A 115,343-nucleotide genomic window follows, 5' to 3' on the forward strand; every position below is an offset into this window, starting at 1 on the left:
CCAGGATCAAACTCTCCATAATAGAAGAAAATGAATAGCTCATTTCTTGCTGGCATTAAATTAATAATGTCATGTGTGTTTCTGTTCATTCGACGAAAATCGTTTTACTTAGAAACGTTTTTGCTCAAGTGCACTTGGCACTCTCGCTATATTTCGTTGACGTTTTGCTGTTCAGTTTTCAAGGTTCATGTTGATATTTTCGCAGTCAGCACTTCGGCGACAGCTTTTATATCATACCAAGTTCAGTTCTTTGTGTCAAGAACTTTTTTTTGATTCTTTTTTGACGTTACCACCGCGTTAGTGGTACGACGTTTTATTACTATAACACTTCTTCCGAAGCGCGTCAATACTTTTTTAAAAAATAATATGGAGCGGGTGAAGGGAATCGAACCCTCATCATCAGCTTGGAAGGCTGAGGTTTTACCACTAAACTACACCCGCGAATATGTTTGCTGTTCCAATGTAATTTACATTGCGCAGTTTTATTGGTGCGCCCGGCAGAAGTCGAATCCACAACCTCCTGATCCGTAGTCAGGTGCTCTATCCAATTGAGCTACGAGCGCTCTGCTAAAAAAAATACTTGGTGCGGTAAAGAGGACTTGAACCTCCACGGGGTTAACCCCCACTAGGCCCTCAACCTAGCGCGTCTGCCATTCCGCCACTACCGCATTTGATTGGCGACATGCTTTATTATACATTAGATGCTAATTTTGTCAACATCTTTTTTTATAATAAATTAAATGGTGAGCCATGCAGGATTCGAACCTGCGACCCTCTGATTAAAAGTCAGATGCTCTACCAACTGAGCTAATGGCTCTCTATTATATAGAGATAATGGAATAACTGGGGTAGCTGGATTCGAACCAACGAATGACGGAGTCAAAGTCCGTTGCCTTACCGCTTGGCTATACCCCACCGATGCTGTATCTAGCCAATCGATGATACCATGTAAAACACTACTTTTCAAATATCACGCATTGCTTTAAGGTTAACTATTTTCAACGCTTCGCGTTAAAAAATATTGGTGACCCCTACGGGATTCGAACCCGTGTTACCGCCGTGAAAGGGCGGTGTCTTAACCGCTTGACCAAGGGGCCATATAAGTGTTGATATCGTGTGTAGGTAACACTTCGTTTTGTTTGTGAAGCGATATTTCCTAACCGACTTTTCTTATTATAGACAGTTCATTTCAATACGTCAACACTTTTCTACAATCTTTTTTCAATTACTACCAAGAAGGTGATTAGACCGCGGTTTACGCGACCTAATTCCCTCATTTCAATTCTCAATATATAAGACAATCATGCTTTCATGATACCTTTCACCATCCATACACACATTCAGCTCACGTCGTTTGTATTTTCGTTATTGCCCCTGCGCATTTTCCACATCTATATTTTCGGACGTCCATCCTTCTCCTCCGTTTATATTCCAGCTTACACGCTGTACATCTATAGAGATGCAACACGCGCGGCTTTTCATTCCTTTCGGAAAGGGCTTTGCAAAACCTTGGAGATGCTGTTTGTTTTAATAGTTCTCTGAAGTCATTATCACGATGACGATATCCCTTTCCTTCTATATGAAGGTGATAGTGACATAGTTCATGCTTAATAACTCCAACTAATTCTTCTGTTCCATACTTTTGCAGCACCAATGGGTTGATTTCAATCGAATGATCCGAGAGCATATAACGTCCGCCCGTTGTACGCAACCTACTATTAAAGCGAGATATATGAAGGAATGGCTTTCCGAATACTTCATTAGATACATCTTCAATCAACTTCTGCAATTCAATGTCCATCATACCCATTCCAACTCCCTTCTATAACATTCAGAATGACATCCCTATTAATTGAATGACTACTTCACATTCATCCTGCCTATATCGAAATAAGGAATGTCACTGAAGCAAGTTAGTCTTTTGAGGGCGGCAACATTGTTAATGAAATTCTCCCTTTTGCTTTGTCTACTCCATCCACCCAGACCGTAACAATATCACCTGACGCAACAACATCTAGCGGGTGCTTCACAAAACCTTTTTTCAATTTCGATATATGAACAAGTCCGTCTTCCTTCACACCAATATCTATAAACGCGCCAAAGTCGACAACATTACGAACGGTCCCTTGCATCTCAAGACCCTGGTAAAGATCTTTCATATCAAGAACATCCGCTTTTAATAATGGCTGTGGAAAGTCATCGCGCGGATCTCGGTTTGGTCTTTGAAGCGTTTCAACTATATCCTTCAACGTTACTTCACCAACATCTAATTTCGGTGCCAAAGTTTTGATATCAATATTCGCTAATGCTTCAGCCGTTTCTTTCTTACCTAATGCTTTCTTTCCGAGTCCGACCTCTTCTAAAACCTGCTCCGCCAAACCGTAACTTTCGGGGTGAATTCCCGTTGAGTCGAAAGGATCTGCCGCGCCAGGTACTCGGAGGAAGCCAATCGCCTGTTCATAAGTCTTCGCGCCAAGGCGTGGTACTTTTTTCAATTGATTGCGCTTCGTAAATAAACCATTTTCTTCACGAGACTTCACAATATTTTCTGCCACTGCTTTGGACAAGCCTGCGACATATTGAAGAAGTGATGAGGAAGCTGTGTTAACATCTACACCTACTCGGTTTACAGCTGTTTCAACAACAAATGTTAATGATTCCGATAACCGCTTCTTAGCCACGTCATGCTGATATTGCCCCACGCCAACAGAACCTGGATCTATTTTCACAAGTTCAGATAATGGATCTTGCAAACGTCGTGCTATCGAAACCGCACTTCTTTGTTCAACTTGCAGGTCAGGGAATTCTTCGCGCGCTTTGGCTGAAGCCGAATAGACACTCGCACCAGCTTCATTGACAATCACATAAGAAACGCCCGCAGCTGCCTCTTTGATACATTCAACAATGAACAGTTCTGATTCACGAGAAGCAGTCCCATTCCCAATTGCAATAATAGAAACCGGATATTTTTTGAGCAGTTCCAAAATAATGCGCTTCGATTTTTCCTTTTCAGGTTTTGGTGGATGTGGATAAATAACTGAAATTTCAAGTAATTTACCTGTTTCATCTACAACCGCTAGTTTACAACCTGAACGGAAAGCTGGGTCAACGCCTAATACCACTTTCCCCTTCAACGGAGGCTGCAAGAGAAGGCTCTTCAAGTTTTCCGAAAACACATGAATAGCTTGTTCTTCGGCTTTTTCCGTCAGTGCCGCCCTGATTTCCCGCTCGATGGAAGGCGCTATTAACCGTTTAAACGCATCTTCAATCGCTTCTTTCACCTGTGCAGCTGCCGGCACATGCGTTTTGCGAATCAATTCGCGTTCAAGCCCTCCGATAATTTGCACTGTCGGGAAGGATATACTGATTCTTAATACCTCTTCTTTTTCACCACGGTTCAAAGCAAGTACACGGTGTGGAACGATTTTCTTTAATGGCTCTTCATATTCATAGTAGTTACCAAATACATTACGCTCGTCTTCCGCACCTTTTCGCAGGGCCGATACAATTAAACCGTTTGACCATGTCAGTTTTCGGATATTTTCTCGAATTGTCGCGTCATCCGCAAAGCGTTCGGCGACAATATCACGTGCACCCGCAAGTGCATCTTCAATCGTCATTACACCCGCCTCTTCATTAATAAAAGGCTTGGCCATTTCTTCTGGTACATTCGTTGAAAACTCTAACAACTGATTCGCGAGAGGTTCAAGACCACTTTCAATCGCTATCATCGCACGCGTTCGTCTTTTCTGTTTGAAAGGCCTGTACAAATCTTCAATTCGTTGTAAGACGGTAGCACTTTCAATCGCCTTTTTCAATTCGTCATCCAGTTTGCCTTGTTCATCAATCAGGCGAATGACTTCTTCTTTTCGTTGCTCAAGCCCTTTGACATAACTATACGCATCCTCAATTGCTTTTATCTGAACTTCATCTAATGAACCTGTTTCCTCTTTACGATACCTGGCAATGAACGGAACCGTGTTCCCTTGATCCAGTAGGGCAATTACTTTTTCAGTTTGGCGGATACTGACAGCCGCTTTTCCAGCTGTCGCTTCAATAATATGTTTTATCAATAAAACCACCCTTTCTTCACTGCCCTAATTTTAACACAAAAAAAAGCCTACTTCCTATTCATAGAAGTAAGCTCCCTGCTATAAAAGTTGCGTCGTCACCATGATCAATTGTTTGCAACACGTTTTGATATAATTCGTAAGGTCCTGCGCTCTCCTTCAATGCAACTTTGGGACTTTTCAGAGATACTCCGTCTGAATGTAGAAAAAACAAATCGCCTTCTTGGTACTCATATTGTTGCATCTTTAACTTTTGTGGTCTGCCAGATAAATAGCCCATGACCGGCAGAGGATAAATCATTTTTGTTCGATTTCGAAGGATATATAACCGAACATTCCCGACGCAACTATATTGGATTGTTTTCTGCTCATAATCAACCTTCACAATAGCTACAGCAGCCCCACGCTTTTGCACCATATGCTCATTACAACGACTCAACAACTCATCAATTGATTCGTGATGATATTCGTTTAATACTTTTGGGATGATTTGTGCTGATTGACGGGCAATTGGTCCACTACCTAGTCCATCAGCAATTGCACAGATGAAATAATCGTCCTCCGTATGGATGAAGTACGTATCACCAGATTCTCGATTTCCGGATTTAGCTTCCTGAAAGACATACGCTTCAACATGTTCAGTTTGAATAGATTCCACTAAAATACACCCCCAGCCGCCAAAATCGCTTCTTGCAACTTTTTAACTGCCTTTCGTTGCAATCTAGAGACGTGCATTTGAGAGATCCCGAGCAAATCTCCTGCTTCTTTTTGGCTTAACTGCTCGATATACGTGTACCGGATAATCAGCCTCTCGCGCTCTGATAGTATATTAAGCGCATTTTCCACCAACATGCGTTGATCTGTTCTCTCAAAACCTGTATCAGTTTCTCCAATAACATCAAACAGTGTTACTGTCGCCCCTTCGGAATCGGTTTCCAAACTATAATCCATGGAAAGCGCTTGATAACTTCTACCCATCTCCATTGCTTCAAGAATTAGTTCTTCCCCAACCTCTAAGTAGCCAGCAATCTCACAGACAAGAGGTGAGCGCTGTAGTTCATTTGTCAATGATTCTACTGCCGTCTTGATTCTTGGTCCAAGTTCTTTTATCCGCCGCGGTACATGAACTGCCCATGTTTTATCTCGTAGAAACCGCTTGATTTCACCAATGATTGTCGGCACTGCAAACGCTTCAAAACTTCTACCGTATTCCGGATTATAGCGCCGAATTGCTCCAAGTAGTCCTAACATACCCACTTGAGCAATATCTTCATGATAGGATTTGCCGCTAGAATACTTTCTGGCAATGGATTGGACGAGTCGCTCATAATGCATCACCAGATTTGTCTGCGCCTCTTGGTCGCTACTTTCCTGGTATTGTTTAATCCATAGAAGGACTTGGTCTTTCGTTACTGTTTCATGAGGTGATTGTTCTTTCGGCATCCCCATCCCCTCGCTCTCCGCCAAGGTACTTGGTCATAAAGACCGTCACCCCCTCCTTATGATGGACTTTCACGTCATCCATAAGTGTTTCCATTAGGTAGAGGCCTAGACCACCTTCCCGAAGAAATTGGTCTCCCCCTTGTTCACTATAGGGACCTAGAGACATTTTAGTCTCCTCAAAATTAAAACTTTTCCCATGATCTGCAACCATGATTTCCAATCTATCTTCAAAAAGAGCGCAGCCGACCACGACCTCGCCTTCCTCATCTTCCTCATATGCATGTTGGACCGCATTCGTAATCGCCTCACTTGAGGCAATCTTTAAGTCTTCTATTTCGTCGTAAGTAAACCCCAAGCGGCTTGCCAGTCCTGAAATAGTAAGACGAGCGACTCCAACATATTGCGCTTTGGCGGGAACTCTTATTTCGATATAATCATAAGACTGCATCTTCGTCCCCACCTTCGCCCATTTCTATATCCATAACTTCACTCAAACCCGTAATTTCAAATAGTCTTTTCAGACGCTGATTCGCACCCGTAATTTTGACGTGGCCTCCATTGGCCTTAACAGCTTTATAAAACCCTACAAAAACACCCAAACCGGTACTATCCACATATTCTACTTCTGATAAGTCCAATTCGGCTTGCATATCTTTCAACTTTTCCGCTGGCGCAAGACTCTCTCTTAACTTCGGTGCTGTAAAAGCATCGATTTCTCCAACAACTTTAAAGCATTGAACACTATTTCCCTCTAATAACCTCACTCGCAAATTCATCTTTCCACCCCGATTTTCTCTATTTTTAAAAATGCACTCTAAACTGATATGTACCCTCTTTTAGTTTTCTTAAACCAACTTATTGCCTTTTTTAAAAATAACAATCGTAAAATCATCGTGCAAATGGAAGTCCTGTAGCCTTGCAAGTTTATTGTACACTGTATCCGCGATCACTTGCGCAGATTCATCTTTCACCTTCGTTAAAATCGACTGGATTATTTTATTATCTACAAAATCAGCATCCAGCCGTATCTCAGTTACTCCATCTGTCATTATCGCAATGAAATCTCCCTCTTCTAGCACAACCGACCGCTCTTCATACATAACATCCGGCTGTATCCCAAGAAGAAGTCCCTTCGCACTTAGTTCAACGAATGTCCCCAAAGAAGCCTTATACATGAGGGCTGGTTCATGTCCAGCAGAGCCATAGACAAAACTAGAATCTCTAGCATCGTACTTCCCGTAAAACATGGATATAAACATCGAATTATCTACACTTTTTTCCACAATTCGATTAACGATATCTAGAACATTGCGCGGACTGGTATTATCGTTACGCAAGCTATCCATTCCAAATTTGATCATCGTCATACACAGCGCCGCAGGGATACCTTTCCCCATAACATCAGCGACCGCTACACTCGTCTCGTTGCATGTATCGTGTAGAAAATAGATATAGTCACCACTCATTTTTTTTGCCGGTTCTGTCACAAATCCAATATCCAGTTCCTCGACATCAGGTATTTTGGTCTTCAATAACGTATCCTGCACTTTCACCGCAACATTGATCTCCATCTGAATTTCTTCCTGCATTCGGATTAAACTCTGATGCTCCCTAAGAGCAAGTCCGTAGTGAATCATCATTTCAATCAGAAAGTCAAATGAATTCGATAACTCAACCGGTTTGTTCGAAAACGTCTCAGAGAAAGCTGATTTGTGAATACTGATGACTTCTTCTGGTGAAATTTCCTTTTCAATAAACTTCCTACTAAATTGCTGACCCAAATAAAGCGCTTCTTCATTTGGATTAGTTATATATTGCTTCAGTATTTCTCTATACTGTTCCAAAACTTTCTGAGGCATTCGCCATCATCCCCTCATCGGAGCCATTTTGTCACGGTGATTGTCGTTCCCACCCCGGGTTCCGTCTCCACTTTGAATTCATCCATCAGTCGTTTCACGCCCGGCATCCCCGCACCAAGTCCTCCAGAAGTCGAAAAACCGTCTTCCATCACTTTACGCATGTCTGTAATCCCAGGACCATTGTCCGATGCAACGATTGTAATTCCGTTACAACCCTTTTCAGAATGTCTTTCAATTTCGACTTTTCCTTTTCCAGCGTATAAGTAAATATTACGGGCTAATTCACTGATCGCAGTTGTAATACGTGCTTGATCGACCGTTCCAAAGCCGGACTTCTTCGCTTCGTTTCGGCCCAGCTGTCGAGCAGCAACAATATCCCATTCCGTGTGTATATCTACAGAAGACCGGTAGTCCATGTTCAGGCCTCCAATTCTTTATGCAATTTGTCCAATCCGTTTTCGAGATCAAGCGCTGTCAAAACATTCTCTAGACGGATACCGAGTTCTATCAGTGTAATTGCAACGGCCGGCTGTATCCCCGTAATAACAACTTTCGCACCCATTAATCCTGACATACTGATAACATCACCCAATACTTTTGCAATAAAAGAATCGATAAAATCAATCGGCGTCAAATCAATCAATACGCCTCTAGCAGTCGTTTCATGCATCTTTTTCAACAGATCTTCCTGGAATTGTAGGGCAGTCTGATCATCAAGTTCCCACTGAACAGAAACGATTAATGTGTCATTTAATTTTAAAATCGGAATTCGCATATTCATCATTAATCAACCTCCACAATGGTACGGTTCGTCAGCCCCAGTGCCTCCTGCATCCCTCTTTGCAGCGTGCTCGTTGTCGTGAAGTCGTTCAAATTAATGCCTAACGCAACGATTGTCTGGGCAATTTCCGGCCGGATTCCAACTACCATGCATTTTGACCCCACAAGACGGACTGCTTCGGCCGCTTGAATAATATGTTGAGCAACCATCGTGTCAACGACCGGCACGCCGGTGATATCTAGAAGGACAACTTCGGCGCGTTGTTTTACCACACCTTCAAGCAAGTTTTCCATTATCAATTTTGCGCGTTCTGTGTCGATGGTACCCACAAGCGGCATAACGGAAATTTTTTCAAAAACCGGTATCAAAGATGCGGAAAGTTCCTGCAAAGCAATTTTCTGCAAACTCACTGTCCGTTCCCATTCCATGGCGTAGGCTTCTATAATACTTTCACGTAAAGGGCGAATCCAATTATCAAAAAGGGTCATGTATAATCGCAAATTGTTCTGATTGATAATCTTTTTTTCCTCCAATAAATCAAATGCGATTTGCGAAAAGTTATCAATCGCTTTGTTGACAAACTTGATGGACCAACCGAAGCGGACGACTTTCTCAGTAAAGTCATTTAGCTTCTCCGAATTGACGACATCCGTCTCCGAAATATTTGACGTCATAAGCGCTGCAAATTCAACGCTCGTTTTTTCGATTAGTTGCGTAGGCATGAAACGGAAAAATTTCTCCCCTTTCTCCTCTTTCATCTGCTCTTCCCATCGTTCAATGAGTACATCAATGTTCTTATTTATACCTTCTACCAATTGAGTATTCATAATTACTTTGATAAGCCTCCTTGTGTTAAATTTCTTCTATCATCATTGTATCGAAAAAAGTACCGTAACACACTATTTTCATCGTGCAATCAAAAAACACCACAGACATGAATCCTGTGGTGTTTCTTTTATATGTATGCTCAGAATTTGACGAGGCCAAAACTCACTTCGAGTGCTTCATCGACCTGTTCCATCAAAAATTCGTCTAGTTGTGTAATCTTATCGGTAAGCCTCGACTTGTCGATCGTGCGGACTTGTTCGAGCAGGATGACCGAATCCCGCTCGAAGCCATAACGTGCCGCATCAATTTCAACATGTGTTGGCAATTTTGCTTTTTGGATTTGCGCGGTAATCGCCGCGATAATTACTGTCGGACTAAACCGGTTACCTATGTCATTTTGGATAACAAGAACCGGCCTTGTACCGCCCTGCTCAGAACCGACGACAGGCGACAGATCTGCAAAAAAGACGTCTCCACGTTTTATTGCCAACTTTTCATCCTCCGCTTACGAGACGTTCCACCGTATGCTGGGCTTCAAACTCCACATGTAAGCATTCTGTGGCGATTTTAAGGTTGATTTGTGACATTTCGACGTAACCTTTCATCATCGTTTCCCTAATCGTTTCCGATTCATAGTCGGATACGTATCGTTTTGTCGAAATATAAACGAAATCTCCGCGACCCGGCTCCTGATGGACGACCGTATGTTCATTTTCATTCAGCATCCTTTTCGGGATCTTTACAATGATTTCTTTCATGTTTTTATTAGCACGCAACGTCAGCACCTCCGACAAAGCCGTTCCCTCATTTCAATACAAGTCCATCTTACCATTGAACATCTACAATGAGAAGACATAGAAGGAAGTTTATTGACAGGATTCTGCAACACTACTGGTTATTTGTCGAAAGTACGGATATTAGGTAGGCTGTCCATCTTTCCCTATATATATTCTCGGTATCCGCTCCGCAATGGAAACGGCAATTTCATATGGAATCGTACCGAGGCGCTCTGCCCACTCTTCAAGAGTCACTTCTTCTTGACCTTGACAGCCGATAAGCGTAACTTTCTCACCAACCGGCATTTGATAAGGCAGCTTCACCATACATTGATCCATACAAATTGTACCGACGAGAGGCACTCGCTTCCCGCCGATAAGCACATCTTGACCACGTAAACCACGCCGTAAACCGTCCGCATAACCGATCGGGATTGTCGCAATCCACTCATCTTCTACGGTTTGATAAGTTCCACCGTAACTGATTGGACTGCCTGCCTCCAGTAGTTTGACATGGGCCAGTTCACTTTCAATCTGCAAGGCCCTTTCAAGGCGAAAGGGCAAGTGCATTTCTACATAATCCGAAGATGCAATGCCATAAAGTCCTATGCCAAAACGGACGGCATCCAGCCCAAATTCGGGATATAGGAGGACTGCCGCGCTGTTCGACGCATGAACAAGTCGAGGTTTTTCCGGTAATGTCTGCACCAGATCCATGAACATCGTAAATTGTTCATCCGTCCTCTCTAAATTCCCTTCATCTGCGCATGCAAAATGCGTAAAAATGCCATCCAGTTGTACATTATCAGAACCCTCTATGACGGATACGATCGACTGAAGGGACTTTGCATCCCGTAAGCCAATTCTACCCATGCCACTATCAACTTTTACATGGATTTTCAACTCTTTTACAAATACAGCGCAATGATCCAATGCGTCCCGCAACCATTCCGCGTTGGAAACGGCAACTGTAATGCCCAGTTCGGCCGCTGTCTCGGCAAAAGTAATTGGTGACGGCCCCATGACAAGGATGTCCCCGCTTATACCTGCCACTCGGAGCCGAACCGCTTCATCTGGCGTGGCAACCGAAACCATTTCGACGCCTGTTTCAAAGGCAGCTTGGGCTACTTCCACATCACCGTGTCCGTAGCCATTCGCTTTTACAACCGCTATAACCGAAGTTGAACCCTTTATATGTTTTGTCAAATTCCTAATATTAGCCTTGATCGCTTCAAGATCTATCGTTACTTGCGTTGGACGGTAATGAATAGAGTTTTTCATGATGCCCCCTCATTTTCTTTGCTGTCGTGTTCTCTATTATTAATCCAGCGCCCGTTCTTCGTCAACAAATGTTATTTCATACCCTCTTCTTTCATCGATGAAGCGACTTCAATCATTTCATCCTGCGTCAACGATTCAGATGCGATGAAAAATGCGATTCCATCACTTTCCCAACGAATTGAGTTTTCTGTCATGGCCGCGACTGTAAATCCAAGGTCAACCGGGTCACCTTCAATGGACACCGGCACTTTACCGTCTCCTCTTACCGCCGGTTCCTGAACAAGGATATATTCTTTATTGCCGGAGAATGTCATAAATGAGCGTGTTCCATTCTCCAATTTCACAAATTCCTCATGCATCGTGACGCCTTCCCACTCTACAGAAGGATAATACGTTTTAAGCCCCGTTTTATCGGCATCCTTCGCATCATCTTGGTCCCCTGTATTTGTATCACTTATTTCAACGTTATAATCCGCAGCCTTTCGTTCCTTACCAAGCGTGATTTGTGAAAATGTGATTCGAATCTTCTCTTCTTTATTTTCATCGAGTACAGATACATATGTCGGTAACATCGTCTTTTTATCGACGTGAATTTGTTGAATAGGCAAGACTTTCTTATGATTATTCCGTGTGGCAGTTTCAAAGACGTAAGATTTATCTTTTTCCGTCATGGTTACATTTTTATCTGCTTTAATATCATCAGACAATGCACCAATCAAGTACGGCTGGCTATTTTGCGCCGGCCAATCACTTTGGAACTTATAGGTCTTACCAAGCGATGGTGTCACAACAAATACTCCATCTTCGTTACGCACAATCATCTGGGAATCATCGCTTCCCGATTGGCTTACATTTACACGATAGAATGCGGGTTTGGTATACCAAACAACAACATCATACAAACGCGGTTCTGCCCCTGTCTTAATCTCCATTGTCGCTTTTAACTCATAACCTTTCGTGTCATTCCACTTGCCGCTGAGCTTTTTCATAACGTCCTCTTTCGTTGGTGTTCCACACGCTGCGAGAAGTACCATAACTACAACTAACAATAGAGCAACTATCCGGCTACGCATACAGTTCATCCTTTCTCATTTCAATCGGGTAGGTCATCTTATGAGAATGAATACACATTTATGCGAGCAAGATTACTTGTGCTGCTGCCACTGTTTTTGTATGCGTAATCGAAACGAACCCAGCCACTAGGCTTTTTTTGAAATAAAGGACCGGCTTGCCACTTACTTCCGGTAGAATTTCAATATCTATAAAGTTACATGCAGTTCCAATTCCGGTACCATTTGCTTTTGCGTAGGCCTCTTTTCCTGCAAAACGACCCGCAAGGAATTCAATTTGCCGATGATCAGTAAGACGGTCATAAATTTTTAATTCTTCTAAAGTTAAAATGCGCGAACGAAACTTAGAGGATCTAGCATCCAATTTGGCAATACGATTTAATTCGACGATATCAAGTCCAATTCCTGCAATCAAAATAACTTCTCCTTTCCAATCAGACAATAAATTACGCCTCCGCGTAATTGCGTCCAAATTTTGAATCGAGCTCGCTCGATTGACTCCCTTCAAAATCTGTGACATCCGCCGGAGGCTTCGTCTTTGTCCAGCAGGCATTTGAACACCCTCCGAGCAGTAAATAAAATCACATTTATCACGCCACATATAGAGGTGGGAGTCTTCTGCTGAATAAAGATAAAAACATCAGCACCTTGGTAGACACTGGAGTCTGGCCTATAAAAAATGTATAATGAATTCATAGATTGAGGTGAAAAAATGTTTAGCCGTACAGAAAACTTTTCGCAATACATTCGCCTGTATCCCGTCGTGACATTCCTGCTCGCTTTGAATATCTTCATCGCTGCACTGGTATACCTCCCTGTTATAGGGAACCAGATTTATGTTGGTGGAATGGGCATCAACTGGTTGATCGCAGAAGGAGAATGGTGGCGCTTAGTTACACCAATGTTCCTACATGCAGGATTTTCACATCTATTATTCAACATGTTTTCTTTGTTCATTTTTGGACCTGAGCTTGAGAAAATAGCCGGGAAAGCACGCTTTCTTACAATTTACTTGCTTGCAGGAGTTTTCGGTAACATCGCAACTTATTTCCTTCAACCCCTCGACTACATGAGTGTCGGAGCAAGCGGAGCTATTTTCGGGATTTTTGGAGCATTTGGAGCACTTGTCTATTACACCAAGCGTATTCTACCGCAATTAAGACAAATTATCCTACCGATCATCGTTATAGGAATCGTCATGACATTCCTTCAGCCAAACATTAATGCAACAGCCCATATCACCGGCCTAATCGTCGGATTTTTGATTGGACTGAGTTATTTCCATCCTAAACGCATTGTGAGTTGGAAAAAAAGAAAAAACTAGGACAGAGGGCTAGCCCGCTGTCCTTTTTTTTACGCGTTTCTATCCTGCAATGATGTAGTATCCTTCACACTCTTCTCATACCACGAAAGAATCCTTTCTGCATCCGATTCCTCCATATGATAAACACGCGCATTGAAAGTACCCATTCCCGATTTAATACTGGCAACTACAGTACCCAAATTTTTACGCTTGTGAAAGTAATTTTGCTTCATGGTCATGGATTGGATCCTCTTCTTCATCAAAAACGCGGTTTGTAAGCTAAATCCTCTAAAGCGCATAGTCAGCTGGTTTCCTGCAATTTCGTAGGCTGCCGAGCGATGTTGCCATAAACCGAAGAGGATAATGACCGGAATAATCAGAAGTGCTAGCAATCCATACGGGAAGAAAAAGTATATCAAAGCGCCAATTACCGGAATCATCCACACGAAGTCTATGCGATAATAAAAGCGCTTTGCACGCTCTGGAAGCCTATTGGTCGGTTCGTCCAGTATAAGTTCTGGAAATATATCTTTTAATAGTCCATTAATAGCCGTTTTTTTAACAAGTGGAAATAGGTTCATTTTCGCCCCTTCCGCCCCGCCACCACCAGCACTATCGATGACAACTGCCGCATAACCAAAAAGTTGTCTAACCGGATTTTCAATGATGCGCACACTTTGAACCCTGTTTAACGGTACAGTCATTCGTTTCTTCTCCAACAGTCCACGCGTAATCACAATATCTTGCTCCTCGAGCGACACAGAAAAATTGAAATAAGAAAGGAACGTCATAGCGACCGACAAGCCCCAAACAAGGACAAACCCTAAAAACACGACAATCGTAACAATAAGAATACCATATCTGATAAAACCTGAAATCTCTTCGTACATCCATTCATACGGAATCATCTCGGAAAACTGCGATAGAAAGATGGCTGCACCGGAAAGAATGACGCCAATACCACCCGAAGTCGTCGCCAAAATTAGCAGATCCCTCACCGACAATGTAAAAATCGACTTCACTTGTGCTTTTTCCTCAATGTGGGGTTCCACCACCCCCATACTCTCTTCAAGCGGAACAGCTTTCCTCCTGTTTTTCGCCTCCGCAATTTCCATTTCAATTCTTTTAGCAGCATCTTTTGTAATCGCTGTTAGTTCCGCCTCTGATTTCTTGGCCGATGAACTACCCGCTGTCTCTACTTTCACTTTGACAAGTTTAAGCGGACGATGTAAAATTCCTTCCGTATAATCGAGACTTTGAATTCGATCGAACGGAATATAACGTTTTTTCTTGATGAACAAGCCATACTCAATACGTAGTTCATCTTCCTCGAACCAGTAGACAAACCGCTTCCACTTAATAACTCCTGTAACCAAAAACACAATGAGCAGGGTACCCAAAATGATAAAAGAAGCATAGTCTATATACCACTTTCCCGTCCCTAAATCTTTCATCCCATTCGCAAAGACAAGGACAAGCAGAGGAAGTATCATTTCCTTCAACGTTTTTAATACTGCAATGATAGCTGAGATCCAGTGCAATTTATAGCGTTTATCAGACATCGTCTTCCGCCACCCTTGCGAGCACTGAAATCCTACCGCGCAACTCATCCGCCTCTGCCGTCACAAGTGCAGGGATGGTATGATTCGTGGCTGCGGTCGAAATAGTGATTTCAGCTAAATCATATTTACGAAGAATAGGGCCTTGCGCCGTATCTACATGCTGAACGCGCACCATTGGAATCAGCGTTCGTTTAATAATAAATATGCCATGCTGTAGTTCAATTTCTGATTCACGAACCTCATAACGCCAACGCTTCCATCTCACTTTAGGGAATAAATAAATGAAAAAGTACGCAAATAACAGAACGACTACCGCCGAGATTATGTAGATCCACCACGGACCATCAAATAGATACGACAAGACACAAGCGCCTATCGCAATGACTAACAGGAAGATGGTTTCCATAATGCCGTACAATCTCCAAACTTTTAATCCTTTCACCGAAATCCGATTGGCCGGTTGCTTTCTCATATAAACACCTCTTTCTGTTTATTCTATACGATTGGAAGGTCTAAATGTTTCAAAATTCAACTTAATTTTATATTCGACCAAAGAACTTCACTATATTTTAACAAAAAGAAAAAAGTCGGGGTGCGATTATACGCCCCGACTTTTACTATTGCGATGATTAACGTTCTGTTTTTACGCTACGTGAACGACCGCTATCTCTTCTTGCTCCGTCACGGCTTCCACCGCCACTACGACGAGATGCTCCACCACCGTAACCGCGACCACCGCCGTTACCTGATGAACGACCGCCACTACGGTTACCTTTATAACCGCCACCGCTACGTGAACCTCCACGTGCTGGTAATGGACGCTCTTCCGAAATCGATACCGGTGTATCATTCGGTTCGCGCGTTAATGAACGAATTGCTGCTGCAACAATGTCATTCGCATCGAATTTAGTAAGTAATTCAGCTGCTAGATGTGTGTAGTCACTCAATTCATTTTTCTCAACGATTTCCGATAACTGCTCAACCGCTAGACGTTGCTGACCAACAAGTGCTTCGTCAGAGGATGGAGGAGTTAATGGAGTCATACGCTTTTTAGTCGTTTCTTCAACGATGCGTAGGTAGCCCATTTCACGTGGTGTTACAAATGTAATTGCCATACCACTTTTCCCTGCACGGCCAGTACGACCAATACGGTGAACATAGCTTTCCGGATCCTGTGGAATATCGAAGTTGTAAACATGCGTTACACCTGAAATATCAAGTCCACGTGCTGCAACGTCAGTAGCAACTAGAATATCAACTTTACCTTCTTTAAACTGACGAAGGACTGACATACGTTTTGCTTGCGTTAAGTCACCGTGAATTCCTTCAGCGATGTAGCCGCGGATGCTTAGCGCATGTGAAAGTTCGTCAACACGGCGTTTTGTACGACCGAAGACAATCGCAAGTTCCGGTTGGTGAACATTCAAAAGACGTGAAAGGATATCAAATTTCTCGCGTTCTTGTGATTTCACGAAGAACTGCTCGATGTTTTCAACAGTCATTTCTTTTGACTTGATTTTAACGATTTCCGGGTTTTTCATGAACGTTTCCGCAATTTTACGGATTGGTCCAGGCATTGTAGCCGAGAATAGAAGTGTTTGGCGCTCAGCTGGTACGCTTGCAAGAATTGTGTTGATGTCTTCGATGAAGCCCATGTTCAACATTTCATCCGCTTCGTCAAGTACAAGTGTTTGTACGCCATCCAATTTCAATGTTTTACGTTTAATATGGTCGAGGATACGTCCTGGCGTTCCTACGATGATTTGTGGATTGTTGCGTAGAGCACGGATTTGACGCCCGATTTCTTGCCCACCGTAAACAGAAAGGATGCGTGCACGTTTGTCAGCACCAATTTTGTAAATCTCTTCTGAAACCTGAATAGCCAACTCACGTGTTGGTGCGATAACAAGCGCTTGTACCGCTGGGTTTCTTGTGTCGATTTTTTCAATAAGTGGAATACCGAATGCAGCTGTTTTCCCCGTACCTGTTTGCGCCTGACCAATAACGTCAAGACCTTCCATCCCAAAACGGACAGTACCTTCTTGGATTGGTGTTGCTTCTTCAAACCCCATTTTGCTAAGTGCACGTTGTGTTGATTCACTGATGTTTAATTCTGAAAAATTCGTCAAACTTCTCAATCTCCTTTGTTTTCTCATTTGACAATTGGTTACATTTGCAAATGAAGGCACGGCAAATTCGAGCCATTAAAGGGAACGTTTCCGATATTTTGCATTCTCTATAGTAGAGGTTATGGTTGAAAAGGAAAGCCCGGTCTTTGCCGAGCGGTTCGATCAACGGACTATCTGTCCGATTTAAATGAGCAAACCGTTTTATTCAAAAAAAAGTACTCTTCACTAATTGAAGAGTCCCGTGTAAATGTATCCAATGTTCCTCACAGTGTACCATGCGAAAACGTCCCCTGCAATCATTCCGCTTAAGTAGTAATAATCAGTTTATTAAAAGAAAAGCGTAGGCGGCTTTTTAAACCCGACAGGCAAAAGGCTGATTTTCGAAGCAGCGCCTTTGCTGCATAGCTAATACGGCTTTTGACCAGTGGGACTAACTTCCGTGGTCAAGACCTCTCGAAAAGCGGAAGGCACCGATTAGCTCTGACAAGTCTGAAGCGACTCGAAGAGCTGGTGCCTGTAGTTTAGACATCGTCTCCTTCCATGAACGCGAACACTTTACCGAACCAATTGTCACAGTCATCGCTGTAACAGATATGATGCTTCCCTAGGTCCGATATTATGATTTCCTTTTTTTCGGAACCGAGTTTTTTAAACAAATACTCAGCCGATGCAAATGGAACAATCCCATCTTTTTTCCCTTGAACGATACAAACCGGCGTTTTAATACGCCCGTAATAAGGCTCAACTGTTTTCACGATGCGAAGGAATTCAACAATCGCCCGCAACGGCGTATGAGTCAATTTATACTCGTACAAGTGATAAAATGTATTTGGAGGATACCTTTTCCTGACAGATTCAGCTAGCATGATGCCCAGGTCTTCCATTAAATTGCGTGGGCTGATATATTTTGCCGCTGCGCTTAACAGTACCAATTTGTCTATTTTATAGCGAAGTGACAAATACATGGCGATGAGACCACCCATAGAAAAGCCGACCACGATAATCCGGTCGACTTCCTTCTGTAGCTTTTTTAGTGCTAGCTCCGCTTTCATCAACCATGATTCAGCCGATACCTTCCCCAGTTCTAGCGTAACATCGTGGCCAGGAAGTATCGGAATGGCTATCTGCCAGTCCGTTTTAAGGTTCAAGTAATTCACAAATGGTCTAACCTCAAAAGAACCCCCAGTGAAACCATGGATGAACAATACACCCGTTTTCATTCCCCATTTAACCCTTCAAGGACATTTTCAAGCGCCATTCCACGGGAACCTTTTAGCAGGATAATGGAATCTCTCCCTGTATACTCACGTAACGTATCGATAATCGGTGCGTAATCCTTTTCCGACCAGACCAATTTTGTTTTAATGGTGCGATTAGTCAATTCATCGCGCAACCATTTCATGCGTGGTCCAAAAAGCAAAATGCCTTGTAGATCCATAGCTACAATCTCGTTGGCAAGTTGTTCATGGTACACCCGCTCTTCTTCGCCAAGTTCGAGCATATCAGCAAGAACAACCCACTTGTCTTTCCGTAAACCCGTCTCTTGAATGAATGCAAGTGCCGCACGCATTGATGTCGGAGCTGCATTATACGCATCATTAATAAACAGCGCACCATTTCCGACGACAACTGGTTGCATGCGCATATCTGTCAGTGAGGCAGCTAGAAGCGCCGTACGGATAGCGGTAGCCTCTACAGACACTTCATTGGCAAGTAGGATGGCAGCGAGTGCGTTTTTCACTTGATGCGCGCCGTAAACTGGAATTGTAAACTGTCCGTCCAGTAAACCTCCAACCATAAAACGACTGCCGTCATCACCCGATTCAATTTTTCTAAGTGACAATGCCGTTCCCGCATCGTACCCATACGAAATAGCCTCGATATCCGCTTGTTTCCCGACAAGTTCCCGTAACAATGGTTCATCGCCATCGTAGAACAGTTTGCCGCCTTGTTGAAGTCCATCAATGATTTCAAATTTCGCTTTGGCAATACCTGCGCGTGAACCGAGATCCTGCATATGCGCTTCCCCGATATTTGTAATGATCGCAAAATGCGGTTTGGCTAATTTCGATAAAAACGAAATTTCGCCGAATCCACTCATTCCCATCTCGAGGACAGCAATCTCTGTATCAGCATCAAGCGACAAAATCGTCAGCGGTAAACCCAGTTCATTATTGAAGTTACCTTCCGTTTTTCGTACGTTAAAATAAGGAGCCAGCACACTTGCAACAAGATCTTTGGTTGACGTTTTACCATTAGAGCCCGTAATCCCAATCACCTTACAGTGAAGCGTATCCCGATAAGCGCGTGCTATTTCCTGTAGCGCAATCTCGGGACTCTCGACAAAGATCAATGCTAAACCTGCTGGCGGGTTCGGCTCGTCTTTCATCCATAAAGATGCAACCGCCCCTTGTTCAAAGGCGCGTTGCACATAGTGATGTCCATTTACTTGTTCACCGCGGAAAGGGATGAACAAATCCCCCTCCTTCACAGTCCGCGAATCGATTGACACGCCTGTCACCATGACACCATCCATTTGTTGCCCCGCAGCCTGTATCCATCCTGCAAGTTCTGTCAATTTCCGTTTCACTTTCAACCACACTCAATCCATTGTATATTGTATGTTTTGCTTATTAGTATGACGTTCTACTGCCAGTTCAATTAGTTTGTCTATCAATTCCGGATAAGCCACTCCTGTTTGCTGCCAAAGTAATGGGAACATGCTTGTCGGGGTAAAGCCAGGCATCGTATTTACCTCATTGATAAGTACTTCGTCAGCTGATGTCACAAAGAAGTCCGCGCGCACCAGACCGGAACAATCGAGCACTTTATAAGCACGTAGTGCCATGTCCGCCATTGTCTTCGCGACTTCTTCTGGCACTTGCGCAGGTATGACCAGCGAAGTGTTGCCATCTTTATATTTTGCTTCATAATCATAAAATGCCGCTACGGGTTTTATCTCCCCCGGTACTGAGCATGCCGGCTCATCGTTGCCCATGACACCCATTTCAATTTCACGCGCGACGACGCCCTGCTCAACGATAATGCGTCTATCAAACTTTAACGCAAGATCTACGGCCTCAATCAGGCTAGCTCTATCCGTTGCTTGGCTAATGCCAACACTTGACCCCAGATTCGCCGGTTTGACAAACATCGGCCAGCCCAGTTCACGCTCCATTTTGTCTACCAATTGTTCGCGCTCTTTCGCCCAACCACTACGCAGGAAAAATACATAAGGTACTTGCTTCAAGCCAACTTGTGCAAATAGTTGCTTCATGACCACTTTGTCCATCCCAGCTGACGACGCTAACACGCCATTCCCTACGTACGGAATGTTCATCACTTCAAATAGACCTTGAACCGTGCCATCCTCACCATTCGTACCATGAAGAAGCGGGAAAATGATATCGGGTGCTCCCCCGTTCAAGAAATCTTGGATGCTATCAGGTTTACTTGTGCCATCTCCTGCAAGTCGAAGCTCCTCAATTGTAGCCACCGGTCCTTCAAGCGATTGACCTTTTCGCCATTCCCCTTCATAGGTAATATAAACCGGAATCACTTCGTACTTTCCAAAATCCACTGCTTGCGTCACCGCACGTGCAGTCGACAACGACACTTCATGTTCCGCTGACTTACCACCATATACAATCCCTAATTTTTTCTTCATATGTTGACCCTCACTATCTGTTAGTTTTCGATACCCTAGTTTACCATGAACAAACCTTTTTCATGAATAAGAAATGCGTAAAGCGCCAGGAGCTAAACAAAATTTCGGAAGTTCCATCAACCAAAAATCTTCAGCCCCGCAACCCCCGCGATAATGAAAGATAAAAACAGGAACTTCAATGCACTGCGTTTTTCCTGAAAGAAAAACATACCAATCAATACACTGCCTGCTGCACCGATTCCCGTCCAAACAGCATAGCCCGTTCCAACAGGCAATTCTTTCATTGCAAATGACAGGAGAAAAAAGCTGAGCGCACCCGTCAAAACAGTGAGCGCCGTATATTTTTTATTGCGAAAGCCTTCGGATAGTTTCATGGTGACGACAAATGCCACTTCGAACAAACCCGCGATGATTAGGATAAACCAAGACATTAGTCAGTCTCCTCCTTTCCATCTGCAAGTTTTAATCCAATAATTCCAACTAGCAGAAGCGCTAGGAAAAACAGCTTCCCTGCCCCCGCACCTTCTGCAAATAACAAAATACCGACAACAGCCGTTCCTGCCGCCCCGATACCTGTGAAAATAGCATATGCCGTGCCGATTGGAATAGTTTCCATCGCCTTCGCAAACAGGAAAAAGCTAACGACAATGAATATGATTGTCACTATGGAAGGCAGTAGAACAGTAAAGCCATGCGCTTCCTTTAATCCAATCGCCCAAATTATTTCAGTTACACCCGCAACTAGTAAATAAATCCATGCCACAGTAATAATTCCTTTCTTCTTACCTGTTATTTTCCCACAAGCTTAGCACGCTCGGTTGTGACCGGCAACTTCACAATCGGCAATGCGTCCAATAAGAGGATATGCATCTATCTGCTCGATGCGTTATACTAAAGGATGTTCGTACATTAGATAAAAAATGACTTAAAACTGATATGGACTAAATAAAAACTGCAGCTAGGGTGACTCTATGAAAATGACAAATAAACCGCAAGAACGTTTCGACTGGACACTGGCATTTATCCTATTAATATTTTGCTTGATAAGCTTATTTGCCATTGCTTCTGCTCAAACGACAGGCCAATACAAGTTCGAATCTGGCGAACTCATTAACTTCGTTCCATCACAAATTCAGTGGTATTTCGTTGGATGTATCATTATTGCCATCACGATGTTTTTGGAACCCGAACAATATAAAAAAGCCGCTTGGATTATTTATGGCGGTGGTATTTTACTATTAGCTACTTTATATTTTCTTCCTGATGGTATAAAACTTGTCGCACCAAGAAACGGTGCAAAAAGCTGGTTTCACATTCCTGGCATTGGAAGTATTCAGCCAGCAGAGTTCATGAAGACTTTCTTCATCATCGGGATGGCTCGCATGATTACGAGCCATCATGAAAAAAACGTGAAAAAAACGCTGAAAACGGACTTCTTTCTGCTAGGGAAAATAATAATGGTTCTATTGATCCCTTTATTTTTTGTCTTGAAACAACCCGATCTTGGAACAGCGCTTGTATTCATCGCCATTACAGCTGCACTGGTCATCGTTTCCGGGATCACTTGGCGTATCATCGTACCCATTTTCGCGGGAACTGCCACACTCGGTGTAACGTTGCTGTTGTTAGCGCTGTATGCGCAGCAATTCCTACAAGATACGTTTGGCTTCAAACCTTATCAAGCAGCGAGAATTTACTCTTGGCTTGATCCGTACAAGTATTCGTCCGATGAAGGAATGCATCTCATCACATCACTCAACGCAATTGGCTCAGGCGAAATTTTAGGAAAAGGATATAAAGGTCGCGAAGTATATGTGGCCGAAAGCCATACCGACTTCATTTTCACATCGATTGGGGAAGATTGGGGATTCATCGGTGCGAGCTTAGTCATTTGTATGTACTTCTTTCTCATTTATCACTTAACAAAAATCACGCTTGAATTGAAAGACCCGTTCAGTACGTATATATGCGCCGGCATCATCGCCATGATTACATTTCACGTCTTTGAAAACATCGGTATGACGATTCAGTTGTTGCCGATTACAGGGATTCCGTTACCGTTTATTAGTTACGGCGGAAGCTCGCTAATGGGCAATATGTTAGCGATTGGCCTTGTTTTTAGTATGAAGTTTCATCACCGAACATATATGTTTAGTTCTGATGAGCATAACGATTAAAAAAACTCCGACACGAAAGCTCTGTCGGAGTTTTTTATTATGATTGAATTTGCGGGTCTTGTGCAGGTGGCGCTAGGGCTTTCAGCATTTCCAGACGGGATTTCGTCAACGTTGCCGAAACGCCCAACTTCGCCAAGTTGGAGATGATCGTTTTCAAATCAACTTCTTTAGCCATCTTTTCCACCTCGACCTTTCTATTAATTAAGACGCATACAGACGTGCAAAGTTTCTTATTTTTCATGAAAGCTGTTCTATGATTTTACCACTCCAATCATACCACTCCTGTCCAGTTTTAAATCTTTCAATTCTGTTACAAATTATGCCCTTTTGTAAATTTTTCATACACTGGCGGTTAGTTTTGCAGCGGACGATTTGTTGGATACTCCGCTGTCGATTATCACATTCAATCAAAATCCGCTCCAGATCGTCGATAACACACACATAACCTTTGTGCGTTGTGGGAATGACGGGTAAAATGAAAGTAGTGATCTTAGAGAAAGTGGGTTTACGATGAAAAAAGCTATACTTCTACTAATGTCCGTACAATTTTTTGTTTATCTTGGATTCGGCATCATTATTCCAATTCTTCCCGAAGTCATTGTGCAACAAGGATTTTCCGAAGTCCATGTCGGCGGACTCCTAACCGTCTATGCGCTCGCTTCCTTCTTCACCGCACCACTCTGGGGGTCATTGTCAGATCGTACAGGAAGGAAAAAACTCATTTTGACGGGGCTTATCGGCTTCAGTCTTAGCTTCTTCCTATTTGCCATATTCATTGAAAATTTACCCCTTCTGTACGTCTCACGTGTAGTCGGAGGGGTGTTCTCAGGGGCGCTATATACGGCGGTTACCGGATTCGTTGCAGATATGACAGATGAGGAAAACCGCAATAAGTATATGGGGTTACTTGGTATGTCTATTGGACTCGGCTTTATTTTCGGTCCTGCAATCGGCGGTGTACTCGGTCATTCAAGCCTCCAACTCCCGTTCATCGCTTCCGGCTCATTGACTTTACTGTTAATGATCTACGCGGGAATCATTTTGAAAGAGCCTGAACGACGAGGCCAAGCCAACAAACGTGCATTGCTCCCCAAGGGCGGGGCGACACTATGGCAATACCGAATCCGCTATCTGTTTTTGTTCTCCTTCATGGTGACATTCCTTTTAGCTGGACTTGAGGCGACATTTCAACTGTTCCAAATTGACAGGATTGAAATTACACCACTTCAACTGGGTTACTTATTCATAGCAAGTGGTTTTGTCGATGCAGCCATTCAGGGCGGCGTCGTTCGTCGAGTGAAAAACGGGACGGAAACGAAATGGATCATTGGAGCACAATTCGTGGCTGCCCTAGGGCTTTTGCTCATCCCATTCACCTCTAGTCTCATTTGGGCAGGATTCGCACTTAGCGTTTTCACAGGCGGAAACGCTTTAGCGCGTACGGTCCTTGTTTCATTAACAACAAAAGAGTCTGGCGGAAAATACGGAACAGCCGCCGGGATGACATATTCCATGGACAATATGGGGCGCATCATCGGTCCACTTTTATTTACGTGGATATTCACACAGGAAGCTGGCAATATGTATATCATTTCCTCAGTTCTTGCTATCCTGTCAATTGGGCTAATTGTCGCATTTAAGAAATCGACCAAAACCCTTCGCGACTTGAATGTATCCGCGGAATAAAAAAGGCAACCTTTTGGCGTATGTCATAAGGTTGCCTTTTTATAATAACTTTGCTTCTCGTTTTCGCCATTCAATAGCACGGAAAAAAATGTACGTTTGATTTACAACCGACACATCACCACGCATGTTTTATAAAACGCCATCCGCAGCCATACTAAATAGTTGCTCATAAATATTGACGGAATGCTTTGAAGTATCGGCGACAGATTCCATTAGTGCCGTAATATCTTTTTGCTCGAGGTTCCTAATTTTCATCGAAGGGAAAAAATATGCATCGTCTGATCGCCCAGTATTTGTTGTTTGAACGATGCAAACGCTTTCAACAGTTCGGTTTTTTACAAGTTCCCGAATCTTTTTTGCGGTAAGCTTCTGATCCACCACGACCGGGAATATTCGTTCTATGTGTAACAACCCCATAACTATTTTTAATTCGAGAGATTGCTGGGGTGCCTCTTGCAGTACAAACAAGGTAGTTGAGCGGTAATGCGTATCTTTTATTAAATGGTCTTCGATATCCTGTAGCAGCTGCATTAACGTTGCATTGCATTTATGATATAGGGCATGATCAATTTTGTTCTCCTCATACAAAAGATCAAAAATCCGATAAAGCGGGACAAAAACCTGAAAGTATATCTCCTCTAATTGCATTCCATCGGTGAGCTTCGTATAATCCTTCATCATCTGTTGTTCGTTTCCAACAATAAGGTTGTGCGTAAACCCTTTAAAAATCTCCTTAAATGTTTTTGTTTGGTAATTAATCATTTTGAAAATCGTCAGCTTAAAATCATTCGGAAGGTCAAAGCCCTTTGCACTATGAAGCCTTTTCACTTTGGGTAGCATCGGCACGCCCCCGTTTACCTGCTCGATAACCGCAAAGCTATTATCTGATAAAAGCACCGTTGAATTAAGCGGATAGATGTTAATGAACTCTACGAACTCACTTAACAACTCTGGATCAAACTTATGTCTTTCTCGATACAGAATTTCCAATGCCTCTGAAGCATGGATTGCTTTCTTATACGGACGACTTAACGTCAACGCAGAATAAACATCCACAAGGTGAAGGATCTTTAATGGAATTGACATGTCCTCACCCGTCAATTGTTCCGGATAGCCAGAACCATCCATTCGTTCATGATGCGATTTAGCAAACTCCGCAATATGTTGCTGTCCCAATGAATTCAAGATGTTATACCCTGCAGTCGCATGCGTTTTCATCGTTTTAAATTCATCATGACTCAGTTTCCGCTCACTTTTTAACAATTTACTCGGAACGTATAACTTACCGATATCGTGAAATAGATAGCCTAAAGCAACGGATTCTAGATCTGTTACACCTCTCGATTTCGCAAAAAGTGCTCCTAACACAAAGACATCAAAGGAATGAATGAAGGAATAATGATCAACTTCTTTTAATCGATACAATTTATCAATAAAGTTATTTTCATTATGCATTTTTATAAACAAATTCATAATGAAGTCAAATTCATCTTTATTGTGTGCAATATGCCCATACCGTTGCTCACTTCTGACATGCTCAAATGCATCCCAAAACACTTTTTTGTATTGCTCATCAATCTGTCGACTTACTTCTTTGGGCGGAATAAATGATATCGCCTCATCAAGAATGACATCCTCTTGCTCCATCTGCATGTCCTTTATAGGTATCTCTCGAATCCTTCTTCGGCGTAACTGAGCTAGCATCCGATCAGTCAAAATCGTATCTTTCGCGATAACCAAGTGATCATTCATATAAATATCCAATGCTAAAATTTCGTTTACTGATACTTCGTTTATATGTTTAGTGATAAAGTTATCCATCTTTCCCACTACTCCTCTCTTCACATATATCAAGACTAATTGTTCAGTATAAACAAAAAAACGCTAGTACCTTTATCATAAAGGACTGCGGTCTAAACTACTATTGACAAATGTTAATGGTTTGTCTAAATAATTTGATTATTGTTTCAGTAGGGAGCATTTATTCCTAAACATCCTCTTACCTTTCCCCTTCTTTTACTAGCAAAACTGCTTGAGTTCGTGAATTCACACCCAACTTGCCATAAATGTTTGATAAATAGACACGTACTGTTCCCTCTGACAGAAATAGTCTACTGGCAATTTCCCGATTTGTAGCTCCACCTGCAAGTAGTTGAAGTACTTCTTGTTCGCGTGGCGTAAGTGCATCCATTGCCCCACCTAACTGCAGTCCATCCTTGTTATCTTCTAGCAATTGTTCCGCATAAGAATAAGGCACAGAATCCCAATGGGCGGTTATACCACTTTGTCGTTTATTCATATACTTTCTAAGTAATGAAGCTATGTCTGCTTCATCAAGAAAAGTCCTCACATAACCATAAGGCTTGCCTTGTTCCAAAGCCTCATGTAATGCCTCCAACGCTGCATCTTCATTCATTAAAACAGCTTGGCAAATTGCCTCTAGTACTGATGCTTCCACATTTGTCGAAACTTGTCCCTCTTGCATTGCCCTTGTCTTGGCTTGAATAATGAATTTCAATGCCTCTCCTGGTTGCTTTTTGGCGAGCAATAGACGTACATGCGTCAAAGTGCAAAACGGTTGTCTCGATTCCACTTTGCAACCGTGGTGCATGGTTATTTTACTAAACTCACGTTCTGCATGAAAAATATTATTCTCCTGTAAATACACTTGAACTTTCATCGCATACAAGGCGTTTAACCAGTGATGTTCCTTCACACGCTCCATCGCATAATCCAACAAGGCATGCGCTGCGACAAATTGCTTTCTCACCATGTATATTCGACTTTTCAATAGATACATCGGAACCAACAGACCTGGATCCTTAAAACGGTGGCCATAACGAAGGGCTTCTTCAAGTTCCGGTAATGCTTCTTTTACGCGGTTTCTTTCGTATAACATCTCCGCTCGTATTCCATAGCTGTATCCGGTCATATTCAGGTCCTTAAATACAGTTTGGCGAAATAGTTCAAAAAAGGCCATAACTTCTTCATCCTGCCATAGCTTTCCCCTTCCCCCTATGCTTGTACGAAGAAGGGTAGGCTCTACTTGATTATGCTGAATAGAAATCGAGTTCCATTTGGAGTTCTTAGGTCTATTTTCTAATCTTTTTCGCATTAACTTGCCTGCCTGTTCGATATCACCATTCCTTAAAATAAGAATATATGCTTTCACACCAAGAAAATCGCCTGCAGCACGTCTATATTCGGCATTATCCATCCATTGATTGATTTCATGCTGACTTTCCAAGTTCGCAATGAGTCGATACGATTCTTCTAATTTGTTGTCTAAGGCCAACGTATATGCATACATAACCATCGTCTCAGGATGGACAGCATAGTTGTTTCTTAGGAATGTTTGTACCCAACGAATGAATGTTGAAGCCTGTCCCGCCGCAAGTATATCGACGATAAAAGTATTTATCCACTCTTCCGCAAGTTCATACGACTGTCCGTTCATAGCAAGTTCAATCGCAGAAATGAAATCGCTATTTTCACGATAAATCGTGGCCGCTTTTTGATACATTGAACAAATAACATCCTTGGCATACCTGTTTTTCAATTCTCCTTGTAATGACTCAGCAAATAGGTGGTGATAACGAAAAGTAGGTTCTTTCGTATGTAATCGGACAATAAAAAGACCAAGCCTTTCAAGTTCAAGCAATATATCTAAACTATCGGATCGATTTGTAAGGCTATCGCAAATTGAAGGATCTAGCCGATCCAAAATTGCCGTGCATATAAGGAAATCTTGAGTGGCTGAAGGAAGCGTTGCAAGAATTTCTTTCAGAAGAAATTCTGTTACAAATGAATCGCCACCATCAAACTGTTGTAAACTCCACCCACTATACTCGGAAGTAGATAGCGATAGGCCCGCTAATTGAATTCCAGCTGGCCAGCCCTCTGTGATCTCCCATACATGTTGAAGCGCATGCGCATCGTCCATGACCAAACTTTGTTTTTCGTAGAATTGCTTTACTTCGCCATATGTAAAACATAGCTGTTGCATTCCGATTTCCACTAGCCAAGACCTTACACGCCATTTCGCAAGAGGTAGTGGCAATTCAGTTCGACTTGCAATGTACACGTTACAATTACTCGGCAAATAGTCAATGATTCGAGTCATTACATTGTGAATACTGCTATTTTCTATTAAATGATAGTCATCAATGACGATGTGTACTTTACTTGCCATTGAACCAAGTTCATTCAAAAAGGAGTCTACTAACAGTTCAATTGGCAGTTGTGACCGGTCTTTAAAATGGGATAACAAGTGTAAGTCCATTTCGTTATGATGTGCATGGGCCACAGTTCGAATTAGATATTTCAAAAAACGGACGGGGTCATTATCTGTTGCATCAATCGACAGCCATGCAACTGGTCCGTCAAAGTAACGTCCCCACTGACTGAGCATCGTCGTCTTTCCGTAACCTGCCGGTGCACGGATAATTGAAATTCTCGCCAAGTTTTTTTGCCCTAGAAGTTCATTTAGCCTTCTTCTTTCAATTGTCTTCTCCGAAACAATAGGTACAGTTATTTTCGACTCAAGCCAAATCGGCTGCATCGCTTTCCCCTCCTCCAACGTTTTCATTTACCGTTCTTATATACTATCATATAAAATCGACTATTCAATCTATTATTAAGCCTTTCGTTCTATAATTAAAAACCCCTTCTCCATTAACGGGAAATGAATTTCATTTTATCCCAATTTACATTTAGGCCTTTTAACCTTCTTCCTTAAAAAGAAATATGTATTTTCCCCCGCCACTCCCACTTTCCTTGCCATTGGGTTGTTCTTCGCCTTTAGGATATCAGCTAAATCTTTGAGAGACGTAAAAAAATCCTTTTGACCCAATGCCAGAAGGTTTTTTATGCACTATGGTATTATTAGAATAATTTATTGGCAAAGAAGAGAGGAACTGTATGAAAAAAAAAAAAAAAAAAAAAAAAAAAAAAACAACAAAAGTTATGGTGTATTTCAACATTAAAGGCGATGATTTCCCGTTGGAAACCGTCACAGAATTGCTCGACATCACACCAACTAAAACAATGAAAAAAGGAGAACGCAGGACTAGTAATCACCCTGAACATCCTCCTTATTTTTTTACATCTTGGTCATATGGCACCGATTATGAAGAAACCCTTGATATCGATGATCAGCTACTGCCAGTCCTGGAAGCGTTCAAGGATAAAATCGATGTCATCAATCATATCCAAAACACCTATGACACCCAGTTTAGTATTGTCATTGTCCCTGAAATATAGGATGGCCGTACGCCTGGATTTGCGTTCGAAAAAGACACAATCGAATTCGCTTACCGTACCAACGCCATCATTGATATCGATTTGTATGCAATGCCCTATGTGGATGTTGCCCCTGAGGTAGAGTATGGATTCGAGTGAAGTAGCAAAGTTTTGCTAGTTTTCACCACCAAGAATTGAGGAAGTAATCATTTGGATTACCTTCTCAACTTGTTCCCCACTACCACACTCCAATCCTTTTATTCCGAAACCGTTTCTACCTTCACTGATTTCGATGCCGCAAGTTCTGGATGTGCTTTTCGCACAACAGACGGCCTTGCCAAGACTAGCACGACACCTATCAATAACAAACTTGTAACGATAAGAATCCATTGAGCTGGGAAGATATCATACAAAAGTCCAAAAATGACAACCCCTAAAGGCATTAATGCCATCGCCATCGTCTCAATAATTGAAAACACGCGTCCCTTATAATCGTCGTCAATCATTTTTTGCATCATGACTTGTAGCGGTGTATTGACAACTATTAGCGTTGCCCCAAAACCAAACATAACGACAGCATAGTAGGCAATCATGACGCCATACTGCATCGGTTGTATGAGCGGCAATCCAATACTGCCTATCAAAATACCAAATATGAGAATACCCCGTTTCGAAACGAGCAATGGGTACTTCACTTCTTTTCGCACGGATAAATAGATGGATAACACTAACATTCCTACTGCGAACGCACCTTGTGTTAATCCAAAATGTGTCGAATCTATATTTAATTTCTCGATAAGAATAAAGGAATATCCGACCTCAAACGAACCGAACAGGAAATTGATAAACAGAGAGATCCAAATGATTGTCATGAGCACCGGCTGTAGTTTGAGATAGGAAAACCCGGCCTTCATGCTCTGCCACATCGATTCCTTCGGTTCTCCCTCAACCACTTCTTTGCGTTTTGCGAATAACTTGAAATTCATCGTCGATTCAAGGATCACCGCAATAATGGAAGCGATCAGGTACATGATGAGAAATACTGGCATTGGAACACTGCCATATAGTAGACCAGCAAGTGCAGGACTACCAATTGCTGCGAATGAGATGGACATCTGGTTCATCGACATCGCTTTTTGAATCCGCGCTTCATCGACAAGTCCCGTAATAGAGGAACTAAATGCGATTCCCGAAAATGTCGAAGCTATGGATAGGATCACTGTCGTTGTATAGATTGCCACAAGAGATAGCCCGGAAGTCAAACTGACGGTGAGAAGCCCCGCTATTGCGAAAGATGAGGCTATCTGCGCCGTAATAACAATCACCTTACGTGAATATTTATCCACAACATAACCAGCAAATGGTGCGATAAGTGTCCGGGGCAATAAGTTACAAATGAGATTCATCGCAAAGCTAGTTGCAGATCCCGTCACTTGTAAAATATAAAAGCTGATGGCAAACGCATAGACTTGTGCGCCAAATGATGAAATAAGTTTACTCGTCATGAATGTCCATAAATGATACGTCGCTTTTTTTAGTTTCAAAACCTCTTCCACAAAACCACTCCATTCTAAATGTTCAATCTAATTAAACAAATAATATCACGCTATCTCTTTCAATACAAGAGAAAGTTTAATATAATTAAACTATATTCAAGTTTATGGAGGTATGCCACATCGAAACGTTAGGCGAGAGAATACGCAAATTGAGAAAACAACAGAAACTAACATTGGAAGCGTTAGCTGGAGATGAGCTGACGAAAGGCATGCTGAGCCTCATCGAAAACAACAAGGCGAATCCTTCGATGGATAGCCTATCTTATATAGCGAACAGACTTGGTGTTGAGGTTTCCGTGCTTTTGGAAGAAGTGAGTACGCAGGAATTGAGGGATGTGTTGGAGAAAGCAGAGAGGCTCTATCATACCGAGTTCGATGATTTAACGGATGAATACGAGCAGCTGATTACGCTAGTTAACCCATATGTCGAAAAACTAACACAAGGGTATGAATCGGCAAGGCTACTGGAAATGTATAGTCGCTGTCTTCACCAAGAAAAAAAAGATGGCTGGCAGTATTATTCTGATAAAGCAGCAGCGATATATGAGCAACTGAACATTATTCCGAGACGCGCAAGTATTGGGATATTTCGTGCCTTAACGAAATTTACAACACACGATTATGCAAAGTCACTTGAAATCCTACTCTTAGAACGCTCCGAAATTGAAGCGAACAATGCCTACATTGAGCCGATGACGCGACTCGACTTTGACTACATGGAGGCAATTCTTCACTACGCAGTAGGTGATTCCGAATCCGCCCTCCAGGTCATGAAAAGCGGTATCAAGTTCTCGAAGGAGAAACAAGTCTTTTATCGTATAGATCACTTGTATAGGCTAGCTGCCGCGCATGCGATGATGAAGCAAGATGATGACAACTATGCCTACTATATAAAAAAACTAACGCAGTATGGAGACTTTGCAGATGACAAAAATGCGCTCTTCTTCGCAAGGTTTGCAGAAATCCATTATTTGAATTCATACAAAAAGTCATTTAAAGAAGCGAACCTGCTACTGAATGTGATTTTAAATAAAGGTGATTACTCAAAAGAATACGGCCCATTTCTCAATCTAGAGCAAGGGAAATCCCTCTTCGGATTAAGTGAATTTGAGCCAGCACTTGATTTTCTTAAAAGGGTTACCATCTCCGATTACATTCATCACCCATTCGACTTATCTATATTTTACGAAAAGGAGGCATACGAAGCACTTTGTCATCAGGAACTCGGTAATCACACAGAGGCAAGACGCCTCATTCAAATCGCCGTTGACAATATTTCACGCATGCCACATTCACCTTACAAAGACTTCATCATGAAAACATACAGTTTACTTACAAAGTAAAAAATCCCGCAGAAGACAATGCTGTCTTCTGCGGGATTTTTAATGAATTATGCTTCAACTGTTTGTTTTGCAAGTGGTGCGTTGTAGACGTCTGTATCTAGTTCTCCTGTTACACGAGCTGTCGTTACGCCAGCTGTCATCGAGCCGCTGACATTTACAGCAGTACGCCCCATGTCGATCAATGGTTCAACAGAAATCAATAGACCCGCTAGTACGACGGGAAGATTCATAGCCGAAAGAACAAGAATCGCGGCAAAAGTTGCTCCCCCACCTACACCAGCTACACCGAATGAGCTAATCGCTACGATAGCTACCAATGTTAGAAGGAAAGTCGGTTCTAACGGATTTTGTCCTACAGATGGTGCAATCATGACCGCAAGCATCGCCGGGTAAATCCCCGCACAACCATTTTGCCCAATCGATAATCCAAATGATCCGGCAAAGTTGGCAATTCCGTCAGGTACACCCATACGTTTCGTCTGTGCATCAATCGTTAACGGCAGTGTTCCTGCACTCGAACGTGATGTGAAGGCGAATATTAAAGCTTCTCCTGCTTTTTTCACGTACGTGATTGGGTTTAATCCTGATAATGTAATAATGATTAAGTGAATACCGAACACCACTAATAGCGCTGCGTAGGAAGCGAGTACAAACTTCCCAAGACTGTATATGGCCGCAAAGTCCGAAGTCGCGACAGTGCGCGCGATAATCGCTAAAATTCCGTACGGTGTCAGACGTAGAACGATTCTTACAACACCCATAATTAATGCGTAGATTGCGTCAATTCCTTTTTTCACCGTAGCGGCGTTTTCCGTTTCTTTTCTTGAAATTGCCAAATAGGCGAAACCAAGAAATGCCGCAAAGATAACGACCCCGATGGTTGAAGTCGGGCGTGCCCCGGTGAAATCAAGGAATGGATTTCCAGGTAATAACTCAATTAACTGATCGGGTAACGCCTTTTCAGCCACACTCGCAGAACGTTCTTCTATCGAAGCTCCACGCGCTGCTTCTGCTTCCCCTTGCACAATTTCAGTGGCATCCAGTCCAAAGAGAAGAGAAGCTGAAATCCCGACAATGGCAGCAATCGCTGTAGTACCGACTAACATCCCCAATATCAAACCTGCCATTTTTCCGAAGTTCTTACCGATAGTTATTTTTGTAAATGCCGCAAGGATTGAAATGAAAACAAGTGGCATAACAATCATTTGAAGCAATTTAACATAACCGCTTCCGATTAAATTAAACCATGGCATCGATTCTTGTAGTACCGCCGAATCTGTTCCGTACGCAAAATGCAAAATTAGTCCGTATACAATCCCAAGTCCAAGTCCCGTAAAGACTCGTTTGGAAAACGAAACCTTTTTGCGGTTCATCCCATATAATAGACCGACAAGCAATAGCAGTCCTGCAATATTCAATAGAAGAAACAATGTATCCATGTTCTCATCCCCCTCAATTCTTAATTTTAGTATAGAACATACTTTAAACCACTAATACCTATCAGTCAAGTAGGTTTATAATGAATAGGCATGCTATAAGATTCCTTTCCCTTCGTTATCCGTTATACTAATAAGATATGCATCATTGGTAAAGGAGGCGCTTATGACTCACTTATTTAGTTTTTCGGTAACAGCCACACTGATTCTGAACATATTTCTCGCAATCGCGCTGATTTTTCTGGAACGTAGGGATCCAACTTCTACATGGGCATGGCTCCTTGTGTTATTTTTTATTCCATTGTTTGGTTTCATCATTTATCTTTTACTTGGAAGACAGCTTCGCGAGAAGCATCTTTTCCGCTGGGAAGGTCGTAGTAAAATCGGTATTGAACAACTGATTGACTACCAAATTGAGGCAATTGAGAATAACACGCTTGATTTCAGGTTAGATGACACCGCTCACTATCAAGATATGATCTATCTTCACTTGCGAAACAATCATGCCGTCTTGACACAAGATAATGATGTCCAGGTTTTCAACGATGGCGAAGCTAAGTTTGAGGCACTTATCCATGACCTTGAAAACGCTAAAGATCATATTCATTTTCAATATTATATTTTGCGACTTGATCACTTAGGCAAAAGGATATTGGACGTTTTAATTCACAAAGCCAAGCAAGGTGTAAAGGTGCGTGTATTATTCGATGATATCGGTTCGCGCGGACTTCGTAAAAGACATTTACGTGAATTGACGGATAACGGAGGAGAAGTCGAAGCCTTCTTCCCAGCCATCATGCCTCTCATCAACCCGCGCCTAAATTACAGGAACCACAGAAAAATAGTGGTCATTGATGGACGAATTGGCTATGTCGGTGGATTCAATGTCGGAGACGAATACCTCGGTCTGAACAATAAATTCGGTTATTGGCGTGATACACATCTCCGAATCGAAGGAAGCGCCTTGCATCCACTGCAGACTCGTTTCATTTTAGACTGGAACCAAGCATCGGAAAAACACGATATCGAATATGCGGAACGTTATTTTCCAGCTATCCCGCAGAAAGGTTCTGTCGGTATGCAAATCGTTTCAAGTGGACCCGACTCGGAGTGGGAACAAATAAAAGACGGTTATTTAAAAATGATTTTCATTGCGAAAAAGTATATTTATATCCAAACGCCTTATTTCATCCCTGATATAAGTTTCCTTGATGCATTACGAATTGCCTGCCTGTCAGGAGTTGATGTTCGAATCATGATTCCTAACAAGCCTGATCATATGTTTGTCTACTGGGCCACTTATTCCAATATCGGAAAGCTCTTAAAGGCCGGTGCTAAAGTCTACATTTATGAAAACGGCTTCCTGCATACCAAGCAAATTGTCGTTGATGACGAACTTTCGACGGTCGGAACTGCCAATATCGATGTACGCAGTTTCAAATTGAATTTTGAAGTAAATGCTTTTATTTATGATCGAGAAAAGTCACATGAACTAGCCGAGCTTTTCGAACAGGATATGCAATTATCCACGGAATTGACCTACGAAGCCTATTTACAACGTACGCGATACATTAAAATAAAAGAATCCATTTCACGCTTGCTATCCCCTATTTTATAATTTACTGGTGTACAGCCAAAAAGGGACGCTCCCATTTTTAGTGGGGCGTCCCTTTTTGATTGCTGAAATATGTGGTAATTACTTAGGTAATCATTGAATTTCAAGATATTCTTCCAACGTGCTTTTGTTTTTATAAATGTCAGCTGCTATTGTAGTGCCAACATAACGGAAATGCCACGCCTCATGCATATAGCCTGTTACTTGTTCTTTCCCCACAGGATAGCGCATGATGAAGCCAAAACGATGGGCATTCGCTGCTACCCATTTCCCTGCTTCCGTGTCCCCGAAAGTGGAAGAAGCCCAGTGTTTTTCGAAGTTCTCTTCGCCAATATCAAATGCAAGCCCCGTTTGGTGCTCTGAATACCCTGGTCGCGCACTGTATGTGTCAGCAGCTTCTATGCCATCACGTGTGACATATCTTTCATAAAGCGTCACCTGGTAATCGAATGCGCGATACGTGCTAAAGGCTGTTAAATTGAAGCCAGATAGCCGAGCCTCGGCCGCCATTTGGTCAAAAGCTTCACGTGCTTCCTTATCTTCGCCAGGCGCAAATGTTGCCGGAAGTGGATACTTTTTATTGGCAATCAAAATACCTTCCACATACGTAGGCTCCAAAGGTAGCTCTTGCCCTTCAATATATCCCCCACTATCGCTAGGCGTATCCGGTGTTGTCGCTGGTTTTTCTGGTTCCTTTGCTGATTCGTCCGGCTCTCCCTCAATCGAATCGTCTCCTCCACCTACTGTAACTTTAGGTGGTTCCACCGAATCGGATCCTTCTTTAGGATTTTCAGCTTCTTCCCCATCCTCAGCCGACAGGCCAATCACTTCCTGAAACTTCTTAGTACTTTGCTCTACACTCCAGTCATTCACACCGATCCAAGCAACTAGTCCGGTCATAAGAATACCGGAGATTACTAACGTAATCGTTAATGCCTTTCCCTGCCCCTTTTTCTTCTGTTGATAATTATATTTGTTTTTCTTTTTCATTTTTATGCCTTCCTTCTCGCTATGTATCTATATTCTACCACCATTTCTCTTCGTGGTCTGCGTATGCTATTATTTAATTTCACAATTACAATAACTATATATGTTCCACCGAATCCACTGCAGCATTAGGGGATGCCTTATAAGGTACTCACTCTCTGCCAAGATAGTAAATGTTTCCGAGGAGGTTAAAAGATGAATAACCAACGATGGCTTTCCATGAGTTTCCTTGTATTCTTCTTCACTTGGGGAGTATTTCTTCCCTATTGGACCGGTTGGTTAACAATTGAAAAAGGATTATCTGTAACGGCCGCAAGCATTATTATGGGCGCAGGTATGATAGCGCGATCGCTCTCAACATTTCTTGTATTTCCCTATTTAACGCGTAAAATGTCACTCATTCGCGTAATGAGATGGATAGCCTTCTCAGCACTTATATTAGCCCTTCTCTACTTACCAGATTCGAGCTATATGATCCTGCTCGTGATTACGATTCTGTTCAGTGCCGTCTATCCAATGATTTTACCTGCCGTTGAGAGTGGCGCATCCGTGTTGATAAAGACAGACCACATCCATTACGGAAAAAGTCGCTCATTTGGTTCCGTCGGTTATACAGTTGCTCTCCTCATCATTGGAGCTGCCACATCTATCTGGGCTGAACAAGTCATACTTTACATAATGATCGCTGGGCTAGCTATCGCAACACTATTCTTCATGCGGGCAGCACCGAAGGCTTTGCAGTTACATCCGCTTCAAACAGACACCGTAAAGCGGCCCGTAAACATCAAGTCCCTCTTTACAACAAAAGGATTTGCCATCATTTTGCTACTTGTCATTCTATTGCAAGGGGCACATGCCTCTTACTATAACTTTGGATTCATCTTCTTGGATGATCTCGGTGTTAACGGTTTTACGATTGGCGTCATTTTGAACGTGGCCATCTTGTTTGAAATTGTCTTTTTCACGCGTGCCGATAAATGGCTCGCCAATGTACGAATTTCTACGATGTTCCTCATCGCTGGAATCGGTTCAACAACCAGATGGGTGCTCATTTTCTTATTTCCCTACACATCTGTTTTCGTGGGGACCCAACTCCTACATGCCGCTTCATTCGGCGTAGCTCATTTCGCCTTTATTACATACATTTCTCAGAAATTGCCTCATCATCACATTGCTGCAGCACAAGGCATATACGCAGCATTTGCAATGAGCCTTAGTACAGCTATCCTAACGTTTCCTGGCGGTTACTTATATGACATCTCCCCAAGGCTTGCATTCCTTGGCATGATTACCTGTTCAGTTCCGGCAGTTATTATTGTACTCCTCACACGGAAAAAATACGCTTACTAAAACTCAAATATCGGATCTACCTATTCATCGTCCGGTACTTTATTATTTTCTAGCCAATAAAAAGGACGCACATCGGAAGTTTCTGTTCCCGTTGTGCGTCCTTTTATCCCGCCAAACTATAAATGAGCAGACCGATAAATGCTACGCCAAAAAATAGCGACAACCATCGCATCCACTTTGACTCGCGTTCCATCCCTTGATCCCGCAACGATTTTGCCCGCGCCCCGTTCGTCATTGAAAATAGCGCGACCATCGCCAATACTGCATAGTTAAACTCCTGCTTAATGATAAAGAAGAGAGACGCGATAGCCGCTACCGCAATCCCGATGCCAAATAACCATTTCACCTGCATCGCAATCACCTCCAAAAAAAGGCCGGAGATTTCTCTCCAGCCTACTTTCATTTATTGCCTTTTTTCTTTTTTTCAAGTTTTACAGTTTCAACTTTTACTTCTTTTACTTCTTTTACTTCTTTTACTTCTTTTACATCAGTCGATTCGATAGCCTCTTCCGCTTTTACTACAGGTTGAACTTCTTTGTAGTATAATTTGCGTCCTATATACGTTTGGAGAATAAGAAGAATCCCTCCAATTGCCCAGTACAGAGGTAAAGCCGCCATCGCTTTAAACGAAATAAACATAATCATAATCGGAGACATGTAGATGAACATTTTCATCTGCTTCTGCTGCTGCTCAGGCATTGTCCAAAGTGATACACGTGCTTGAACGAAGTAAACAGCACCCGCTATCAACATCATGATCATATCTGGTTCACCGAGGTTGAACCAAAGGAATGGATGGGATTTCACATCAGGAGAATAGAGAATCGCAAAGTAAAGCCCCATGATGATTGGCATCTGGATGACAAGTGGTAGACAACCCATATTGAGCGGATTGACCCCATGCTTCGAGTAAAGTCCCATCATCTCTTGTTGTAGCTTCATTTGCTCTTCTTTATCTTCTTTTTCCTTCGCTTCCTTGATACGCTTTTGAATATCTTCCATCTCAGGACGCAGTGCATCCATCTTCACTTTCATGGTTTGCTGCGATTTATAGTTTTTCAGCATGAGCGGCATAAGAATTAGCCGTATCAATACTGTGATCAGTATAATCGCAAGGCCATAACTTCCATTGAATTGACTGCTAAAAAACTCTAATAACCAATCCATCGGCTTGACAAAAATACTGTAAAACGTTCCTTCTTTGTTCTCAACACCGGCACAACCACCTAGAAAAACAGCAGCCATCAGCAACATTGATACTAATCCAATTTTCTTCTTCATATAGGCTCACCTTCACTCATTCAAACTATTGAAAGTATAACCTACATCGTCACATGATTACAACGATTGACCGTTCACTGATTGTTTTTCTATTTCTAAATACCCGCAAAATTATTTTTGTTCGTGATTACTCTGTTCTTTTTTATGATAAAGCCCATCCGTTGTAGCTGTCATCTTCACATCGTCTTCGACTTCCTGATTATAGTAATGAACGCTTGTCTGGGCACCTTCACTGACCATTTTGTTATCTTGAAGATCGTACGGATCCGAATGACCGATTTTTGTATCTGGACAGCGATTTAACTTTTGCGATCCAATGAAGGAATCAACTTTCGTCTTCATATTATTGAAAGCAACTTGCGCCTTATCCCGATTTTCTTTTTTACTAAAATAAGCATAAGCACCTGCAGCCATTGTCGCAATTAAGAGGCCATTATTTCGTTTACGTGCCATCTACATCATTCCTCCTAGCATTTACTTCACACCTAATACGTATACTCCGAGTATACCCGTTTATAACGGTTCACAAACGTCATTTCGTTTTTAAAATCATATCAATATGCGGGATTCCGTCATCATCATATGGCTCCGAGACCACTTCGAATCCATGCCCAGTGTAAAACTCAGCAAGATGGGTCTGGGCTTGTAGGTGAATTTTGTCTGGCCTCCATTGACTCAAAATATAATGAATGCTTCTCTTCATTAGGCTATGCGCTACACCTGTCCCTCTTTTATCACGCCTGACAATCACACGTCCAATCGATGGTTCTTCATACTTCAGCCCCGCTGGAAGAAGACGTGCATACGCTATCAGTCCATCATCGTCTGTACAAAAGACATGAATCGAGTCATAATCACAGCCGTCTATTTCAGGATACGCACAGTTTTGCTCTACAACGAATACTTCAACCCGCAACTTCAGCATTTCATAAACTTCACGCCCACTTAATCCTTCAAACCTACGATACGTCCATTTCAAAGTTATGTCTCCCTTTATATAACATTTTCATTACAATAGTAGTTTTCACCCCTATTATTTGTTATGATAACAAAAAGAAACGGTGAGGTGACAGTGCAATGATCCGACCGATGACAGCAAAGGATAGTGCGCACGTTCAACGCATCGCTCGTATAACTTGGTGCGAAACAAATAGGGATCTGATTCCCGAGGAAATTCAGCATGATTTTATCAATCGTTCCTATTCAAACGCGATGATGATGAAACGCATGGAAAAAACCATTATACTTATTGCCGAATGCCAAGGGATTCCCATCGGTTTTGCCAACTTTACAAAAAAAGACGAAGACGGTGATTCCGAACTGACGGCGATGTATATTTTACCCTCGCATCAGCATATGGGTTACGGGGAAAAGTTGTTTGAGCATGCACTTTCCATGTTAAATGACGCTAAACAGCTGTTCGTTTATGTGGATAGTTGCAATTTAATAGGACGAGCCTTTTATGAAAAACAAGGTTTTGAACTACTTGAAGTATTTGAAGAGGATTTTGAAGGCCATCCCGTCGAAACCGCGCAATATGTCTATTACATTCATAAACCTGTTCTTATATAGTAACAAAAGCGCAAGCGCCTATTCAGCCCCGACAAGTAGGAAGGATGTAGTTCAATCCTTCCCCCCTGTAGGCCCAAGCGACTCGAGGGCCTAGGCGCTAGAGCCTAGACGTCAAATCTATATGTCGTAACTTATCCACAGTTCGAGATTTTATAATTTCCTAAGCAGTAAAAAAAGCCGCTATCCTTCATCCAGGAAGCGGCTTTTTTGTGCAAACATATTCTTACAACGGCCTCATTGTTCCATCATACTGATCATCTGTAAAATGTGGTTTATCCGTCAATGGTGGTTTCCTTGTAAAACAAAGAATTCCAGCGATGTAAAGAAGAATAGATGGCAAAGTGATGAATCCTGATAATACACCCGCAATGATAAACATGATTCCTGCAAGCTTGGGATTTTTACTATTCCAGATATTGACCAGGCCAATTATCGTCAGCACCAAACCAATGATCATACCGATGATGATGAACCACATAATCCCTCCGAAGAGATTGACGATTGTAGTGAATATCTCTAGATCCTCTGGTCTTAATGAAGGATCCATCAAAAGCATTTCTTGTTCCAATTCAACTTGGAACATCGGATCTGACTTCACAAGGTTAAAAAGAGATGTCATAATTATGCCCATGATAATACCTACTGTTGATAATACAGCACCTATAATTGATAGTGATTTTTCAGCTGTCCTTTTCATAACATGCCTCCCTTTCTTTTATTCTATATAAGAGTATACGTAATCTAGAAGAATAGGTTTCATTTTTTTGCAAACAGGGTATTTTGTACTTCATTACATGATTACGAGGACTGCCATATATAGTACTTTCAATTTCACGAAAAAAGCAATCCAATCAGTATCTCCTGACGGATTGCCTTTTTGAGTGTTCTTTATATCTTTACATCATCGTAATCTTTGTATCTCTCGAATGCAGTGACGACATATGAGCAAACGGGTTCTATTTTTAATTCTTGATCTCGTGCATATTCAGCTGCACGGTCTAGTATTTTTTTTGCAACACCTTGACCACGAAGATCTGTTGAGACGAATGTATGATCCATTACCATAACATCTCCAAGAAGTGTCCAGCTGATTTCTGCTAATAATTTTCCCTCTTGTACATTACGAAACGCGAATGCGTCCCCGCCCAACTCTACAAATTCAAATTCCATCTTCACTACCCCTTTCCCCAGATCCCGTTTTTAGGTGCGCCTGACTACTTTGTCTGCTTATTTAAACCATGACTGAATGGACTCAAAAATACTGGCAAAGAAATTCTTCACACTTTCCCAAAAGCCCGGATCAATGTCTCCCAGTTTGTCTTTAATCTTAGAAGCCATGTCATTCAGTTGTTCGGATAATTTACTGAAGTCGATGTCCAAATTACTAATTCGATCCATCAGATCAATCAGTAGTTGACGATCCGCTGGGCTCAACTCAATATTCAGCTTTGTAAGTTGCTCAGATACAATTTGCTCGACTTCTTCTTTTGTCTCAGGTTTGTTCTCTGCAATTTGTTTTTTAATTTCCGTTAAAAGTTCGGACACTTTAGCATCATCGACGCCTGATTCTTGTGCAAACTTTGTCGCAAGATTCAATTCATCGTTTGCAACATCCGTCCGTTCAGTATCTAGTGTTTCACCCGTTACTTCATATGCTTTATATATGCCAACTAGCGCAGAATGGCCTGTTACTTTTTTCGGAGCTGCAACTTCAACAACTGCATCTTGAATTCCTGCCGTCAACATCGCGTTTGCATACATATCAGATGTCACTTGAGTAATATTATCTTCTGTAACGATGGAGATGACAAGTCCTTTGCCTGCATCACGTCTCGTGATTTTCGCTGATGAATACATTCTTGCCTTGCTGTCACCATCTTTAATATATTTCACAAGATCACTGCCATCGACAGTAATCTCTTCAACCTCTGCCTCTTTAGCTACGTTAAGACTTTGCTTGACACTTTCTTTTTCGGCATCAGATAAGTTTGCCCCATATACTACGATTGGTACACCAAGTTTTTCATCGATGACGGGATCTTCTGCACTTGCTGATGCGGGTACAAGAATACCAACAGCAAGCACAGCAGCCATCATCATTGTTAATAAACGTTTCATACGAATTCCCCCTTGTTATACCAATTAGTACGATTTAGAGAAGAATAAGTTCCTTATTTTAAAGTAGTCCAGCCGTCACCTTGTTCAATTCTTCCTTCTTTCATCAGCTTACCAAGAGCTCGTTTAAATGATGCTTTGCTGATTGAGAACATTTCCTTAATCTCTTCAGGGGAAGATTTGTCAGTAAACGGCATCCGCCCGCCCACGTCATTCAAATAACGTAAAACTTCCTGAGCATCATCGCCCAAACGTTCTTCTTTGCGCGGTAGCATCGAGCCATTCAACGTCCCATCCTCATGGACATCGATAATCCGCACATCGATTTCTTGGCCCAGACGAGGTTCACTCGCTTGCTCTGTATTGTGGATGAAAATCCGGTGATTATCTGGAATACTCAGCATGAATGAACCGACCGGTAATAACCGATATGCTCTTGCTTTGACATTCATATTTAGCAAAGACGATGGTGCCTCAGCAATTTGCTCCAGCACTCGTTCTTCCGTCGCAAGTCTTCCAAAAATATTGCCGCCTAAATCCATACGAAGTGTCATATATAGCGCATCATCGACTTTTGGCCACAACGAGCGAAGTCTTGGCATATCTGTCCGATTGACAAGCACCTCAAAAGATGAGCCGATATCGACATAGACACCCTCTTTTTCATCGACGCGGATGACACGCGCCCATCCATAAGTTCCCGCCGTCATAATCGGCATTTGCATCGTCGCCGTTAGTTCACCGCGTCTATTTGTATAGAGGAAAACATGTACAGTATCCCCTTCTTGAATGTTGTCATCTGCATCAGAAGCATTCATCATGATATCGTCGCCATTGCCATCTAAGACCCATCGTGAACCGTCCCGCTCCAACACGTCCAGATCGGCTGTATAACCTGATTTAAGTTGTTCCATTATTGATCTACCTCTTCCTTGTGGTCCATTACCCGTAATTTTCTTACAAATTCCTTGTCTTGCCCCATCGCCTCAACGAGATCCGTTATACGATCCATCGCGTTCCAACTCAGATGGTGTTCAATCCCTTCCACGTCCCCATAAATATTCTCTTCATCGACTCCGATGATACGGAGAAACTGTTCAAGAAGTTCATGGCGTCTTACAAGCTTCTTGCCGAACTGCAAACCTTTCGTTGTTAGTTCAAGCCCTTTGTAGCGCTCATAGACGATGTAGCCATCACGATCAAGTCGTTGCGCCATTTTCGTAACAGATGAAGGGAGAACCGAAAGTGATTCCGCAACATCCGATACACGCGCAACACCCTTCGCTTCAATATGCAAATATATTTGTTCAAGATAGTCTTCCATACCTGGTGTTGCCAATCTTACCGCCTCCAGTATGTAGGTCATGCGAAGAGAGGGATTAAACTTTATCCCTCCTTGTTGCCACAGGTCGTGGCACACTTTAGTCGCGTTCTTTCTTTGGTCTATAATTGTAACACCTTTTACGCTTAGAAAAAAATTATTGTCACGAAAGGGATGTCGACCTAACGTCGGCATCCCTTGTGATTGTCTAATCTATTTTCGCATAGATACATGTATTCCGTAAAACATTACCGTCAGGAGATAAGGAATCCTGTTGCAAGGTTCCTTCTAGAATGAAACCTGCACGTTCAGCAACACTGCGGCTTTTTATATTTTGTTCATCACAACGAATTTCTACCCTACGTGCCCCGAGTTGTTCAAAAGCAAATTGCTGAATCCGAATGACAGCTTCCGTCATATAGCCCTGCCCTTCGAATTCTGATGCCAGCCAATAACCGATTTCAAATTTCGGAATCGCCCAATTGATGCGATGCAGTCCCGACGAACCTACAAACTCCCCAGTTTCTTTACTATATAGATGCAAGCGCAAATCCTCGCGGGTGATGAAATCAGCAACCGCTTTGCGCATATTCTCTTCAGTCGAAGCTAACTCGGGTTGCTGTTGTGCAAATGGCATCCACTCGCGTAGCGCAGGCATCGAGTTGACGATTGCATTCCAAACATCCAACGCATCTCCCATTTTAGGCGCTCGAATGATTAACCGTTCCGACTCAAATGACTCTGGGAAATCTGGAATACGCGGTGATGTTGCAGCCACCCTTCCCTTTTCTCCATCTTCCCAAATGACAGGCGTCGTAGTTCCTGCCATGAAGTCTTCCCGTGTAATGCCGTAAGTGACTGCATCATAATAAGAGTTTTCTTTCGGAGAAAACCATGCTTGACGTAAATGCGCTTCTTTCACAAAACCTGCGCGTTCAAATGTTTTGCGCATTGCAAGATTATCTTGTCTAGTATGACCTTCAAGGCGGATTTTCCTCCCATGCAAACCGAAGACATATTCCGCAACAAGCCGAAGCGCTTTCGGACCATAACCGTTCCCTCGTGACATATCTGCAATCCGAAGATCAAACAAGGGGATTTCATCTTGTAAATCATAAATTTTCACAATGCCCACTTTATCCGACTGGTCATTTTCTACCCAGAACGTCTTTACTTCATCCGACTCATAGCCGCCTTCTTCAATTGCTTTTTCAATAAGTTTACGAGCCGGATGGGAGTTACCGTGATAAGGCCATGTATTCGTCGTCATGAAATGGATGAGCTGTTCCTGCTCTTCCATCGTCCATTCTTGTAATTGCATAGGATTTTGCCTCCGTTCAGCCTACTTGTTATTTATGAATACGCAGCAATCGCAACGAATTTAGTACGACCAGTAGCGTTGCACCCATATCCGCAAAAATGGCAATCCACAATGTTAACCATCCCGGAATAATAAGAAGTAATGCTACAATTTTTAAACCTAATGCAAACATAATATTTTCCTTGATAATTCGCAACGTTTTTCTACTTAATTTCATGGTATATGGTAGTTTTCCTAAATCATCCGCCATAAGCGCAATATCCGCGGTTTCCAATGCGGCATCCGTACCTGCTCCACCCATTGCAATTCCAATCGATGCCGCGGCTAAAGCTGGTGCGTCGTTAATCCCGTCACCAACCATTGCGACACGACCATATTGGTCACTCAATTGTTTGATAGCCGTCAGTTTATCTTCCGGCATCAGTCCTGCACGCACATCTTCAACGCCCAATTTGTCAGCAATTGCTTCCGCCGTTGTCTGATGATCACCCGTTAACATCACTGTATGACGAATGCCAATGGCTTTTAGTTTTTCTAGAACGGCCTGACTTTCGGCGCGCACTGGGTCTGCTACTGCAAGCAGGCCACTAAAGCTCGTACCCGTGACAATCGCCATGACAGACTTGCCTTCACGTTGTAAAGAGGCCGCCTGTTGTAACGTAGCCTCTGGCAATGAAGATAATTCCTGCGCCCAGTCGATACTGCCGATAGATGTTTTCACACCGCTTATTTCCGCATAGGCACCTTTGCCCGTTACCGATTGAAAGTTTGTCGCCGCTACTGTTTCCGCTCCATTTTTACGAGCGTAACTCACAATCGCTTTCGCCAATGGATGCTGGGACATCGATTCCACAGCCGCAATCGAACTTAACAGCTGGTCCTTGGCCACCCCTTCACGAACGATAAAATCTGTCACTTCTGGATAGCCTTTCGTCAATGTGCCTGTCTTATCAAAAGCGATTGCATTTAGACGCCCTGTTTCTTCGAGGTGGACGCCTCCCTTAATCAAGACACCTTGACGCGCCGCATTACCGATAGCTGTGACAATAGCGACTGGCGTAGACACGACGAGTGCACAAGGACAGCCGACAACGAGCACCGCGAGCCCCTGATAGATCCACGTCTGCCAATCCCCACCAAACAACGGAGGAACGATTGCGATAAGAAGAGCGAGCACAATAATGGCAGGCGTATAGTATTTCGCAAATTTATCGACAAATTTTTGTGACGGTGCTTTTTCCGCTTGCGCCTCTTCAACGAGGTGAATAATCTTCGCAATCGTTGTATCGCCGACAAGCTTTGTCACAGTCACTTCAAGCGCGCCTTCTTCATTCAGCGTCCCTGCGAATACTTCATCATCAGCCGTTTTAAGAACTGGCACGGATTCGCCTGTGATCGCTGCCTGATTGACCGTAGAAGTACCTGTTAACACTTTACCGTCCATAGCAATTTTTTGTCCGGGCTTTACAAGTAATATATCACCAATCACAATATCTTCTGTTGCGAGCTCTATCTGTTCACCGCCGCGTTTAACTATGGCTGTAGGTGGTGCAATATCCATTAGCTGGCGAATGGACTGTCTGGCTTTATTCATCGAATAGGCCTCTAACGCCTCGCTCACTGCGAACAGGAAGACCACAACTGCACCTTCTCGCCATTCACCGATGATTGCCGCCCCAATGATTGCAATCGTCATCAATGTTTTCATATCGAACTCGAAACGGACAAGATTTTTAAGCCCTGTTTTAAATATACCCGCTCCACCAATCACGATAGCAATGGCAAAAAGGGTGATGGCTACTGGATGTGTTTCAGCATAACGAAATGACATCATCATTCCTGCGGTTAAAAATAGCAAAGATAAAATCGTAACGATATTTTCCTTACGCTTCAAAAAAGGTATTTTAGCTTCGACCCTCTTCATTTGAAGTGGTACAACTCGAATACCATCAAATGCACCGGCTGCTTCCAGATCTTCTATCGTTGCACTACCACAAAAGGACAATTTTGATGCACCGAAATTTACTTGCGCCTCCTCGACGGATGGCAAATTCTTAACATTTTTTTCGAATTTCATCGCACAGCTAGCACATGTTAAATTCTCCAACCGGTACTCTTTCTTTTCAACAATCGCCATGGTCATCACCTTCCGTCGTGTGTTCATGTGCAACTTTCACAAGTTGGTGGATGTGATCATCGGCGAGTGAATAGTAAACCATTTTCCCTTTGCGTTGTGATTTCGCTAAAGCATTGTCGCGCAAATATCGCAAGTGATGGGAGGCAGTCGCGATGGAGGAACCAATCACTGCCGCAACATCACAGACACACATTTCTTCTTCTATTGTTAGTGAAAACGCGATTTTCAATCTCGTTTCATCCGCAAGCGCTTTGAATAGTTGGGCAGCTGCCCCCACGTCAGGAATCGCTTGTTGTACCCGTTCAACTACTTCTTCATGAACAATCGCCACTTCACAAATTTCTTTCGTCATCTTCACACCTCATTCAAATGATTGTTTGATTGAATTTAGTATATGTGCATTTTTACAAAGTTGCAAGGCCAATCAAATGGTTATTTGAATGGTTTCATTTCAACGTAAAGCCCTATAAAGCCATAAGAAAAAAGGTTTTCGTAGATTCTTTGCAGAATATTTTAGTAGGTCACCCCATAAAGTAAATGAGGAGGGGATAGAATGTATAATCGAATACTTGTCGCAGTCGATGGATCTGATAACTCACGACGCGCAGCGGAACACGCTGCCTATCTCGCCTCACTCAATCACGGGGCGGTCGTTAAGGTTCTTTACATCCTCGACTATGATCGAACACGCTCAGACGTCCTTTATAATGCAGGAAGCGATGATCTTCATATCGATCGTAAAAAGCAACTGATCCCTGTTGAGGAAGCGTTTGACCAACGTAGTGTCACCTATGAACTTGTTATTAAACACGGAGAACCAGGACCGACGATTGTCACGTTCGCCAATAGCAACGACTTCGATCTTGTCATTGTTGGCAGCCGTGGCCTAAATGCATTTCAAGAAATGGTGCTGGGAAGTGTTAGCCATAAAGTTGCAAAGCGCGTGACTGCGCCCGTTTTGATTGTCAAATAACACATAACCCCTTGTTCACGCACATGGACAAGGGCTAATTTCTTTAGGAGCGGATGGAATGGATCATGGAAAGTGGAATACAATTACAGACGTACCCGGCGTTAAAGTCGGACATGTAACGCTCGATGAACAATTGCCCAATGGCGACTATGCATGCACGGGCGTTACTGCTATTTTGCCACATAGCGGAAATACTTTTGAACAGAAGGTGCCCGCAGCAAGTTTTGTGTTAAACGGCTTCGGAAAAACTGCGGGGTTAATTCAAATCGAAGAACTTGGCGTGATAGAGTCCCCTATTATGCTAACGAATACATTTAGCGTCGGGGCAGTACTGGAAGGTACGTTAGCTTATATGCTTGATGCCAATCGTTCAATTGGTGATTCGACAAGCTCATTGAATATTATTGTCGGCGAATGCAATGATAGCTATTTGAATTCCATGCGGTTGATGAAAGTGAAACCGGGCCACGCAACCGAAGCGATTCGAAACGCGGATATTGGACCGTTTGAGCAAGGAGCAGTCGGAGCAGGCAAAGGGATGATCTGTTTTGGGATGAAAGGCGGCATTGGTTCATCGTCAAGGATTGTTCAAAGGGATGGAGAAAGGTATACGGTCGGGGTATTGACACTGACAAATTTCGGGAAAGTCGAAGAGTGCAAGATTGATAACTGGCTTAGTCGAAATGGCGGTGTGGCTACCGATCGAATACCACAATCTAAGGCTGACAATGTAAAGCCAGACGGATCAGTCATGATCATCGTCGCAACGGACGCACCTGTCAACGAACGGCAGTTAAAGCGCTTTGCCAAGCGAGCAGCAATTGGTCTCGGTCGGGCAGGGACACATATTCATAATGGTAGCGGCGATATCATTATTGCTTTTTCAAACGGTTTCACGATTCCTCATACCAGCAATCAAATGACGATTGCATACGAGCTACTGCGGGACGACCACCCAATAATGAATGATTTGTTTCAAGCAGTTATCGAAGCAACGGAAGAAGCCATCTTCCAGTCGATGATACATGCGGAGACGACTGTCGGGCGGCAAGGACGAGCAGTGGAAAAGTGGCCTTTGTCGAAGAAGCAGTAAATTACATATGGTAAAGGAAAGCTATTTTAATACCCTATACTCTTTGACAATCTTAATTTGGTAGTTTTAAAATACGGGTCACCAAAAGGGCGACCCGTTAAACATCCAGACTCTTTAGCGTCCAGCTTTCAATGTTAATGTAGAACTATCTTTAATGTCCCCGTCCAAAACCGTTTCATGGTAATCACCTTGCACCCAATCATCCGCTTGGTCATGGAACCATTTCGATTTCATATGACCACTTTGACCCGGTCCGACAATGTGATAAGTTGTCGACAAATCGGATAGATCAGCAACGTATCGCCATGCCGCACCGTGATCCACTGTACCATCTTCTTTAAAGGCGGCGGCTTGGACCGTCACGTTTGACCCACCAATTGCTTGTTTCTTTGGATTTAAGAAGTATTCAAAAATCGGTGAGGCTCCTGCCAGTGCATGTGGAAACGCCACCTGATGGAAATCTCCCCACTTCCAGCTCGCAGTTTTCGTGCCAAACAATTCTTCAATCTCCCCAATAGACTGCTCAAATGAGTCAAACACCCACTTATCGACGCCGCCATAGTTATCTACCCAAGCTCCCGGTTCGCCCGCATACGCTGCACGTAATAGCTGATCAGTAATCGAACCTTTCCCCGGTAACAGCTTATAGACATCTTCCGGCATCTCTTTACTGAACATCATAATCGGTAATTGTGTCATTAGTTTATGGAAAACGAGCGGTGCCGCCGCATCGGCAGAATCGAATTGATCCCACTCACGAAGCATCACTACGATATCCTTATATTCCCCTTCGCTATCTTCCGCTTCAATCGAACGTAGCAGATCATCGAGGAATTCACGGGCATACAAGTTTTTCTGGTCCATCTGTAGCTTCATCATATCTTCTGGTGTAAAGTCGTCACCCGCGCGTAGCACTTCCGCTATCCGTTCATAACGATACGGCTGTGCCCATTTCTTTGTAATGTGATAAGGATACGAATCATCAATGACTTCATTATTTGCTGTCGCGATGAATCCTTCTTCCGGATTCACGACACGTGGCAATTCATCATACGGAACATACCCGGTCCAGCCATAATCAGACGAGTCTCCTGGAACCGGTAATTGCGCATCTCCTTTTTTACGAATCGGAATTCGACCATTGGCTTTATAAGCGATTGTGCCATCTTTCGCTGCAAAGACAAAGTTTTGTGCAGGTGCATTGAAATCTTCTAATGCCTTTTCAAAACCTTCCCAATCCGTTGCTTTGTTCATATTCATAATAGCCTCAAGTTCTTTCGTCGGTTCTAACGCAGTCCATTGCATCGAAAATAAAGCATCTGGATCCTCTTCCTTATAGAGAATTTCCGAAATAATCGGCCCATGCCGGGTAACTACGACCTCAAATGGTATATCTTCGCCACCTTTTACGGAAATGGTTTCATCACGAACTTGGGCTTGTTCCCATTGTCCATCATACAAAAATTGCGTCGGATCCTTAGGATTCGGAATTTCAATATACAGATCCTGTACATCGGGTCCAACATTGGTCACACCCCACGCTACGTCCTCGTTATGTCCAAGAATAATCCCGGGAATACCCGCAAAAATAACACCGCTGACGTTTTGCTCCGGTGACTCTAAATGCATCTGGTACCAAATAGATGGCGTATCTAGCCCAAGATGTGGATCATCCGCTAGCAATGGGTATCCCGATGCTGTCTTGTCGCCAGACACGACCCAGTTATTACTACCATTAAATTCAGGCGGCTGAAGGTCTGGGTCAAATCGCCCTGCCACCGTAACTGTATTTGCAATATTCGCTTGGATAATCGACGGCGCATTGTCAGGATACGTAATGAACAACTCCCGCGCCTTATTTTCCGGGAAATTATTCAATGCCCAGTGGCGAACCGCCAAACTATCCCAGTTTCCTCCAAGGTCATACGCCATATACTTTCCAATGGTCAACGAATCGATTGCTGTCCACGGTTCCGGCTGGTAGCCAAGCAACTTGAACTCATATGGCAACTTTCCGTTCTGCTCTGCCTCTTCGATAAACGCATTGACACCTTCCGCATACCATTCAAGTACCTTCTTCGCTTCTTCTCCATAACCACCGTGTGATGCTTCCGCAGCTGCGCGTAAACTAAAGGCACGAAACTTCTTATCTGTTCCTACAGCCACTTCACCGACAACTTCAGACAATCGTCCACTCGCCTGCCTACGGGCCATATCCATTTGGAACAAGCGATCCTGCGCCTGTACATAGCCCTGCGCACGATACAAATCGGCATCCGATTCCGCCATTATATGCGGCACACCAAACGTATCCCGCTCAACGGTTACATCCTTCTCTAGAAAATCTGCAATGACTTCCCCTTCAATAAACGGCTTGGATTTCCCTATGTATGTATTGACCACAATCAGTGCCACAATAACCACAGCCACCAATGCCCCAAACACGGACAATAGCACCTTCGCCCATTTCCCCATACACTTCTTTTTCTCTCTCATTCGTACACTCCTCTCATCTCTTTACTTATATAATATTCTTCTATTTCAATTGAATACCCTCTTTAACCAATGAAGTCAAAAAAAGGACGAGCTAGCCATTATCGGCCAGTCTCGTCCTCTTTCACTTCTTCCTTATGCAATACTTCATAAAGTTCATCTTCTACCGATATATCCGCTAACTTTACTTTTGAACGGTATGCGGCACGGATAATCAGATGTCCCGCAACAGGGGCTGTTAAAAACACGAACACAATTCCGAGAAGAACACGGACACTGATGAATTGTTCGCTGAACCAAAAATAAAGAAATGTTCCAGATAACGTCAGCAATACAGCTAACGTCGAGCTTTTCGTCGCTGCATGGGATCTCGTATAAACGTCAGGCAAACGAATCAATCCGAAAACACTAATGACACTTGCAATCCCGCCTGTCAAAATAAGAAGCGCACCTATAAATTCACCGATCTCGTTTACGCTCAACGATAACCCCCCTCTCGATAAATTTAGAGAAGGCAATCGTACCGATAAACGATAAAATACCTAATATCAAAATAACTTCCAGAAACGCTTTCGTCTTTAGCATAATGGACACAACTGCAATCATCGCAATCAGATTCACACCAATCATGTCGAGCGCAATCACACGATCAGGCATAGAGGGCCCAAGGATAATCCGAATCACAGCGATAGCGATGGTTGTTGCAAATAACACCAATGAAATCGTCAGCATCGTTTCAATCATCAGCGGGTCACCTCCATAATCGCTTTTTCAAAATTGCCCAACTGACTTAATAATGCATCCTTCGACTGTTCTACATCCATGGCATGAATGTAGAGCACATTGCCTTCGGGCGACACTTCCATAACCACTGAGCCCGGCGTCAATGTTAACAGAAGAGAAAGCATTGTCACTTCCACATCACTGTCCAACACCGTCTCATATTTAAATATGCCAGGTTTAATTTTCAACCTTGGACTTAAAATCTGTTTTAAGACGATAATGCTCGATTGTGTCAACTCTGAAATAAATAGAAAAATCAACTTGATTGTTGAATACATTCTACGCAAGTAAAATTGTGTTCCTAAAAATCGGTGCATGAAAAAGATGATTCCAATCCCGACAAGGAATCCAGCAAAGAAAGTCGTAAATCGTAGTTCGTCTTCATCCATCAACGTCATCCATAAAAATGCAATGAATAAGTTCAATAATAACTGGGCTGGCATTACCCCTCACCTCTTCTTTCCACTATATCGAGATCAATCATTTAAAACTGCCTCTATATAGATTTCCGGATTCATGAGCGTATGGGCAGCATCACTGACATACGCAGCAATCCCTTCCGCTCCAAGCCCCAGCGCAACAGTCAAAATACCAAACATAATGCATGGAACGAGCATGCCTTTTTTTAGCGGCACATCATCATCCTCGTTAATAATTGTCTCTCCCCAAAAACAGTTCATAAAGATCCGTAATAGCGAGTACAGGACAAAAATACTGGACAGAAACGCAATCGCTAGCAACCCAAACGATCCTGCTTCAATCGCCCCTTGACCCATATACACTTTACCGATGAATCCGCTCAGCGGTGGAATTCCGGCAAGTGACAGCATCGTAATAAAGAATAGCCATCCCAGAGTCGGATAGTTGCGAATGAGCCCACTCATTTGCTCAATTCTTGCAGTGCCTGTTAAATAAATCATCGTTCCAGCGAGCAAGAATAACAATGCTTTTATAATCATGTCGTGAACTAAATAATAGATGGATCCCTGAATTGCTACTTCCGTTGAAATAGCAAGACCTGCCATGATAAACCCGACCGCAATGACTACGTTGTAAGAAACAATTTGGCGTACATCATTATGGGCAATGGCTCCGATACTACCGCCAATCATCGTAACTGCTGCCATAATGCCAATCATTGTATGTGTAATGGCTGGCTCATGATAAAAAATTAGCGTAAACACACGGAACATCGCATAGATACCGACCTTTGTCAGCAAGGCCCCGAACAACGCGGCAATGACTGTCGGTGGTGAGCTATATGAACCCGGTAGCCAGAAATAGAGCAATAATCCTGCTTTCAAACTAAAGACAATTAAAAAGATAATGCTAATCACCGTCAGTAGCGACCCTTGCCCAACTTCCGCGACACGCACCGATAAATGCGCCATGTTTAGTGTACCGACTGTGCCGTACAAATACGCAATTGCCAACAGGAAAAACCATGAGGATAACACGTTAATCGAGACGTATTTAATGGATTCTACAAGTTGAACTTTCCTACCCCCAAGTGTAATAAGTACATAGGAGGATAACAGCATGACTTCGAAACAAACAAATAAGTTAAACAAGTCTCCCGTTAAGAAAGAACCATTCACCCCCGCAATGAGGAAAAAGACAAATGGATAGAAAAACATATTCTCGTGCGCCTTGCCGACAGAAGAAAATGCGTAGAGCAATAGAATACCCGTTACAATCGCTGTCGTCACAACAAGCAACATAGAGAACGAATCTGCCACAAACAAAATACCATATGGCGGTAACCAACCACCGAAGTCAAGGCGTAAAATCCCATCCGTCTGAATACGGTTCAAAATATAAACACTGACCCCAATCGTTGCCACAATAGATACGATACTCAAAATCCGTTGAACCTTGATATAAGGTCTTAGAAAGATTAAGAAAACACCCGTTAGTATGGGGATAATCATAGGTAAAACAATCATGTTATTCATCTTCAATACCCCTCAATGCGCTGAGATCGTCTGATTCAGTCTCCTGATATGTACGGTAGGCAAGAACAAGCAAAAATGACGTAACAGCAAAACTGATGACAATCGCCGTTAGAATTAAGGCCTGCGGTAAAGCATCCGTATAATTTGCTGCATTTTCACCGAGTAATGGAACGCTTCCTTTTTTCAACCCACCCATCGTCATTAACAGTAAATGCACTGCGTGAGAGAGGATTGCTGTTCCCAATATGACCCTGATTAGATTTCGGGACAACAACAAATAGACCGCAACGGTTACCAGAACTCCTACAAGTATCGTTATTAACGTTTCCATTCGCTACACATCCTCACTAATACTTAAAATAATGGTGACAACAACACCGACAACTGTCAGGGCCACTCCAGCCTCAAACAAAATGACTGTAGATAGTTCCGTATCTCCGAACACAGGTAAATTGAAGTGACTAAATGTCTGCGTTAAAAACTGCGCTCCAAAAACAACAGCCCCTACACCCGTACCAACCGCTAACAGTACCCCAAACGCAGCAATTTTTTTATAATCAAATGGAATTCCTTGTTGAACCGTTTCAATATCATAAACCAGATAAAGTAAAACAAATGCAGAAGAAAGGACGAGACCGCCGATAAAACCGCCACCAGGATTGTTATGCCCTGATAGGAACAACTCCACTCCAAACGTCAAAATGATGAATACAACAATCTTCGTCACGGTTTCCAAAATGACATCATTGATCTTCAACGTCCTTCTCCTCCTTTCTCGCCTTCAATTTAATCAGCGTAAACACACCGATCCCAGCGATGAAAAGCACAACAACCTCAAGCATTGTATCAAACGCGCGGAAATCGCCTAATATCGTATTGACAATATTTTTTCCTCCAGCCAACTCATAAGCATTTTCAAAGTAGAACGAAATGGACTCAAACATCTTATTCCCCTGTACAGCTAAAGCAAGAACAGTGACAATGGTACCGACTGAAAACGCAATCACTGCATGAATCACTTTAGTATGCCTAGCTGACTTCTCCTTCTGCCATTCGGGTAAAAAGCGGAAACAAAGAAGAAATAATGCCGTTGTGACCGTTTCTACAATGATTTGTGTCAGTGCCAAATCGGGTGCACGGAAGACAACAAAGAAAATTGCGATGGAATAACCGAGGACCCCATTTAAAATGATTGCCGTCATACGGGATTTCGCAAAAATAATGGCTATACCAGCTCCCATCATCACAAAAACAATAATATACTCATTAATCGTAATCGGCGCATCCCCCGACAGATCAAACTTATAAGTGCCCGTTAACAACATACTGCCTCCGACAGCAAAGATAAAAAACGTGAAAATATACACGAGATAATCCCTCAAGTAGCCCGTCATATAAAAGCGTGTTAGGTAAGACGAACCTTTTTCCGTCTGTACCAAGATGCCATTATAAAGAGTATCTAAACTCCAACTTAACGGCGCAATCTCATAAACACTTCGCCAATAACGGAGGAATAAATAAAGTCCTCCCCCCACGACGACAACACCAATGGTCAGCCATAGAGGCATATAATTAAAACCATGCCAAGCAACAATATGTGGAACTAAACCTTCTGCTCCTTCAAACGGTGGATAGACCGCTGCCATCGCGGGTCTTACTATATAATTCCCAATGACATTCGGGAAAAAGAAAATCCCGACGACGAACATAGCAAGAATAGACGGCGCAACCAACATTCCCATAGGGGCTTCGTGTGGTTCTTTTTCGAGCCTGGCCGGCTGATGTTGGCCAAGAAAAGTCTTAAAGACAATAATCATGCTATAGACAAACGTCAATACGCTCGCAATCCATGCAACCACAGGGAATAGAGTTCCCCACGTTCCCATAGCAAAAATATCGAGATTTCGCGCGTTCAACACCGCATCAAAAAACATTTCCTTACTAAGAAAACCATTGAACGGTGGTAAACCTGCCATTGAGAAACTTCCAATCAGCGCAATCGTAAACGTGATAGGCATGAAGGACATCAATCCACCAAGTCTCCGAATATCCCGTGTCCCTACTTCGTGGTCGACAATTCCCACCACCATAAATAGGGCTCCTTTAAACGTCGAGTGGTTAATAAGATGGAACAATGCTGCAAACGTCGCCTGCGTATAAATAACCGAATCCGCACTATATCCCTCGTTAAGGGCAGCAGAGCCCAGACCAAAAAGACACATAATAAGACCTAACTGACTAATTGTCGAATAAGCAAGCAATGCCTTTAGATCCGTCTGCCGGACTGCGTTAAATGATCCCCAGAACAACGTGAAAAGCCCAACGCAACTAACTGTATAAAACCAAACTGCTTCCCCACCGAATACAGGCGTAAACCGCGCGACGAGGTAAATACCTGCCTTGACCATTGTTGCGGAGTGTAAATAGGCACTCACTGGCGTCGGCGCTTCCATGGCATCCGGTAGCCAAATATGGAACGGGAACTGTGCAGATTTCGTAAATGCCCCCAGTAATACCAGTAGCATTGCTAGCAAAAATAAGCTTTCACCGGTATACTGACCAATCGATGCAATAATATCTCGAACACTAAACGAGCCCGTTAACGTATGCAGCATGATAAAACCAGCCAGCATGGCCACTCCGCCCGATACTGTAATCAGCATCGACTTTTGTGCCCCGTAGCGAGACTTTTTCCGATGATACCAAAATGCGATTAGCAGAAATGAGGAAATACTCGTCAATTCCCAAAAAACGTAGAGGACCATCAAGTTATCCGAAAAAATAACACCTAGCATGGAACCCATGAACATTAGCAGATAAACATAAAAGCGCCCTAACGCTTCTCGTTCCGATAAATAATATATGGAGTAAAGGATGACAAGAGTTCCCACTCCTGTAATAAGGAGTCCAAAAATCATACTAAGACCATCTAGATACGTAGTGAAATTAATCCCAGCCGAATCAATCCAATTAATTGTATGTATATAGGTTTCTCCACCGGCAACGGCAGGAATATAACTGGCAAGAATAAGGAATAACATAAGGGGAACTAAAAGGACAAACCACCCAATATTTCGACTCGGCACCCTTTTGTAGATAAATGGAACGAGGACCGCAGCAAAAAACGGGATAAGAATGGCTATCATTATCGTCAAAAACATAACCTCCAATATTAAAACATGTTAAAACGGGTGACACGGATTTTTAGAAAGTGAGAGAATTACAGGTAAATTACACTCTTTTTTCGCGGATTTTTTAATATGTATAGGGCATACTTGACGCGCGTCGAGACTGACGGGATAATAGGTAGCTACAGATACCCAATTTTAGGGGGATTTCTATACGTTTATACAATAAATTATACACTAAAACGCAACACTACGCACTTTGTAGCACCTTTTCTTATCAACATCTTGTCAGGCATGGATTTTTCATATATACTAGTTAGGTTTTCATTCAATACTCCACTTACAATTACACAATAACATTCAAGAGGTGAACTACCGTCATGGGCAAAGTAAAAGGTCGTATGGACGAGAGCATTCTCGTTTGTGTCTACTACGGTCCAAATGGTGAACGTCTCATTAGACGCGGACATAAAATGGCATCAATCATGGACTGTCCACTGTATATTTTAACTGTCGATCCGCTTCCATATGACGAGTTTGACGCGGAAAAGTCAGACTACATTGAGCGCTGGCAAGAACTTGCCGAAGAACTCGACGTTGAGAAGTTTATTATCTGTGATAACGAAAAGCGGCCTTCCGCCAAAGTTATTAAAGAAGTAGCGCATCAGCATAACATTACCCAAATCATCATCGGGCAAACTGCTCAAAGTAGATGGGAAGAAATCACAAAAGGTTCGTTCATGAACGTACTGCTACGTGAAATTACATTCGTCGACTTCCATGTTGTCTCTGTCGATCGCGCCATCAAAGATGAGATTGACGGGATGTTTGAAAAAGGTGTGCGTGCTTACTTAGTAAAAGACGGGGACGGTTTTCGTATTTGTTTCACATTATCGAAAGACGCTCGTTTCGAAGGAATTTTCTTCAAGGAAACGGGCACCGATTTCAATAATGGGCTATTCAAATTCATGAGTAATAACAAAATGTGCCAAGTGCATATTACAGACGATCAAGTGACCGATCCTTCACTATTCAACTGTAAAACCGAAAAATAAGAAAAGCGGAAAGCTCCCCTAAACAGGCGCTTCCGCTTTTCTTAATTGGCTAGCTTCAGCGCCTAGCTCGCTGTGGAAAAGACGAAAGCCCCAAAAGCCAAAAACCGGCTTCAGGGGCTTTCCCTATTTCCTTCGCGAGCTGGCTAGGCGCCTTCCGCTTTTCTTTACTCTTCACCAACGATTTTTACTTCAAGTTCTAGGTCAACGTCGAACTTCTTTTTCACTTCTACTTTTACCATTTCGATTGTCTGAATGTAATCAGAAGCAGTTGCGTTGTTTTTATTGATAATGAAACCGGCGTGCTTCAATGATACTTCGGCACCGCCATGCCCTTTTCCTTGCAAACCGCAGTCTTGTATCAATTTCCCCGCAAAGTAGCCCGGTGGTCGCTTAAAGACGCTGCCTGCCGAAGGATACTCGAGAGGCTGTTTCGACTCGCGCTGAAACGTTAAATCCGCCACTTTTGAATCGATTGCCTCCTGTTCCCCTTTGACAAGCTGGAAATCAGCGGACAATACATAATAGCCTTCTTTTGCAATGATACTTTGTCGATACCCGAGTTCTAATTCCTCTTTCGACAGGACAAGCTGTTCGCCGGAGTTTGTTAGCACGGTCGCCTGCAAGATAATATCTTTAATTTCTCCACCGTACGCACCGGCATTCATAGCCATTGCGCCTCCAATAGAACCAGGTATACCACATGCAAATTCAATTCCCGTTAACGTCGCCGCAGCGGCACGCTTTGACACGTCAATTATCAGTGCCCCCGCCTCCGCATGAACACGCGTCCCATTAATTTGAATCGCATCGAGTTTCGCCAAGTGAAGAACGATTCCTCTGACACCACCATCTTTCACAACCATATTCGACCCATTGCCAAGTAACAATAGCGGAATTTCATTAACGTATGCGTAACGGACTGCCGCCGCCGTCTCCTCTATCGTCGCAGGAATCACTAGAAGGTCCGCCACGCCTCCAAGCTTTGTCATCGTATATTTACAAAGCGGTTCATCTATCAGTAATGTACCTTGCGTAATTTCAGGTAGAAGCCCTTCAAGCCATTGATGCTTCGACATCAACATTCAATCCTTTCAATAAAGCATTTAAATCGTATTACCTTTCATAGTATGCGTGGAACTTTTTCTTTTGACAAGCAATTTCATCAGCGATTTTCATTCCTCTAAACCATTTGTAAACCTTTTGTAAATTTTATCTAGAATTCAAGATAAATGTCTTGACCTCGAGACATATGGGTAATATAGTTAGGATAGACTTTATTTCGGAAAGGGAGTTTTCACAATGACAAAATGGATAGTAGACGCTTCTCACTCGAATATTAGCTTCTCAGTTAAACATATGATGGTTTCAAAAGTAAAAGGACATTTCGGAGAATACGAAGGAACAATCGATGGGAATGCTGAAGATCTTACTGGTGCGGCAATCCAATTTAAAATTGATGCTTCAACAATCAATACAAACAGCACAGACCGTGACAACCATCTGCGTGGAGCAGACTTCTTCAATACAGAAGAATTTCCAGCTATCACATTCGTCTCTACGGATATCGTGAAAAACGGGGGTAGCAAATACGCTATCAACGGGGACATGACGATTAAGGGCGTAACGAAACAGATTACATTTGATTCACAATTCGAAGGCATTGGAAAAAACCCTTGGGGTGTAGAAGTAGCTGGCTTTGAAGCTGAAAGTAAAATTTCAAGAAAAGAATTCGATCTTACTTGGAACCAAGCGCTTGAGGCTGGCGGCGTTCTTGTTGGCGACGACATTAAAATCACGCTTGATCTACAATTTAACCCAGCACAATAACAACCTCATCCTATCAACGCAAAAGCCGGGCATACGATCATTACGATCATGTGTCCGGCTTTTGCATTCCATATTAGGTTCTAACTAAATCAGGTTATATCTCACAGCCATCGTCAGTACATAGTCCTTCTCCATCAGTCCCTAACACTTTTAGACTTGGTTGAATCCCTTCTTCTTCCGCTACTTTTCGTAATGCCTCTGCAAACGCCTCTGCGGGTTGCGCCCCTGAAATTGCATATTTACGGTTAATAACAAAAAACGGAACGCCTTGTACACCAATCTGTCTGGCTTCAGCAATGTCCGTATTCACCTCTGCAGCAAACTCGTCAGAATCAAGCACTTGCTTCGCACGATCACGTGAAATCCCTACTTCTTCCGCAATACGAAGCAGCACCTCTTCCATACCAATCTTTTCAGCGTCGATGAAATAAGCCTGCAGAAGTCGTTCTGATGCTTGTGCACCAATGCCTTGCTGTTCGGCAAGCTTCGCTAGACGGTGCGCATTAAATGTATTCGCAGGCGCCATCTTATCGAAGTTATAGTGTAGCCCAACCGATTCCGCCTGGACCTTTACATTTTCAGTCATTCTCTTCGCTTCTTCCACACTCGTGCCGTATTTCTGCGCTAATACTTCCGGCATCGTCTGATCAGATGTTGCTGGCGAATTTGGATCTAGTTCAAATGCTTTAAATACAACTTCTGCACTCTCCTTAAGACCCGTTTCCTTTAAGGCCTCTTCAAACCTTCGCTTACCTATATAACAAAATGGACATACATAATCCGACCATATTTCAATTTTCATTTTCACACACACCTTTCTACCTCCATTTTAATTTCATTTGAAAATGGTAACAATGAATATGCCTACCCCGATTGAAATTAGTCTTAACGGAACGTAATGAGTTGGTTGGACAGCTTAATCTGCGATAAATAGCAAAAAGACTGCGCCCGGTTTCTCCTGGGCACAGTCTTATGTCATTCACTTCATTTCAACGCTTCTGTCAATACCGGTACGATTTGTTTCTTCCGTGAAACAACACCTTGTAACGTAGCCGTATTGTTCACTAGTTTAACGTTAAACGCTGAACTAGCACGTTCCGCCTCATTACCGAGTGCCAAAACAACTGAATCATTATTTAAGATGTCCGTTACAACAAATAAGAACAAGTCGAGTTCTTTTTCCGCAATCACACCATTAAGTAGTTCTTCTAATTCAGTTTGGCGGTCCATAACATCATTAATGTCGATGGCATTTACTTGCGCAATTTCGATTTTCACATCGCCAAACGAAAATTCTTTCGCATCCAGTGCAACAAGATCTTCAAGTGTTTTATCACTTAAATCCGCGCCCGCTTTTAGCATAGCTAGTCCATATTCCTGCGCATCTACTTCTGCAATGGCCGCTAATTCTTCCGCCGCCATACGATCTTCTTCCGTAAACGTTGGTGATTTGAACAGTAACGAATCCGAAATAATTGCAGACAGCATAAGTCCAGCAATATTTTTTGGTATAGCTACACCATGTTCCTTGTACAGCTTGTTCAAAATGGTTGCTGTACAACCGACAGGCTCAGCACGATAATACAAAGGATCGCTAGTTGCGAAGTTGGCAATCCGATGATGGTCGACAACTTCAATGACCTGCACGTCATCCAAATCATCTACACTTTGTTGTTTCTCATTATGGTCAACAAGGATAACTTGCGCTGCATCTGGCGCTGCTTTGTCAATCAATCGAGGTGCAGCAAAACCAAAATGCTCTAGTGCATAAGCTGTCTCGTTCGTAACAACACCTAGGCGTACCGCTTCTGCGTCCATTCCCACTTGTTGCTTCAGATACGCGTAGCTGATCGCCGCAGTGATCGAATCCGTATCTGGGTTTTTATGTCCGAATACCAAAACTTTACTCATAAAAAATAACCCCCTGTTTTCCTTTATATTCATTGCTAGTTTATCATAAAGGTCGATTGAATAATATCGCTGCCAATTCATCCTTATTCACGAGAAAATCGGCAATCGTGTAACCGTCCAACACTACAAAATAGGCAACAAGCGCTTCACGTAGCGCACCTTTAAGCCGGCAGGCAGGCGATAATAGACAACCACCCGAATCAGTATTAAAACATTCGACAAGATGGAAGTCGTCCTCCGTCTTGCGAACAAGTTCACCAACGTTAATATTTTCAGGTTCCACTTTCAAGCGAATCCCGCCTCCACGCCCCCGAATAGTTTCAATCAACCCCATTTTTCCAAGCTCATGAACAACCTTCGTCAAATGGTTTTTCGAGATGCTATAGGTATCCGAAATTTCTTGTACCGTCGAAATTTCTTCCCGTTCTTTTGTCCCAAGAAAAATCAGAACGCGCAAGGAAAAATCTGTATACATCGTTAAACGCATAAGTTCACCGCACTTTCCAATACTATTATAACACCTGTGACGTTTACGTGAATAAAATGTGGCTAACTTTTTAACACTTATTAAATATACATATCAAATATAGCTTTAAAATTATTTATGGTTTATGGTTAAGTTAACAAAAAGAAAGGGAGTGCATGCTCACATGCTATCTCAAGAAACGATCAACATTATCAAATCAACTGTCCCTGTATTGGAGCAACACGGAAAAACAATTACAACTGTCTTTTATAAAAATATGTTTGAAAAACACCCTGAACTATTAAATATTTTTAACCACGCAAATCAATCACAAGGTCGTCAACAAACAGCGCTTGCTAATACGGTATACGCTGCAGCTGCCAATATCGATAATCTAGGTGCCATTATTCCAGTCGTTGTCCAAATTGCTCACAAACACAAATCACTTGGCATTAAAGCCGAGCATTATCCAATCGTCGGCTACCACCTACTAGGCGCGATTAAAGAAGTACTAGGAGACGCTGCTACACCAGAAATCATCGGTGCGTGGGGTGAAGCCTACGGTGTCATCGCAGATGCATTTATCGGCATTGAAAAAGAAATGTATGACAAAGCGGAACAAGCAGAAGGCGGATGGGCAACATTCAAGGACTTCACAATCGCAGATAAAGTGGTCGAAAGTGATGTTATCACATCGTTCTACCTGAAACCTGCAGACGGTAAAAAACTACCATCTTACAAACCTGGTCAATACATTACTGTGCGTACACAAATTCCGAATGACGAATATACAGTAAACCGCCAATACAGCTTATCACAAGCCCCAACTGGCGATGTCTATCGCATTTCCGTCAAACGCGAAGACGAAAATAATCCAACCGGTAAGGTATCTGTCTACCTTCACTGTGAACTAAATATCGGCGACATGCTTGAAGTGAGTGTACCTGCTGGGGATTTCCACCTCGATACTGAGAGTAGCAATCCAGTCACACTTATTAGTGGCGGTGTAGGTATCACTCCAATGATGAGTATGTACGAAACAATCGCAAAAACAACACCAGATCGCCAAGTTGCCTTCTTACACTCAGCACGTACACGTAAGCACCAAGCTTTCGACACGGTATTGCGTGACCTAGATGCATCGATGCCTGCTTCAAGCTACAAAGCTCTTTATTCAGAAGAAGGTGATGGTTTCATCAACCGTGAATTCCTTGAGAAAAACGTCTTAGCGGGAAGCGATATTTATGTCTGTGGACCAACACCGTTTATGCAAGCTGTCATCAATGACCTGTATGCACTTGGATTCTCTGAAGAGAAAGTTCACTTTGAATTCTTTGGACCAGCTGAGCAACTTGAACTTACGCACGCGTAATACGCATAGAAAAAATCCGTCACCCAGCTGGGATGACGGATTTTCTTTGCTCAATTTTCGAAATGTAATCAATTGAAAACCGATTGAACAAATCTGGTTGGTCAATATTGCAGACATGTCCGGATTTTTCAATCTTGATAAACTCAAATCCTTCATTACGTCGGACAACTTCCTCAATCGGCGGGATGAACAGATAATCCTCATCCCCCATCAAAAACAACGTTGGAATTGCATTTGTCGAAGCCTGTAAGCGTGTCAAATAGGGATTGATCAGACTCGTTAAGGACATCCATTTAATAAATTCCTTCTGACACATCTTCTTCGCCTCATTGACGAACGCTAAACGTGATTCTTCATGCTCTTTAAGCGGCATAATAATATAAGCAAATAATCTATAGAGTAACATATAAGGTACAAAGCGTTTCATAGTGCGCCCTGCCCACAATAATATTTTTGTACGAATATCAAAGCGAATAATAGCTCCGCCAAGAATAAGCGATTTCACACGTTCAGGATAATTATCCGCAATCGTCTGTGCAACAATCGTGCCGAGGGACATTCCAATGATATGCGTCTTTTCGACACCAATCTCATCCAACACTTCGATTACTTCTTTAGAAACGTCTGCAAACGTATCTCCCTTTTTCCATTGATCACGTTCTGATTTTCCATGGCCACGAAGGTCGATTAGCAAAACATTATGTTCTTTTCTAAATTCCCGAATTTGTTTAAACCAAACTGAAAGGCTACCACCCGCGCCGTGTATGAATGTCACCCAAGGGGCAGTTGGGCTAATTTCGATAGTTCGATAGTGAAGCAAGATATGTCATCCTTCCACATTTACTACTACTATTAAACCATTTTCCATAAAACAAATACAACTACGAAGTTTGACAATTTACGACATGCTATGAATCTACGCCATCATTTAGTCATATTCGAAAGTAATTGCTACAGGATGCGGCACTTTTGTTCCATAGTGTCCAACTTACGCACGATATTTTGAAACAAATGGATTATCCTTCTCGTAAAATCGCCAGGGGTAATGGACCGCCTCTCCCGAATTGCCAATGCCTACACGTGGCCCCACGACAATCTTCCCAACACCAGCCCCTTCGGCAATAAATAGTGGTTTCTTTGACCAATGATGACCGTAATAATCCATCGTAATGCCCATCGCTTTCGTCAATTTCCCCGGCCCGTTCGTCCAGTCATGCATTTTCAATTGAACCCCTCGATTTTCCCTCATCTGCTCAAGCCCTTCAATTGGCTCAACCGCACGAATTAAAATCGCATGTGGCGTATCAATTGGTCCACCTACAACATTTACCAATGTATGAGTATGCATTCTATATGTGTAAACTGACCCCGCTGCCCCGAACATGATGTCGGTCCGTTTCGTCCGACGATTTCCAAAACTATGCGCTGCCTGATCTTCCGGGCCACGGTACGCTTCCGTTTCGACAATACGTGCGGCGAGTATCCCATCTGGTTGCTCGTGAACGATATAGTGTCCAAGCAGATTCTGTGCCAGTTCAAGTACGGGTGCCTTATAAAATGATGTATCGATTGGTGTATAGATGATAATCTACCTCCGCTTCCCCATTCATTTTCGTTAACCCATTTCTTTCAAGATGCGCCCAATTTCCAACCAATCCGCTTCTAACGATGGGCGATGTGAGGGTCTATAAAAAATGGATGCTGGATGAAATGTCGGGACAATTGTATAAGTCCTTTTCGTCCATTTGAACGTCGTATCATCGAGTTTATTCAAATACTGGACGGGACGCACTAATAGTTGCCCATGCAGTTCTGTCACCTTGGCCTCTTTACCAAGCAACCGCTGTAATCCTACATTGCCCAGTGGAACAATCAATCTCGGTTCAATATTCGCAAGTTCATAATCGAGCACGGGTGCATGCGCCATAATTTCTTTCATCGTCGGTGGGCGATTATATTTCCGCTCCGTCGTCGTTCCATCCCGTTCTTTTTTCGTGCCCCATCTAAATGGTCGACTGCGGACTGCACTTGAAATGTAAACCTCTTCACGGGTTAGACCAATTGTTGCAAGTGACTTCATCAATTCCTTGCCCGCACGACCGATAAACGGAATGCCATCGACCAGCTCGAATTCGCCAGGCGCTTCCCCAATGAGCATCAGTTTCGGATTTTTCGGACCTTCCCCATAAAGAAACCCTTCCACTGGAAAACCTGCAATCCGCTCCTTACCTAGTATTGCAATCGACTCAGGAATACGAAACATTCAAGCACCCCCTCATTTCTTTCTATAGTCTAACCAAAAAAGCCTACCTTAAAAAAAGTAGGCCCATCGTTTATTCCAATTCTAATTGTTTCGTTTCTGTCCCTAACAACACGACTGCCAACACACCAATCACAATCGCCCCACAGAAAATACCGAAAATCAAACCAAATCCATAACCCGCCGTTAGCAATGAACCCACAAGTAACGGTCCAAAAATACCGCCCACTCGTCCAACTGCCGCAGCCATCCCCGAACCCGTCGCGCGTATCGCCGTCGGATACTGTTCAGGTGAATAGGCATATAGAGCACCCCATGCACCCAAATTAAAGAAGGATAATAATGCCCCAAAGAGGATTAGCATTGGAAGCGTCTCAGCATTCCCAAACATAAACGCACTTGCCGCCGTTCCAAGAAGATACGTCGCCAAGACAAATTTCCGACCTGCTCGTTCGATTAACCATGCAGCCGAAAAGTAACCCGGTAATTGGGCGAGTGTCATAATTAGCACATACTCGAAACTTTTGATCAAACTAAATCCTTTCAGTACCATCACGCTCGGTAACCAGAGGAACATGCCATAATAGGAAAATACAACGGTGAACCAAACAATCCATAACATGAGTGTCCGTCTTGCATATTTTTCAGACCAAAGTAGCCCCATCTTTTCCAGCGCAGACTGCTTTGGCTTACCATCTGCTTCAAATTTAGGTGAATCCGGCAATTTCCGGCGCAAGTAAATCGCATAAAATGCCGGTAACGCCGTGATGATCAATGCAACCCTCCAGCCAAAGTCCGGAATGATAAAGTATGCAATCAGCGCGGCTACCAACCAGCCTGCTGCCCAAAAACTTTCCAACAGAACAACGACACGCCCCCGTTCATGGGCTGCCACACTTTCTGACACCAACGTTGATGCGACAGGTAATTCCCCGCCAAGTCCAGCACCGACAAAAAAGCGTAAAATAAGAAATGCGGTTAGTGACATCGTCAACGCCGATAATCCGCTAGCCACCGAAAACAAAATAAGCGTAATCATAAAGACATTCTTTCGACCAATTCGGTCCGCCAACAATCCAAATCCTAATGCCCCAAACGCCATCCCAATCGAGTTGACACTACCGATCCAGCCCATCTCTGCAGGCGACAACTGCCATTCTATCGCCAATGCCGCAATTACGAAGGATAGAATCCCTACATCCATCGCGTCAAACATCCAGCCCGTTCCTGCAAGCCCCAATAATTTGTTTCTAGAAATTCCTTCATTCTTTTTACTCACAATGTGACTTCCCCTCATTGAAGAATGTAGTGTCTTGACAGTTGTCATTATACTTCACTCTACTCATCTACACAATGCTTTCCGGACAACATATAGCAACGTTTTCTACAAATACGCTAGAATCACTAGTATGCCCAAAATAAAAAAAAGATTGGTTCACTTTTCAGTGAACCAATCTTTTTTCATCTCACAATACTTCTTCGACTTCTTCAATCATTGCTTTCACAGATTGAAGTCCGCCACCAGATAGGTACCAGTAGTTCGGATCAAGGTAAATAATTTTCCCGTCTTTGTAAGCTTTTGTTTTTACTACTAACTCATTTTCGATTGAATCTTTAGCACTTGCATCGCCACCAACTGCTGCATCACGGTCGATAACGAAGAGAATATCCGGATTTGTTTCAAGGATATATTCGAATGAGATCCCTTGACCATGTGTAGACACTTCAAGATTTTCATCAGCTGCTTTGAAGCCAAATACGTCATGAATGATACCGAAACGTGAAGTTGGTCCATATGCACTTACTTTTCCTTGGTTTCCAAGAATAATCAATGATTTCGCATCAATTTTAGATGATTCTTCACTAATCGCTGCAATTTTTTCGTCAATCTCCGCAAGTTCTTCTTTCATTTCATCTTCTTTGCTGAATAGTTCAGCAACCATATTCATGTTATGTTTGAATGATTCCATGTAATTTGCTGTATCCACACCAACAAAGATAGTTGGAGCAATTTCATTTAACTCTTCGTACATAGCGGATTGACGTCCAGAGATAAGGATCACGTCAGGTTTCATCGCATGGATTGTTTCAAAGTCAGGCTCTTTAAGACCACCAACGTTCGTGTACTTAGAATCCTCATATTTTGATAAGTACGAAGGAATGTTCATTTGTGGAACACCTGCAACCTCAACACCTAGCTCATCAAGCGTATCAAGCATACCGAAATCGAAAACAACAACTTTCTCAGGATTTTTTGCTACTTTTGCTTCTCCAAGATCATGCTTAATTGTTAAGATTTCTGGTTCAGTTGTTCCTTCTACTTCAGGTTCTGCCTTGCTACCCGTTGTTTTATCACCTGCTGCATCGTCTTTTGCTCCACATGCTACAAGTAAAGCCATTAATGCGACCATCAGTAATGCCATTGTAAACTTTTTCATCTAAATCCACCCTTTTCTTATTAAATATAGTTTTATTTTTACTTAAGAATTAAAGTACACACAAATACGGCAGTTGCTTAGCTGTTTGATTGGAATATCCATATCGTAGATTTCTTTTAACGAGTCAGAAGTAATAATGTCATTCGTCGGTCCATCTTTCACAACACGGCCATCCTTCAAAGCAACAATTCGATCCGAATAGACAGATGCGAAGTTAATATCGTGCAAGACAATGACAACAGTCTTACCAAGTTCATCAACAAGTCTTCTCAAAATTTTCATAATCTGAACAGAATGCTTCATATCTAGATTATTGAGCGGCTCATCAAGTAAAATGTAATCCGTATCTTGCGCTATGACCATTGCAATAAATGCACGTTGACGCTGTCCACCCGATAATTCATCGAGATAATCATGCTGCATATCCATCAGATCCATGTAGTTCATTGCCTGATCCACGACCTGTACATCTTCCGCCGTCAGCCTCCCCTTTGAATGAGGAAAACGACCAAATGATACCAATTCACGGATAGTAAGACGGACATTCATAAAGTTCGATTGCTTCAAAATGGATACCCGTTTTGAAAACTCATTCGACTTCATCTTCTTGACATCGTCTTTATCCACGAGTACTTCACCAGTATCTGCATCCAAAAGACGACTCACCATTGACAGGAGCGTCGATTTCCCCGCACCATTCGGACCGATGAAAGATGTAATCTTTCCAGGATGAATGTTGACATTCACCTTTTCCACGACCGCTTTTTTACCATAGAACTTCGACAGTTCACGGACTTGAATCATGTAGATCGACTCTCCTTTAATAGTAGATAGATGAAGTAAACGCCGCCAACAAAGTTAATAATCACACTGAGCGTCGTTGAGAACGTAAAGATCCGTTCGACAGCCCACTGTCCTCCAACAAGCGCAATTACACTCATGACGGAGGCACCCATGATCAGAATCGAGTGTTTATACGTTTTGAAATACTGATAAGATAAATTCGCAACAATCAAACCAAAAAACGTAATCGGTCCAACAAGTGCTGTCGAAACTGCAATTAGAACTGCGGACAAAATGAGCATCGTTTTAACGACTTTATCATATGAAATACCTAAGTTAATGGCGGTATCTCTTCCAAGTGATAGAACATCTAGTTCATTGATAGATCTCCAACCTATGATAAATGTGATAACAACAATGGCGAGCGCCCACCAAACGAGCTCCCCACTCACGTTGTTAAAGCTTGCAAACATCTTATCCTGCACGAGCATGAATTCATTCGGATCAATCAGTACTTGTAAGAACGTCGTAATACTTCCGAAGAATGTCCCGACGATAATTCCAACAAGTAATAGGAGGTAGATAGGCTGTTTCCCACCGCGGAATAAAAAGCGGTAGAGAATAAGCGCAAAGATAATCATTGCCCCGACAGATATAGCAAAGTTCACTTGCTTGTTGACGATAGTTATATGACTTGAACCAAAGATGAAAATGACGACGGTTTGCAATAACAAATACAGCGAATCCAATCCCATAATACTAGGTGTTAAAATCCGATTATGCGTGATTGTCTGGAAGATAACTGTCGAATAAGCGATTGCGAAACCTGTAATCACCATCGCCAACACTTTAATAGCCCTGCGAGGTAACGCATAGTCATAACTGCCGTTTAAACCTTGGAACAAATACAGGCCACAGAAGAGAGCTGCAAATGCGATAAGTATGAGTAGCTTCGTTGAATTACGCATATGCCTTCCTCCTAAACAACAAGTAGAGGAAGATTGCGCTACCGATGACACCGACCATCAAACTGATCGAAATCTCGTAAGGATAGATAATCACCCTCCCCAAAATATCACAGAGTAGAAGGAAAATCGCACCGAGTAATGCGGTATGCGGCAAAGTCTTCTGTAAGTGGTCCCCTTTAAATATAGAAACGATATTCGGAATGATCAATCCAAGGAATGGAATCATCCCAACCGTCAATACGACGGTTGTCGTAATAAGTGCAACAAGTATCAGACCGATATTAACAATCCGTCTATAAGCAAGTCCGAGGTTTTTTGAAAAATCCTCTCCCATTCCAGCTACCGTAAATCGATTGGCATAGAGATAGGTTATGATGAGCACCGGAATACTTATGTATAGCAGTTCGTAACGCCCTTTCATAATCATCGAAAAATCACCTTGTAGCCACGCCGACATATTTTGGATGACATCCGCCTTATAAGCGAAAAACGTCGTAATCGACGACAAGATATTTCCGAACATTAATCCAACAAGTGGAATGAAAATCGCGTCCTTGAATTTGATACGGTCAAGAATTTGCATGAACAATAACGTGCCGGCAAGCGCAAATGCAAATGCGACAATCATCTTTTCAATCGTAGATGCGTTTGCGAACAACAACATGGAGACAAGAATCCCAAGTCGTGTTGCATCCAGCGTCCCCGCTGTCGTTGGAGATACAAATTTGTTACGGCTTAGCTGCTGCATAATGAGACCTGCGATACTCATCCCTGCTCCCGCAAGGAGAATAGCAACCAGTCGCGGTAAGCGGCTAATTAAGAATATTTCCGTTTCTTCCGATTTAAAATCCAACAGATCCATCGGTGTAATACGGCTTACTCCTACAAAGAGCGAAAGAAATGAAAGAATGATAACTGCGACTATTAAATAACGTTTTTTCAAAGGTATCACCGATATCGATTATTTGCATGCAATTGAGAATCACCTACTGAAAATAGTTATCAATTAGCTGCAAATTCAATTATAGCATGATTGAATTTAGTGTCAACGGATAAATGAAAATGATTATCAGTCAGAGAGAGAGCGATGAGAAAACAAGATGCAGACATCCGTTACTAGATGGGCAAATAGCGGTTTCACGCCTCTCACCAAACTACGACAATCTTGTGAACTATTTGACTTTAAAACGAAAGTGGAGTGAATACGGGGCAATTTCATCGAGTCCACCAGGGCACTTGAGGAGACCACTCACTAAAAACAAAAAACGCCGGAATGGTTATCCGGCGCTTGCTATTATTGTCCCATTGCCTCATTTATATCAATCGCACTATCGAGTACATCCTGCGGGATATCAATTTTTTCGATTTCGTTCACTTTGCTTAATTTCGCATTGACCTTTTGATCGATACGCATTTCCTCGCCATCTACCTGCATCGTCATATCCATCTGCATGTTGAATGCATTTGTATAGAACGACTTCTTATCGATGAAAATCTCATACTCTAAGCTATTCACGTTAACACTTTCCATCAATTCTGTTGCATCTGCATCCGCTTCTATACCAGCCGGTAAATTATCCATGGCAATTTCCTTGAATAGTTTACTGAACTTCTCTCCAGAAGCCACTAGTTTAAGAATGTATTCGTCATCTGTTTGCTCAAACGTAAAGTCTTCTACAAAATCCTTAAACAAATTCATATCTAATGTTGGGTCTGCACTTCCTACTTGAGAAAGTAAATCTTCGTACATTTCGCCCGGTAACTTCATCCACTGACCTGATTCAGGTTCGTTCATAAAGAATCCTTCTTCTGTCATGTAGATTTCCATTGCTGTCGCACCTTGCTCACCCATATCTACGTCCATCTTCTGATACATAGCAAGCGGGTCCATGATCATATCCATATCCATCTTGATTTTGCTATTCATAGTAAAGTCTTGCGCTGGCAACTCTAGCAGTTGATCTACATTCATTTTCGCATGCATACTCTTTTGAGCTACGGATGCCTCAACTGATTTGTCATATACTTGTTGCGCTGTCATCGTACTTTTGTTTTGAACCTCTACTTTTTTACCCGTCTCAGGATCCTTTGCCGGCTCTGCAGGTGCACTACATGCCACAAGTCCAAGAGCAAGAATACCGACTGCAATTCCTTTAAACCAGTTTTTCATGTCATTCTCTTCCTTCCGCATTCTCATTTTAACTACAACTATTCATACGGTATATAATGAAAAGAGTTCCGTATTTTTTGAATAAAGTTACGAAATTGAATAATAAGACCCACGAGAGATGATACATACCCCTAACTACGGAAAATAAAATACACGTGCCATTTACTGACATCATTTACTTCGAATTCGGAAATAAATTAGTCGTTTTCCTAAACAAAATCCGCTATACTAACCATTATCATTGGAAAGGCGGGATTTTACAGATGCTCAAGAAATTCTTTTCTTATTATAAGCCACATAAACGATTATTCATCATTGACTTTTCCAGTGCGATTTTCGTCGCATTGCTCGATCTTGCCTTCCCGGTTGCAGTCCAATGGTTCATTGACGATTTGTTACCATCGGGAAATTGGGGAACTGTCATCACGGTGAGCATTTTACTGCTCCTTGTTTACTTACTCAGTACAGTTCTGCAATATATCGTTAGCTATTTTGGGCACAAGTTGGGCATCAATATCGAAACCGATATGCGCCAGCAGTTATTCAATCATGTCCATCGGCAATCATTCCGATTTTTTGATAACACGAAGACCGGTCATATTATGAGTCGGATTACAAATGATTTATTCGACATTGGTGAACTGGCTCACCATGGACCTGAGGATGTTTTCATTGCCATTATGACCATTATTGGGGCGTTCATCCTCATGTATAACATCAATCCAGAACTTGCGATTATCGCCATCATTATGGTTCCGTTCCTAATTGTCCTTGTGACATTCTGCAATAAAAAGATGAATGCGGCGTGGCAAAACATGTACGGAAAAATTGCGGATGTCAACGCACGTGTTGAGGACTCCGTTTCAGGATCACGCGTCGTGAAGTCCTTTACTAATGAAGAATTTGAAATTGCACGTTTCCGCGAAGACAACGGCAACTTCCGAATCGCCAAACTCGTCGCCTATAAAGTGATGGCTTGGACACATTCGAGTATGTTCATGATGACTCGGCTAGTGACACTCCTCGTGCTCGTCGTCGGTGCGTGGTTCGTTCACAAAAGCAAATTGTCCATCGGTGAACTGGTCAGCTTCGTACTGTTCGTCAATATACTCATCAAACCTGTTGATAAAATCAGTGCGCTACTTGAATTGTATCCAAAAGGAATGGCTGGCTTCCGCAGGTTTCTTGATTTGATTGAACAGGAGCCTGAAATCCTGGATCGCCCAAATGCCATTGCCGTGCCTCATTTAAACGGTAACATTGTCTTTGACGATGTTCATTTCCACTATGACGGCAACAAAGCAGTACTCAAAGGTATTGATTTGAACATTCACGCGGGACAAACAGTGGCATTCGTTGGGCCGTCCGGTGCTGGGAAAACAACAATTTGTTCACTGATCCCACGATTTTACGATGTCAGTGAAGGTGTTATCGCTATTGATGGCTTGGACATTCGCGATTTGACGCAGCATTCTTTGCGCTCCCAAATCGGTATCGTCCAACAAGATGTCTTTTTATTCACAGGAACGATTAAAGAGAACATTGGCTACGGAAAATTGGATGCGACGGATGAAGAAGTGTTTGAAGCGGCGAATAAAGCGCATTTGGAAGACTTCATCGCAGCCCTTCCTGATGGCTATGAGACGCAAATCGGAGAACGCGGGTTGAAATTATCAGGTGGGCAGAAGCAACGACTTGCGATTGCACGTATGTTTTTGAAAAACCCACCCATTCTTATTTTGGATGAAGCGACATCCGCACTCGATACGGAAACAGAACGCATCATTCAGCAATCACTTGCTGAACTGGCCGAAAATCGAACAACACTTGTTATCGCGCACCGTCTAGCAACCATTCGTGATGCAGATCGCGTTATTGTCGTCACAGAAGACGGCATAGCGGAGGACGGCAAGTACGATGAACTTGTTCGTCAAGGTGGGATTTTTGCAAGACTGCATAATATTCAATTTAACTCGCTTCAGCAGGAGTCCCCCGCTTTTATAAGTTCTGGGATGAATGTAAAATAACCATTCAATTCAGCGGGTATTCAAACCCCTGCTGAATCAAGTTAAGCCTCCGGCGGATGTCACAAATTTTGAAAGGAGTTAATTGCGCAAGCGCAATTCAAAATTTGGACGCAATTACGCCAAAGCGTAATTGATAGTGGTTTAACTTCCGAGTAAGCGGGTATACTGTTATTATCCCACCCCCTTTCTCTTATATAGAGAACAGCACCGCCCGACAGTTTTGTCAGGCGGTGCTGTTTTTTTAATAACTGACGATAAATTTCTCAAACTTAGTCCGTTCGGAACTATCCATTTCCACGGTTATCAGCGTTCCTTCTTCCTCATATTCCGTACTCCGTACATTCGCTTTGTCATTCAAATAGGATACAATATCGCCACGGTCAAACGGAATTAGCAGTTTACACGTACTATATTGTCCAAAAACTTTCTTCTTGATCAATTCCTCAAGTTCGTCCAACCCTTGACCTTCTTTGGCAGATATCCAAACGCTATCATCACTTACTTCTGGATAGCTGATACCTGCGAGATCGGCTTTATTATAAACATTCAGCGTCTCCACGTTCTCCACGCCGACAGCCTGCAATGTCTCATTCGTCACTTCCATCATATAACTGTGTTCGGAATTTGACACATCCACGACATGGAGAAGAAGATCGGCATCTCGTGCTTCTTCCAATGTTGAACGGAATGCTTTAACGAGGTGATGAGGTAGTCTTGAAACGAAACCAACTGTATCCGTTAATATAAATTGCTTATTATCAACAAGCTTTACATTACGGACAGACGTATCCAGCGTGGCAAACAGCATATCTTCTTCATATACCTGTTTCGCATTGTCGGCATCCATTTTCATTAACAGCTTATTCATCAGTGTCGATTTGCCCGCATTGGTATAGCCCACAATGGAAACGACAGGTGTGCCGCTCTTCTTGCGCTGCTTACGCTGTGTTTCACGCTGATCTTTGACATGTTCCAAATCTCGGCGCAATTTGGCAATCTGATCTTCAATTTTACGACGGTCAAGTTCAAGCTTTGTTTCCCCAGCCCCCTTATTCTGGAGACCACCACCTGTACCTCCTCCTTGTCGACCTAGTGAGGCTCGTAAACCGATAAGACGTGGAAGCATGTATTGCAACTGAGCTAGTTCAACCTGCATCCTAGACTCATTCGTTCTAGCACGCCTTGCAAAAATATCCAGAATCAGCATCGTCCGGTCAATTACTTTACACTGAAGCTCCTGCTCCATATTGCGAATTTGAGAAGGGGATAATTCATCATTAAAAATGACCAGATTGGCATCCAATTCTTCATAGAAATTTCGAATCTCCTCAATTTTCCCTTTGCCAACATAATGAGATGGATGGCGGCGTTCCAAGTTTTGCGTCACTTCACCGACCACCTCAACAGCAATCGCTTCGGCCAAATTTTTCAATTCTTCCATTGCATAAGCGAAATGCTCATCCTTTTGCTCATGTACCCCGACAAGCACCGCACGTTCCACTAAAACTTCCATACAACGACCCCTTTCTAGACATGCTATACGTGCATTCATCTTAACATATGTAGATTCACGCACCAATCAGGGCGGCCTCTTTGCTACTTCACTTACCCTACAGTGACATCCGTCAGTCTGTCTTTCCCGCCCTCATGTTCGACAAACCTTAACACAACATTTGGCAGCGTAATATCATCAGCGTCACCCACTTTTTGTGACAATAAAATTGCCCACTCCGCCGTCTCTCTCAACGGATCCTCGACACTGAACACACACTCCGTAATTTCCAGCTGTTCATTAGCCGAAGATATTGTGCCATCTGCACGCAACTTCGCGAAACGTATGTCTTCCGCATCCTCCCACTCTATAAAAAACGGATATGGCAATTCATTTGAAACAGCTTGGTCCACAAACAGCATCTTCCACTTTCGCAATTGACCATCAGCCGTTTTACGTTCTGCCGGAAGCACGCCTGACGTACGGAAACCTTTGTTTTCAATCTCTTCATTAAACTGCTCAATATCCGGCACAGATAGACAAATGGTGCCCCATCCTTCACCGTCCTTCAAATCATGTAGCAACAACCTCGTTAACGGATGGTCCGCCTTATTCGCTATGTCCTCGCTTTCTACTGATAGCCACTCTATATAAGCATTCTTCACATATAACAACGCATTATGCGTTCCCCATTGTTCATGGCGTCCACCAACAATCGCATGTTGCTGTTCCGCAACCCATTCCTTCGGTGCCCGATTCGTAAAATACACAACATGATCGAGTTTCATCTATATAACCCCTCTTTCTTTATAAAGAAAAGCCCGCAGTATGCACCGCAGGCTTTCCCTATTACTTATCTTCTTTAAGGATTTTAATCGCTTCATCGAATTCTTTATCGATTTCACTGTTTTTCTTATAAGTGATGTTACTAACGACAACTGCAACAAGGAGACACAGTAAGAAACCAGGAACGATTTCGTAAAGCGTGTCTTTCAATACATCGACATTTCCCCAAACCATAACCACAATAGCACCCGCAATCATACCCCATAGCGCGCCTTTTGTAGTCAGTTTGCGCCAATAAAGAGATAACAAAATGATTGGACCAAATGCAGCCCCGAATCCTGCCCATGCAAACGACACGATGCTCAAAATGGATTCATTGTTCGGCCAAGCTAGGATCATACCAATTACCGACACGGCAAGGACAGCCATTCTTCCTAAAAAGACATAATGCTTATCCGATGCATCTTTCTTCATAAACGTTTTGTACAGATCTTCAACAAGTGCAGAAGAAGATACAATCAATTGTGAAGAAATCGTACTCATAACAGCCGCAAGAACTGCCGCAAGCATGATACCCGCGATAAGTGGATGGAAGATAATTTGTCCTAAGACAATGAAGACGGTTTCATTATCGACCAATGTTGCATTTGTGTTTTGCTGATAATAAGCAATCCCGATAAGCGCTGTCGCGACCGCACCAAAGAGACTTAAGAACATCCAGCTAATCCCGATACGTCTAGCTTTTTTCGCTTCTTTATGCGAACTAAGCGCCATGAAGCGGACAATGATGTGCGGCTGGCCAAAATAACCTAGCCCCCAAGCGACTGCCGACAAAATACCCAGGAACGATGCTCCCGATACAAAGTTCAGCAATTCTGGATCGACGGCACGAATACTTGCCGTCGTCTCCCCTAAACCGCCTGTAATGAAAACGCCTACAATTGGTACCAAAAGAAGAGCGAGGAACATAATAACACCTTGAACAACGTCTGTATAACTGACCGCTAAAAAACCGCCAAACAACGTGTAGAAGATAACAACCGCAGAAACAATTAAAAGACCTGTATGATAATCTAATCCAAATGAACTAAGGAAAAACTTCCCACCTGCAACCATTCCGGAAGATACATAAAATGTGAAGAAAACAAGAATAATGATACCTGATGCAATTCGCAAAAGACGTGATTTATCTTTCAGCCGACTTTCCAAGTAACTTGGAATTGTGATGGAGTCACTCGATACTTGTGTATACACGCGAAGACGCGGTGCAACAAATACCCAGTTCAGATATGCACCGACCGTCAAGCCCACTGCGATCCAGGCTTCAACCAATCCATTCAGATAGATTGCCCCCGGTAACCCCATAAGTAACCAACCCGACATATCTGCCGCTCCAGCACTAAGCGCAGTAACGGCTGGACCAAGCGCACGTCCGCCAAGCATATAATCCGTAAGATTAGATGTACGTTTAAAGGCGTACCAGCCGATGAAAACCATCACACCCATGTACAAAATAATCGAAATTAACTGATACATTTCATTCGTCAATTGTAAATCCTCCTTAATAAAAAGTTATCTATATCATATCATTTCTTGGAGTATTTTAAATTAGTTATTTTATTTTTTACCCCGAAACATTATTTTTCAAACAACAAACGCCATGATGATGTTGCTTCTACTTATTTTTTCGGAAAATAATGTTATTTCTATATAATGGCATTCTGTCAGAAGATGCCCTTGCCTCGCTACTCAGAGTAACCACATCTATAACTGTTATTCATCAGGAAAAAGCGTATTTCTCGAGGGTGACAAGAAATACGCTTTTTCTTAGTTAAAATTGCTGTTGATAGGATTTTTCAACTGACATTTCGCGTAGTTTAAACTTTTGGATTTTCCCTGACGCGGTCATCGGATAGTCATCCGTGAATTCGATGTACTTTGGAATCTTGTGGTATGAGATTTTCCCCTTACAAAATTCACGTACCATTTCAGCAGTTAACTCTACGCCTTCTTTCGCAATAATCCATGCCATCAGCTCTTCCCCATATTTCATATCCGGCACCCCTATCACTTGTACATCCGAGATCCCTGGATGCGTATAAAGAAATTCCTCCACTTCTTTCGGATAGATATTTTCTCCGCCTCGGATGACCATATCTTTAATGCGGCCCGTTATATCGATATACCCCTCTTCGTCCATAATCGCAATATCGCCAGTTCGGAGCCATCCCTCTACATCGATAACTGCACGGGTTGCCTCGTCATTATTGTAATAGCCTTTCATCACGTGGTAACCACGCGTGCAAAGTTCACCAGGTTCCCCAACTGCGACAGCTTCACCAGTTGCGGGATCGATAATCTTCACTTCCACATGCGGATGCGGCTTTCCGACAGTCGATACTCTCTTGCCAATTGGATCATTCGTCTTCGTCTGCGTAATAACCGGCGATGATTCCGTTTGACCATAACAAATCGTAATTTCGCTGGCGCCCAATTCCTCAATCACCTGCTTCATCACTTCAATTGGACATGTAGAACCGGCCATAATACCTGTGCGAAGTGTAGACGTATCAAACTTGTTGAAATCGGGATGATTGAGCTCCGCAATAAACATCGTCGGAACTCCGTGAAGCGCTGTGCACTTTTCATCTTGAACCGCTTGGAGTACGCGTAATGGATCGAACTGTTCAAGCAGCACCATCGCTGATCCATGCGTTACCGCCGCCAGTGTTCCGAGCACACAGCCAAAACAGTGGAAAAACGGAACAGGAATACAAACGCGATCCTGTTCAGTCAACTTCATATAGTCGCCAATTAGTTTACCGTTATTGACAACGTTATTATGCGTCAGCATGACGCCCTTCGGAAAGCCAGTTGTGCCCGATGTATATTGAATATTAATGACATCATCAGCATCAAGTGATTGGAATCGCTTCTCCAGTTGCGCATCCGTCACTTGATCCGCATGCGCTATAAATTCCGACCACTTGTACATTCCTTCTTCTTCCCGTTCTGTCATCAGAATAATTCGTTTGAAATGCGGTAGCTTTTCACTTGAGATGACGCCATCCTTACGATCCACCAATTCCGGGCAGACTGCGCGAATGATATCTATATAATTTGTTCCTTTATAGCTTTCATCTAAAATGAGTGTAGTTGCATCAGATTGTCGTAATAGATACTCCAATTCCGCCGCCTGGTAACTCGTATTCACGGTAACAAGAACTGCCCCCATTTTCCCTGTCGCAAATTGGCTAAGGAGCCACTCCCTTTTATTGTCCGACCAAATGGCGACATGCTCCCCTTTTTCGATTCCCATACCCATAAATGCCTTCGCCAGCTCGTCCGTTTCTTCATTAAACTCCTCATACGTTTTCCGTATGCCATGCTCCGGATAAATATATGCTTCTTGTGCAGGAACTAATTGCGCCTGTTCCCTCACAATCTCCCCAACTGTTTTACGTAACAATGTCATTTCCCAGCCCCCTTTTTCGATACTTTATATTTTATCACGTTATTCGGAATATTTGGATACCATTTTCAAGAACACCGTTTTAGTTCTTTAAACGATATTTTCGCCCACACCAAATACCGCCCCTAACCTTTTCCAAGCGTTAATAGATGTTTACCACTACTGAAGTCTGTTAATCTTATGCTACAGAATTTTTTTGGAGGGATTCCATGGTCATCGAATTATTAACTGCACACGCATCCGTACGAAAATATAAAGACAATCCGCTTGCAAAAGAAGAAGTAGTCGAACTCGTTCGCGCAGGGCAACATGCCGCAAGCTCCCATTTTGTACAAGCGTACTCTGTCATCCATGTCACGGATGATGACAAGCGAAAAAAACTCGCCGAACTCACAAAAAATCCACAACAGATTTTATCGGCAGGTGCTGTACTTGTTTTTTGTATGGATTTTCATCGCCTCCAAAAAGCAGCTAACTTACTCGGGAAGGAGATTGACCTCTCGCATGCAGAAAACGTACTCGTCGGCGTCACAGATGTTGCCTTGTTCGCACAAAATGTCGCGATTGCGGCGGAATCGAAAGGATACGGCATTTGCTATATCGGAGGTGTGCGTAATGCGCCGGATGAAATAAGCACACTATTCAACCTACCTGTAGGCGTTGCTCCGATGTTTGCCATGACAATCGGCGTTCCAGACGAGGCGAATGAAGTAAAACCGAGACTCCCCATCGAAGCAATCATTCATGAAAATAGCTATGATGCGGATAAATACGACAACATCCTCCCCGTGTACGATGAAATAATGAACGACTATTACTTAAGCCGCGGGTCAAACCGAAGAGATGCCGCCTGGTCTGACTCCATGGCGAAGTTTTTAGGCACACCGAAACGGACACATATGAAAGCATTTTTGGATAAGCAAGGATTTGAATTTAACTAGGAGCGATGATGATGCAATTTGAAGAATTACTAGGGGAACTCACGCGTCGTATGACAGATGGAGCATTTATTAACGCTACTATCAGTCAACCTCGAACAAAGACAGACGAATTGAAACGGGTGAAAGTAAAACCTGTGGAAATAAAAGGACAACTGCATATCCAATTTGAATACCAGTATGAACGTATTTTAAAACACGACAATGTCACACCTGATGAACTACAAGGACACCTACAACAATTGCTTGAACGCTTCAAACAATTGCATGCCGAGTTTTCAGATGAAAAGGTTCATGTTCAGTTATCTAAGAAATTCAAAGTCATGTGGAAATCGGACAAGGTGAACTCCGGAAAAGTGGCCGACCTTTCACATAACCGCAAGAAAAATTATTTACTGGATGAAAACACGCCTTATCCATTCTTAGTTCGTCTTGGCGTCCAAACAGCTGATGGCAAAGTGAAAAAGCAAAAACACGACAAGTTTAGGCAAATTAATCGCTTCGTCGAATTCATCGACGACTCACTTGCCCATTTACCGAAAGACCGCACTGTGCGCATTCTTGATTTCGGTTCAGGAAAATCGTATTTAACGTTTGCACTGTATCATTACTTACGCATCGAAAAAGGACTCGATATTAAGGTGACCGGTCTTGATTTGAAAAAAGAAGTGATTGAGGAATGTAGCAGCATCGCGCAAGATCTAGGCTACGATCAACTTGAATTTCTTGTCGGCGACATTAACGACTATAATGAAGAAACGTCTGTCGATATGGTCGTCACGCTACATGCCTGCGACGTCGCGACAGATATGGCGCTTGCCCGTGCGGTGAAATGGGGAGCAAAAGTCATCTTGAGTGTTCCTTGCTGTCAACACGAATTGTTTTCGCAAATCAAATCCCCCGCACTCGATGTCATGCTTCAGCATGGACTCATCAAAGAACGGTTCGCTGCACTTGCCACCGACTCCATCCGTGCTGAGCTCTTGTCACTAGTCGGCTACGAAGCACAACTGTTGGAGTTCATTGATATGGAGCACACACCGAAAAACGTCCTAATAAGGGCCTATCTTACAGGACAACAGCCATCTGCTGCGGACGTTACACGTTACAAGGAATTCAGGAATCTGCTCAATGCCGATCCGTTTTTGGAACGTGAATTGGGAGATTTGTTGAATCAATAAGCAACCCGGCCCCATTTGCGTTTAGCGAATGGGGATGTTTTTCATAACTCACCTCAATGGCCTGCTAAGCCTAGGCAGTCTCACTTTCACCTAATTCCATCGACATACTTCAAAACATGTGCTTTTACCTTCTCTTTCTCTTCCTCCGACAAACTTTTCGTTTCAATCACTCCACTCGACATGGCTGGTGCCAAAATAGTCGTCGGTTCCGTCAGTTCAATGTACTCATTCTTGCCATCTAACAGATTATGACGCTTCAATGCTTCTCCATATGAGTAGGTAACGCGCGTGCTCACATAGTCACCATCCAAATTATAAAAGTCCTCGATGGAAGATGTTTCTCCTTGTACTTTGTCACCCCACTCCTTCAAGAAACTGACACTGTTTACTCGATGGTATCCTACTTTCACATAGAGTCCCGAACTATCCGGGGTATCAGACATCGTTTCAATCGTAAACGCCTCGACATGTTCGACCACCTCAGCTTCACTACAGGAAGCTAGTAATAAAGCCATTCCTAGTACAAAAAATAATTTCCGCATAACTTCTCCATCTACTGTTCTTCAGGCATAGTCATCACTATATTTCACTAAACAAGGGAAAATCAAAGAGATTTATTAATTAGCCCCCAAGTAAAACAAGCATTGCAGTGATCACATTTTTGCAGCTTCACGTGTATCCCCTTTATTCACCCAACGTTACATCCAAAAATACATAGCCGTCCCGCTCATGCTGCCCCGAAAATACGACAGGTACGCGTTCACTAAAAATCGGACCGTCTACAACAACTGTATGGAATTCACCGGATTCCCCACATGAATCAATACCCAGCGCATCCAGTTCGTCCATCAGTTCCACAGTAAATTTACGGCCAATGAAATGCGCTGGCATCATCTTTGTATTGACGACAACAATATAGGCTTCGAATTCTGCAGCTATAAATTCCTCTAGTAAGCTACGGCGTGGCTCCATCCATAAGGGATGCACGGCATCCATACCTACTTTTGCACAGGTTTGCTGTACCCATTGCAAATGATCTTCTAGATCGATATCGCCAAAAACACCATGGTCAATCCCCATCTCTTTACATGCTTGCATGGCATCTACAAACTGTACTTCATAACTACTCCAGCTGGCTCCTCGAATCATTAAAGGAACAGCCAATTTTTCTGCTTGTGCTTCAATAACTGCAAAAGGCAATGCATGCGATTTCGATCGCTCTATATCCTCTTCAAACATCGTCCACAATCGTTTCGGAATCCCTCCCGCTTGCATCGCCCGATAATACGCCATCGCGGAATCTTTCCCGCCACTCCATGACGCAACAAATGGTATACCTTTCATGTCTACACTCCCTTTACTGTTGAATTTATCTTACCATAGCTTCAAGATCGGATTATGAAATATTCAATCAACTACATACTATGCGAATTATGAGTACGTGTATAAACCAAGCGAAGGCGCCTTAAAAGGGGTAGCCGAAGCGAGTTTAAAGGAATTCTTTGATTTAAATTCTAAAGCAGAAAAATAAACCAAACTTTTCACGGATATACCCCGTCAAATAACTGTAACGTGTTCGCGACATGTTGGAGATTGGAGAAGGTGAAATTTTTGTCATGACAAAAAATGAGAAGTTTAAACTTGTGGAAAACTTTATCGTAGAAAACCGTGAAGCCCATTATCGTCTGGCCTATAGCTACGTACGAAATAAGGAAAATGCACTCGATATTGTGCAAGAGTCCATTTTAAAAGCACTGAGTTCGGTAGATCGATTGGATGAGCTAGCCTATATGAAAACGTGGTTTTATCGAATTGTCGTCAATACAGCCATTGATTTTATCCGTAAGCATCAGCGGGTTACCTTGATGGAGGATGATGTTCTGGATAGCTTTTTGCCCCAGTTAGAAGATGACATTGTCGATATAGATTTACAAAATGCCATCGACCAGCTGCCACCTAAATATAAGAGCCTCATCATTTTACGATTTTTCGAGGATTTGAAAATCGATGAAATCGCCGAAGTAACCGGTGACAATGTCAATACAGTCAAAACGAGATTATATGCGGCATTGAAGAAATTACGCATTGAAGTTGGAGAGGAGTTCAGATTATGAAGAAACTGAACAAGTTAAAAAAGGATTATGACGAAACGGAGATCCCGTCTGAATTAGAAGATGTTGTGAACGCGGCAATCCGCGAGGCAAAGTCTTCTCGCAAAAAACGTCCTGTTGTTAAACAATGGACAATCGGAACAGCTGCAGCTGCTGCTATTTTCATCGGTAGTATCAATATGAGTCCATCATTCGCACAAGCTATGGCGAATGTCCCTGTACTCGGCGCCATCGTTGACGTGTTTACCGTGCAACAATTAACGGTGGATAAAGAAACGTATCAAGCCGATGTCACTATACCCGAAATCGAAGGATTGGAAGATAAAGAGCTACAAGCAACATTGAATGAAAAATACATCGAAGAAAACAAGGCTCTCTTCGAACAGTTCGAAAAGGACGTTGCTGAAATGGAAAAAGCAGGCGGCGGACATCTTGGCATCGATACGGGTTATGAAGTGTTAACAGATAACGACCAACTGCTAGCCATTTCTCGTTACCAAGTGAACACCGTCGGATCGTCTTCCACCACGATGAAATACGACACGATCGACAAACAAAACAGCATGTTAATCACATTGCCAAGCCTTTTTAAAGATGACCAATATGTTCAAGCCATAAGTGAGTATATCGTCGGCGAAATGAAGCGACAAATGGTAGCCGATGAAGACATCTCTTACTTTATAAGCAACGAATTCTTTGATGACTTCAAAACAATCCAAGCAGAACAGTCATTTTATATTACAGATAACAATAAACTTGTCATTTCATTCGATAAATATGAAGTTGCCCCAGGTTATATGGGCATCACAACGTTTGAAATCCCAACAGAAGTTTTGCAACAACATTTAGTAAGCGATACGTATATTAAATGAGTCATGAAAAAAGCAGACACAATCGCGTGTCTGCTTTTTTGTCGATATTTCAGACATCGGATGGCATCGACATACCCGAGCATTCCGCATAGCCTGCATCGTATCTATAATTTTTTATTTTAATTCATCGCCAAGTATATAGGTGTCGATGGTTTTCCAATCTGTTAGCTTTCCATCATTGACCTTATATTCCACTAGGAGATGCCCTAAAGTGTGTCCGTCTGAAAACGGAGCAAAAATCCATTCATGAGATAATACTTTTGCTCCCTCCGCACTCAATTGCATCGTCCCTCCCAAAATCCCATCATAAGGAATAAGCTCTGGGTGAAGGATAAGTTCTGCGATAATGTCCTTTTCAGTTCCTTCATAATTTAACTGCTGAAGAATACTTGCCGTTAAATGATCCAACTGACCTTCGTTTTTTGTAGACTCACTTAAATCTTGAATTTGCTGTTGGAGCCTCGCAACTTCATCGTTTAATCGCAAGACTTCACTACTATTTTCAGCCTTTATTTTTTCTGTTAGTTCCTTATTCTCCAACAAAGATTTTTCCAGTATTTGATTTTTCTCTTTATAGCCCGCAATTACATAATATACCCCACCGAAAACGATGATAAGAATTGCAATGGCTAATACTGGTTTAAATACTCTCATTAAGCATCCCCCTTTTGAACTGTAGACGAAGTGATTTCATTTATCGTTTCAAAAAAATCCACTTCATTCCTATAGGTAGAAATGAAGTGGATTGCTCATTAGGTTGGCATTGGTGTATCAATCGGTTTCGCGTATCCTTCATGGCGAATCTCATTAAGAATTACGGATGCCGTCGATTATCTTGTTGTTTAATCCAGTAGCGGATACCTTTTCCAGCATACGGCTCATCTGCAAAGCGTGGAATGACATGCAAATGTGCGTGCGGGATGGATTGACCGCCTGTTTTCCCAGTATTCCAGCCAACCGAATAGCCATCATGCCCGTATCGCTCTTCCAAAAAGGCTTTTGCTTTCAACAGAAGTTCCTGTGTATCTGCCCACTCTTCCGTTGTTAATGAAAACACGTCCTGAGCATGGCGTTTCGGAACAATCAAGCCGCTTCCTTCTAACACTGTTTGTTCAGAAGGCTTTTGAATATAAGCGCATGTTGCATTCTCGTAAATAATTTGTTGCTCTGGATCCGCGAACAGATTGCAATATGGACAATCTTTTTCATGCATGCCAAAATCGACTCCTTATTTCCCAATCATTTTCGACGGGTCCACATATTCGTCAAACTGCTCTTCCGTCAACAAGCCGGTTTTGAGTGCCGCTACTTTCAAAGTCGTGCCTTCTGCATGGGCAGCTTTTGCGATTTTCGCTGCATTTTCATAGCCGATATGTGGATTCAGTGCAGTCACAAGCATCAGTGAGTTTTGCACTTTGTTAGCGATTTCTTCGCGATTTGGTTCAATGCCGACTGCACAGTTATCATTGAAGCTGATCATTGCATCGCTTAATAACGTCACTGATTGTAGGAAGTTGAAGATGATGACAGGTTTGAACACGTTTAGTTCAAAGTTCCCTTGGCTTGCCGCAAAACCGATTGTTGCGTCGTTCCCCATCACTTGCGCAACGACCATTGTTAATGCTTCACTTTGTGTCGGATTCACTTTCCCTGGCATGATAGAACTCCCAGGTTCATTTTCAGGAATCGTAATTTCGCCAATCCCAGAACGTGGTCCACTCGCCAACCAGCGCACATCATTAGCAATTTTCATAAGGTCCGCCGCAAGTGCCTTAATCGCTCCGTGTACGTAAACGACTTCGTCATAGCTCGTCAACGAATGGAACTTATTTTGTGCAGAGGTGAACTCGATGCCTACCGCATTTGTAATTTCAGCCGCAACGCGGTCACCAAATCCAACAGGTGCATTAAGGCCTGTCCCAACTGCTGTTCCGCCAATAGCAAGTTCTTTCATCGACTCAACACTGTCTGTAATCATTTTTTCCGTTTTCTCGAGCATCCGGTGCCAACCACTAATTTCTTGGCCTAAAGTCAACGGCGTCGCATCTTGTAAATGCGTCCGACCAATTTTAATGATATCCATGAATTCCTCAGATTTCTTAGCGAGTGTTTCTTTCAACTTGCCAATTGCCGGAACGAGTTGCTGTTGTACCGCCACAACGCCTGCAACATGCAAAGCTGTTGGGAATGTATCATTTGAGCTTTGTGATTTATTGACGTCATCATTTGGGTGTAGACGTTCTTCTTCGCCCCACTCCTCCAGCAATTGATTGCCACGGTTGGCAAGTACTTCATTCATATTCATATTCGATTGAGTACCACTTCCTGTTTGCCAAACCACAAGCGGGAAATGCTCATCCAACTTCCCTGTAATCACTTCATCTGCCGCTGCAGAAATCGCTTTCATTTTCGCTTCTGAAATAGCACCGTGTGCATGGCTTGCGATTGCAGCTGACTTTTTCAAGTGGGCAAATGCGCGAACAACACCTATCGGCATTTTTTCTCCGCCAATTTTGAAGTTTTGCTTACTGCGTTGTGTCTGGGCACCCCATAACTTGTCCGCAGGTACTTTAATTTCACCAAATGTATCATGTTCAATACGATAATCCATTTCGCCATCACCTTTCACTTGTTAATGTTTTCATTATCTCATGATTGGTAGCTTTTTATCATCCGCCCAGTCTTGGATAAATGCTTTTTGTCTAGGATTCAAGTTAGCTGGCAATGCATCTTTGCCGAAAAAACGATGGGCTCTACTTTCAGCTCCACTCTGTTTAGGCTCCCCCCTATAACAATCCGAATGAAAAATGACTTGCACACTGTACACATGGTCCCCATTCGGATACGTAACATAACAAGACTCCCCGGAATAAAGACCAAACAACTGTAGCTCTTCCACGATTAATCCTGTTTCTTCATAAGTTTCTCTTATCGCGGTCTCTTCAAACGTTTCCCCAAGTTCCATCACACCACCCGGAATGCACCAATTGTCTTCATCCGTTCGGTGCTGAAGCAATATTTTATCTTCGTTCGTCATAATGACACCACAGCCCACTGTTAACAATGACTCTTTGCCAATCATTTGTCTCATTGTTTGAATATAATCCATTAAAATTCCCCCTACCCTTATATAGAAAAAACCTGGTTGCCCAGGTTTTTCAACATCCATTATTCGTTATGTGCGTGCCCTTTCACAAGCACCCCATAAATCACTAAAGCAGCTACACTACAAACCGCAATGACGATACCCATTGGCCAAGCGGTTTGATCCCCCGCAATGCCCACAAGTGGCGATACGATAGCCCCACCGATAAAGGGCAGTAATCCAAGAAATGCGGAAGCACTACCAGCCGATTTCCCCTGACTTTGCAGACCAATTGAAAAAGACATAGTGGACACCATTCCTACACTGGAAACAACTAAAAAGAGTGCGATTGCCATGAATAGAAGTGAAAGATCATTAAGTACGACAAGCACCAGCAAAAGACTACCGATAAGCGACATCATAATTCCTGCAAATAGGATTTTGACTTCGTTTACTACGCCCGTTAATCGACCTGCAAGCTGCGCAGCAATAATAATACCAATCCCATTAACCGCAAATAGCACGGAGAATTGTTGCGGTGTTACCCCATAGACATTTTGCAGTACAAAAGGGGAGCCCGAAATGTAGGCAAACATGCCTGTCATGATAAACGCCTGCGTAAATGCAACCCCCATAAACACACGATTGGCAAATAGACTCCTGAATGCTTTGAAGACAGCAAGCAAACTACCCTCTGAACGATTTTCTACAGGTAACGTTTCCGGTAAAAAGAAGAAAACCGACGCAAACATGAGCAGACCAATCACACCTAAAATGATAAATACACTATTCCATGACGCAAAGTTTAAAATGACACCGCCAGAAATAGGGGCCAAAATCGGCGCGACTCCATTGACAAGCGCAAGTAAAGCGACAAATTTCGTTAACTCTTTTCCTGAATACATATCACGAGCGGACGCTCGCGCAATGACGATTCCAGCTGCTCCTGTCAAACCTTGAACAAAACGCAAGCCAATGAAAACCCAAATACTCGTGCTAAATGCACAAAGAACCGAAGCAATTGCGTAAATGACAAGAGTCAGTACAAGAGGCTTCCGCCTTCCCCGAATATCACTTAACGGACCAAATATTAGCTGACCAATTGCCAACCCTAATAGACAGGCAGTCAAGCTCAATTGTGCAAGAGATGTCGTTGCCTGTAAATCTTCCGCAACGATTGGAAGTGCTGGTAAATACATATCCATCGATAACGGACCAAAAGCTGTCAACGAGCCCAGTATAAGAACGACCCACAACTTGCCTAATGATTTTGTATTCGCGACGTTCTTTTCAAGTACTTTCATTAAACGATAAAACCCCTTTCGATTTACTATAAAAAATTTGATATATATGTTGAACTTATGATTTCCGCCCACTCCCCAAGCGCCGAGCGGTGTTGGTAAGGCTCTTTAGTTCAATTTATATAGTTTTATTATTTGGCAGTCAGTCTCAATAGAATTAATTGTCATTATAGCACTCTTGTGAATAACAGGAAAAGACAACTGCCAATGAATAAGCAGTTGTCTCCTAATTTTTATAACTCCTGACGTAACGCCTGAATCACATCAATTTTTGTAGCCTTGCGCGCTGGACGCCATCCTGAAATCATGGCTACACCAATACTAATAGTCGAAGCAATCACAACAAGCTGCCACGGAATGACAGAAAACGTAACAGTCATATCACCGAAATCTTCCTCACCAAGTGCAGCCGTGACAATGATTGGCAACACATAATTCGATACAATACTAACGCCGTAAGAAATGACAACCGCAAAAAGCGTTCCCACAATACCAATCCATGCACTTTCCATGAGGAACAGCCGTTGAATCAGTTTCGGATCCGCACCAATCGCTTTCATAACCCCGATTTCACGCGTCCGCTCCGTCACTGCCATCGTCATCGTATTGAAAATCCCGATCGATGCTATCAAAATCGCAATCGTCCCAACGAATACAAGCCCTGCTTTCAATGCTAAGAAAAAGACATCCAATTGCTCTAATTCATCCGCGACGGAATAAACATAGTACCCTTCGTCTCTCAGTTTTTCCGAAACAGCTTTTACATTCTCCAATTCGTCGACATGAACGCTTGTATTGCCATAAAATAATTCATGCTCCTCTGCCAAATCACCTTTTTCTAGCGTAGTAGCATAAATACGTTCGATTTCCGATTTTAGGGTAGCATCTACATATACTTGTTGATCCTGCATCCACTCTTTTGAGGGATTCGTCCCAATTCCAACAATCGTTAACGTTAGTTTTTCTTCAGCCTCGCCAATCTGATAAGTGAACTGTTCACCTAGTAAATTCCCTTCATACGGTTCAAATTCCTCGTCCCCTAGTTCCCTCATTAAAGATGCACCAAAATCGCTCCCTACCACGACTTCCGTCATCTTTTCCGGTAAACGCCCCTTTTCAAGCGCAAAGCCAACCTTCCTCTCTTCCATGAAGTCCGTCACAACAAGATTATTGTTTCCTTCGTACTCTTTGAAGATAGAACTCTGGCTGGTACTTACAAATTGGCGACTGATAACCGCTTTTACATGTTCTTGTTTCTTCAAGGAGTCTATATTATCTTCTGGTCTATGCTCTTCATCCGTTCCATGCACCTGAATTTCTGTAATCAAGCGATTGGACAACATTCCTTCACGAATCGTTTCATGCAAGCCAAATCCAACTGATGCTAGCACAATTAGAAACGCTGTTCCCATCGTTGCCGCAAGTATCGTCATAAACACCCGCATTTTGTTTTTCTTAATATGTTGTCGTACGAAATCGATTTGGTCATTAAATTGCATGCTGCACACCGCCTTCTGTTAATTCACCATCGTGCATACGATACACGCGGTTCGCCGTTTGGGCTACTTCATCGTCATGGGTAATGATGACAAATGTGATGCCCCTTGTTTTATTGAGCGACTGGATAAGGAGTAGGACATCCTGCTCCGTTTCTGAATCTAGGCTCCCCGTCGGTTCATCCGCAAATATGATGGGCGGATCAGTTATGAGTGCACGTGCAATACTGACGCGTTGCTGCTGACCTCCCGACAATTCGTTTGGATAATGGTCTTGTACATCTGTCAACCCTACACTCTGCATGAGTTCTTTCACTTTTTTACGTCGCACGCCTTTTTTAATACCTTTCAATTTCAATGGCAATTCAACATTCTCAAAGGCCGTCAGTCCAGGCATAAGCTGAAAGTTTTGGAAGACGAAACCGAAATGATCGAGTCTAAATTTTGCACTCTCTACTTCGTTGAATTTGGATGTTTCCACTCCCTTGACAAGAATTTCCCCACTTTCCGGCGTCAGGAATCCCGCCATTATATGAAGAAGCGTCGACTTTCCAGATCCACTCTTGCCGACAATCGACACGATCTCACCCTCCGCCACCTCAAACGTTAACCCTTTTAGCACCGGCACTCCCTTCTCTTTCCCCTTTTTACCAATCTTAAATGAATGATTTAAATTCGTGATACTTATCATTTATGTCCCTCCAACTTTCTTCGCTATAGCCATTGTAGTAGATGAATCTTAAGGGATTATGATGATAAAAATGAAGATTTTCTTAAGGTCGCTAGGGAAGTGGAGGTTTGTTTGCGCGCAGGGGACTCCATTCACGCAAAAATATCTCCATTAGAAAAAGAGCCCACACGCAACGAATTGCGCACGGACTCTTTGCTCTTCTGTTTATTTAACCTCTTCAAACACGCTTTCTTTTTCAACCGGCTGTTTTGCATTCGCCGCTTTCACTTCATATGTTAACTGATCAATGCTCGGACGAATCGTTCCTTTACCAGAATAATTCTCCAACATTTCTTTCACATCAATGCCTGAAGAGGCTTTCAATGTTTCTTGCAACGTCGACATTAAGTTTGTTGCATACGACGTTACTTTATTGGCACCGCCGCCTTCACCACCGCCCGTGTCCACAACAGTAATCTTATCGATATTGGACAGCGGACTTGCAATCTCTTTCGCATATTCTGGTAGCATTTTAACAATCATATCCAGCATCGCAGCTTGCCCGTACTGTTCGAATGCTTCAGCAATTTTACGTTTCGCTTCTGCTTCCGCAAGACCTTTAAGACGAATAATATCTGCTTCTGATTCCCCTTGTGCACGCAAGGAATCAGCATTCGCCTGCCCATCAAGACGGACTTTTTCTGCATCCGCCTTCGCGCGTGCTTCAATGCGATACTTCTCAGCATCTGCTTCTGTAATTTGTTTTGACTTTTCAGCTTCTGCATTCTGTTCAATTGCATATCGGTCCGCATCTGCTTTTTTCTTCACTTCAGAATCATACTGTCTTTCACGACGTAAAATTTCTTTCTCTTCCAACTCAATTTGCTTTTGACGCTCAATAATTTGAATTTGCATTTCCTGTTCCATAACTTCCTGCTTGGAACGGGCCGTTTGTAACTCATACGCTTGGTCGGCGCGTGCTTTCGCAACGTCCTGCTCACGACGATAATCCGCAACTTTCAACTGATTCTCTTTTTCTGCTTCTGCAATTTCAGTTGCGCGCTCAATTTCTGCTTTTTGCGCTTCTTTGGATGCTTCCGCATTTTTAATACGTGTTTCTTTTTCTGCTTCAGCTGTCGCAATATCTGCATCACGTTTCACTTGCGCAATACGTGGTTTCCCGAGGGAGTCGAGGTAACCGTTTTTATCGCGTACGTCTTTAATCGTAAACGAAACGATGACAAGCCCCATTTTCGATAAATCCTGTGAAGCAACTCGCTGCACTTCTTGTGAAAACATATCACGATTTTTATAAATCTCTTCAACTGTCATTGATCCTAGAATCGAACGCAGATGACCTTCCAATACTTCTTTCGCTTCGTTTTCACGGTCAACCTTTGATTTTCCTAAAAATTGTTCAGCGGCTGTTGCAATTTCCGAGATTGAACCGCCAATTTTAATGATGGCTGTTCCGTCAGCCATTACCGGAACACCTTGCTCCGTATAAACTTCTGGCGTCGTTACTTCAAGCTTACTGGATAATAAGCTAAGCGGTGTAGCTTGCTGAAACACAGGTAGCACAAATGTCCCCCCGCCGCGGATGATTTTAATGCGATTGCCTGAATCATCCGTATGTACATTCTTCGCCCCTAAATAACTCCCTGTCACAATAAGCGCTTCGTCCGGTCCCACCGTCTTATACTTCGCAACATAAACAAGAATAACTGCCAATAAAACAAAAGCGACGATTCCAATTACACTCCATATTTCCATTCACTTTTCCTCCCTTTACTTTATTTGAAGCGGAATGGTTCATACTCTTTTACGATGAATGTCCCATTTTTCACTTCAATGATAAGCACTTCCTTGCCGTACTCAATTGCCTTATTCTCATACCCTGCTGCTCTTTTCGATAAGATACCACTTACCGTCTCAATGACAATTTCGCCAAATCCATCAACTGGCACAGGAACAATTACCTTACCAACTTGCCCCGCTAGCGATTCATCTGTATAAGCAAGCGACACTTCCGCCGATCTTAATGGAAGAAGTACAAAGAAATAAAGAAGAAAATCGAGTACCAATGCGATAATAATCGCGATGATAATAATGATTCCGCTGTTCATAGACGTGACAAGCTCCAACAGATAACCAGCGGCCGAGGCAAGTGTTATGAATGCAAGTACAACCGCCGGGTCTAAAAAAGGACTTACCTCACCAATGCCTTCTGCCATGTCACTGAAAAAGATGTAAAGTAACGTCGCAAGGCCCGCAACAATCAACACGATCAGATACACTTGCATAATCGGCATCCCAAACAGTTCCATTCCATCACCTCCACTTTTCTGCCTTACCTATATATACGGGCGGTTATACAATAAGTTTCAATTCCTTGAAAAGTTTAATTTTTTATCTCAATAACTTTGCCGGCTCAAGTTAAGCCTTTGCCAAAATGGATTTGAAACGAATCTTTAATACGCTTGGTTAGTTTTATCAAAAAAAAGGGTACGCTAAATACAGGCAACTCTATTTCTAAATAATCACTTTCTTAAAGCACAATCCTATTTTCGTAAAAGTTTTGTTAAGTTTGTGTAAATATTGTCGAAATTTGTCCCTATTTCGAATGATTTTGTTATGATAGGGTCACAATAATTTATTTCCGGAAACGGATGGAGGCCAATGATGTTTAACCAACGTAAAACAGACCCATTCTTTACTGCACTATTAACTATTGCGGAAAATGTACAGGAAGCAGTCCATTATGCAGATGATTTCAAAGTGGTAACAGCTGCTGACTTAAAAGAAGTAAGCATTAAGCTTAAAAGTTATGAGACGGAGGGCGATACACTCATCCACGATCTCATTACCAAGCTCAACAAGTCATTCATGACACCTATCGAGCGTGAAGATATTTTACAATTAGCCATTAAGATGGATGATATCCTCGACGGTATCGAACAATTTGCGGCACATCTTGAAATGTTTTCACTCACTGATATCGATGAATATGTCCAAAAGTTCATGGAAAACATCGTGAAAAGTACCGATGAAATCGTACAAGCTATGCAGTTACTATCTAGAAGAAAACTTGAAGCGATGCGTAATCATGCCGTACAAATTAAAGAGTATGAACGAGTTTGCGACGAAGTTCTTCGTACATCTATTAAACAGCTATTCATTCGTGAAAAAGATCCAATTCGTATCATTCAGTTCAAAGATATTTACGAACAACTAGAAGATGTCGCGGATTACTGCCAAGACGTTGCCAATACAATTGAAACAATCATTATGCGTAACGCGTAAGGAGGAGACCAATGGATACAGTACTTTTCCTCACCATAATGGTTGTCGTTTTTGCGCTTGCTTTTGATTTCATCAATGGATTTCATGATACAGCGAACGCCATTGCAACATCGGTTTCGACTCGCGCACTAAAACCGCGAACAGCTATTATGATGGCTGCGATCATGAACTTTATCGGTGCACTCACGTTTACAGGCGTGGCAAAAACCATTTCCAAAGATATCGTCGATCCATTTGTTCTTGAAAATGGTTCACTCGTTATCTTGGCCGCACTTCTTTCGGCAATTGCTTGGAATCTCATTACCTGGTATTTCGGAATTCCATCCAGCTCTTCACACGCATTAATTGGTTCCATCGCGGGTGCTGCTGTTTCTGCAGCTGGGCTTGGTATTTTGAATTACGCTGGTTTCTTAAAAATTTTACAAGCACTACTCATTTCTCCGTTTATCGCACTTGCAGGCGGATTTTTAATGATGTCACTGTTCAAGGTTTTATTTAAAAACAGGAATCTATTCAAAGCAAATACCCGATTCCGTTATTTACAAATTGGTACGGCTGCGTTGCAATCGTTCACACACGGTACGAACGATGCACAAAAAGCGATGGGGATTATTACAATGGCTCTTATCGCTGCCAATTTACAAACAGGCGACGATATTCAGCTTTGGGTACGGATTGCTGCAGCTACCGCAATGGGGCTAGGAACCTCAATCGGTGGTTACAAAATCATCAAAACTGTCGGCGGTAAGATTATGAAGATTCGTCCAGTCAATGGAGCAGCAGCTGACTTGTCATCTGCTATTATCATTTTTGGAGCCACATTGATTCATTTACCGGTCAGTACGACGCATGTCATTTCGTCCGCAATTATGGGCGTAGGGTCGGCGCAACGTGTTAAAGGTGTAAACTGGGGCGTCGCAAAAAAAATCGTTATCACTTGGGTTATTACATTACCGATTTCAGCGGCACTTGCAGCGATTATCTATCAGGTTCTTAATTTGTTTTTTTAATTTAAACATTTCGCTTGCATTCCCTCTTGGGCCCTGTTATGATAAAGAAGAATTATTTTTGTTCGGCGCGATGGTCTCGAATTAATCTTGACCGCTTCAAGACTTGAGCAAGGATAGTAACACAATGTATGCACAAAGCATACGAGGAGGAAACAAACATGGAACAAGGTAAAGTAAAATGGTTTAACGCAGAAAAAGGTTTTGGCTTCATCGAACGTGAAGATGGCGACGACGTATTCGTACACTTCTCAGCTATTCAAGGAGAAGGCTTCAAGTCTCTTGAAGAAGGCCAAGATGTAACGTTTGAAATCGAGCAAGGCCAACGCGGTCTTCAAGCTACAAACGTTAACAAAAACTAATTTAAACTAACCATTCAAAAGCCAATCCTTTCGGGGATTGGCTTTTTTCCTTTTCTTCATATAGATATTTAGGTTCTAACTGTCCGGCGCGCCACGTACATTTCTTACGATAAAAGACAACCCCAACATTTTCCGTTATGATAGAGGAATAGCGTGAATTTATACATCGAAAGGGCGGATTGTATGCGTACACTTGCGCGATTTGTAACAAGCGCACATAAATATATTATCATTGCATGGATTGCGATTTTCATTGTCATGGCTGTCTTTGCCATTAAATTACCTGGACTTCTTGAAGGGGACGGTTTCGAAATAGACGGCGAACATGCCGCTGTAATGGACATCGTTTCAAATACGTTTGATATGCCGGCAGAAACCATGTTCCTAGTTTTCGAAGACATCTCGGATGATACAATTCAATCTACACTTCACGACATTGAAAAACTTGACGTAACGTCGGAGATTGCCTCGCCACTAGATAATAACACCCAATATAAAAAAGGCGTCTCTTACGCCCTGCTCCATTTTGATAATGATGCAACAAATATGTCCGACATCGTTACCGATATTCGTGCGGCTATTGGCGATGTCAAAGGAATTACACTGACAGGCGCTTCCGCAATCTCAAAAGATATCAACACAGCCAGTCAGCGCGACTTAATGACCGCTGAAGCCATTGGCCTACCGATTGCCATTATCATACTGCTCTTCGCCTTCGGGACAGTCGTCGCTTCATTCGTACCGCTAATCATCGGTATTGTCACGGTCGTTACTTCATTCGGCGTTTTGACTATTCTCGGTGGCAAAATGGATCTATCTATTTTTGTATTAAATATCATCCCCATGCTTGGACTTGCACTTAGTATCGATTTCGCTTTGCTATTCATCAGTCGCTACCGCGAAGAGCGGAAAAAAAGCAAGATGCAGGAAGCTATTTCTACAACCATCCGTACAGCGGGAAGATCTGTAATCTTTTCGGCGTTTTGTGTCTTTATCGGACTTGGTGCCATGATGCTTATCCGAGTCGACATTTTCCAAAACATTTCCATTGGCGGGATGATTGTAGTTGGGATGGCTGTCCTGAGCTCCATCACCTTATTGCCGTCTGTACTCATCGCACTTGGTGATCGAATTGACAAATGGCAGTTACTAAAACCAAAGGCCAAGGGTGCGGACAATTGGCGCAAATTTGCACAGCGCGTTATTAAGCGCCCCGTCACCATTACAATCATTGCATTTATTCTACTCGGCATCGCCATGATTCCCGTGAAGAATATGGAGATGACAATTCCTACGATCGATTCACTGCCCAAGTCATATGACACACGCCAAGCTTTTGAATTAATGGATGACACATTCGGCCTAGGCGACCAATCATCCGTCTACGTTATCGCAGAGCGTGCTAACGGCTGGGAAGATACAGAGGGTCTTCAAGCCATGAAAGAACTTGAAGAACAACTGTCAAAGGATTCACTTGTGGATAAAGTAACGACCATTTTCACCGCAAGTGATATCGATTCCGTCGAGCAATGGGAGCAAGCCCTACTGGTACCTGAAATGGCTACTGGACTTACCCCTCTTGCCGAAACATTTATCAAAGATAAACAACTTATGATTCCCGTAACACTTGGAGCTGCCGGAGATTCTGATACTGCGCAACAGTGGGCACGCGATTGGTCGGAGAAAGAAACGGCCTGGAATCTCTCGATCGGAGGGCAACCAAAGTTCAATCAGGAAATCTTCGATGAAATATGGGACAAAATCGGCTATGTACTCATTGTCATTCTCGTTTCCACTTTCTTCATCCTAATGCTCGCTTTCCGATCCATTTTGATTCCCATTAAAGCGATCCTCATGAATATCGTTGGATTATCTGCGACGTTTGGGATTCTCGTCTACATCTTTCAGTATGGACATTTCGGTATTGAACCAGGAACGATTGCACTCATCATTCCTGTCATCGTCTTCAGTCTCGTCTTTGGGTTGAGTATGGACTACGAAGTGTTCCTTATTTCTAGGATGCAGGAAGAGTATGCAAATACGTTCGACAATGACCGTGCGACGGTCGAGGGGCTTGCGACGACAAGCAAGATCATTACGTCCGCCGCACTTATCATGATTGTCCTTACAGGTGCATTCGCCTTTACAGATGTCATGCCTGTCAAACAGATCGGCGTCGGTATTGCCATTGCAGTTGCGATAGACGCAACCATTATTCGTCTTCTTCTCGTACCGAGCTTGATGAAATTGTTCGGGAAATGGAATTGGTGGCTGCCATTTAGAAAGGGCCCCTACAAAGCCGGTAATTGGCATTAACAACAAAAGCGCGTCTGGAATGTGTAAAGACATCCAGACGCGCTTTTTTCTATAAACGATAATCCATTTCATCAATAGCCGAGACGATTGATTCCATCCCATTCATATCTTTGTTAAACGTTGCAGTCATCGTAAGATAAATAACTAAACTTCCTAAAATAACGAACAGGATAAGCCCGATAGCAAGATGTTTACCTTTCATACTACATCACCCCTGCACCTGTTTGAACCGCTCTTCTTTCAAATAAGCAACAGCCTCTGCATAATCCCCGAAGCTATCCTCCAAGTTCAAACCATGATATAAATTCCATGCATCTAATTCTTCCATCAGCACGAGTTTTTCCCCTGCATCATTCACCCAGTGCTGTTCAACAGCCTGTTCTTCTGCTTCCCCCTGCGATAGCGCTTGGATGGAATCCGTAATCGTTTTGCGCAACTCTTCTTCCGTTGCTTCACGGATGTTAACAAGACCACGATCATCCGCGTCATACCCTGGGATTCCCGCTACATAGACGAAGCCATTGCCATTTGGATGAAGATGCTGAACGACAACCGTTTTGTCGTGTAGACTTTCTTCGTAATGATAATTCACGCGTTTCAAAGACACGTCTTTTCGTGTTAGTTCTGGGTAAGATTCGATAATTGTTTGTTTCTGTTCAAATGTCAGCATATTTGTTCACTCTTTTCCACTCTAATGTCGTTTAAGTATACCATTATTCTTCTTTCACCGATAATCCGAGTACACGAGCAAAACCAATCGCCTGCTCTTTTGACACGATGCATCCTGCCATTTTCGGTAGCGTCACTTCAATTCTGTCATATGTACTATCCGATAAATCAATTCCATTCAAGTCCGTTTCGGATAAATTCATATTATCCATCTTACACATTTTGAAGCGCACCTCTTTAAATGCGCATTCATATAGATCACCATCGACTAAATTACAATTCCTAAACTCCACTTCCTTCATTCCAGAAAAGCTGAAATTGATGTAACGCCCATCGCATTCATCGAATAGCGTATGACTAACCTTGGCATTTGCAAAATCTGTCCCCGTCAGTTTTGAATTGACGACTTCACATCTGTGGAACGTTGCATTTTGAAAATTGACATTAGACAAATCGCAACGATCAAACACAACATCTACGAATTCTGCTGCTTGTAATTCGCTTCCTGCAAATGATACGTCTTTGAAGATGACATCGTCAAAAGACAATCGCTCGTCTTCCGCCACCGTCATCACGCCGCCGTCCAGTCGGACTTTCTCAACATACCCTTCATTGTCCCACAGCTCGTCCATCCGTATCTGTCGGTGTTCTGCGGACAGTTTAGGCTTTTGCCGCTTATCGACCTTTTTCTTCATCGTACAGCCCCCTCAACGCGTCTTCCATTCTGTAAAAATGACAATCAGCACAATAACCGCAATCGCAACTATATAAAACCAGCTTGGTATACTACTTACTCCACCAAACATAGTCCCGACTCCTCCCTCTTCACACCGGTAATAATGGTGAAATCAATCGTTATCGTCGGTATCCCCATCTGCAATGCTTTTTCAACTTTGTCCGCACTCGCACCCCACGTCAGCGGCGTCATCTGAATGAGCGGCGCAAGAAGTTCAGCAGCAAGCGGGAATGTATAGGTGATCCTCTCTGTGTTAACTTCATCAAAATGGTCCGCGACTCGCGCCACTGGATCCGCATCCTCTTTCTGCCCTTTGTCCTCATAAAAAATGTCTCTCAATTCTTTTAAATATCCACTTTCCGGTACTGCTTTGACAAACAATCCCCCTGGTTTTAACAAACGTGTAAACTCTGCATAATTCGCAGGGGATAGAATGTTGAGGATTGTATCGAACTTCTCCGTTTGAAAAGGACAATTAGCCAAGTCAGCCACACTCCAAATCGCTCCCGGATACTCTTTTGCAGCTGCCGTGATACCTTCTTTCGCTAGATCGATACCAACACCTGTCACGTCCCCCGTCAATCGCGAGAGGATAGTAGACAAATGTGTACCTCCCCCGCAACCCGCATCAAGAATGACAGCATGTTCCTGCGCTTCCATAGTTTTGACAATCGATTCCAGAACCCCGTCAAAAAAACCACTGTTCATGACGGTTTTCCTCGCTTCAAACAACGCTTGATCGTACTTCGTCACATGCGCCTGGGGAGCCAAGTTCACATACCCATTCTTCGACAAATCAAATGAGTGATTGTCCGCGCAAACAAGCCGTGACCCATCCATCATAACCATCTCCGACAAACAAATCGGGCATCTAAATACATCAACATTCGTTTCCATCACTTGTGCATTGATCATTTTTTTCGATAAAGTCATACCATCCAAACTCCGATCATCTATTGTGCTACCAGTATACCGTTTTTTAGTGGGTACTGGAAATGGGGGACTTTTACTCCTTCAAGATCATGTAATTACTTCCAACAACATGGTTCTCGCTGTATTCAATATCTACTAGCAGGTTACAATAACAGATAGGAGGCGATTCCATGAAACGATTTTTCTTTTTCATCCTATTCATCGCAGCACTTTATCTCGCAAAACCATTATGGGAAGAACCGGTCTCACGCTATGTCGACATCTCTTTTCTTGAACCCGTCGATGAAAAAGTCGGTACCCTTTTGAATAAAGAATCTGTAGACACCGCAATCCGCTACATTGCTGACACCGCAGACAAGGCTGTCTTGTACCTAACTTCCAAATTATCAGCAACGGAAGAAACTGCTCCGTTAGTAGACAAACCGCAGTTAGATAAACCAGTGAAAACACAACTCTCCATTCACAACATCGAACTGGGTAGTTCGGAAGCACAAGTAACAGCTCAGCTCGGTGAGCCCAAAAGTCATTCCATGAACGAATACGGTACTGAATGGTTCACGTATCACAACAGCTATCAAAATTTCGTCATGGTTTCATTCGATGAAAAAAAACAAGTGAACGCGATTTACACGAACGATGATCTGATCTCATCGACTTCCGGTATCAAGTATGGCTCTTCGAAAACGGCGGTGCGCGAAACATTCGGCGAACCCATCAAAGAAATTCGCAAAGGTTTAAATATCTATATGCTTCAGGAAACGGAAGGCTTCGACGTTTTTCAATCAGGTGACACGTATACCTACGTTTTTTATGATTTGCATCAAAATGATACAGTGACGGCCATTCAACTGATTTCTACTAAATTAGAACAGAAAAAAACCGGCATTTATGCCGGCGGTGATGCACAATTGCGCAACGGATTCGAACAACAACTTTTCGACTTAACAAATGCCGCCCGCGTCCGCCACGGACTATCCGCCCTCAAGTGGGAGGCTGATGTCGCGGAAACAGCTCGAAATCATAGTATCGACATGGCAGACAACAATTATTTTAGCCATCAGAACCAACAAGGGAAGTCCCCATTCGACCGAATGGATGATGACGGCGTGAAATACCGCAGCGCTGGCGAAAATCTAGCGTACGGCCAATCGAGCAGCATCTTTGCACACGAAGGTCTCATGAACTCTGCCGGTCACCGCGAAAACATCCTATTGGATCGTTACAGCCATCTCGGCACAGGTGTCTCTTTCAATGAAAGTTTACAACCGTACTATACGGAGAATTTTTTATCGAAATGACTTGGCTGCGTTTTATAGCTATTGCGCGCAGAGGCACCGCCTTTGCGCGCTAGCACAATTACTATGGATACCTTATTTTGTAACCGCTGCACAAGCAATACGGGCGCCCGAATTCCCCGATGGATCTGTTTTGTAGTCGTCTGCCTTTTCATGGATGACAAGTGCGCTGCCGTCATTATCCAAAATTGAATTTGCAGCTCCCGGCTTCATTGTAAATTCGGCTGTTGTTACCTGGGCTTCTACTTTGCCATCGGCATCGACTTCAATATTCGGCAAGTCACCTAAGTGGAACCCTTTTGGATTGTCAAAACCATGCTCTTTATGCGTCGGATTGAAATGTCCTCCCGCCGATGTGAAATCTGGTGGTGTACAGACGCCAGTTTCATGAATATGGATGCCTTTTACACCCGGCGGTAACCCCTCCGCCTGAATGCTAATGGTCACTCCATCGCCCGCTTCTGTAAAACTCGCTTCTCCAATCTGATTGCCTTCCGTATTCATAATCGATGCAACAACTGCTTTATTGTTCTCCCCACTTACTGGCAACTTTGCGGTGCTACTTTTGCCACATCCGCCAGCGATAAGAAGTGCCGCTAGCATGACGGATACTAGTACCTGTTTAGTCAATATAATTCCTCCTCAAAATCTCTTCTTAACAAAGCATGTCCTACACTCAAATAATTGAGTCCGGAAACTTATTCCATATCCCCGCGTCTTACCTTTATTAGGAGGAGATTGGATGGAGGATTTACAAGGTTATTTGACCAATATTGGCGGCTTGCTAGTCATTGGTTTACTTGCTTGCATCGTCTTTATTTGGAGAACTAAACGGCTTGGCTCTAGCCCAATATGTACTGTACATGTTTTCTGTCACCTGCATAGCGATTGCTTTCAATACCGGACTCATAAGCGGCACCCTTGCCGACGAACTTAATCTGGGTGGCAACATATTCCCTGAACTGACCGTTATCATCGTAAGTATCATCACGATATTGTACACACTTTGGAAGTCAGCAGACGATAAAAAAGAGTAATCAAAAACTGCTGCCAATCCCACATTTCGTGGAATCAACAGCAGTTTCCCTATTTATGCAAGTACTAATTTTTCAAGATCCATTGGTGCAATATAAACGCCGTCTTGGTAGACGCGCATATTACCACCAGAAATTTCGTCAATCAACATCACGTCGCCTGTTACACCATCACGTCCGAATTCGAGTTTGATATCATACAACTCGAGTCCTTTAGCCGCAAGCTCTTCTTTCACAACGCCTGAAATTTGTTTTGTCAACGCTTCAAGTGTCGCATATTCTTCTTTTGTCAAAATGCCAAGTTGAGCAAGTGCATCTTGTGCAATTGGTGGATCTTTGCGATCATCGTCTTTCAACGTTACTTCGACAAATGCATCCAAAGATTGTCCATCCTCACAATAAGCGCCGTATCTGCGCAAGAAACTACCGACAGCACGGTATCTACAAATTACTTCAAGGCCTCTGCCAAACGTCTGTGCAGATTTCACCGTCATCGATACTTCGTCAATATCAGCCGAAACATAATGAGTCGGAATATTTCTCTCTGCCATTTTCTCGAAGAAAAATTTCGTCATCCGAAGACCAGATTTCCCCGCTCCTTCAATCGATAACCCAACTGTATTAGCACCTGGATCAAAAACGCCGTCTTCGCCAGTCACATCGTCTTTGAATTTCAGAAGGACATTGTTGCCGTCCGCTTTATATACGTCCTTCGTCTTGCCCTTATAAATAAGTTCCATGTGATTAGTTCCTTTCTCTTTGAGAGATTAACGTTCATCTACAGTATAATGCAGGAACAGCGGAAGAAAAAGGATTATTCTTCATTCTGTGACAACATTTTTCCTGTCACACGATTTCGACCTTCCTCTTTGGAGACATACAGGCGCTCATCTGCCCTCACAAGGATTGTTTCACACGTATCTCCTTGCTGATAACTAGCCACTCCAAAGCTAGCTGTCACTTGGCCAACCTCACCAAAATCATGTTGTTCAATCGCCTGTCGCAACCGCTCAGCTACTCTATAAGCAACACTTACCGGGACTTGCAGAATAACCAGGAACTCTTCTCCTCCCCATCTGCCAAATAGTTCCCCTTCCCTCATTTCCCCCTGCACAATCCTAACCGCCTTCTTCAACACATCATCACCGATTTGATGGCCAAAGCGGTCATTCACACTTTTAAATCGGTCGATATCGAAAAATAGAATGGAAAAGCAGCCGTCTTCATCAGCTTCCACAATAGACGTCTCCATCCACTTATCAATCTGATAACGATTGCCGATTTGAGTCAGCGCATCCAAATACAACTGTCTCCGTATGACGTTAGTTTCTGCATGCGCTTCAAACATGCGATTGGCGAAAAAGAGAATGATAATGTAAATCGCCGTCGAGATGTGCAGATGGATCAGTGAAGCTTTAATAGACACACTCAGTCGATCGTACACCAGGAACTCCGGTACCATTGAAAGGACTAACAATAGGCTGATAGCCGCAAGAGCCCGCCACTTTTCCAACACCACAAATGTAAACATAATAATAAGCGGTGTCCAAATAACAAATGTGCTTAACGTCCGCTCTCCTTCCGCACCAATGCTATCGAATACTTCGATGGACACCATTGATAAATGATAGATAAACAAATAAATCAAAATCGAGTATTCAAACAGCTTCAACCTTCGTTTCCAACGAGCCAGGAACCAACCCATCGAGGCAATTGCGATAAACATACCATTCGCATAAAAGTCAAATGTATAGTCATGTTTCAATAATTGCATGAAAAGTGTTAACGTAGTCGCGATGAAGACGAAGGGTAATATGAACAAGTAAACAGTACGCTTAAAGTCATCGAATGATTCTATATTTTTCAGCATATCGCTTGTTCTCCTCTCCATCCTATTTATTAATGCATATTCTTTAATACTAAACTATTGCCGAGCTAAATTGTTCGCAGACGTTTCAGGAAACACATCCCCTATATGGTTTAACCTTCCACATACCCAAAAATTCTATTCATTCTTGTTCGGAGCCTTTTTCGAAGCACAGACATTAAAAAAACACGTTCTACTCTGAAAACATTGATTGACATGGCACCAACAAAACTGCGCAACTGCCCATAATAATTTTCCACTAGCCCATTTTTTTGAATGTCACACTCGTCTCCAAGCATACAATTGTTGTATAATAACACTAGTAAATCTATGCACAATCGAAAGAGAGTGAAATTCTATGGGTCGCAAATGGAATAATATTAAAGAAAAGAAAGCGTCAAGAGATGCGGATACAAGCCGTATTTATGCAAAATTCGGGCGCGAAATTTATGTCGTAGCGAAACAAGGCGAGCCTGATCCAGAACTCAATCAAGCACTCAAGTTCGTCGTTGAGCGCGCCAAAACATATAGCGTACCGAAAGCCATCATCGACCGCGCCATCGAAAAAGCAAAAGGTGGCGGTGAAGAAAACTATGATGAACTTCGCTATGAAGGCTTTGGTCCGAACGGTTCCATGGTCATTGTTGATACACTGACAAACAACGTCAACCGCACTGCATCAGAAGTACGAGCTGCATTTGGTAAAAACAATGGAAATATGGGCGTCAGCGGATCCGTTTCCTATATGTTCGATGCAACAGCAGTTATCGGCATTGAAGGTAAATCAGCAGACGAAGTGCTTGAACTACTAATGGATGCGGACGTCGAAGTTCGCGATATCCTGGAAGAAGAGGAAGCTGTCATCGTCTACGCCGAACCCGACCAGTTCCATGTCGTACAACAGGCATTCAAAAATGTGGGGATTACAGAATTTACTGTTGCTGAGCTAACGATGTTGGCACAAAACGACGTAACACTCGATGCCGACGCACAAGCAAAATTCGAAAAAATGATCGATGCACTAGACGATTTAGAAGATGTTCAACAGGTGTATCACAACGTCGATTTAGGCGATGAATAACAAAAAGGAGAATCCATGCGAATGGATTCTCCTTTTTTGTTATCGATATTTATCAACAAGATAGAACCCACCTCAAAGTCACAGTTCCATCGCAAGCCGAATCATATCCCTACATTGAAGACCATTTTCATAGATCGCTTCGTCATAGTGATCTATGAAAAAATCTTTTATAACACCTTCCATGCGAAACCCACATTTCTGATAAAGCGCCAACTGACCTATGCTAGAATTGCCCGTTCCAATTTCAAGCGATTGATAGCCGAGTTGTCTTGCAGTTTGAACTGCATCTCCAATTAGCTTCTTGCCAATGCCTCGGCCATGCATCCGTTCATCCACCGCGATATTCATAATCTCCATCGTTTCACTATCTAACTTAGCAAGCACATAAACGCCGACAATTTCACTTGCTATTTCAGCGACGCGGCATTCCCCAATTGCCAAATATTCCTCCACCATCTCCCGCGAAGGATCTGCGAGTAATAAGAGATCAAAGGGCGGAATCTCATGCTCATTTAATTTTCTAATGTTCATTTCATCACCTCGGCCTCCTGAATAATTTTATCAAACATCGTATTCCACCCCTTATGATAATGCGCAGCCTCTTCAGGTTGAATAAATGTTCGTGCGGACGACTCAAATCTAGCTTCAAATGGATATAACTTCTTAATGTCCATCCGATAAAATACTTGATACCCTACTTTCGGATAAGGACTGGAGCTATCCCACAACGAATTTTCACTATGGTCCACTTCAATAGAACCTAACAGTCTACAATTCCCTTCTACATAACCTTCTTCCATCGCCTCACGCCTGAAACACAATTCCGCCGTTTCACCAGTCTCAATATGTCCACCTGGAAAGTCCCAACCACGATCATTCAAATTGACCATCATCAACTCCCCGCGATAAAAACACATCCCGTGCACACTCGTGATCAATTCACGACTAGGCATAAGATTGCTCATCCATGTTAGCTGTAACCTATGCCCGCCCCAATTAACGTATGTACTTGTCATATGCGATCACCTTTCCCCATGGAATACCCCTCAAATAATCGACCACCATACAGTTTCAACACTTCATCTGCAAGCTCAATCACTTCATCCTTAGCGCCAGTTTTATAAAACACATCAAACGCTTGCACGAATCTCCGCGCAAAGTCTTCATCGAATTGATTCAAAGCCCGTACAACCCATTTCGAATCCCCAACCCACTTGCCATTTGTCCGCAAAACGAATTCATGGATTTTAACAGCCAGCGTATTCGCAATGAAAAGTTCTTCTGCACGATTGGTTGAACCAATCAGATCATCGAGTACGTCAGTCAGCATATACCGCCTCGTTGCAAGCGTATCCTTGTCCCACATAACAGGACCTGTTTTCAACAAATCATTCGCCTCATCCTTTATTGCACAAACAACTCCTGAGTCGATGATAATAATTCCTTCCGAAACCATCCGTGGCAATGAAGGGCGGGCCCTTTCGCAGTCCGCTTTGAAGAAGTCCTTATACGAAGTGAAATTATGTACGAACACTTCTATTGGCCATCCATACTCAATAAATGATTCACGATAAGCCGATTCTACCTTGTCATCAAAAACCACGATGTCTAAATCGGAAGTGGCTGTATGCTCCCCTCTGACCACACTCCCAGCCATCACCGCAGCTTGGCAGTTCGGGAATTTGTCTGCTATAAATCTTTTTGCAGCTTCTAATGGCTGCAACCGATTTCTATTCATACACCAACCTACCTCCCTCGATATTCAATCAACCAGCAATCCCGATACTCGCCCTCATGCCACTCATTCGCCTGCATCAATTTCACTTTCTCAAATCCACACTTTTCATAACAACGAATCGCACGCTCGTTCCACGTTTGCGGATCCATGACAATACGATCCGCCCCTATTTCTTCAATTAAGTATTTCACCATTGAACGGACAAGTAATGTTCCAACCCCTTTATTCCAGTAGTCCGATTCACCGATGAATTGATCCATTCCATAAATGGATTCCGTTGAATCATCGAAGCCATATGTAACCCTCTCTTCTGCTTCAACTTCATAAAACTGAATATAGCCGATGGGCTCGCCATCGAATTCAATCAGACAGCGTGTAGCACCGTCTTCTTCCCTGAAAAACTTCTCCTCTACCTTCTCCATATCAAATGGATTGTCACGCCCTTCGTAATACTGGAGAATTTCAGGATCTGAAAGCCATTTCGCGAGCAGATATTTATCATTCAATTCCAATTCTCGAACAAGCAACTTCTCTTGTTGTAACAACATGCCATTCACTCCTTTTCCTTAAAACACGAAATTATGTACTCACTAAACCGAAAATCAACTTGAATGTATTACGGTCTTTCTTCATTCGCTTAAAACGGTTTGCATCCACTATGCAAACCGTTTTAAAAATCCATACTCGCATATAGACCGAACGGATTTTCAGCGGTCCCACAATACCTATTCCCCCAAATTCTGTACCATCCTCTAGTTCTGTTTCTGTCCTTAACCACCATGTATTCCCCACACCGAACTCGATATATTGCATAAAACCCTACCTTCATTCCTCATAGGACAAAAATGGCTCATACATCGTAATGGCATGATTTTCTGTGATAAATTCATCATCAATCTGTTCACCATTCATGTTATACACTTCTCTGTAGATCGAATTATGACGCACATAGCCACCCCACAGTTCTAGCGAAAAACTATGATCCTTCTCATATACTTTATACGTTCGATTTGCAGTCCTGGCTGCACGCCATTCACCAACGAGCGAAGTGTTCGTCAAATAAATAACGAGCTGGTATGACTCTGTTGTTTCGTTCTTTATTTGTAAATCCAAATAGTTATACGCACATGTAGCACCACTGCCAAATGGCTGATTCCGTTTCGAATCGGGGAACACATCGTAACTATGACGATAACGCTCGGTAACTGTCAGCGGCGTATGGATGGTCATCCAATATATCAAATTCGACAACTGACATAAGCCACCGCCAATCCCTGTCGTCACTTTCCCATAATGCAAAATCATCCCGTCAACATAACCCTTCCGCTTCGTCGTACTGCCAATCAAACGCCAATAAGAAAACGTCTCACCAGGATGAAGTACAATTCCATTCAATCTTTTCGCCGCAATCTTTAAGTTGATGATTTTATTTCTTTGCAACTCCATATCCACGTCTTTCAATTGGCGGAGAAGTGGCGTTCGATGTTTAAAAATGACATGATTCAACTTCTCCTCTGCCCGCTTCGTGGCATATTTCTTGCCATCTATGTACCATTCCGAATAGCGCTTCAACCGATACACTTTCTTCCCAAGAAAAATACGCAACTTGCTCCGCTTTTTTGGCTTCAATGAATGCATCTCTGACACCCCTTTACTACTTATTCTCCGCCAAAACAACGATGTCCTTCGAAACCCATTAAAAATCAAATGCATTTCAGCCGTCCTTTTCCGCAAGTCACCTATCAATCGATGCCAGTCACCGAAATCACGACTACAGATGGATCAAAATGGCATACACTTTGGTTACAAAGAACTTCCACGGAGGGATTGCAATGAACATCATCAACGTTAACAATTTAAAAAAATCATATGGAACAAACAACGTATTAAAAGGGCTGAACTTTCAAGCGAAGGAAGGAGAAGTGATTGGGGTTATTGGAAAAAACGGTGCGGGTAAGTCGACGTTCCTTGAAATCCTCATGACGATCAAGCAATACGATGCCGGAACGGTCGTCCTGTTTAACGAAGAACTCCATTCACTTTCCACAGCCCGTATGGAACAAATCCGACAACAAATTTCTGTCGTCCTACAACCGACACAGTTTTATAAAACATTGAAGGTCGAAGAGTTGTTGAAATTATTCAAGTCCTATTACAAGTCACCGCTGGATATCAAAACAATCATCGAAGATTTCAAATTGACGCCGCATCGCAAAACGTACTTCGATAAGCTTTCAGGCGGATGGAAACAGATTGTCAGCCTGGCAATTGCCTTTTTATCGCAACCGAAGCTTCTTATCCTAGATGAGCCGACGACCGGTTTGGATCCCCATATGCGCAATATCCTTTGGTCGTACATTACGGATTACAACAATCGCACAGGCGGCACGGTCATCTTAACGACACATAATATGGATGAAATCGAATTGTATTGCGATAAAGTCATGCTCATCAATAATGGTGTGAATGAACAATTTGATACGACTGAAAGTATTTTGGCATCAGGCTACAAATCCATCAATGATTTTTATCTTACGAAAGTATCCATTTAAGGGGGAGTATATATGTTAGCGACACAATTGAAATACGACTTACTCATGTTCTCAAGGGAATTGTTTTACTTGGTCTTCACGATTATCGTTCCGCCGGTCACATATCTTTTCATGGGGCAATTGTTCGGGGATCAGACATATGCAGGGAATTTAAGTTATGCAGAAACGTACACTCCGTCATTCATCTTACTAATCACATTCGGTGTCATCTTTTTCGCATTCGGTTTCGATCAAGTGATGAACCGTACAATCGGGATAGAAAAACGCATCAATCTTTCCCCTGTTCCAAAAAAGATGTTATTGCTGTCAGCCATCTTGAAGTCCATCATCATTACAAGTATTGGATTTTTCCTTGTCTATTTCATCGGAATGATCGCTTATGACCTGTCGTTCCAGCCAGTTCGCTTTCTAAGCGCCTACGGATTTTTCATCTTACTGAATGCTGTACTGCTCGTTATTTCTTCGGCTATCTATTCATTATTCAAAAGCATGAATGCCGCACTCGTCTTTTCCATCGTCATTTTCCAAGTCGTCATGATTACAGGTGGCTTCACGATGCCGATTGCCCTGATGCCGAAATTCGTACAAATTATCGCTGATGCGAACCCGCTCTACCATATGAACAACCTTTTCATCGCGGTTTGGAATGGGCAACTTACGTTTGATAACAGCACACTCCTCTCCATCGGTTACATTTTCGGTTTAGTACTGGTCGCATTAGTTGTCATCCGCTTCACAAATAAAAGACTGAGTTAACGGACTACTCCGAGACAATAGTAGATTAATTGTATACACTATTGTCTAAGGGGGTCTTGGAATGAAAGTGTCATTGAACATCGATAGCGATTATAAAGAAACAAAAGTGACGATTGAATCCCCGGAATTGGATCATTCCGTTCAAGAGATTCTTGATTTCATAAAGGGAAGGGAAACGGAGTTCCTCGTCGGAAAAGATGGGGAAATGCAGCATATTTTAAAACCTGACGACATTCATTATTTTCACACGGAAAAAGATGGTGTTGTTGCCGTCACAGCTAATGGTTCATTTAAATTAAAGGAAAAACTATACGAACTAGAGGAAATCCTCCCTTCCAATAAATTCATCAGACTTTCTAAATCTGTTATCGCCAATCTTCACGAAATGAGTCGTTTTGAAGCGTCTTTTAACGGGACGCTCTGTGTCTATTTTAAATCGAGTGCGAAGGAATACGTCTCCCGAACTTACGTCAATACGATTAAAGAATCGTTGAAAATGAACAGGAGGAGGAACGAATGAAAACCTTTTTATTCCGAAGTATGATTGGTATCTTCTTCGGCGCATTTCTTGCCGTCATCCTAACAAATTCAGTCGTTTACTTTGGTCAGCAGGAAGTACTAGACGGACAATTGTTCTTAAAAAACTCACTCGGCTCCATTTTCTGTGGCTGGTTTTTCACGGTAAGTCCACTTTATTTTGAAAATGCGAATTTGCGCCTCACCCAACAGACTGGGCTTCATTTTATAACGGTTGTTATTCTGTACTTCATCCTAGCATTCGGCATCGGATGGGTTCCATTTACCCTAAAAAGCTTTTTACTTACATTAGGCCTATTCATCATCGTCTATTCAATTTTCTGGACTGCTTTCTATCTTTACTTTAGAAATCAAGCGAAGAAGTTGAATGCGGAACTTCAAAGTCTATAATCGTAGCACAAAAGCGCAAGCGCCTGTTTAGCCCCGACTAGCGCTGGAAGGCTTGAAGATAAAGGCGCCCTTTGCCTTTATCAGCAAGGGGGATGGCAGTCTAAAAACGCCACGTCCTGTGGCAACAAGGAAGGATGCAGTCCAATCCTTCCCCACTGCATGACCTACATCCTGTAGGCCCAAGCGACTCGAGGGGCTAGGCGCTGGAGCCTAGACGCAAAATCTATACGTCATAACTTATCCACAGTTCGAGATTTTATAATTTCCTAGACAACAAAAAGCCGCACCCAGTATTCCCGGGTGCGGCTTCCGATATTTATTTCAACTTCTGAATAACAACCACTTTTAAATAATTAAACTCTGGATAATCTCGATTCGTACGGAAATCTCTTGGCAATGAAGATTCCTCGAGAATCTTAAACGAAGAACCTGAATCCTTGAAGGCCTCTTCAATAAACGTTTTGAACTTCTTCATCCCAAAGCTCGAATTGTTCGTTGAAGCAACAATCACACCATTTTTCTCTGTGATTGCAATCGCATCCTTGAGCAATGCCGGATAATCCTTCGCCGTACTAAACGAATACTTCTTCGTACGTGCAAAGCTCGGTGGGTCAAGTATGACAAGGTCAAACTTCAATTCCTTACGCTTCGCATAACGGAAGTATTCAAATACGTCCATTACTTTAATATCCTGCTGCTCATAATCAATGCCATTCACACTGAACTGCTCAATCGTCTTCGCCATGCTACGCTTCGCCAAATCGACACTCGTCGTCTTGATCGCGCCGCCAAGTGCCGCCGCAACCGAAAATGCACCCGTATAAGAGAATGTATTTAACACATTTTTCCCTTCGGAATACTTATCACGAACCGCCTGACGCATATCACGCTGATCCAAGAAAATACCCGTCATCGCGCCATCATTCAAGTTAACCGCAAAATTCATGCCATTCTCTTTCACGATAATCGGGAAATCGCCTTGCTCACCACGAACGAAATCATCCTGCTCGATGTATTCGCCTTTCGTATCGAAGCGTTTTTTCTCGTAGATTCCTTTGTACTCAACGATTTTATCCAACACACTGTAGACATGGTGCTTTAGTGAATAAATTCCCTGGCTATACCAGCTCACCATGTAAAAGCCGTCGAAGTAATCGATTGACAATCCACCGATTCCATCGCCTTCTCCGTTAAACACGCGGAACGCTGTCGTGTCAGGGTCTGCAAAAAGAGCTTCTCGGCGTTCAAGCGCCTTCGCAATTTTTGATTCGAAGAAATCGAAGTCAATCGCTTCCTCTTCTTTTTGTGTCAACACCCAGCCAATCCCTTTGTTTTGATTGCCATAATAGCCTTTCGCTACAAAACGACGGTCTCTGTCCACCAAACGAACAATCGTGCCTTCTTGCGTCAAAACGGTAGGATTAATAATCGCTTCCTTCAAAATTAACGGATAGCCTTTCTTTAAATCAGCTATATTTTTTGCATTCACTTGTAAATCGATTGTTTTTGTCATTTCGTCATCCTTACTTCTTCTTTTTTCTTATTATCGCATGTTTGCACCGGAATTGCGAAATTGGTTAAGGTCTTTTAGGATTCCGCCCGCAGCATTCGAAAATCGGCAGCTCTCCGCATAATCATCGAAATCGTGATCAATATCATAAACGTTGTTTGAAATACTATACCAGAGCTATTGGCGAGCATGCCGTCCTCTACCATTACAAACACACCACTCCATATGGATTGGACAATGACAA

121 protein-coding genes and 6 tRNA genes (1 of these 127 running past the window's edge) are annotated in these 115,343 nt (G+C 42.8%); 28 read left to right on the forward strand and 99 right to left on the reverse strand.

Annotated elements, in window-relative coordinates; genetic code table 11:
* Positions 1-367: 367 nt before the first annotated feature.
* From ACIQ0H_RS11405 to acpS, 21 genes are all read right to left on the reverse strand, one after another.
* Positions 368-441, reverse strand: a tRNA-Gly gene (locus ACIQ0H_RS11405).
* A 45-nt stretch (positions 442-486) separates the two neighbouring features.
* Positions 487-563, reverse strand: a tRNA-Arg gene (locus ACIQ0H_RS11410).
* Between the two features lie 18 nt (positions 564-581).
* Positions 582-668, reverse strand: a tRNA-Leu gene (locus tag ACIQ0H_RS11415).
* A 73-nt stretch (positions 669-741) separates the two neighbouring features.
* Positions 742-817: transfer RNA gene (locus tag ACIQ0H_RS11420), tRNA-Lys, on the reverse strand.
* 26 nt (positions 818-843) lie between these two features.
* Positions 844-915: transfer RNA gene (locus ACIQ0H_RS11425), tRNA-Gln, on the reverse strand.
* A 107-nt stretch (positions 916-1,022) separates the two neighbouring features.
* A tRNA-Glu gene (locus ACIQ0H_RS11430) sits at positions 1,023-1,097 on the reverse strand.
* 248 nt (positions 1,098-1,345) lie between these two features.
* Entirely contained in the window at positions 1,346-1,804 is a 459-nt protein-coding gene (locus tag ACIQ0H_RS11435) for a SprT family protein (protein WP_403415690.1), read from the reverse strand.
* A 109-nt stretch (positions 1,805-1,913) separates the two neighbouring features.
* On the reverse strand, positions 1,914-4,073 hold the full coding sequence (locus tag ACIQ0H_RS11440; RefSeq protein ID WP_403414553.1) for a Tex family protein: 2,160 nt from the start codon (positions 4,071-4,073) through the stop codon (positions 1,914-1,916).
* A 58-nt stretch (positions 4,074-4,131) separates the two neighbouring features.
* The gene (locus ACIQ0H_RS11445) at positions 4,132-4,728 is read right to left on the reverse strand and encodes a PP2C family serine/threonine-protein phosphatase (protein ID WP_403414556.1); all 597 of its coding nucleotides are present in this window, start codon (positions 4,726-4,728) and stop codon (positions 4,132-4,134) included.
* The gene (sigB, locus tag ACIQ0H_RS11450; RefSeq protein WP_403414559.1) at positions 4,728-5,513 is read right to left on the reverse strand and encodes an RNA polymerase sigma factor SigB; all 786 of its coding nucleotides are present in this window, start codon (positions 5,511-5,513) and stop codon (positions 4,728-4,730) included. Before sigB ends, ACIQ0H_RS11445 begins: the two co-directional genes overlap by 1 nt.
* On the reverse strand, positions 5,488-5,961 hold the full coding sequence (rsbW, locus tag ACIQ0H_RS11455) for an anti-sigma B factor RsbW (protein WP_403414561.1): 474 nt from the start codon (positions 5,959-5,961) through the stop codon (positions 5,488-5,490). Before rsbW ends, sigB begins: the two co-directional genes overlap by 26 nt.
* On the reverse strand, positions 5,948-6,289 hold the full coding sequence (locus tag ACIQ0H_RS11460) for an STAS domain-containing protein (RefSeq protein WP_403414564.1): 342 nt from the start codon (positions 6,287-6,289) through the stop codon (positions 5,948-5,950). Before ACIQ0H_RS11460 ends, rsbW begins: the two co-directional genes overlap by 14 nt.
* Before the next feature lie 69 nt (positions 6,290-6,358).
* The gene (locus tag ACIQ0H_RS11465) at positions 6,359-7,372 is read right to left on the reverse strand and encodes a PP2C family protein-serine/threonine phosphatase (protein ID WP_403414567.1); all 1,014 of its coding nucleotides are present in this window, start codon (positions 7,370-7,372) and stop codon (positions 6,359-6,361) included.
* Between the two features lie 14 nt (positions 7,373-7,386).
* A complete protein-coding gene (locus ACIQ0H_RS11470) occupies positions 7,387-7,788 on the reverse strand; it encodes an anti-sigma regulatory factor (protein WP_403414570.1) in 402 nt (133 codons plus the stop codon).
* A gap of 2 nt (positions 7,789-7,790) precedes the next feature.
* Positions 7,791-8,153, reverse strand: a complete 363-nt coding sequence (locus ACIQ0H_RS11475; RefSeq protein ID WP_403415693.1) for an STAS domain-containing protein — start codon at positions 8,151-8,153, stop codon at positions 7,791-7,793.
* Between the two features lie 2 nt (positions 8,154-8,155).
* On the reverse strand, positions 8,156-8,980 hold the full coding sequence (locus ACIQ0H_RS11480) for an STAS domain-containing protein (RefSeq protein ID WP_403414572.1): 825 nt from the start codon (positions 8,978-8,980) through the stop codon (positions 8,156-8,158).
* A gap of 140 nt (positions 8,981-9,120) precedes the next feature.
* Positions 9,121-9,471 carry a type II toxin-antitoxin system PemK/MazF family toxin gene (locus ACIQ0H_RS11485; protein ID WP_318618062.1) on the reverse strand — a complete coding sequence of 117 codons (351 nt, stop codon included), beginning with the start codon at positions 9,469-9,471 and terminating at the stop codon, positions 9,121-9,123.
* Between the two features lie 4 nt (positions 9,472-9,475).
* Positions 9,476-9,766, reverse strand: coding sequence for a transcriptional regulator (locus ACIQ0H_RS11490; protein ID WP_403415696.1), 291 nt, complete (start codon positions 9,764-9,766; stop codon positions 9,476-9,478).
* Between the two features lie 132 nt (positions 9,767-9,898).
* Entirely contained in the window at positions 9,899-11,038 is a 1,140-nt protein-coding gene (alr, locus tag ACIQ0H_RS11495; protein ID WP_403414575.1) for an alanine racemase, read from the reverse strand.
* Between the two features lie 71 nt (positions 11,039-11,109).
* Positions 11,110-12,111, reverse strand: a complete 1,002-nt coding sequence (locus ACIQ0H_RS11500) for a LolA family protein (RefSeq protein WP_403414578.1) — start codon at positions 12,109-12,111, stop codon at positions 11,110-11,112.
* A 58-nt stretch (positions 12,112-12,169) separates the two neighbouring features.
* Positions 12,170-12,523 (reverse strand): holo-ACP synthase, encoded by a 354-nt coding sequence (acpS, locus tag ACIQ0H_RS11505; protein WP_403415699.1) that lies wholly within the window; start codon positions 12,521-12,523, stop codon positions 12,170-12,172.
* Between the two features lie 297 nt (positions 12,524-12,820).
* Here acpS and ACIQ0H_RS11510 point away from each other — a divergent pair, with 297 nt between their 5' ends.
* Complete coding sequence (locus tag ACIQ0H_RS11510) at positions 12,821-13,432, forward strand: rhomboid family intramembrane serine protease (RefSeq protein ID WP_403414581.1); 612 nt, start codon at positions 12,821-12,823, stop codon at positions 13,430-13,432.
* A gap of 29 nt (positions 13,433-13,461) precedes the next feature.
* Here the strand turns inward: ACIQ0H_RS11510 and ACIQ0H_RS11515 are convergent, their stop codons facing one another.
* The 8 genes from ACIQ0H_RS11515 to ACIQ0H_RS11550 all read right to left on the reverse strand — a co-directional run bounded on the left by ACIQ0H_RS11515 (position 13,462) and on the right by ACIQ0H_RS11550 (position 21,532).
* Positions 13,462-14,973, reverse strand: coding sequence for a PH domain-containing protein (locus ACIQ0H_RS11515; protein WP_403414584.1), 1,512 nt, complete (start codon positions 14,971-14,973; stop codon positions 13,462-13,464).
* Positions 14,966-15,445, reverse strand: coding sequence for a PH domain-containing protein (locus ACIQ0H_RS11520; RefSeq protein WP_403414587.1), 480 nt, complete (start codon positions 15,443-15,445; stop codon positions 14,966-14,968). The genes ACIQ0H_RS11515 and ACIQ0H_RS11520 overlap by 8 nt, the downstream gene beginning before the upstream one ends.
* 157 nt (positions 15,446-15,602) lie before the next feature.
* Complete coding sequence (gene cshA, locus ACIQ0H_RS11525) at positions 15,603-17,102, reverse strand: degradosome RNA helicase CshA (protein ID WP_403414589.1); 1,500 nt, start codon at positions 17,100-17,102, stop codon at positions 15,603-15,605.
* A 521-nt stretch (positions 17,103-17,623) separates the two neighbouring features.
* Positions 17,624-18,322, reverse strand: a complete 699-nt coding sequence (locus tag ACIQ0H_RS11530; RefSeq protein WP_403414592.1) for an alpha/beta hydrolase — start codon at positions 18,320-18,322, stop codon at positions 17,624-17,626.
* Positions 18,319-19,692, reverse strand: a complete 1,374-nt coding sequence (locus tag ACIQ0H_RS11535; RefSeq protein WP_403414595.1) for a UDP-N-acetylmuramoyl-tripeptide--D-alanyl-D-alanine ligase — start codon at positions 19,690-19,692, stop codon at positions 18,319-18,321. The genes ACIQ0H_RS11530 and ACIQ0H_RS11535 overlap by 4 nt, the downstream gene beginning before the upstream one ends.
* A 12-nt stretch (positions 19,693-19,704) precedes the next feature.
* On the reverse strand, positions 19,705-20,769 hold the full coding sequence (locus tag ACIQ0H_RS11540) for a D-alanine--D-alanine ligase (RefSeq protein WP_403414597.1): 1,065 nt from the start codon (positions 20,767-20,769) through the stop codon (positions 19,705-19,707).
* 116 nt (positions 20,770-20,885) lie between these two features.
* Positions 20,886-21,200: a DMT family transporter gene (locus ACIQ0H_RS11545; RefSeq protein WP_403414600.1), complete on the reverse strand. Its 315-nt coding sequence runs from the start codon at positions 21,198-21,200 to the stop codon at positions 20,886-20,888.
* The gene (locus ACIQ0H_RS11550) at positions 21,200-21,532 is read right to left on the reverse strand and encodes a DMT family transporter (RefSeq protein ID WP_403414603.1); all 333 of its coding nucleotides are present in this window, start codon (positions 21,530-21,532) and stop codon (positions 21,200-21,202) included. Before ACIQ0H_RS11550 ends, ACIQ0H_RS11545 begins: the two co-directional genes overlap by 1 nt.
* Before the next feature lie 214 nt (positions 21,533-21,746).
* Here ACIQ0H_RS11550 and ACIQ0H_RS11555 point away from each other — a divergent pair, with 214 nt between their 5' ends.
* The gene (locus ACIQ0H_RS11555; protein ID WP_403414606.1) at positions 21,747-22,946 is read left to right on the forward strand and encodes an FtsW/RodA/SpoVE family cell cycle protein; all 1,200 of its coding nucleotides are present in this window, start codon (positions 21,747-21,749) and stop codon (positions 22,944-22,946) included.
* Between the two features lie 37 nt (positions 22,947-22,983).
* Here the strand turns inward: ACIQ0H_RS11555 and ACIQ0H_RS11560 are convergent, their stop codons facing one another.
* On the reverse strand, positions 22,984-23,121 hold the full coding sequence (locus ACIQ0H_RS11560) for an Lmo0850 family protein (RefSeq protein ID WP_403414609.1): 138 nt from the start codon (positions 23,119-23,121) through the stop codon (positions 22,984-22,986).
* Positions 23,122-23,456: 335 nt separating this feature from the next.
* Here ACIQ0H_RS11560 and ACIQ0H_RS11565 point away from each other — a divergent pair, with 335 nt between their 5' ends.
* Positions 23,457-24,632, forward strand: a complete 1,176-nt coding sequence (locus ACIQ0H_RS11565; RefSeq protein WP_403414611.1) for an MFS transporter — start codon at positions 23,457-23,459, stop codon at positions 24,630-24,632.
* A 129-nt stretch (positions 24,633-24,761) separates the two neighbouring features.
* Here the strand turns inward: ACIQ0H_RS11565 and ACIQ0H_RS11570 are convergent, their stop codons facing one another.
* Together ACIQ0H_RS11570 and ACIQ0H_RS11575 are read right to left on the reverse strand one after the other, a co-directional pair.
* Positions 24,762-26,453: an HD domain-containing phosphohydrolase gene (locus ACIQ0H_RS11570; protein ID WP_403414614.1), complete on the reverse strand. Its 1,692-nt coding sequence runs from the start codon at positions 26,451-26,453 to the stop codon at positions 24,762-24,764.
* A gap of 178 nt (positions 26,454-26,631) precedes the next feature.
* Positions 26,632-29,193: a winged helix-turn-helix domain-containing protein gene (locus tag ACIQ0H_RS11575; protein ID WP_403414617.1), complete on the reverse strand. Its 2,562-nt coding sequence runs from the start codon at positions 29,191-29,193 to the stop codon at positions 26,632-26,634.
* 359 nt (positions 29,194-29,552) lie between these two features.
* Between ACIQ0H_RS11575 and ACIQ0H_RS11580 the strand changes: the two genes are divergently transcribed.
* Positions 29,553-29,894, forward strand: a complete 342-nt coding sequence (locus ACIQ0H_RS11580) for a DUF4279 domain-containing protein (RefSeq protein WP_403414620.1) — start codon at positions 29,553-29,555, stop codon at positions 29,892-29,894.
* Between the two features lie 236 nt (positions 29,895-30,130).
* Here the strand turns inward: ACIQ0H_RS11580 and ACIQ0H_RS11585 are convergent, their stop codons facing one another.
* The gene (locus ACIQ0H_RS11585) at positions 30,131-31,429 is read right to left on the reverse strand and encodes an MFS transporter (protein ID WP_403414622.1); all 1,299 of its coding nucleotides are present in this window, start codon (positions 31,427-31,429) and stop codon (positions 30,131-30,133) included.
* A gap of 104 nt (positions 31,430-31,533) precedes the next feature.
* Between ACIQ0H_RS11585 and ACIQ0H_RS11590 the strand changes: the two genes are divergently transcribed.
* On the forward strand, positions 31,534-32,772 hold the full coding sequence (locus ACIQ0H_RS11590) for a helix-turn-helix domain-containing protein (RefSeq protein WP_403414625.1): 1,239 nt from the start codon (positions 31,534-31,536) through the stop codon (positions 32,770-32,772).
* Positions 32,773-32,819: 47 nt separating this feature from the next.
* Here the strand turns inward: ACIQ0H_RS11590 and ACIQ0H_RS11595 are convergent, their stop codons facing one another.
* Complete coding sequence (locus tag ACIQ0H_RS11595) at positions 32,820-34,211, reverse strand: L-cystine transporter (RefSeq protein ID WP_403414628.1); 1,392 nt, start codon at positions 34,209-34,211, stop codon at positions 32,820-32,822.
* Positions 34,212-34,374: 163 nt separating this feature from the next.
* Between ACIQ0H_RS11595 and cls the strand changes: the two genes are divergently transcribed.
* On the forward strand, positions 34,375-35,826 hold the full coding sequence (cls, locus tag ACIQ0H_RS11600) for a cardiolipin synthase (RefSeq protein ID WP_403414631.1): 1,452 nt from the start codon (positions 34,375-34,377) through the stop codon (positions 35,824-35,826).
* A gap of 90 nt (positions 35,827-35,916) precedes the next feature.
* Here cls and ACIQ0H_RS11605 read toward each other — a convergent pair whose 3' ends face one another.
* Positions 35,917-36,813 (reverse strand): M15 family metallopeptidase, encoded by an 897-nt coding sequence (locus tag ACIQ0H_RS11605; RefSeq protein ID WP_403414634.1) that lies wholly within the window; start codon positions 36,811-36,813, stop codon positions 35,917-35,919.
* A gap of 192 nt (positions 36,814-37,005) precedes the next feature.
* Between ACIQ0H_RS11605 and ACIQ0H_RS11610 the strand changes: the two genes are divergently transcribed.
* On the forward strand, positions 37,006-38,160 hold the full coding sequence (locus ACIQ0H_RS11610) for an MFS transporter (protein ID WP_403414637.1): 1,155 nt from the start codon (positions 37,006-37,008) through the stop codon (positions 38,158-38,160).
* Positions 38,161-38,263: 103 nt separating this feature from the next.
* On the opposite strand, the gene ACIQ0H_RS11615 is transcribed toward ACIQ0H_RS11610, so the two are convergent.
* From ACIQ0H_RS11615 to ACIQ0H_RS11630, 4 genes are all read right to left on the reverse strand, one after another.
* The gene (locus ACIQ0H_RS11615) at positions 38,264-38,512 is read right to left on the reverse strand and encodes a hypothetical protein (protein WP_403414640.1); all 249 of its coding nucleotides are present in this window, start codon (positions 38,510-38,512) and stop codon (positions 38,264-38,266) included.
* A gap of 47 nt (positions 38,513-38,559) precedes the next feature.
* The gene (gene yidC / locus ACIQ0H_RS11620; protein ID WP_403414642.1) at positions 38,560-39,441 is read right to left on the reverse strand and encodes a membrane protein insertase YidC; all 882 of its coding nucleotides are present in this window, start codon (positions 39,439-39,441) and stop codon (positions 38,560-38,562) included.
* A gap of 111 nt (positions 39,442-39,552) precedes the next feature.
* Positions 39,553-39,894: a hypothetical protein gene (locus ACIQ0H_RS11625; protein WP_403414645.1), complete on the reverse strand. Its 342-nt coding sequence runs from the start codon at positions 39,892-39,894 to the stop codon at positions 39,553-39,555.
* A 79-nt stretch (positions 39,895-39,973) separates the two neighbouring features.
* Complete coding sequence (locus ACIQ0H_RS11630) at positions 39,974-40,420, reverse strand: GNAT family N-acetyltransferase (RefSeq protein ID WP_403414648.1); 447 nt, start codon at positions 40,418-40,420, stop codon at positions 39,974-39,976.
* Between the two features lie 110 nt (positions 40,421-40,530).
* On the opposite strand from ACIQ0H_RS11630, the gene ACIQ0H_RS11635 reads away from it, so the two are divergent.
* Positions 40,531-41,013: a GNAT family N-acetyltransferase gene (locus ACIQ0H_RS11635; RefSeq protein WP_403414651.1), complete on the forward strand. Its 483-nt coding sequence runs from the start codon at positions 40,531-40,533 to the stop codon at positions 41,011-41,013.
* A 223-nt stretch (positions 41,014-41,236) separates the two neighbouring features.
* Here the strand turns inward: ACIQ0H_RS11635 and ACIQ0H_RS11640 are convergent, their stop codons facing one another.
* The 8 genes from ACIQ0H_RS11640 to ACIQ0H_RS11675 form a co-directional block, all read right to left on the reverse strand.
* Complete coding sequence (locus ACIQ0H_RS11640; protein ID WP_403414654.1) at positions 41,237-41,710, reverse strand: DUF4064 domain-containing protein; 474 nt, start codon at positions 41,708-41,710, stop codon at positions 41,237-41,239.
* Between the two features lie 191 nt (positions 41,711-41,901).
* Positions 41,902-42,183 carry a GNAT family N-acetyltransferase gene (locus ACIQ0H_RS11645; protein ID WP_403414656.1) on the reverse strand — a complete coding sequence of 94 codons (282 nt, stop codon included), beginning with the start codon at positions 42,181-42,183 and terminating at the stop codon, positions 41,902-41,904.
* 57 nt (positions 42,184-42,240) lie between these two features.
* On the reverse strand, positions 42,241-43,131 hold the full coding sequence (locus ACIQ0H_RS11650) for a DUF1002 domain-containing protein (protein WP_403414658.1): 891 nt from the start codon (positions 43,129-43,131) through the stop codon (positions 42,241-42,243).
* 53 nt (positions 43,132-43,184) lie between these two features.
* Positions 43,185-44,042: a CvfB family protein gene (locus ACIQ0H_RS11655; RefSeq protein ID WP_403414660.1), complete on the reverse strand. Its 858-nt coding sequence runs from the start codon at positions 44,040-44,042 to the stop codon at positions 43,185-43,187.
* Complete coding sequence (mntR, locus tag ACIQ0H_RS11660; protein ID WP_403414663.1) at positions 44,042-44,467, reverse strand: transcriptional regulator MntR; 426 nt, start codon at positions 44,465-44,467, stop codon at positions 44,042-44,044. Before mntR ends, ACIQ0H_RS11655 begins: the two co-directional genes overlap by 1 nt.
* A gap of 190 nt (positions 44,468-44,657) precedes the next feature.
* Positions 44,658-45,770 (reverse strand): GNAT family N-acetyltransferase, encoded by a 1,113-nt coding sequence (locus tag ACIQ0H_RS11665; protein WP_403414666.1) that lies wholly within the window; start codon positions 45,768-45,770, stop codon positions 44,658-44,660.
* Positions 45,771-45,798: 28 nt separating this feature from the next.
* Complete coding sequence (locus ACIQ0H_RS11670) at positions 45,799-47,907, reverse strand: heavy metal translocating P-type ATPase (RefSeq protein ID WP_403414669.1); 2,109 nt, start codon at positions 47,905-47,907, stop codon at positions 45,799-45,801.
* A complete protein-coding gene (locus ACIQ0H_RS11675; RefSeq protein ID WP_403414671.1) occupies positions 47,894-48,259 on the reverse strand; it encodes an ArsR/SmtB family transcription factor in 366 nt (121 codons plus the stop codon). Before ACIQ0H_RS11675 ends, ACIQ0H_RS11670 begins: the two co-directional genes overlap by 14 nt.
* A gap of 201 nt (positions 48,260-48,460) precedes the next feature.
* On the opposite strand from ACIQ0H_RS11675, the gene ACIQ0H_RS11680 reads away from it, so the two are divergent.
* Both ACIQ0H_RS11680 and ACIQ0H_RS11685 read left to right on the forward strand, forming a co-directional pair.
* Positions 48,461-48,880: a universal stress protein gene (locus ACIQ0H_RS11680; RefSeq protein WP_403414673.1), complete on the forward strand. Its 420-nt coding sequence runs from the start codon at positions 48,461-48,463 to the stop codon at positions 48,878-48,880.
* A gap of 58 nt (positions 48,881-48,938) precedes the next feature.
* The gene (locus tag ACIQ0H_RS11685) at positions 48,939-49,973 is read left to right on the forward strand and encodes a DmpA family aminopeptidase (protein ID WP_403414675.1); all 1,035 of its coding nucleotides are present in this window, start codon (positions 48,939-48,941) and stop codon (positions 49,971-49,973) included.
* Positions 49,974-50,087: 114 nt separating this feature from the next.
* Here ACIQ0H_RS11685 and ACIQ0H_RS11690 read toward each other — a convergent pair whose 3' ends face one another.
* The 8 genes from ACIQ0H_RS11690 to ACIQ0H_RS11725 all read right to left on the reverse strand — a co-directional run bounded on the left by ACIQ0H_RS11690 (position 50,088) and on the right by ACIQ0H_RS11725 (position 58,350).
* Positions 50,088-52,469 (reverse strand): penicillin acylase family protein, encoded by a 2,382-nt coding sequence (locus ACIQ0H_RS11690; RefSeq protein ID WP_403414678.1) that lies wholly within the window; start codon positions 52,467-52,469, stop codon positions 50,088-50,090.
* Between the two features lie 98 nt (positions 52,470-52,567).
* Positions 52,568-52,948, reverse strand: coding sequence for a Na+/H+ antiporter subunit G (locus tag ACIQ0H_RS11695; protein WP_403414681.1), 381 nt, complete (start codon positions 52,946-52,948; stop codon positions 52,568-52,570).
* The gene (locus ACIQ0H_RS11700) at positions 52,926-53,210 is read right to left on the reverse strand and encodes a Na(+)/H(+) antiporter subunit F1 (protein ID WP_403414683.1); all 285 of its coding nucleotides are present in this window, start codon (positions 53,208-53,210) and stop codon (positions 52,926-52,928) included. Before ACIQ0H_RS11700 ends, ACIQ0H_RS11695 begins: the two co-directional genes overlap by 23 nt.
* Positions 53,210-53,692, reverse strand: a complete 483-nt coding sequence (locus ACIQ0H_RS11705) for a Na+/H+ antiporter subunit E (protein ID WP_403414686.1) — start codon at positions 53,690-53,692, stop codon at positions 53,210-53,212. The genes ACIQ0H_RS11700 and ACIQ0H_RS11705 overlap by 1 nt, the downstream gene beginning before the upstream one ends.
* Before the next feature lie 33 nt (positions 53,693-53,725).
* Positions 53,726-55,204: a Na+/H+ antiporter subunit D gene (locus ACIQ0H_RS11710; protein ID WP_403414689.1), complete on the reverse strand. Its 1,479-nt coding sequence runs from the start codon at positions 55,202-55,204 to the stop codon at positions 53,726-53,728.
* The gene (locus tag ACIQ0H_RS11715) at positions 55,197-55,535 is read right to left on the reverse strand and encodes a Na(+)/H(+) antiporter subunit C (RefSeq protein WP_403414691.1); all 339 of its coding nucleotides are present in this window, start codon (positions 55,533-55,535) and stop codon (positions 55,197-55,199) included. The genes ACIQ0H_RS11710 and ACIQ0H_RS11715 overlap by 8 nt, the downstream gene beginning before the upstream one ends.
* 3 nt (positions 55,536-55,538) lie before the next feature.
* Positions 55,539-55,961: a Na(+)/H(+) antiporter subunit B gene (locus tag ACIQ0H_RS11720; RefSeq protein ID WP_403414693.1), complete on the reverse strand. Its 423-nt coding sequence runs from the start codon at positions 55,959-55,961 to the stop codon at positions 55,539-55,541.
* Complete coding sequence (locus ACIQ0H_RS11725; RefSeq protein WP_403415702.1) at positions 55,948-58,350, reverse strand: Na+/H+ antiporter subunit A; 2,403 nt, start codon at positions 58,348-58,350, stop codon at positions 55,948-55,950. Before ACIQ0H_RS11725 ends, ACIQ0H_RS11720 begins: the two co-directional genes overlap by 14 nt.
* Positions 58,351-58,712: 362 nt before the next feature.
* Between ACIQ0H_RS11725 and ACIQ0H_RS11730 the strand changes: the two genes are divergently transcribed.
* Complete coding sequence (locus ACIQ0H_RS11730; RefSeq protein WP_403414696.1) at positions 58,713-59,387, forward strand: histidine kinase; 675 nt, start codon at positions 58,713-58,715, stop codon at positions 59,385-59,387.
* Between the two features lie 164 nt (positions 59,388-59,551).
* Here ACIQ0H_RS11730 and murB read toward each other — a convergent pair whose 3' ends face one another.
* Complete coding sequence (murB, locus tag ACIQ0H_RS11735; RefSeq protein ID WP_403414699.1) at positions 59,552-60,463, reverse strand: UDP-N-acetylmuramate dehydrogenase; 912 nt, start codon at positions 60,461-60,463, stop codon at positions 59,552-59,554.
* A gap of 223 nt (positions 60,464-60,686) precedes the next feature.
* Here murB and ACIQ0H_RS11740 point away from each other — a divergent pair, with 223 nt between their 5' ends.
* Entirely contained in the window at positions 60,687-61,214 is a 528-nt protein-coding gene (locus ACIQ0H_RS11740; protein ID WP_403414701.1) for a YceI family protein, read from the forward strand.
* Positions 61,215-61,308: 94 nt separating this feature from the next.
* On the opposite strand, the gene ACIQ0H_RS11745 is transcribed toward ACIQ0H_RS11740, so the two are convergent.
* The 3 genes from ACIQ0H_RS11745 to ACIQ0H_RS11755 form a co-directional block, all read right to left on the reverse strand.
* Entirely contained in the window at positions 61,309-62,016 is a 708-nt protein-coding gene (locus ACIQ0H_RS11745) for a DsbA family oxidoreductase (protein ID WP_403414704.1), read from the reverse strand.
* A 182-nt stretch (positions 62,017-62,198) separates the two neighbouring features.
* Entirely contained in the window at positions 62,199-63,125 is a 927-nt protein-coding gene (locus ACIQ0H_RS11750) for a manganese-dependent inorganic pyrophosphatase (RefSeq protein ID WP_403414707.1), read from the reverse strand.
* A 43-nt stretch (positions 63,126-63,168) separates the two neighbouring features.
* Positions 63,169-63,612 (reverse strand): RrF2 family transcriptional regulator, encoded by a 444-nt coding sequence (locus tag ACIQ0H_RS11755; RefSeq protein ID WP_403414709.1) that lies wholly within the window; start codon positions 63,610-63,612, stop codon positions 63,169-63,171.
* Between the two features lie 163 nt (positions 63,613-63,775).
* Between ACIQ0H_RS11755 and hmpA the strand changes: the two genes are divergently transcribed.
* Positions 63,776-64,963 carry an NO-inducible flavohemoprotein gene (gene hmpA / locus ACIQ0H_RS11760; protein ID WP_403414712.1) on the forward strand — a complete coding sequence of 396 codons (1,188 nt, stop codon included), beginning with the start codon at positions 63,776-63,778 and terminating at the stop codon, positions 64,961-64,963.
* Positions 64,964-64,982: 19 nt separating this feature from the next.
* Here the strand turns inward: hmpA and ACIQ0H_RS11765 are convergent, their stop codons facing one another.
* The 9 genes from ACIQ0H_RS11765 to ACIQ0H_RS11805 form a co-directional block, all read right to left on the reverse strand.
* Positions 64,983-65,783, reverse strand: coding sequence for an alpha/beta fold hydrolase (locus ACIQ0H_RS11765; protein WP_403414715.1), 801 nt, complete (start codon positions 65,781-65,783; stop codon positions 64,983-64,985).
* Positions 65,784-65,951: 168 nt separating this feature from the next.
* Complete coding sequence (locus ACIQ0H_RS11770) at positions 65,952-66,548, reverse strand: DNA-3-methyladenine glycosylase (protein WP_403415705.1); 597 nt, start codon at positions 66,546-66,548, stop codon at positions 65,952-65,954.
* A 30-nt stretch (positions 66,549-66,578) separates the two neighbouring features.
* Positions 66,579-67,226: a uracil-DNA glycosylase gene (locus ACIQ0H_RS11775; RefSeq protein ID WP_403414717.1), complete on the reverse strand. Its 648-nt coding sequence runs from the start codon at positions 67,224-67,226 to the stop codon at positions 66,579-66,581.
* Positions 67,227-67,296: 70 nt separating this feature from the next.
* The gene (locus ACIQ0H_RS11780; protein WP_403415708.1) at positions 67,297-68,439 is read right to left on the reverse strand and encodes an MFS transporter; all 1,143 of its coding nucleotides are present in this window, start codon (positions 68,437-68,439) and stop codon (positions 67,297-67,299) included.
* A gap of 250 nt (positions 68,440-68,689) precedes the next feature.
* A complete protein-coding gene (locus tag ACIQ0H_RS11785) occupies positions 68,690-69,661 on the reverse strand; it encodes a siderophore ABC transporter substrate-binding protein (RefSeq protein WP_403414720.1) in 972 nt (323 codons plus the stop codon).
* A gap of 42 nt (positions 69,662-69,703) precedes the next feature.
* Positions 69,704-70,465: an iron ABC transporter ATP-binding protein gene (locus ACIQ0H_RS11790; RefSeq protein ID WP_403414722.1), complete on the reverse strand. Its 762-nt coding sequence runs from the start codon at positions 70,463-70,465 to the stop codon at positions 69,704-69,706.
* Positions 70,462-71,412 (reverse strand): iron chelate uptake ABC transporter family permease subunit, encoded by a 951-nt coding sequence (locus ACIQ0H_RS11795; protein WP_403414725.1) that lies wholly within the window; start codon positions 71,410-71,412, stop codon positions 70,462-70,464. Before ACIQ0H_RS11795 ends, ACIQ0H_RS11790 begins: the two co-directional genes overlap by 4 nt.
* A complete protein-coding gene (locus ACIQ0H_RS11800; RefSeq protein WP_403414727.1) occupies positions 71,405-72,355 on the reverse strand; it encodes an ABC transporter permease in 951 nt (316 codons plus the stop codon). The genes ACIQ0H_RS11795 and ACIQ0H_RS11800 overlap by 8 nt, the downstream gene beginning before the upstream one ends.
* Before the next feature lie 351 nt (positions 72,356-72,706).
* The gene (locus tag ACIQ0H_RS11805) at positions 72,707-73,582 is read right to left on the reverse strand and encodes a DUF6612 family protein (protein ID WP_403414730.1); all 876 of its coding nucleotides are present in this window, start codon (positions 73,580-73,582) and stop codon (positions 72,707-72,709) included.
* 263 nt (positions 73,583-73,845) lie between these two features.
* On the opposite strand from ACIQ0H_RS11805, the gene ACIQ0H_RS11810 reads away from it, so the two are divergent.
* Positions 73,846-75,609 (forward strand): ABC transporter ATP-binding protein, encoded by a 1,764-nt coding sequence (locus tag ACIQ0H_RS11810; protein WP_403414732.1) that lies wholly within the window; start codon positions 73,846-73,848, stop codon positions 75,607-75,609.
* A gap of 241 nt (positions 75,610-75,850) precedes the next feature.
* Here ACIQ0H_RS11810 and hflX read toward each other — a convergent pair whose 3' ends face one another.
* The 4 genes from hflX to ACIQ0H_RS11830 form a co-directional block, all read right to left on the reverse strand.
* Positions 75,851-77,122 (reverse strand): GTPase HflX, encoded by a 1,272-nt coding sequence (gene hflX, locus ACIQ0H_RS11815; protein ID WP_403414735.1) that lies wholly within the window; start codon positions 77,120-77,122, stop codon positions 75,851-75,853.
* 92 nt (positions 77,123-77,214) lie between these two features.
* Positions 77,215-77,889 (reverse strand): VOC family protein, encoded by a 675-nt coding sequence (locus tag ACIQ0H_RS11820; RefSeq protein ID WP_403414738.1) that lies wholly within the window; start codon positions 77,887-77,889, stop codon positions 77,215-77,217.
* 61 nt (positions 77,890-77,950) lie between these two features.
* The gene (gene putP, locus ACIQ0H_RS11825) at positions 77,951-79,435 is read right to left on the reverse strand and encodes a sodium/proline symporter PutP (RefSeq protein ID WP_403414740.1); all 1,485 of its coding nucleotides are present in this window, start codon (positions 79,433-79,435) and stop codon (positions 77,951-77,953) included.
* Between the two features lie 283 nt (positions 79,436-79,718).
* Positions 79,719-81,362: an AMP-binding protein gene (locus tag ACIQ0H_RS11830; protein WP_403414742.1), complete on the reverse strand. Its 1,644-nt coding sequence runs from the start codon at positions 81,360-81,362 to the stop codon at positions 79,719-79,721.
* A gap of 206 nt (positions 81,363-81,568) precedes the next feature.
* Here ACIQ0H_RS11830 and nfsA point away from each other — a divergent pair, with 206 nt between their 5' ends.
* Together nfsA and ACIQ0H_RS11840 are read left to right on the forward strand one after the other, a co-directional pair.
* A complete protein-coding gene (gene nfsA / locus ACIQ0H_RS11835; RefSeq protein WP_403414745.1) occupies positions 81,569-82,300 on the forward strand; it encodes an oxygen-insensitive NADPH nitroreductase in 732 nt (243 codons plus the stop codon).
* A gap of 11 nt (positions 82,301-82,311) precedes the next feature.
* Positions 82,312-83,478 (forward strand): class I SAM-dependent methyltransferase, encoded by a 1,167-nt coding sequence (locus ACIQ0H_RS11840; protein ID WP_403414747.1) that lies wholly within the window; start codon positions 82,312-82,314, stop codon positions 83,476-83,478.
* Positions 83,479-83,564: 86 nt separating this feature from the next.
* Here the strand turns inward: ACIQ0H_RS11840 and ACIQ0H_RS11845 are convergent, their stop codons facing one another.
* Both ACIQ0H_RS11845 and ACIQ0H_RS11850 read right to left on the reverse strand, forming a co-directional pair.
* A complete protein-coding gene (locus ACIQ0H_RS11845; protein ID WP_403414750.1) occupies positions 83,565-84,020 on the reverse strand; it encodes a membrane lipoprotein lipid attachment site-containing protein in 456 nt (151 codons plus the stop codon).
* 142 nt (positions 84,021-84,162) lie between these two features.
* Positions 84,163-84,822, reverse strand: a complete 660-nt coding sequence (locus ACIQ0H_RS11850; protein WP_403414752.1) for a Dph6-related ATP pyrophosphatase — start codon at positions 84,820-84,822, stop codon at positions 84,163-84,165.
* Positions 84,823-85,094: 272 nt separating this feature from the next.
* Here ACIQ0H_RS11850 and ACIQ0H_RS11855 point away from each other — a divergent pair, with 272 nt between their 5' ends.
* Together ACIQ0H_RS11855 and rsiV are read left to right on the forward strand one after the other, a co-directional pair.
* Positions 85,095-85,592: an RNA polymerase sigma factor SigV gene (locus ACIQ0H_RS11855; protein WP_403414755.1), complete on the forward strand. Its 498-nt coding sequence runs from the start codon at positions 85,095-85,097 to the stop codon at positions 85,590-85,592.
* Positions 85,589-86,461, forward strand: a complete 873-nt coding sequence (gene rsiV / locus ACIQ0H_RS11860) for an anti-sigma-V factor RsiV (protein ID WP_403414756.1) — start codon at positions 85,589-85,591, stop codon at positions 86,459-86,461. Before ACIQ0H_RS11855 ends, rsiV begins: the two co-directional genes overlap by 4 nt.
* A 114-nt stretch (positions 86,462-86,575) precedes the next feature.
* Here the strand turns inward: rsiV and ACIQ0H_RS11865 are convergent, their stop codons facing one another.
* The 9 genes from ACIQ0H_RS11865 to ACIQ0H_RS11905 all read right to left on the reverse strand — a co-directional run bounded on the left by ACIQ0H_RS11865 (position 86,576) and on the right by ACIQ0H_RS11905 (position 95,340).
* Positions 86,576-87,115: a hypothetical protein gene (locus tag ACIQ0H_RS11865; protein WP_403414759.1), complete on the reverse strand. Its 540-nt coding sequence runs from the start codon at positions 87,113-87,115 to the stop codon at positions 86,576-86,578.
* 160 nt (positions 87,116-87,275) lie between these two features.
* Positions 87,276-87,674, reverse strand: coding sequence for an HIT family protein (locus ACIQ0H_RS11870; protein ID WP_403414762.1), 399 nt, complete (start codon positions 87,672-87,674; stop codon positions 87,276-87,278).
* 15 nt (positions 87,675-87,689) lie between these two features.
* Complete coding sequence (gene fumC / locus ACIQ0H_RS11875) at positions 87,690-89,072, reverse strand: class II fumarate hydratase (protein ID WP_403414765.1); 1,383 nt, start codon at positions 89,070-89,072, stop codon at positions 87,690-87,692.
* Between the two features lie 33 nt (positions 89,073-89,105).
* On the reverse strand, positions 89,106-89,570 hold the full coding sequence (locus ACIQ0H_RS11880) for an NUDIX hydrolase (RefSeq protein ID WP_403414767.1): 465 nt from the start codon (positions 89,568-89,570) through the stop codon (positions 89,106-89,108).
* 59 nt (positions 89,571-89,629) lie between these two features.
* Positions 89,630-90,850: a multidrug effflux MFS transporter gene (locus ACIQ0H_RS11885; protein ID WP_403414770.1), complete on the reverse strand. Its 1,221-nt coding sequence runs from the start codon at positions 90,848-90,850 to the stop codon at positions 89,630-89,632.
* Positions 90,851-91,080: 230 nt separating this feature from the next.
* Positions 91,081-92,346, reverse strand: a complete 1,266-nt coding sequence (locus ACIQ0H_RS11890) for an ABC transporter permease (RefSeq protein WP_403414772.1) — start codon at positions 92,344-92,346, stop codon at positions 91,081-91,083.
* Positions 92,336-93,034 carry an ABC transporter ATP-binding protein gene (locus ACIQ0H_RS11895; protein WP_403414775.1) on the reverse strand — a complete coding sequence of 233 codons (699 nt, stop codon included), beginning with the start codon at positions 93,032-93,034 and terminating at the stop codon, positions 92,336-92,338. The genes ACIQ0H_RS11890 and ACIQ0H_RS11895 overlap by 11 nt, the downstream gene beginning before the upstream one ends.
* A 204-nt stretch (positions 93,035-93,238) precedes the next feature.
* Complete coding sequence (locus ACIQ0H_RS11900) at positions 93,239-94,786, reverse strand: flotillin lipid rafts scaffold protein FloT (protein ID WP_403414778.1); 1,548 nt, start codon at positions 94,784-94,786, stop codon at positions 93,239-93,241.
* Positions 94,787-94,806: 20 nt separating this feature from the next.
* Positions 94,807-95,340 carry an NfeD family membrane protein gene (locus ACIQ0H_RS11905; protein ID WP_403414781.1) on the reverse strand — a complete coding sequence of 178 codons (534 nt, stop codon included), beginning with the start codon at positions 95,338-95,340 and terminating at the stop codon, positions 94,807-94,809.
* Positions 95,341-95,695: 355 nt separating this feature from the next.
* On the opposite strand from ACIQ0H_RS11905, the gene ACIQ0H_RS11910 reads away from it, so the two are divergent.
* The 4 genes from ACIQ0H_RS11910 to ACIQ0H_RS11925 all read left to right on the forward strand — a co-directional run bounded on the left by ACIQ0H_RS11910 (position 95,696) and on the right by ACIQ0H_RS11925 (position 100,001).
* Positions 95,696-96,316 (forward strand): DUF47 domain-containing protein, encoded by a 621-nt coding sequence (locus ACIQ0H_RS11910; RefSeq protein WP_403414784.1) that lies wholly within the window; start codon positions 95,696-95,698, stop codon positions 96,314-96,316.
* Between the two features lie 11 nt (positions 96,317-96,327).
* Positions 96,328-97,326 carry an inorganic phosphate transporter gene (locus tag ACIQ0H_RS11915; RefSeq protein WP_403414786.1) on the forward strand — a complete coding sequence of 333 codons (999 nt, stop codon included), beginning with the start codon at positions 96,328-96,330 and terminating at the stop codon, positions 97,324-97,326.
* A gap of 158 nt (positions 97,327-97,484) precedes the next feature.
* Entirely contained in the window at positions 97,485-97,685 is a 201-nt protein-coding gene (locus tag ACIQ0H_RS11920) for a cold-shock protein (protein WP_067205063.1), read from the forward strand.
* A 183-nt stretch (positions 97,686-97,868) separates the two neighbouring features.
* Positions 97,869-100,001 carry an MMPL family transporter gene (locus ACIQ0H_RS11925; protein WP_403414789.1) on the forward strand — a complete coding sequence of 711 codons (2,133 nt, stop codon included), beginning with the start codon at positions 97,869-97,871 and terminating at the stop codon, positions 99,999-100,001.
* 49 nt (positions 100,002-100,050) lie between these two features.
* Here ACIQ0H_RS11925 and ACIQ0H_RS11930 read toward each other — a convergent pair whose 3' ends face one another.
* The 4 genes from ACIQ0H_RS11930 to ACIQ0H_RS11945 form a co-directional block, all read right to left on the reverse strand.
* The gene (locus ACIQ0H_RS11930; RefSeq protein ID WP_403414792.1) at positions 100,051-100,203 is read right to left on the reverse strand and encodes a hypothetical protein; all 153 of its coding nucleotides are present in this window, start codon (positions 100,201-100,203) and stop codon (positions 100,051-100,053) included.
* Positions 100,204-100,209: 6 nt separating this feature from the next.
* Positions 100,210-100,671 (reverse strand): hypothetical protein, encoded by a 462-nt coding sequence (locus ACIQ0H_RS11935; protein WP_403414795.1) that lies wholly within the window; start codon positions 100,669-100,671, stop codon positions 100,210-100,212.
* Positions 100,672-100,714: 43 nt separating this feature from the next.
* Complete coding sequence (locus tag ACIQ0H_RS11940; RefSeq protein ID WP_403414797.1) at positions 100,715-101,365, reverse strand: pentapeptide repeat-containing protein; 651 nt, start codon at positions 101,363-101,365, stop codon at positions 100,715-100,717.
* A gap of 95 nt (positions 101,366-101,460) precedes the next feature.
* Positions 101,461-102,339 carry a putative RNA methyltransferase gene (locus tag ACIQ0H_RS11945; RefSeq protein ID WP_403414799.1) on the reverse strand — a complete coding sequence of 293 codons (879 nt, stop codon included), beginning with the start codon at positions 102,337-102,339 and terminating at the stop codon, positions 101,461-101,463.
* A 170-nt stretch (positions 102,340-102,509) separates the two neighbouring features.
* Between ACIQ0H_RS11945 and ACIQ0H_RS11950 the strand changes: the two genes are divergently transcribed.
* Entirely contained in the window at positions 102,510-103,637 is a 1,128-nt protein-coding gene (locus tag ACIQ0H_RS11950) for a CAP domain-containing protein (RefSeq protein ID WP_403414801.1), read from the forward strand.
* Between the two features lie 72 nt (positions 103,638-103,709).
* On the opposite strand, the gene ACIQ0H_RS11955 is transcribed toward ACIQ0H_RS11950, so the two are convergent.
* From ACIQ0H_RS11955 to ACIQ0H_RS11970, 4 genes are all read right to left on the reverse strand, one after another.
* On the reverse strand, positions 103,710-104,264 hold the full coding sequence (locus ACIQ0H_RS11955) for a superoxide dismutase family protein (RefSeq protein ID WP_403414804.1): 555 nt from the start codon (positions 104,262-104,264) through the stop codon (positions 103,710-103,712).
* A gap of 166 nt (positions 104,265-104,430) precedes the next feature.
* A complete protein-coding gene (locus tag ACIQ0H_RS11960; RefSeq protein WP_403414806.1) occupies positions 104,431-104,709 on the reverse strand; it encodes a hypothetical protein in 279 nt (92 codons plus the stop codon).
* A 15-nt stretch (positions 104,710-104,724) separates the two neighbouring features.
* A complete protein-coding gene (locus ACIQ0H_RS11965) occupies positions 104,725-105,408 on the reverse strand; it encodes a phosphoribosylaminoimidazolesuccinocarboxamide synthase (protein ID WP_403414809.1) in 684 nt (227 codons plus the stop codon).
* Between the two features lie 74 nt (positions 105,409-105,482).
* A complete protein-coding gene (locus ACIQ0H_RS11970; RefSeq protein WP_403414811.1) occupies positions 105,483-106,538 on the reverse strand; it encodes a GGDEF domain-containing protein in 1,056 nt (351 codons plus the stop codon).
* A 355-nt stretch (positions 106,539-106,893) separates the two neighbouring features.
* On the opposite strand from ACIQ0H_RS11970, the gene ACIQ0H_RS11975 reads away from it, so the two are divergent.
* Positions 106,894-107,616, forward strand: a complete 723-nt coding sequence (locus ACIQ0H_RS11975; protein ID WP_403414814.1) for a YebC/PmpR family DNA-binding transcriptional regulator — start codon at positions 106,894-106,896, stop codon at positions 107,614-107,616.
* Positions 107,617-107,694: 78 nt separating this feature from the next.
* Here the strand turns inward: ACIQ0H_RS11975 and ACIQ0H_RS11980 are convergent, their stop codons facing one another.
* Genes ACIQ0H_RS11980 through ACIQ0H_RS12005 form a run of 6 tightly spaced genes read right to left on the reverse strand, consistent with a single transcriptional unit; the run spans position 107,695 to position 110,992 of the window.
* Positions 107,695-108,147, reverse strand: coding sequence for a GNAT family N-acetyltransferase (locus ACIQ0H_RS11980; RefSeq protein ID WP_403414817.1), 453 nt, complete (start codon positions 108,145-108,147; stop codon positions 107,695-107,697).
* Positions 108,144-108,632: an NUDIX hydrolase gene (locus tag ACIQ0H_RS11985; RefSeq protein ID WP_403414819.1), complete on the reverse strand. Its 489-nt coding sequence runs from the start codon at positions 108,630-108,632 to the stop codon at positions 108,144-108,146. Before ACIQ0H_RS11985 ends, ACIQ0H_RS11980 begins: the two co-directional genes overlap by 4 nt.
* On the reverse strand, positions 108,629-109,339 hold the full coding sequence (locus ACIQ0H_RS11990) for a nucleotidyltransferase domain-containing protein (protein ID WP_403415711.1): 711 nt from the start codon (positions 109,337-109,339) through the stop codon (positions 108,629-108,631). The genes ACIQ0H_RS11985 and ACIQ0H_RS11990 overlap by 4 nt, the downstream gene beginning before the upstream one ends.
* A gap of 23 nt (positions 109,340-109,362) precedes the next feature.
* Positions 109,363-109,902, reverse strand: coding sequence for a GNAT family N-acetyltransferase (locus ACIQ0H_RS11995; RefSeq protein ID WP_403414821.1), 540 nt, complete (start codon positions 109,900-109,902; stop codon positions 109,363-109,365).
* A gap of 31 nt (positions 109,903-109,933) precedes the next feature.
* Positions 109,934-110,167, reverse strand: coding sequence for a DUF3977 family protein (locus ACIQ0H_RS12000; RefSeq protein ID WP_403414824.1), 234 nt, complete (start codon positions 110,165-110,167; stop codon positions 109,934-109,936).
* A 12-nt stretch (positions 110,168-110,179) separates the two neighbouring features.
* Positions 110,180-110,992, reverse strand: a complete 813-nt coding sequence (locus tag ACIQ0H_RS12005; protein WP_403414826.1) for a VanW family protein — start codon at positions 110,990-110,992, stop codon at positions 110,180-110,182.
* Positions 110,993-111,186: 194 nt separating this feature from the next.
* Here ACIQ0H_RS12005 and ACIQ0H_RS12010 point away from each other — a divergent pair, with 194 nt between their 5' ends.
* The 4 genes from ACIQ0H_RS12010 to ACIQ0H_RS12025 all read left to right on the forward strand — a co-directional run bounded on the left by ACIQ0H_RS12010 (position 111,187) and on the right by ACIQ0H_RS12025 (position 113,589).
* Positions 111,187-111,906 carry an ABC transporter ATP-binding protein gene (locus ACIQ0H_RS12010; RefSeq protein ID WP_403414829.1) on the forward strand — a complete coding sequence of 240 codons (720 nt, stop codon included), beginning with the start codon at positions 111,187-111,189 and terminating at the stop codon, positions 111,904-111,906.
* Between the two features lie 12 nt (positions 111,907-111,918).
* Positions 111,919-112,662: an ABC transporter permease gene (locus ACIQ0H_RS12015; protein ID WP_403414832.1), complete on the forward strand. Its 744-nt coding sequence runs from the start codon at positions 111,919-111,921 to the stop codon at positions 112,660-112,662.
* Between the two features lie 61 nt (positions 112,663-112,723).
* On the forward strand, positions 112,724-113,182 hold the full coding sequence (locus tag ACIQ0H_RS12020) for a LytTR family DNA-binding domain-containing protein (protein ID WP_403414835.1): 459 nt from the start codon (positions 112,724-112,726) through the stop codon (positions 113,180-113,182).
* Positions 113,179-113,589 (forward strand): DUF3021 domain-containing protein, encoded by a 411-nt coding sequence (locus ACIQ0H_RS12025; RefSeq protein ID WP_403414837.1) that lies wholly within the window; start codon positions 113,179-113,181, stop codon positions 113,587-113,589. Before ACIQ0H_RS12020 ends, ACIQ0H_RS12025 begins: the two co-directional genes overlap by 4 nt.
* Positions 113,590-113,905: 316 nt before the next feature.
* Here the strand turns inward: ACIQ0H_RS12025 and ACIQ0H_RS12030 are convergent, their stop codons facing one another.
* Together ACIQ0H_RS12030 and ACIQ0H_RS12035 are read right to left on the reverse strand one after the other, a co-directional pair.
* Positions 113,906-115,102 carry a class I SAM-dependent rRNA methyltransferase gene (locus ACIQ0H_RS12030; protein WP_403414840.1) on the reverse strand — a complete coding sequence of 399 codons (1,197 nt, stop codon included), beginning with the start codon at positions 115,100-115,102 and terminating at the stop codon, positions 113,906-113,908.
* A 74-nt stretch (positions 115,103-115,176) separates the two neighbouring features.
* On the reverse strand, positions 115,177-115,343 hold the 3' end of the coding sequence (locus ACIQ0H_RS12035) for a hypothetical protein (protein ID WP_403414843.1). It continues 277 nt past the right edge of the window; only the last 167 of its 444 coding nucleotides appear in the window; the start codon falls outside the window, past its right edge; the stop codon is at positions 115,177-115,179.

Origin of the sequence: Sporosarcina sp. NPDC096371, assembly GCF_044762865.1 — a bacterium.
Taxonomy (GTDB): domain Bacteria; phylum Bacillota; class Bacilli; order Bacillales_A; family Planococcaceae; genus Sporosarcina.

Coding starts and splice junctions, on each gene's coding strand:
- ACIQ0H_RS11435 (WP_403415690.1), bottom strand. CDS start 1,804: ATGATGGACATTGAATTGCAGAAGTTGATTGAAGATGTATCTAATGAA.
- sigB (WP_403414559.1), bottom strand. CDS start 5,513: ATGCCGAAAGAACAATCACCTCATGAAACAGTAACGAAAGACCAAGTC.
- rsbW (WP_403414561.1), bottom strand. CDS start 5,961: ATGCAGTCTTATGATTATATCGAAATAAGAGTTCCCGCCAAAGCGCAA.
- ACIQ0H_RS11460 (WP_403414564.1), bottom strand. CDS start 6,289: ATGAATTTGCGAGTGAGGTTATTAGAGGGAAATAGTGTTCAATGCTTT.
- ACIQ0H_RS11465 (WP_403414567.1), bottom strand. CDS start 7,372: ATGCCTCAGAAAGTTTTGGAACAGTATAGAGAAATACTGAAGCAATAT.
- ACIQ0H_RS11470 (WP_403414570.1), bottom strand. CDS start 7,788: ATGGACTACCGGTCTTCTGTAGATATACACACGGAATGGGATATTGTT.
- ACIQ0H_RS11475 (WP_403415693.1), bottom strand. CDS start 8,153: ATGAATATGCGAATTCCGATTTTAAAATTAAATGACACATTAATCGTT.
- ACIQ0H_RS11480 (WP_403414572.1), bottom strand. CDS start 8,980: ATGAATACTCAATTGGTAGAAGGTATAAATAAGAACATTGATGTACTC.
- alr (WP_403414575.1), bottom strand. CDS start 11,038: ATGAAAAACTCTATTCATTACCGTCCAACGCAAGTAACGATAGATCTT.
- ACIQ0H_RS11500 (WP_403414578.1), bottom strand. CDS start 12,111: ATGCGTAGCCGGATAGTTGCTCTATTGTTAGTTGTAGTTATGGTACTT.
- ACIQ0H_RS11510 (WP_403414581.1), top strand. CDS start 12,821: ATGTTTAGCCGTACAGAAAACTTTTCGCAATACATTCGCCTGTATCCC.
- ACIQ0H_RS11515 (WP_403414584.1), bottom strand. CDS start 14,973: ATGTCTGATAAACGCTATAAATTGCACTGGATCTCAGCTATCATTGCA.
- ACIQ0H_RS11520 (WP_403414587.1), bottom strand. CDS start 15,445: ATGAGAAAGCAACCGGCCAATCGGATTTCGGTGAAAGGATTAAAAGTT.
- ACIQ0H_RS11530 (WP_403414592.1), bottom strand. CDS start 18,322: ATGAAAACGGGTGTATTGTTCATCCATGGTTTCACTGGGGGTTCTTTT.
- ACIQ0H_RS11540 (WP_403414597.1), bottom strand. CDS start 20,769: ATGAAGAAAAAATTAGGGATTGTATATGGTGGTAAGTCAGCGGAACAT.
- ACIQ0H_RS11545 (WP_403414600.1), bottom strand. CDS start 21,200: ATGTCTTGGTTTATCCTAATCATCGCGGGTTTGTTCGAAGTGGCATTT.
- ACIQ0H_RS11555 (WP_403414606.1), top strand. CDS start 21,747: ATGACAAATAAACCGCAAGAACGTTTCGACTGGACACTGGCATTTATC.
- ACIQ0H_RS11560 (WP_403414609.1), bottom strand. CDS start 23,121: ATGGCTAAAGAAGTTGATTTGAAAACGATCATCTCCAACTTGGCGAAG.
- ACIQ0H_RS11565 (WP_403414611.1), top strand. CDS start 23,457: ATGAAAAAAGCTATACTTCTACTAATGTCCGTACAATTTTTTGTTTAT.
- ACIQ0H_RS11570 (WP_403414614.1), bottom strand. CDS start 26,453: ATGGATAACTTTATCACTAAACATATAAACGAAGTATCAGTAAACGAA.
- ACIQ0H_RS11575 (WP_403414617.1), bottom strand. CDS start 29,193: ATGCAGCCGATTTGGCTTGAGTCGAAAATAACTGTACCTATTGTTTCG.
- ACIQ0H_RS11580 (WP_403414620.1), top strand. CDS start 29,553: ATGAAAAAAAAAAAAAAAAAAAAAAAAAAAAAAACAACAAAAGTTATG.
- ACIQ0H_RS11590 (WP_403414625.1), top strand. CDS start 31,534: ATGGAGGTATGCCACATCGAAACGTTAGGCGAGAGAATACGCAAATTG.
- ACIQ0H_RS11595 (WP_403414628.1), bottom strand. CDS start 34,211: ATGGATACATTGTTTCTTCTATTGAATATTGCAGGACTGCTATTGCTT.
- cls (WP_403414631.1), top strand. CDS start 34,375: ATGACTCACTTATTTAGTTTTTCGGTAACAGCCACACTGATTCTGAAC.
- ACIQ0H_RS11605 (WP_403414634.1), bottom strand. CDS start 36,813: ATGAAAAAGAAAAACAAATATAATTATCAACAGAAGAAAAAGGGGCAG.
- ACIQ0H_RS11610 (WP_403414637.1), top strand. CDS start 37,006: ATGAATAACCAACGATGGCTTTCCATGAGTTTCCTTGTATTCTTCTTC.
- ACIQ0H_RS11615 (WP_403414640.1), bottom strand. CDS start 38,512: ATGCAGGTGAAATGGTTATTTGGCATCGGGATTGCGGTAGCGGCTATC.
- yidC (WP_403414642.1), bottom strand. CDS start 39,441: ATGAAGAAGAAAATTGGATTAGTATCAATGTTGCTGATGGCTGCTGTT.
- ACIQ0H_RS11625 (WP_403414645.1), bottom strand. CDS start 39,894: ATGGCACGTAAACGAAATAATGGCCTCTTAATTGCGACAATGGCTGCA.
- ACIQ0H_RS11635 (WP_403414651.1), top strand. CDS start 40,531: ATGACAGCAAAGGATAGTGCGCACGTTCAACGCATCGCTCGTATAACT.
- ACIQ0H_RS11640 (WP_403414654.1), bottom strand. CDS start 41,710: ATGAAAAGGACAGCTGAAAAATCACTATCAATTATAGGTGCTGTATTA.
- ACIQ0H_RS11645 (WP_403414656.1), bottom strand. CDS start 42,183: ATGGAATTTGAATTTGTAGAGTTGGGCGGGGACGCATTCGCGTTTCGT.
- ACIQ0H_RS11650 (WP_403414658.1), bottom strand. CDS start 43,131: ATGAAACGTTTATTAACAATGATGATGGCTGCTGTGCTTGCTGTTGGT.
- ACIQ0H_RS11655 (WP_403414660.1), bottom strand. CDS start 44,042: ATGGAACAACTTAAATCAGGTTATACAGCCGATCTGGACGTGTTGGAG.
- ACIQ0H_RS11665 (WP_403414666.1), bottom strand. CDS start 45,770: ATGCAATTACAAGAATGGACGATGGAAGAGCAGGAACAGCTCATCCAT.
- ACIQ0H_RS11670 (WP_403414669.1), bottom strand. CDS start 47,907: ATGGCGATTGTTGAAAAGAAAGAGTACCGGTTGGAGAATTTAACATGT.
- ACIQ0H_RS11675 (WP_403414671.1), bottom strand. CDS start 48,259: ATGACGAAAGAAATTTGTGAAGTGGCGATTGTTCATGAAGAAGTAGTT.
- ACIQ0H_RS11680 (WP_403414673.1), top strand. CDS start 48,461: ATGTATAATCGAATACTTGTCGCAGTCGATGGATCTGATAACTCACGA.
- ACIQ0H_RS11685 (WP_403414675.1), top strand. CDS start 48,939: ATGGATCATGGAAAGTGGAATACAATTACAGACGTACCCGGCGTTAAA.
- ACIQ0H_RS11690 (WP_403414678.1), bottom strand. CDS start 52,469: ATGAGAGAGAAAAAGAAGTGTATGGGGAAATGGGCGAAGGTGCTATTG.
- ACIQ0H_RS11700 (WP_403414683.1), bottom strand. CDS start 53,210: ATGATTGAAACGATGCTGACGATTTCATTGGTGTTATTTGCAACAACC.
- ACIQ0H_RS11705 (WP_403414686.1), bottom strand. CDS start 53,692: ATGCCAGCCCAGTTATTATTGAACTTATTCATTGCATTTTTATGGATG.
- ACIQ0H_RS11710 (WP_403414689.1), bottom strand. CDS start 55,204: ATGAATAACATGATTGTTTTACCTATGATTATCCCCATACTAACGGGT.
- ACIQ0H_RS11715 (WP_403414691.1), bottom strand. CDS start 55,535: ATGGAAACGTTAATAACGATACTTGTAGGAGTTCTGGTAACCGTTGCG.
- ACIQ0H_RS11725 (WP_403415702.1), bottom strand. CDS start 58,350: ATGATAGCCATTCTTATCCCGTTTTTTGCTGCGGTCCTCGTTCCATTT.
- ACIQ0H_RS11730 (WP_403414696.1), top strand. CDS start 58,713: ATGGGCAAAGTAAAAGGTCGTATGGACGAGAGCATTCTCGTTTGTGTC.
- murB (WP_403414699.1), bottom strand. CDS start 60,463: ATGTCGAAGCATCAATGGCTTGAAGGGCTTCTACCTGAAATTACGCAA.
- ACIQ0H_RS11740 (WP_403414701.1), top strand. CDS start 60,687: ATGACAAAATGGATAGTAGACGCTTCTCACTCGAATATTAGCTTCTCA.
- ACIQ0H_RS11745 (WP_403414704.1), bottom strand. CDS start 62,016: ATGAAAATTGAAATATGGTCGGATTATGTATGTCCATTTTGTTATATA.
- ACIQ0H_RS11750 (WP_403414707.1), bottom strand. CDS start 63,125: ATGAGTAAAGTTTTGGTATTCGGACATAAAAACCCAGATACGGATTCG.
- ACIQ0H_RS11755 (WP_403414709.1), bottom strand. CDS start 63,612: ATGCGTTTAACGATGTATACAGATTTTTCCTTGCGCGTTCTGATTTTT.
- hmpA (WP_403414712.1), top strand. CDS start 63,776: ATGCTATCTCAAGAAACGATCAACATTATCAAATCAACTGTCCCTGTA.
- ACIQ0H_RS11775 (WP_403414717.1), bottom strand. CDS start 67,226: ATGTTTCGTATTCCTGAGTCGATTGCAATACTAGGTAAGGAGCGGATT.
- ACIQ0H_RS11780 (WP_403415708.1), bottom strand. CDS start 68,439: ATGTTTGACGCGATGGATGTAGGGATTCTATCCTTCGTAATTGCGGCA.
- ACIQ0H_RS11785 (WP_403414720.1), bottom strand. CDS start 69,661: ATGAAAAAGTTTACAATGGCATTACTGATGGTCGCATTAATGGCTTTA.
- ACIQ0H_RS11790 (WP_403414722.1), bottom strand. CDS start 70,465: ATGATTCAAGTCCGTGAACTGTCGAAGTTCTATGGTAAAAAAGCGGTC.
- ACIQ0H_RS11795 (WP_403414725.1), bottom strand. CDS start 71,412: ATGCGTAATTCAACGAAGCTACTCATACTTATCGCATTTGCAGCTCTC.
- ACIQ0H_RS11805 (WP_403414730.1), bottom strand. CDS start 73,582: ATGAAAAACTGGTTTAAAGGAATTGCAGTCGGTATTCTTGCTCTTGGA.
- ACIQ0H_RS11810 (WP_403414732.1), top strand. CDS start 73,846: ATGCTCAAGAAATTCTTTTCTTATTATAAGCCACATAAACGATTATTC.
- hflX (WP_403414735.1), bottom strand. CDS start 77,122: ATGGAAGTTTTAGTGGAACGTGCGGTGCTTGTCGGGGTACATGAGCAA.
- ACIQ0H_RS11820 (WP_403414738.1), bottom strand. CDS start 77,889: ATGAAACTCGATCATGTTGTGTATTTTACGAATCGGGCACCGAAGGAA.
- ACIQ0H_RS11830 (WP_403414742.1), bottom strand. CDS start 81,362: ATGACATTGTTACGTAAAACAGTTGGGGAGATTGTGAGGGAACAGGCG.
- nfsA (WP_403414745.1), top strand. CDS start 81,569: ATGGTCATCGAATTATTAACTGCACACGCATCCGTACGAAAATATAAA.
- ACIQ0H_RS11840 (WP_403414747.1), top strand. CDS start 82,312: ATGCAATTTGAAGAATTACTAGGGGAACTCACGCGTCGTATGACAGAT.
- ACIQ0H_RS11845 (WP_403414750.1), bottom strand. CDS start 84,020: ATGCGGAAATTATTTTTTGTACTAGGAATGGCTTTATTACTAGCTTCC.
- ACIQ0H_RS11850 (WP_403414752.1), bottom strand. CDS start 84,822: ATGAAAGGTATACCATTTGTTGCGTCATGGAGTGGCGGGAAAGATTCC.
- ACIQ0H_RS11855 (WP_403414755.1), top strand. CDS start 85,095: ATGACAAAAAATGAGAAGTTTAAACTTGTGGAAAACTTTATCGTAGAA.
- rsiV (WP_403414756.1), top strand. CDS start 85,589: ATGAAGAAACTGAACAAGTTAAAAAAGGATTATGACGAAACGGAGATC.
- ACIQ0H_RS11865 (WP_403414759.1), bottom strand. CDS start 87,115: ATGAGAGTATTTAAACCAGTATTAGCCATTGCAATTCTTATCATCGTT.
- ACIQ0H_RS11870 (WP_403414762.1), bottom strand. CDS start 87,674: ATGCATGAAAAAGATTGTCCATATTGCAATCTGTTCGCGGATCCAGAG.
- fumC (WP_403414765.1), bottom strand. CDS start 89,072: ATGGATTATCGTATTGAACATGATACATTTGGTGAAATTAAAGTACCT.
- ACIQ0H_RS11880 (WP_403414767.1), bottom strand. CDS start 89,570: ATGGATTATATTCAAACAATGAGACAAATGATTGGCAAAGAGTCATTG.
- ACIQ0H_RS11885 (WP_403414770.1), bottom strand. CDS start 90,850: ATGAAAGTACTTGAAAAGAACGTCGCGAATACAAAATCATTAGGCAAG.
- ACIQ0H_RS11890 (WP_403414772.1), bottom strand. CDS start 92,346: ATGCAATTTAATGACCAAATCGATTTCGTACGACAACATATTAAGAAA.
- ACIQ0H_RS11895 (WP_403414775.1), bottom strand. CDS start 93,034: ATGATAAGTATCACGAATTTAAATCATTCATTTAAGATTGGTAAAAAG.
- ACIQ0H_RS11900 (WP_403414778.1), bottom strand. CDS start 94,786: ATGGAAATATGGAGTGTAATTGGAATCGTCGCTTTTGTTTTATTGGCA.
- ACIQ0H_RS11905 (WP_403414781.1), bottom strand. CDS start 95,340: ATGGAACTGTTTGGGATGCCGATTATGCAAGTGTATCTGATCGTGTTG.
- ACIQ0H_RS11910 (WP_403414784.1), top strand. CDS start 95,696: ATGTTTAACCAACGTAAAACAGACCCATTCTTTACTGCACTATTAACT.
- ACIQ0H_RS11915 (WP_403414786.1), top strand. CDS start 96,328: ATGGATACAGTACTTTTCCTCACCATAATGGTTGTCGTTTTTGCGCTT.
- ACIQ0H_RS11920 (WP_067205063.1), top strand. CDS start 97,485: ATGGAACAAGGTAAAGTAAAATGGTTTAACGCAGAAAAAGGTTTTGGC.
- ACIQ0H_RS11925 (WP_403414789.1), top strand. CDS start 97,869: ATGCGTACACTTGCGCGATTTGTAACAAGCGCACATAAATATATTATC.
- ACIQ0H_RS11930 (WP_403414792.1), bottom strand. CDS start 100,203: ATGAAAGGTAAACATCTTGCTATCGGGCTTATCCTGTTCGTTATTTTA.
- ACIQ0H_RS11935 (WP_403414795.1), bottom strand. CDS start 100,671: ATGCTGACATTTGAACAGAAACAAACAATTATCGAATCTTACCCAGAA.
- ACIQ0H_RS11940 (WP_403414797.1), bottom strand. CDS start 101,365: ATGAAGAAAAAGGTCGATAAGCGGCAAAAGCCTAAACTGTCCGCAGAA.
- ACIQ0H_RS11945 (WP_403414799.1), bottom strand. CDS start 102,339: ATGACTTTATCGAAAAAAATGATCAATGCACAAGTGATGGAAACGAAT.
- ACIQ0H_RS11950 (WP_403414801.1), top strand. CDS start 102,510: ATGAAACGATTTTTCTTTTTCATCCTATTCATCGCAGCACTTTATCTC.
- ACIQ0H_RS11965 (WP_403414809.1), bottom strand. CDS start 105,408: ATGGAACTTATTTATAAGGGCAAGACGAAGGACGTATATAAAGCGGAC.
- ACIQ0H_RS11970 (WP_403414811.1), bottom strand. CDS start 106,538: ATGCTGAAAAATATAGAATCATTCGATGACTTTAAGCGTACTGTTTAC.
- ACIQ0H_RS11975 (WP_403414814.1), top strand. CDS start 106,894: ATGGGTCGCAAATGGAATAATATTAAAGAAAAGAAAGCGTCAAGAGAT.
- ACIQ0H_RS11980 (WP_403414817.1), bottom strand. CDS start 108,147: ATGAACATTAGAAAATTAAATGAGCATGAGATTCCGCCCTTTGATCTC.
- ACIQ0H_RS11985 (WP_403414819.1), bottom strand. CDS start 108,632: ATGACAAGTACATACGTTAATTGGGGCGGGCATAGGTTACAGCTAACA.
- ACIQ0H_RS11995 (WP_403414821.1), bottom strand. CDS start 109,902: ATGTTGTTACAACAAGAGAAGTTGCTTGTTCGAGAATTGGAATTGAAT.
- ACIQ0H_RS12000 (WP_403414824.1), bottom strand. CDS start 110,167: ATGCAATATATCGAGTTCGGTGTGGGGAATACATGGTGGTTAAGGACA.
- ACIQ0H_RS12005 (WP_403414826.1), bottom strand. CDS start 110,992: ATGCATTCATTGAAGCCAAAAAAGCGGAGCAAGTTGCGTATTTTTCTT.
- ACIQ0H_RS12010 (WP_403414829.1), top strand. CDS start 111,187: ATGAACATCATCAACGTTAACAATTTAAAAAAATCATATGGAACAAAC.
- ACIQ0H_RS12015 (WP_403414832.1), top strand. CDS start 111,919: ATGTTAGCGACACAATTGAAATACGACTTACTCATGTTCTCAAGGGAA.
- ACIQ0H_RS12020 (WP_403414835.1), top strand. CDS start 112,724: ATGAAAGTGTCATTGAACATCGATAGCGATTATAAAGAAACAAAAGTG.
- ACIQ0H_RS12025 (WP_403414837.1), top strand. CDS start 113,179: ATGAAAACCTTTTTATTCCGAAGTATGATTGGTATCTTCTTCGGCGCA.
- ACIQ0H_RS12030 (WP_403414840.1), bottom strand. CDS start 115,102: ATGACAAAAACAATCGATTTACAAGTGAATGCAAAAAATATAGCTGAT.